The sequence below is a fragment of the Saccharopolyspora sp. NPDC049426 genome (genome assembly GCF_040676935.1).
Lineage (GTDB): Bacteria > Actinomycetota > Actinomycetes > Mycobacteriales > Pseudonocardiaceae > Saccharopolyspora.
In genome coordinates this window covers 1-112721 of record NZ_JBFAPZ010000006.1, presented here as the reverse complement: position 1 = coordinate 112721, position 112721 = coordinate 1, and the positions used below count along the sequence as shown (strand labels likewise).

Here is a 112721-nt window from a genome sequence, read left to right as displayed (position 1 = left end):
GGCCGACGCCGACGTAGTCGGCGAACAGGCGCTGGAGGCTGCGCAAGCTGAGCCCGGCGTGCTGGGCGAGCTGTTCGGCCCGCACGATGTCGGACCGCCGTTGGACCTCGTTGACCAGATCGGTCGCTTCGCGGCCGGTGGGATCGGGCTCGGGTTCGCAGGCCAGCAGGTAGGTGTCGAGCACCGGGACGATCTCGGCGGTTTCGCTGGTGGCCAGGATCCGCTCGGCCGCACCGCGGTCGTCGTGGCCGAGGACGTCCTCAGCGGTTCGGACGGTTCCCGAGATGGCCCCGACGCTGCTCTTCAGCAGCGCCCGGAACCCGCCGGGGTGGAAGGCCGCGCCGAGCACGTGACCGACTCCGGTCAAGGTCCGGAAGAACGGTTCGCGGGAGACCCCGTGGACGAAGAGCCTGCCGTCCTCCGCCGCGACGTGGACTCGCGGCTGCGGCACCACCTGCTGCCGGTGCTCACCGGTGACGTTCCAGCGGACGAGCCAGTAGTAGTCGACGAACTCGGCCAGCGCGGGATCCGGTTCGAGGCGTTCCACCTCGAACGCCCGCTCCCCCGCCTTCGGGCGCACGATCGCCTCGGGCCTCCCGGCTTTCGACATGGGCTCAGCGTAGGCCGTCGCGTTTGTTCAAGACCGGCAGAACGACGCGGCCTAGCGTCGTGCGCATGACCTACCAGCACAAAGCCGCAGCCCGCTTCAACGTCACCGCGTGGTCGGAACACCTCGTCGTCGACATCGACGGCGAAGGCACCGAGTCCGGCGACGCCTACTACCCGAACCGCGGCATCACCCGCGCCGAGGTCCAGTACACCTACGCCGGGGAGATCGAGGGCACGGGCACCCTGACGTACCTGATCGCCTACAAGGCCGATGCGGCGCCGATCCTCTGCTTCGAGCGCTTCGAAGGCTCAATCGCAGGTCACGAAGGCACCTGCGTCTTCCAGCACACGGGCAGCCAGGACAAGAGCTCGGTCTCGGCCCACCTCGAGGTCGTCCCGGGCATGGGCACCGGCGGCCTCGAAACCCTCCGAGGCGAAGCCGACGTCTCCATCGCAGGCCACTCCGACGACGGCTACGAGCTGGCCCTCACCTACTCGCTGGAGTGAGGTCGGAGTCGAGCGGTTCCTCCTTGAACCTCGCACCGAAGCCGCTCGAACTCCCGCACGAACCGAACCGCGGTCCGTCACGTCGTAGCGCGACCGGAGGTCGAGCCGGAACCTCACCTCACGCCACCAGCTCCTGCGCGCGTTGGAAGACTTCCCGGAGCATGGCCGGCGTGAGCCTTCCGGTGAAGGTGTTCTGCTGGCTGACGTGGTAGCAGCCGAGGAGGTGGAGCGGGGGTCCTCCGTCGGTCGCGGGCAGTTCGGCGTGGGCGAGGTGGCCGAACTTGGGCCTGGGGCGGGGGACCTGCCAGACGGCGTCGGCGAGGACCGGCAGGAGGGATTGCCAGCCGAAGCCACCGAGGACCACGACGACTCGGAGGGTCGGGCGCAGCAGGTCCAGCTCGCGGACCAGCCAGGGGCGGCAGGTGTCGCGTTCGGCCGGGGTGGGTTTGTTGGCCGGTGGGGCGCAGTGGACCGGGGCCGTGATGCGGGTGTTGTGCAAGGTCAGCCCGTCGTCCTGGGAGACCGACTCCGGTTGGGAGGCCAGGCCGACGTCGTGGAGCGCCTGGAAGAGGACGTCGCCGGAGCGGTCTCCGGTGAACATCCGGCCGGTGCGGTTGCCGCCGTGGGCCGCCGGGGCGAGGCCGACGATCGCGATCTCCGCGTCGGGCGGGCCGAAACCGGGAACCGGGCGGCCCCAGTAGTCCTCGTCGCGGAACGCGGCGCGCTTGACCCTGGCGACCTCCTCGCGCCATTCGACCAGGCGCGGGCAGGCCGTGCAGCGGCTGACCAGTTCGTCCAGTTCCGCCAGATCTCCCGCGCCCGGGGCCGCGTCGGCGGGTTCTCCGGACGGGTCGGTGATCAACTCCGAGGGCTTCTCCACCCCGCAAAACTGACAGATAACGCCTCTCGTGGCACGTAATGTGGGCGGCATGGCAGACGAGAAGGCCGACGAGGCGACGCAGCAGGACACCACCCCCGCCGAGCCGGTGGACGATCTGGTCAGCACGCATCACGCGATCACCGTGGACGGCACCGAGCTGTCCTACACCGCGACCACGGGACGCGTCGTGCTGCGCGACGAGGTCTACTCCGACGGGAAGTTCGACGGGCACAAGGCCAAGGCCGAGGTCTTCCTGACCTCCTACGTCCTCGACGCCGCACCGGACAGCAACCGCCCGGTGACCTTCGCGTTCAACGGCGGCCCGGGTTCGGCGAGCGTGTGGCTGCACCTCGGCGTGCTGGGCCCGCGCCGGGTCCTGTCCGGCGATGCCGGGGACCTCGCCCCGCCGCCCTACGGGCTCGGCGACAACCCCGAGACGCTGCTCAAGCACAGCGACCTGGTGTTCATCGACCCCGTCTCCACGGGCTACTCGCGTGCGATCGAGGGCGGAAAGCCCGGTGACTTCCACGGTTTCCAGGGCGACGTCGAGTCGATCGCCGAGGTCATCCGGCTGTGGACGACCCGCAACAGCCGGTGGATGTCGCCGAAGTACCTCGCTGGCGAGTCCTACGGGACGCTGCGCGCGGCGGCGCTGGCCGACCACCTCCAGTCGCGGCACGGGCTGTACCCGAACGGGCTGCTGCTGATCTCGTCCGTGCTGGACATGGGCACGATCCGGTTCACCGAGGGCAACGACCTGCCGTACTCGCTGTACCTGCCGACCTACGCGGCCATCGCCCACCACCACGGCAAGCACGGCGACCGGCCGCTGCGCGAGGTCCTCGACGAGGCCGAGAAGTTCGCCGCCGGGGACTACGCGTGGGCGCTGGCGCGAGGCGCTCGGCTGACCGCCGAGGAGCGGGCCGACGTGGTGCGCAAGGTCGCCGAGCTGTCGGGGCTGTCCGAGGACTACGTGGACCGCGTCAACATGCGCATCGAGCACATCCGGTTCTTCACCGAGCTGCTGCGCGACGAGCGCAAGACCGTCGGCCGGATGGACGGGCGGTTCACCGGCTGGGAGCCCGACGCCGCGGTGGAGCGCTTCACCGACGACCCGAGCATCTCCGGCATCCGCGGCGCCTACTCGGCGGTCATCAACCACTACCTGCGCGAAGAGCTCGACTACCGCAGCGACCTGCCCTACGAGACCCTGACCGGCCGGGTGCAGCCCTGGTCGTACAAGGAGTTCGAGGGCGCGGCGGTGTCCGTCGTGGACCGGCTCGGGGCGGCGATGCAGGCCAACCCGCACCTGCGGGTGCACGTGGGCTGCGGCTACACCGACGGCGCGACGCCGTACTTCGCCGCCGAGCACGTCCTGGCGCGGCTGCCGATCCCGGAGGAGCTGCGGGAGAACATCGACGTCCGCTACTACCCGGCGGGCCACATGATGTACGTCCACGAGCCGTCCCGGATCCAGCAGTCCGAAGACCTGGCGACCTTCATCACCCGCTCCTAGCAGGAATCCCCCGGCCGGGCGCGTCTTCGCAGCTCAGGAGCGCGCTCGGCTCGGGGGATTCGAATTTCGCGCGAAATTCGAACGCCGCGTTCCGCCGTCGAATTTCGCGCGAAATTCGAATCCCCTGCCCCGGAACCGCGCGGTCCTCGAAATTTCGGTGCGCCACGGCGGTCGCTTGCGATTGACACCGCGCGGCGGTGGGCGACACTGAGCACGTGGTCAAGACGCTGCACCCGCAGAACTACCAGGACGTCTACTACGTGGGCGACTACTACCGCCAGGGCAACGCCGTCCTGATGGATCTCACCGACGTCCCTGGTTCCGAAGCGACTCAGCTCGTCGACTTCGCGGCCGGCCTGGTCGTGGCCCGCGGCGGAGACATGCAGCGCGTCGCCCCGAAGGTCTTCCTCCTCAGCCACCCCGAGCCGCCCGGACAGCGCTGACCCCGCGCAGCACGCGAAAGGGCGCCCCCACCCGAGTTCGGTGAGGGCGCCCGATTCGCGTGCGGCATCAGACCACGACGTGCGGGAGTTCCTCCGCGAAGTGGCAGGCCGAGGGGTGCGTGCCCGTGCGGACTTCCAGCTCCGGGGCCTTCTCGGCGCAGATGTCCTGGGCCTTCCAGCAGCGGGTCCGGAAGCGGCAGCCCGACGGCGGGTTGGCCGGGCTGGGGACGTCGCCGGTGAGGCGGATGACCTCGCGCTTGCCGCGCAGGGTCGGGTCCGGGACCGGAACGGCCGACAGCAGGGCCTGGGTGTACGGGTGCTGCGGGTGCTCGTAGATGTCGTCCTCGGTGCCGACCTCGGCGATCTTGCCGAGGTACATCACCGCGACCCGGTCCGACAGGTGCCGGACCACGCCCAGGTCGTGGGCGATGAACACGTACGAGAGCCCGAACTCGTCCTGCAGATCGCCCAGCAGGTTCATCACCTGCGCCTGGATCGACACGTCCAGCGCGGACACCGGCTCGTCGCAGACGATCACCTTCGGCTTGAGCGCCAGCGCGCGGGCGATGCCGATGCGCTGCCGCTGACCGCCGGAGAACTGGTGCGGGTAGCGGTGGATGTGCTCGGGGTTGAGGCCCACGACGTCCAGCAGCTCCTGCACCTTGCGCCGCCGCTCGCCCTTCGGCGCCACCTCGGGGTGGATCTCGAAGGGCTCGCCGACGATGTCGCCGACGGTGCGCCGCGGGTTCAGCGAGGTGTAGGGGTCCTGCAGCACGATCTGCATGTCCCGGCGCAGCTTGCGCAGTTCCGAGCCGCGCATCTTGAAGATGTCGCGCCCCTCGAACAGCGCGGTGCCGCCGGTGGGGTTCTCCAGCCGCATCAGCACCTGCGCCAGCGTCGACTTGCCGCAACCGGATTCACCGACGATGCCGAGGGTTTCACCGCGCTGCAGGTCGAAGGACACGCCGTCGACCGCCCGCACGTGCCCGACGGTGCGGCGCGGGATGCCCGCGCGCACCGGGAAGTGCTTGACCAGGTTCTGCACCTGGAGGATCGGCTCAGCCACGGCTCATCATCTCCTCCGCGAAGTGGCAGGCGCTGACGCGGCCCAACCCGAGGTTGTGGTCGGTCGGCACCTCCGTGCGGCACTTGTCCTGGGCCCGCGAGCAGCGCGGGTGGAAGGGGCACCCCGGCGGCACCGCCATCAGGTTCGGCGGCAGGCCCTTGATCGTCTCCAGCTCCTGGCCCTTGAGGTCCAGGCGCGGGATCGACCGCATCAGGCCATCGGTGTAGGGGTGGCCCGGGGCCTTGTACAGCGAGTACGCGTCAGCGGCCTCGACGATGCGGCCCGCGTACATCACCACGATCCGGTCCGCGACCTCGGCGACCACGCCCAGGTCGTGGGTGATGAGGATCAGGCCCATGCCGCGGTCCCGGCGCAGCTCGTCGAGCAGGTCCATGATCTGGGCCTGCACGGTGACGTCCAGCGCCGTGGTGGGTTCGTCGGCGATGAGCAGGTCCGGGTCCAGCGCCAGCGACATCGCGATCATCGCGCGCTGCCGCATGCCGCCGGAGAACTGGTGCGGGAACTCCTTCACGCGCTGCTTGGCGTTCGGGATCTTGACCTGGTCCAGCAGCTCCACGGCGCGGTTCGTGGCGTCCTTGCGGGACATGCCGCGCCGCGTCCGGAGCTGCTCGGCGATCTGGAACCCGACCGTGTAGACCGGGTTCAGCGCCGACAGCGCGTCCTGGAAGATCATCGCCATCGCGTCGCCGCGCAGCTCTCGCCTGCGCTCCTCGGTGGCGGTCAGCAGGTCCTCACCGCGGTAGCGGATGGCACCTCCGGTGATCGCCCCCGGCGGGATGTCCAGGATGCCCATCACGGTCTGCGCCGTGACGCTCTTGCCGGAACCGGATTCGCCCAGCACGGCGAGGGTTTCGCCGGCGTCGACGTGGTAGTTCACACCGTTGAGGACTTTCGCGACGCCGTCCCGGGTGCGGAACTCCACGTGCAGGTCCTCGACCTCCAGCAGACGTTCCGCCGAGGTCTCGTGTTCGTGTGCGGACACAGCGGTTTCTCCTACTTCTGCTTCGGGTCGAGCGCGTCGCGGACGGCGTCACCGAGCATCACGAACGCGAGGACCGTGAGCACCAGGAAACCGGCCGGGAAGAACAGCAGGTGCGGCGCCGACTGGATGTAGTTGCGGGAGTCGGAGATCATCACGCCCCACGACACGACCGGCTCGCGCAGGCCGATGCCCAGGAACGACAGCGTCGCCTCGGCACCGATGAACCCGCCGAGCGCGATGGTCGCGTAGACCATCACCGGCGCCAGGGTGTTGGGCAGCACGTGCCGCATGATGATCCTGGTCGGGCTCGCGCCCAGCGCGCGGGCCGCCTTGACGTAGTCCTGCTGCTTGGCCGCGATCGCCGCCGAGCGCATGATGCGCATCGAGATCGGCCAGGACAGCACCGCGATCGTCACCACGACCTGGGTGATGATCCGGGCGCCGCTGGGGATCTTGATGTCGGCGTTGAACGTGGTCAGGATGACGATCGCGCCGAGCACGAACGGCAGGCCCATGAAGATCTCGGAGAACCGCGAGATCAGCGTGTCCACGATGCCGCCGAAGTACCCGGCGATGATGCCGATCAGGCCGCCGAGCAGCACCGTCAGCAGCGTCGCCGCCAAACCCACCAGGATCGACGCGCGAGCGCCGATGATCGTCCTGGCGTAGAGGTCGCGGCCGAGGTTGTCGTAGCCGAACCACGCGTCCCCCGACGGGGTGTCGCGCGCCTTGGTCAGGTCCTGGAAGTTCGGGTCCGCGTGCGTGAACAGCTGCGGGAACGCGGCGATGATCAGCAGCACGACGATGATCGCCGAGGCGATCAGGAACAGCGGACGCCGGCGCAGATCGCGCCACGCGTCGCTCCAGAGACCGCGAGGCTTCTCGTTCTTGGCCTGCTCGTTCTGGTTGTCCGCTCGTGGTGCCTCGGCCGCGGGAGTGGTGGTCGCGGCGAGGCCGGTGGTGGGGCGTGGGTCAGTCATATCGGATCCTCGGGTCGAGCACCGCGTAGAGAATGTCCACCAGCAGGTTCATCAGCAGGTAGACCAGCACCAGGACGGTGACGATCCCGGTCACCGTGGTGCCTTCCTGCATCGTGATCGCCTTGTAGACCAGTCCGCCGATGCCGCGGACGTTGAACACGCCTTCGGTGACGATCGCGCCACCCATCAGCGCGCCCAGGTCGGTGCCCAGGAACGTGACCACGGGGATCATGGAGTTGCGCAGCATGTGCACTCCGACGACGCGGCGGGGCGCGAGGCCCTTGGCGACGGCGGTGCGCACGAAGTCCGCGTGCTTGTTCTCCATCATGCTCGTCCGCGTCAGCCGCGAAACGTAGGCCATGGACAGGGATCCGAGGACGAACCCGGGAACGAGGAGTTCGCCGATCGAGGGATCGGAGGAGACCGTGGTCTTGATCAGGCCCAGCTCGGCGCCGAGCACGATCTGCAGCACGAAACCGGTGACGAACACCGGCAGCGCGATCAGGAACAGGGTCGACACCAGCACCAGGTTGTCCAGGAAACCGCGCCCGCGCAGGCCGGTCAGGACACCGGCGAGCAGACCGATGACGCCCTCGATGATCAGGGCGACGATGGCGAGCCGGACGGTGACCGGGTAGGCCTGTTCGAGCAGCGAGGAGATCGCGGTCCCGGAGTAGGTCTCCCCGAAATCACCCGTCAGCAGGTTCCCCAGGTACTTGAAGTACTGGACGATCAGCGGATCGTCCAGGTTGTACTTCTCGTTCATCTCCGCGATGTAGGCCGGAGGGCAGCCGCGGTCGCCGCACTTGCCCGCGAACGGGTCGCCGGGAATCGCCCACACCAGCAGGTAGATGATAAAAGTCGTCCCGATGAAAACCGGGATCAGTTGCAGCAATCGCCGCAACACGTAGCGACCCATCCGGGCCTCCTCCATCAACAGCAGCGCAGGGCCCGGCCCACCGGGTTTCGATGGGCCGGGCCCGCACTCGGTTTTACGGGTTCAGGCGCACCGTGCTCAAGTCGAGCTCGCGGTAGGCCTTGACCTCACCTTCGGCGACTCGCTCCGAGAAGCCGTACTGCACCGGCTGGGTCCACAGCGGGATGACCGGCAGGTCCTCGCCGAGCAGCTTCTCCGCGTCGGCGTAGGCGGCGGTGGCGGCTTCCGCGGTGGGAGCTGCGTTCGCCTTGTCCAGCGCGGCGTCGAACGCCGGGTTGGAGTACTTGTAGTCGTTCGAGGACGCGTCCGTGCGGTACAGCTGCGTCAGGAACGTCTCGATGTTCGGGTAATCGGCCTTCCAACCGGTCCGGAACAGACCGTCGAACTGGAACGCGTTGGCCTTCTGGCGGAACTCGCCGAAGGTCGGCACCGGCACGAACTGGGTCTGGATGCCCAGGTTCTGCTGGATGCTCGCGGCCACGGCCTGGACCCACTCGTCGTGACCACCGTCGGCGTTGGTCTCCAGGGTCAAGGTGCCCTGGAAGCCGCCGGCCTGGGCCAGGTACTGCTTGGCCTTCTCCGGGTTGAACTCGCACGCCTCGCCGCACTGGCCGGGGCGGTAGCCGTCGGCCGCCGCGGTGGCGAAGCCGTCCGCCGGGTCACGACCGCCCGAGAACACCTGCTGGGTGATGGTCTTGCGGTCGATCGACATCGAGATCGCCTTGCGGACCAGCGGGTTCTTGAACTTCTCGTCGTAGGTCGGAATGCCCAGGTTCTGGGTGAGCAGACCCGGCTTCTGCTTCGCGCGCTCGCCGAGTTCCTGCTTCCACTTGTCGCCGACCAGCGCGGAGACCGGAACGGCGCGCAGGAAGTCCAGGTTGCCCGAGACCAGGTCCTGGTAGGCGGTGTCCAGGTTGTCGTAGACCTTGAACTTGGCGCCCTTGATCGTCGGCTTGTCGGTGCCCGCGTACTTGTCGTAGGCGGCCAGGTTCAGCTCGACGTTCGGCTGGCGGTCCTGGAACTTGAACGGACCGTTGCCGATCGGGTGCTGCTCGAATCCCTTGGGATCGGCGAAGAACGCGTCGGGCAGCGGCATGTAAGCGGAGTAGCCCAGCACGACCGGGAAGATCGTGAACGGCGCCTTCAGCTTCACCGTGAACGTCGTGTCGTCGACGACCTTGAGACCGGACATCTCCTTGGTCGGCGGCGTCGGGGCCTGTGCCGGGCCCTCGTCACCGTCCGGGTCCTCGGACTGCAGCTGGTCGTAGCCGTCGATCTGCTCGAAGAAGCTCGCGCCCTGGAAACCGTTGGGGCCGTAGGCCGAGTAGTTCCAGGCGTCGACGAAGTTCTTCGCCTTGACCGGCGTGCCGTCGTGGAAGGTCCAGCCCGGCTTGAGCTTGATCGTGAAGTTCTGGTTGTCCGTGGTCTGGATCGACTCGGCGACCGCGTTCTCGACCTTGAGGTCGCTGGCTCGGTAGCTCACCAGACCCGTGAACATCGAGTTCACGATGAATCCACCGTTTTCCTCGGTGGTGTTAGCCGGGACAAGAGGGTTCTCCGGCTCGCCCCAGTCAAGGGTGACGATGCCGTCCTCTCCCGAGCCGCTGCCGCCACCGCCGCAGCCGGTGGCGAGCAACGCCACCGCCAGCGGGGCCGCGACCATTGCGGCCAAACGTCCCTTTCGCATGTAGGTCCTCCCGCTTCCACGCGCGCCCCAGGTTTGTTTTTTCCGGGGTCATCACGCACGACGGTTCTTCACCGTCGCGTCAGACGTGCGTAAACATAAGTGAGAACCGGGCGGCGGCAATGCAGTGTCACAAAGCCGTCACTTTCTGAATCGATTCATCATTCCCATTCTTTGCAATCGGGACAGGGCGTCCACACCCTGGGAACTAGCTGATGGACAGGGCAATGCCATCAAGAATGTCGTGCTCGCTGGCGGTCATCGAGGAGATGCCGCTGCGCTCCGAAAACTCCTGCGCGAGCACCTTGACCACCAGCGCACCGCCTCCGATCACATCCACACGGCCCGGGTGCATCGATCCGATCTCCGAACGCTCTTCATGCGACATGGAAAGAAGTTGTTCGGCGATTTGTTCGACACGATTCTGGGAAATATGGGAAAGGTGGATCGCTTGCGGATCGTATTCGGGCAAATCCTGCGCGATCGCGGACAGCGTGGTGACGGTTCCGGCGACTCCGACCCAGGTCCGGGCCCCGCTGACGTCGACCCGGGCGAACGCCTCGTCGAGGATCTGACGCGCGACCTTCTCCGCCTCGCCGACCTCCTCGTCGGTCGGCGGGTCGTCGCGCAGGCACCGCTCGGTCAACCGCACGCAGCCGATGTCGGCGGAGTGCGCGGCGGTGATGTCGGCGTTCGCGCCGTCCCAGGTGCCCACCACGACCTCGGTGGAACCGCCACCGACATCGGTCACCACGAAAGGCCCGTCCAGCGGGTCGAGGTCGCCGACGGCGCCGACGAACGACAGCCGCGCCTCCTCGTCACCGGTGATCACCTCGGCGTCGACGCCCAGCGTCTCGCGGACCATGGAGAAGAAGTCCTCGCGGTTCTCGGCGTCGCGGGTCGCCGAAGTCGCCACCATCCGGACCCGTTCGACGCCCTTGCGCGCGGCCATCGCGGCGTAGTCGACCAGCGCCGCGCGGGTGCGCTCGATCGCCTCCGGCGCGAGCCGGCCGGTGGCGTCCACGCCCTGGCCGAGCCGGACGATGCGCATCGTGCGGTAGATGTCGCGCAGATCCTTGCGCCCGTCCTCGTGCACCGTGACGTCCGCGACCAGCAGGCGAATCGAGTTCGTCCCGCAGTCGATCGCCGCAACCCGTGCCATCGCACCCTCCTCGCCCAGCTGCGCACCGGCGTTTCCGGCCGCTCCTCCACGCTATCGGGCCCGCGGCCGGGACGAGGAAAGCGCCGGGCCGCGCGCGTTTCGCGAAGGAAGCGCGCGCGGCCCGGTGCCGGGGTCCGGCGATTACTGCGGTTCGGGGGTGTAGCCGTCGGGGACGGTGCAGGGCTTCGCCGAGCCACCGGCGTCGGTGAAGACCTCGACCTCGGGCTGCGCCAGCATCGGGAGCGATTCGCCAGGCCGCAGGTCGTGGCCCGCAGCCGGTGCGACGAGGGCGAACTCGCCGCGGTCGAGCAGGGTCGTGTCGCAGGTTTCGCCGACCTCGGAGGTCGAGGACGACGGGAACGGCTCCGGCGAACTCGTCGACGGCACCGGCTCCGAGCTCGGCGGGGTGGGAACCGAGCTCTGCGGCAAGGGCTCCGGACTCTGCGGGGCGGGAACCGCGCTCTGCGGCAGGAGCTCCGCGCTCGGCGGAGCGGGCTCCGACGACGGGGGTTGCGAAGGCGCGGTGGTTTCCGGCGCGGGCCTGATCGACGGCTCCTGCGGCACGACCGGATCGACCGGAGCGATCGACAGCTCCTGCGGCACCACCGGTTCGACCGGATCGACCAGCGGCTCCGGCTCGGGCTCGGGCTGCGCGGGAGCCGGGGCGGGCTGCGCCCCAGAGGTTTCCGGGACCGGCTGGAACGCCTGCGGCTGCGGATCCGGGATCGGGGCCACGGGCTCGATCTCCGGGATCGACAGCGGCTCGGGTTCCGGCAGCGCCAGCGCGCTCGGGCTGTCGGTCACCCGCGCACCGGCCAGCACGTCACCGGTCTCCGGAGCGAGCTCGGCCGGGGTCGGCGTGACACCGCGCCGGTAGGCGTCGGCCCAGACCAGAACCGTGCGGACGTAGCTCTCGGAGTGGTTGTAGCGGAACACGGCCGCCGCCAGGGCGCGCGGATCGTTGAGGTCCTCGCCGCCGCTGCAGAGGTAGGTGCCCGACGCGGCCGCCGCGTCGGGCACGTTGTGCGGGTTCTCGACGCCGTCCTGGTTGCCGTCGGCGGCGAACTTCCGCCAGGTCGACGGGATGAACTGCATCGGCCCGACCGCCCGGTCCCACACCCGATCACCGTCGAAGTGCCCGGCGTCGGTGTCCGGGATCGCCGCGACGTTCGGCCCGCCGGACAGCTGGGGACCGAGGATCGCGTGCACCGTCGTGCCGTTGACGTCGATGTCGCCGTTGCGTGCGTGCCCGGACTCGATGCGACCGATCGACGCCAGCACCGACCAGTGCAGCCCGCAGGCCTGGATCTGCTCCACCTCGCGCGCGGCCTGCATGTACGCGGCCAGCACGGGTTCGGGGATGCCGAGCTCACCGGTGGGGAGCTCCGCCCGGGGCGCGGCCTGCGGCACGGCGGCGAGCTGCGCCGGGTCGGCCGCGTCGTTCAGCAGTCGGTGGCTGAGCACCGGAGCCTGCGGCAGGTTCCCGCTCACGCCCAGCTCGCGCAGATCGGACGTCTGCGGTCCTCCCGGTCCGGTGGGCAGGGCCGAGGCGCTCAGCAAGGCCGCGGGTAGGGCCAGGACCGGTGCCATCGCGGTGACCGCCAGCCACTTCCGGGCCCGGCGTCGCGCCAGCACACCCGTTGGGTCGTTCCGCCGGGCCATGCGCTTCCTGCGGTCCCCCACTCGTCAAACCCCCGCGCCTGAATCGAGCACATCCGCCAAACAGCCGAACCCCTGGATACACCACGCCAGGGGCGCTTGCCGAGCGGCTTCACCCGACCGAGCCGCCGGAGAAGCTTGCCCAGCGCGAATCGAGCTGCATCGGATCGAGGCATTCATCTCGCGCGGATTTGTGCCTACGCTCCGGGGCATGACGCTCATCGACGAGCCGCGCGTGCACAGCACCCACCAGGTCGTGAACCAGGCTTCACCGCTGTCCGGATTCGATCCGCTGGCCTGCGACCCCGCGCTGGGTTCGGCGCTGACCCGCTACGCCGTCGGCGATCTGACACCGGTCGCACTGGAGGCCGGTTCGGCCGAGGCCCGCGAGCACGGCAGGCTCGCCGACGAGAACCCGCCTCAGCTGCGCACCCACGACCGCTACGGCAACCGCGTCGACGAGGTCGAGTACCACCCGTCGTGGCACTGGCTGATGGAGCGGGCGATCGCGCACGGCCTGCACGCCGCACCGTGGGGGCAGGGGGCGGGCGCGCACCTGCGCCGGGCCGCCGGGTTCTACCTCTGGTCGCAGGCCGAGGCCGGGCACAGCTGCCCGATCTCGATGACCTACTCCGCGGTCCCCGCGCTGCGCTGGTCGCCGGAGCTGGCCGCCGAGTTCGAGCCGAAGCTGACCGCCCGCCGCTACGAGTTCGGGCTGCGCCCGCCGCAGGAGAAGTCAGCGCTCCTGGCGGGCATGTCGATGACCGAGAAGCAGGGCGGCTCCGACGTCCGCGCCAACACCACCACCGCCGAACCACTGGCCGACGGCACGTACCGGCTGGTCGGGCACAAGTGGTTCACCTCGGCGCCGATGAACGACCTGTTCCTGACGCTCGCGCAGACCTCCGGCGGGCTGAGCTGCTTCCTGGTCCCGCGCGTGCTGCCCGACGGCACCCGCAACGAGATCCGCCTGCAGCGACTGAAGGACAAGCTGGGCAACAAGTCCAACGCCTCCTCCGAGATCGAGTACACCGGCGCGATCGGGCACCTCATCGGCGAGGAGGGGCGCGGGGTCCGCTGCATCATCGAGATGGTGTCGATGACCAGGCTCGACTGCGTGCTCGGCGCGTCGGCGAACATCCGGATCGCGCTGTCCGAGGCCGCCAACCACGTGCAGCAGCGCAGCGCGTTCGGCGCCCGGCTGGCCGACCAGCCGCTGATGCAGCAGGTGGTCGCGGACCTGGCGCTGGAATCCGAGGCGGCGACGACGCTGGCGATGCGGCTGGCCGCAGCCGTCGAGCAGCAGGAGCACGACCTGCTCCGGCTGGCGCTGCCCGCGACGAAGTTCTACGTCTGCAAGCGGGCCCCGTACGTGGTGGCCGAGGCGCTGGAGTGCCTGGGCGGCAACGGCTACGTCGAGGAGTCCGGGATGCCCCGGCTCTACCGCGAGGCGCCGCTGATGTCGATCTGGGAGGGCTCGGGCAACGTCACCGCGCTGGACCTGCTGCGGGCGCTGGCCAAGCAGCCGACGAGCCGGGACGCGATCCTCGCCGAGCTCGACGCCGCCGCCGGGGAGAACGCCGCCTACGACGACGCGCTGCGCCGCGTCCGCGCGGAACTCGCCGATCCCCGCCCGGAGCGGGCGCGAGCCCTGGCGGAGTCGCTGGCGCTGACGCTGCAGGCGTCGCTGCTCCAGCGCTACGCCCCGGCGTCGGTGTCGGACGCGTTCATCGCAACGCGCCTGGCGGAAGCGGGCCGCACCTTCGGTTCAACACCGGTCACGGGCGCCAAGCAACTCTTCGACCGCATCGCACCTGGCCAGTGAGGGAACCGGGGATATCGATCGTGGACGTTTCGGACCAGAACGCCACCGCGGAACGAAGCGGAAGGACCTTCAGCGGTTGAGCAGGTAGCGGTGCTCGGGCCAGCGCTCGGCGATGAGGTCCACTGCCTCGTCGCCGAACGGGTTCCGCCCCGGTCCCTTCGCCAAGGAGTGCGCGATGTGGACGTGCAGGCACTTCACGCGGTCCGGCATGCCGCCTGCGCTGACGTCGGTGCCCAGCGACTCCAGCGCGTCGCGCTCGGCCAGGTAGGACTCGTGGGCCGCGCGGTAGCGGGCCGCCAGGTCCTCGTCGGTCTCCAGCCGCTCGGCCATCTCCTTCATCAGGCCCTCCGCCTCGAACGTCGAGGCGTGGGCCGTGAGGTCGGGGGCCGTCAAGTAGTACAGCGTCGGGAACGGGGTGCCGTCCTCCAGCCGCGGCCAGGTCTGCACGACCGTCGGCTCACCGGAGGCGTCACGTGCCGCGATCGCGTGCAGCCCCCGGGGCGGCCGTCCGAGCTGACGCCGGACGCACTCCCGGTCCGCCTCGCTGACCAGCGACGTATCCACCGTCACGATTCCTTCCCCAACACCGAGTTCCACATCTCCTCGTACCACGGCACCCCGTCGTCACCGGGTGCCCGCGGAGGCGGCGGGGCCGGAGCCTCCGGGACCTCCACGATGTAGGGCGTCTCCCCCGGCCGGACGTAGCCGAGCCGGGCCCGCGCCTCCGCCTCGACCTGCGCGGGATCGGAGAGCTCCTGCTTGCGCTGCTCCAGCTCGCGAACCTGGATCTCCAGCTCGACGCGCTGCGTCTCCTGCGCGGCGAGCTCGTCGCGCTGGCTGAGGTAGGTGCGCAGCGGCACCGCCGCGCTCAGCGCCATCACGCACACCAGCAGCGCCAGCACCGCCGCGCGACGCGTGGAGGAGAGCTTGAACGCTCCCCCGGTGCTGGACTTCGCCCTGCTCGCCGGGCGCCGCTTCGGGGTGCCCCGAACCGAGCTCGTCCCGGTCGTCTTGCGTTGAGCCGAGTCCCGGCGGGCGCGCACCTGCCGGCGCGACGGCGGAACGTTCCGCTCGTCGCGCCCCTGCGGATTCGATGCGCGCCCGGCCGGCATGGCTCAGCTCTCCGCGTTGAACCGCGGGAACGCCAGCTCACCCGCGTAGCGGGCGGCGTCGCCGAGGCCCTCTTCGATGCGCAGCAGCTGGTTGTACTTGGCAACCCGCTCGCTCCGCGCCGGAGCACCGGTCTTGATCTGGCCGCAGCCGGTGGCCACCGCCAGGTCGGCGATCGTGGTGTCCTCGGTCTCGCCGGAGCGGTGGCTCATCATGCTCTTGTAGCCGCACGAGGTGGCCAGGCTGACCGCGTCCAGGGTCTCCGAGAGCGTGCCGATCTGGTTGACCTTGACCAGCAGCGCGTTGGCGGCACCCTTGTTGATGCCGTCCTCCAGGCGCTCCGGGTTGGTGACGAACAGGTCGTCGCCGACCAGCTGCACCTTGTCGCCGACCTGCTTGGTCAGCTTGACCCAGCCGTCCCAGTCGTCCTCGCCCAGCGGGTCCTCGATGGACACCAGCGGGTAGGCCGAGACGAGCTCCTGGTAGTACTCCGCCATCTGGTCGGCGGTGCGCTTGGTGCCCTCGAAGTTGTAGGTGCCCTCGTTGAAGAACTCGGTGGCAGCCACGTCGAGGGCCAGCACGATGTCGCGGCCCAGCTTGTAGCCGGCCTTCTCGATCGCCGAGGCGATCAGGTCCAGCGCCTCGCGGTTGTTGGGCAGGTCGGGGGCGAAGCCGCCCTCGTCGCCCAGACCGGTCGGCAGGCCCTTGGACTTCAGGACCGACTTCAGCGCGTGGTAGGTCTCCGCACCCCAGCGCAGCGCGTCGGCGAAGGTGTCCGCACCGATCGGCGCGATCATGAACTCCTGGATGTCCACACCGGTGTCGGCGTGGGCACCACCGTTGAGGATGTTCATCATCGGCACCGGCAGCACGTGCGCGTTCGGTCCGCCGATGTAGCGGAACAGCTCCAGCTCTGACGCCTCCGCGGCGGCCTTGGCCACCGCCAGCGAGACGCCGAGGATCGCGTTGGCGCCCAGCCGGGACTTGTCCGGGGTGCCGTCGAGGTCCACCAGCTTCTGGTCGACCACGCGCTGCTCGGTGGCGTCCAGACCGGTCAGTTCGGGTCCGATCTCGTCCAGCACGGCCGAGACGGCGTTCTCCACGCCCTTGCCGCCGTAGCGGCCGGCGTCGCCGTCGCGCAACTCGACGGCCTCGTGTTCGCCGGTCGAGGCGCCCGAGGGGACCGCGGCGCGACTGAGCGTGCCGTCCTCCAATGCCACTTCGACCTCGACGGTGGGGTTACCGCGCGAATCGAGGATCTCGCGGGCGCCGACCTGTTCGATGATCGCCACGTGTGCTCCTAACCAGCTTGGACTCATAGGACGGGAGCAACCGACACGACGTTCCCGCACGCCGCGAACCGGCTGTCCGCCCCGACAACCGACTACGAGCCTAACCGGGCGGGCGCAGCGCTCGCCGCAGACTCGCGATGCCGTGATCTGCGCCGCTCCCGGTGTTCGTCCGCCATTCGCCTCCGGGGAGGTCACGGCACCGCGAAGTCGGCTCGACGTGGGGCGCTCGATACCTCAGCGTCACCACAAGACCATCCGGTCGGACGTCTCGGAACAGCCGATCGCGGATTAACGTTGTCCGCGCCATGACGAACGAAGGCACCGTCGAAGCGTTCCGGCGAGCGGAGGAACTGCTCGCGCAGCGCCGCCCGCTGGAAGCCCTCCGAGTCCTCGAACCCGTGATCGACGTCGCCCAGGACAAGCCCAGCGTGCAGCTGCTGCTGGGGCGGGCGTACTTCTTCACGGCGCAGCTGCGCCGAGCCGAGCACGCCTTCCTGCGCGTGCTGGAGTTCGATCCGTCCGACCACTACGCGCGCCTGGTCCTGGGTCGCACCTTGCAACGTCAAGGACGCCTCACCGAGGCCCGCGCCCAGATCCGGCTCGCCGCCACCATGTACCCGGACCCGGCCTACCAGGAGGCCCTCGGCGAGATCAACGCCCACATCGCCGTCCGCTCCTCCTGACCCAATTCCCCCTGATCGGCCCGCACCACGCGACCCCGGTGCCTGAAGGGCGGGTGGGGTCAGCGGCGGGGGTTTCCCGCTGCTGCGTAGTTCTCGGCCAGGCCGAAGACCTTCTGGGCGTACTCGACGGAGTTGTTGTAGGACATGACGCCCTGCCACCAGCCGGAGCCGGTGGACATGTCGCGGCCGTTCGCGCACAGGTAGCGAGCGGCGGAGACGGCCGCGTCGTCGAGGTTCTGCGGGTCGCCCCGGCCATCGCCGCTGCCGTCGGTGGCCCACTTGCGCCACGTCGAGGGGATGAACTGCATCGGACCGACGGCCCGGTCGTGCTCGACGTCGCCGTCCAGCGCGCCCCCGTCGCTGTCCGGGATCAGCCGCACGTTGGGACCGCCGTCGAGCTTGATGCCGATGATCGGCACCGACGGGCGACCGTCCTCGCGCAGCTGCCGGTGGCCGAACCGGCCGTGGTTGGACTCGATGCGGCCGATTCCGGCGAGCGTGGTCCAGGAGATCTGGCAGCTCGGCTGGTGCTGGCGCATCGCCAGGTCCGCGTTGACGTAGGAGACGACCGCGCGAGCAGGCAGGTCGACGACCGCCGAGATCTGGTTCGCCCACTCGCGCACCGGGTCGACGCCGGGCTGGGGTTGCGGCGGGGTCTCCACCTGCGGGGCCTGAACCGGTGGCGCGATCGATCCGGGCGCGACCGGCGCCGGCTTGGGGTCCTCGGCTCGCGGCGGCGCGGCCACCGGCGCCTTCGGCGGGGCGCCGAGGACGTTGACCAGGGCGACTCCGACCACCATCGCGGCCAGCAGCGATACGGCCAGCACGAGGCGTCCGAGGGCCGCGAGCACCGTTGGCGAGGTCCTGATCACCCGCACAGGCTACTTGCAGGTAGGCCCCGGCTCCAGCACTCCCAGACCCCGACCACCCTCCGGAATCAACCCTGGGCCGGCAGTGACCGGCTGGTCTTCCCGTAGTGGTCGGCGTAGTCGAGGACGTCCTGGCCGTAGCTCCGGGACTGGTTGTAGTCCAGCAGCGCCGCCCAGAACCGGTCCCCGTCGCGCAGGTCGTGGCCGACCGCGCACAGGTACCGCCCGGCGGTCAGCGCGGCGTCGTCGAGGTCCTGCGGGTCGGCGACGCCGTCACCGTCGGCGTCGACCTCGTACTTGCGCCAGGTCGACGGGATGAACTGCAACGGCCCGACCGCCCGGTCCCACACCGGATCCCCGTCGAGACCTCCACCGTCGGTGTCCCGGATCGCCTTGACCCCGGCGCTGCCGTCCAGCGGTAAGCCAATGATGCGCGGTTCGGGCCTGCCGGTCTCGTCGAGCCGGGCACCGCCGTGCCTGCCGTGGCTGGATTCCACCGAGCCGATACCCGCCAGCACGGTCCAGCTCAACCCGCAGCTCGGGGCGGAGGCGTTCATCATCTGCTGCGCGTAGCCGTACGCCTGCAGCGCGGCGCGGGGGATGTTGAGCTCGTCGGACATCCGCTCGGACCAGCCGATCAGCTGCGCCTGCGGCCGGTCCGGCGACGACGCCCCCGGCGCGAGCAGCTCGACCACCGGAGGCGCGACGCCGGGATCTGGCGGGGCCGACGCCGACGGCGGCTCGGACGTGGGAGCCGGCGGCGGGGAGCAGGCGGCGAGGGCCAGCAGCAGCGGTAGCGCCAGCGCTCGGCAGTCACGCATCGGAACCGCTGAGCAGCTCGCGCCAGTCGTCGGCGGTGGGGGCGGTGCCGCCCGCCTCGCGGGCGCGGCGTTCGGCCGCTCGGATGCGCTCCGCGAACTCCAGGGCGACCCCGCGCAGCGCGTCCTCCGGGTCGATCCCACCGAGCTTGGCCTTGGCGGCCAGCGCGAACAGCGCCGAACCGGTGTCCTCGCCGGAAGGCATCGCGGCCAGCGGGATTCCGGCCCGACCGGCCCGCTGGGTGAGCTTGGCGGCCAGCGCGACCGCGGGCTGGCCGAGCGCGACACCGTCCACGATGGACTCCCGCTTCTTCTCCTGCTGCTTGAGCTCTTCCCAGCGCGCGTGCTGCGACTCGGTGTCGAGCACGGTGGTGTCGTCGGCGAAGACGTGCGGATGCCTGCTGACGAGCTTGCTGACCAAACCGGCCGCCACGGCGTCGACGTCGAACGGGTCCTCGGAGTCCTCGGCGGCGACCCTGGCGTGGAAGAGGACTTGCAGCAGCACGTCCCCGAGCTCCTCGCGCAGCGCCGAGCGGTCCTTCTCCGCGATCGCGTCGAGCAGCTCGTAGGTCTCCTCGACGAGGTACTGGCGCAACGAGTCGTGGTCCTGCTCGGCGTCCCAGGGGCAGCCGCCCGGCGAGCGCAGCCGGTCCATCACGGTCACCGCGTCCAGCAGCTCCACCCCCGCGGGCGCGGACGAGGAGACGACGGAGGCGCCCGCCGCGCGCAGCGATTCGGCGACGGCGTCGATCTCACCGGTGATCAGCACGGCCGGCGCGGTCGCAGCCAGCTCGACGAGGTCCTGCGGCGCTTCGGGAACGTCGAGCGCGGCCTTGGCCGCCGCCGACATGCCGGCTCCCGCGAAGACCGCGGTGGCCTTGCGGACCAGTGGCAACGCGGCCGGGGGCAACGCCTCGCCGAGCCGGTCGTCCACCAGGACGATCGCAGTACCTTCGGCCACCCGCAGCTCGCTCATACGACGATTGTCCCAACCGTGGACGACCGGGGTTCAGCGACGTGCGCCACAGCCGGGAGGAGTCGGCCGAAAACCGGCTCAGGATCCCTCGTGGTGGTGCGGCTCGATGCGGAATCCCGTGGTCTCGCCCTCGTTCGGCACGGGCTGGAGCCCGATCGGGTCCCACACGCCGTAGCGGGGGCTGAGGGTGACGCCGACGCGGTCCGCGGTGGCGCCCAGCAGGTAGGTGCCGACTCCCTGCAACGTCTGGTCGTCCACGCCACCGGCCGGGCCGGCCGACGGTGCGGCCTTGCGGTCGCGGATGAGCGCGACCAGCCACTGGCCGGAGTTGGGTTCGGGTTCGAAGGCCAGGACCGTGCCCGGCTCGGCGCTGAACAGCGGAGTGGAGGCCGCGAGCTTCGGGCTGTCCACCGCGCGCAGCTGCTGACCCGCGGAGGCCGGGAGGCCCGCCTTGGCGTCGGCGGCGATCAGGTCGCGGACGGCCGCGTCGCCCTGCGCCATCTGGTGCGCCTTGCGCTCGGCCTCGGCGCGGGTGGTGGCCTGGGTGAAGTCGAAGGTGACCGCCAGCCCGTCGAAGTAGCGGCGGCCCAGCTCGGTCACCAGCGCCTCGGTGCGGGCCATCTCGTGCAGGTTCTCGGGCGTGAAGATCTTGCCCTCGGTGGCCTGCGGACCGCCCCACTGGTTGATCATGTCGGTGACCTGCTGCTCGGACGCGGTCAGCCCGTTCTCCCGAGCGGCCTGCGCTACGAGCTCCTGGCGCACCAGCTGACCGGCCAGCGTCCGCCCCAGCTCGTCGTACTGGCCCTGCTCCCGCAGCTGCGGCCTGAGCTCGGGCTCCTTCGCCAGCACCTCGGAGAACCAGGACTGCACCTCGGTGACCGGAATCCGCTGGTCACCGACGATCGCGGCGGCACCGACCTGGCTGGGCCCCGAACCGCACCCCGACAACAGCACACCGGCAACGACGAGAGAAGCGAACAAGCGGCCACGGCGCAGCGAGATCGTCACGCGGGCACCCTCTCACGAAGTAACCCTCAGATGAAGCCACAACACTGTCCGAAGTCGAACTCCCGCCAAACCAGTCAGAAGAGCGCCCAACCCACGTCAGGCAAGCACCGAAGGTGCTTTCTCAGTGCCCCACCAGAGCAACCGGCACCGGCCGTAGCGCCGCGTATCCGTTCCATACTCAAGTCTCGGATCCCGGAGCCAGACGGCGTCTGAGGTTCCGCCACCCGCACCGCCCAGCAGGCCGACCGCTGGAACGAGAACTAGGCCGGAACCGGCGAACTGGTGAGGGTTTCGAGGAATTCCGCGCACCAATCGAGCAACGCCTCATCCCGCAACTGCGGTGCGCCCATGCGACCGCCTGCCGCGCCCTCGGTGGGGCGCGGCAGCGAGACGGTGCGCAGCGCCGGCTTGTAGACGGCCTTCGGGAACAGCCGCTTGAGCCGGACCTGCTTGGAATCCGGCAGTTCCAGCGGCGCGAAGCGCAGCGACGTGCCCTGCAACGTCACCTCGCGGACGCCGTGCTCGCGGCACACCTGCCGGAAGCGGGCGACCTTGAGCAGCCGTTCCACCGGCTCCGGCAGCGGCCCGTAGCGGTCGGTGAGCTCGGCGCGCACCGCCTCCAGGTCGTCGGGATCCGCCGCAGCGGCCAGCTTCCGGTACGCCTCCAGCCGCAGCCGCTCGCCGGGCACGTAGTCGTGCGGGATGTGCGCGTCGATCGGCAGGTCCACCCGCACGTCGGTGAGCTCCTCCTCGCCCTCGGCGGGCTCGGCACCGGCGTGCCTGCGGAAGGCGTCGACGGCCTCCCCCACCAGCCGCACGTAGAGGTCGAACCCGACACCGGCGATGTGCCCGGACTGCTCGGCGCCGAGGATGTTGCCCGCGCCGCGGATCTCCAGGTCCTTCATCGCCACGGCCATGCCTGCGCCCAGCTCGGAGTTCTGGGCGATCGTCGCGAGCCGGTCGTGCGCGGTGTCGGTCAGCGGCTTCTCCGGCGGGTACAGGAAGTACGCGTAGCCGCGTTCCCGCGCACGGCCGACGCGTCCGCGCAGCTGGTGCAGCTGGGCGAGGCCGAGCATGTCGGAGCGGTCCACGATCAGCGTGTTGGAGTTGGAGATGTCCAGACCGGTCTCGATGATCGTGGTGCACACCAGCACGTCGTGCTCGCGCTCCCAGAAGCCCTGGATGATCTTCTCCAGCCGCTCCTCGTTCATCTGCCCGTGCGCGGTGACGATCCGCGCCTCCGGGACGAGCTCGCGCAGCTGGCGGGCCGCCTTCTCGATGTCGCTGACCCGGTTGTGCACGAAGAACACCTGCCCGTCGCGCAGCAGCTCGCGGCGGATCGCCGCGCCCACCTGCTTCTGGTCGTAGGCGCCGACGTAGGTCAGCACCGGGTGCCGCTCCTCCGGCGGGGTCAGGATGGTCGACATCTCGCGGATGCCGGCCATGCTCATCTCCAGCGTTCGCGGGATCGGCGTCGCCGACATGGTCAGCACGTCGACGTGCGTGCGCAGTGCCTTGATGTGCTCCTTGTGCTCGACGCCGAAGCGCTGCTCCTCGTCGACGATCACCAGGCCCAGGTCCTTGTAGCGGACTCCGGTCTGCAGCAGGCGGTGCGTGCCGATGACGATGTCGACCTCGCCGTCCGCGAGGCCCTTGATCGTCTGCTCGGACTCCATCGGATCGGTGAACCGGGACAGGCCCTTGACGTTCACCGGGAACGAGCGCATCCGGTCGGCGAAGGTGTTGAGGTGCTGCTGCGCCAGCAGCGTCGTGGGCACCAGCACGGCCACCTGCTTGCCGTCCTGCACCGCCTTGAACGCCGCGCGGACCGCGATCTCGGTCTTGCCGTAGCCCACGTCGCCGCAGATCACCCGGTCCATCGGCACCGAGCGCTGCATGTCGGCCTTGACCTCGTCGATCGCGGCGAGCTGGTCGCCGGTCTCGGTGTAGGGGAAGGCGTCCTCCAGCTCCCGCTGCCACGGGGTGTCGCCGCCGAAGGCGTGGCCTGGCGAGGACTGGCGGGCGGCGTAGAGCTGGACGAGTTCAGCGGCGATCTCCTTGACCGCCTTGCGCGCCTTGGCCTTGGTGTTCTTCCAGTCCGAGCCGCCGAGCTTGTTCAGCGTCGGCGTCTCGCCACCGACGTAGCGGGTGATCTCGTCGAGCTGGTCCGTCGGCACGAAGAGCCGGTCGCCGGGCTGGCCGCGCTTGCTGGAGGCGTACTCCAGCACCAGGTACTCGCGGGTGGCGCCGCCGACGGTGCGCTGCACCATCTCGACGTACTTGCCGATGCCGTGCTGGTCGTGCACCACGAAGTCACCGGTCTTGAGCGCCAGCGGGTCCACGGCGTTGCGGCGCCGCGAGGGCATCCGGCGCATGTCCTTGGTGGACGTCCCGTGCCTGCCGCCGGTCAGGTCGGCCTCGGTGAGCACCACCAGTGCGATCTCGGGTGCCGCGAAACCGTCTTCGAGCCCGCCGCGCACGACCGTGACCACACCGGCCGCGGGCTCGTCCACGAGCCCGTCCTCGGCCAGCGAGGCGGGGAGTTCGGCTTCGCGCAGCTGCTGCACGGCGCGCTGCGCGGTGCCCGCACCCGCCACGACCAGCACCGCCGCGCCGCCCGAGCTGACGTGGGCGCGCAGGTCGGCGTAGGCGCGCTCGATCTCGCCGCGGTAGGCGTCGGGCTGCTTGAGGGTCAGCCGGACGACCTCGTCGTCCTCGCCTTCCTCGCTGGTCAGCTGGGTCAGCGGCCACCAGGGCAGACCGAGGGCGCGGGTGTGCTCGGCGACCTCGGCGAGACCTCGGTAGGCCGAGGCGCCCAGGTCGATGGGGGCCTTGCCGCCGTCGGCGGCGACCATCCAGGACGCTTCGAGGAACTCCTGCCCGGTGCGCACCAGGTCGGCGGCGCGGGCGTGGATCTTCTCCGGATCGGCCGGGACGACGTGCGTGCCCGCCGGGACGAGGTCGCTGAGCAGCTGCATCTCGCCCTCGCACAGCGCCGGGATGAGGGCTTCCATGCCCTCGACCGGGGCGCCGCCGGCGATCTTGCCCAGCATCTCCGCGAGGTGCGAATCGGCCTGGTGCTGCTCGGCGAGCTTGCCCGCGCGCTCGGCGACCTGCTCGGTGATCAGCAGCTCGCGGCAGGCGGGCGCGGTCAGGTCGGTGTCGGTCGCCTCGGGCAGGGAGCGCTGGTCGGCGACCGAGAACGGGCGGATCTCGGTGACCTCGTCGCCCCAGAACTCCACCCGCAGCGGATGTTCCTCGGTGGGCGGGAAGACGTCCACGATGCCGCCGCGCACGGCGAACTCGCCGCGCTTCTCGACCATGTCGACGCGGTCGTAGGCCAGTCCCGCCAGGTGTTCGACGGTCTCCTGGAAGTCGACCTCGTCGCCCACCGACAACCGCACCGGGCGGAGTTCGCCGAGACCGGGCGCGATCGGCTGGATGAGGCTGCGGACCGTGGTGACCAGCACCCGCACCTGCCCGCACGGGTGCTCCTCGGGGTGGGCCAGCCTGCGCAGCACCGAGAGCCTGCGGCCGACGGTGTCGGCGCGCGGCGAGAGGCGCTCGTGCGGCAGCGTCTCCCAGGACGGGAAGACCTCCACGCCCTCGGGACCGAGCAGGTCGGCGGTCGCGGCTGCGGCTTCCTCCGCCTCGCGGCCGGTGGCGGTGACCAGCAGGACCGGGCGGTCCGCTCCCGCGGCGAGCGCGGCGGCGGTCAGCGGACGCGCTGCGGCCGGGCCTTCCACGACCAGGCGCGGGCTGTCCGCAGCGGCCACCAGGCGCCGCAGGGCGGGATCGCGCAGCACGTTGTCGAGCAGTCCGCGCAGGGGACCGGCCTGGCTCATGGAGCAACCTCGCAGCGGAGAAAAGCGAATGCGGACACACCTCTGCCCGGGAAAGATGGGCCGTAGGCGGCGGCCACTCTGGGAGTGGGTACCCCAGACTACGACGCTGGTATGACGGAAACACGACGACCCGTTGGCGGAGACGTGATCGGTGACACACTGATCTTCATGTCGGGCATCAGAACCGCAGCACTGGTCCTGTCCCTGGTCGCCGCCGGTTGCGCGACGGCTCCCCCGAACCCCGCCGGCGCCTCGGCACCCCAGCTGAAGGTCGAGACGGTCGCCTCCGGGCTCGAACACGCGTGGGACGTCGGTTTCCTGCCCGACGGCAGCTCCCTGATCAGCCAGCGTCCCGGGAAGTTCGCGCTGGTCAGCGGCGGCCAGACCCGAGACGTGCAGGCCGATCTGGCCTCGGTCCACGCCGAGGGCGAGGGCGGGCTGATGGGTCTGCTCGTGCACCCCGACTTCGCGAACAACCGCACCTTCCTCACCTGCCAGACGCACCAGGAGGGCGGGAACCCGGTCGACATCCGGCTGGTCAAGTGGCGCCTGGCCGGGGACGGCTCGCGCGCGGACCGCGTCGGCGACCTGCTCACCGGCCTGCCGATCAACTCCTCCGGCAGGCACTCCGGCTGCCGCCCTGAGCTCGGCGCGGACGGATCGCTGCTGGTCAGCACGGGCGACACGGCTCAGCCTCCGATCTCGCAGGACCGCACCTCGCTCGGCGGGAAGGTCCTGCGGATGAACGTCGACACGGGTGCGGCGATGCCCGACAACCCCTTCGCCGACTCCCCCGATCCGAACGAGCGGCTGGTCCACACCTACGGCCACCGCAATCCGCAGGGCGTCGCGCTGCACCCCGACGGCCGGGTGTTCGTCGCCGAGCACGGCCCCGACGTCGACGACGAGGTCAACGTCCTCCGGCCCGGCGGAAACTACGGCTGGGATCCGTCGCGGGGCGGCACCACCGACGAGTACGACGAGTCGGTGCCGATGACCGATCTGCAGCGCTTCCCCGACGCGGTGGGCGCGGTGTGGTCCTCCGGATCGTCGACCGAAGCGGTCTGCGCGGCGGAGTTCCTCACCGGTCCGCAGTGGGGCGAGCTGGACGGCGCCCTGGTGGTGCCGGCGTTGAAGGGGAGCAAGCTCCTGGTCTTCCGGCCCAACCCGGACGGCACCCTGTCCCCGCCGGAGATCCCCGCGGAGCTCGACGACACCCACGGCCGGCTGCGCGCCGCCCGCCAGGCACCTGACGGCAGCCTCTACGTGACCACTTCGAACGGCACCAACGACGAACTCCTGCGCATCACGCTCTAGCGGATCCAAGAGGCTCTTTGAAAGCGGCGAAGCCCTGTTTCAGGTGTGAGACTCAGCCCGCACCGCCAGGCAAAGCAACCAGTTCCTAGACGTTCGTCACTTGATCGTCGGTTTGGGTTTGTGCTCCAGGTGGGAGAGACCGTTCCAGGCGAGGTTGACCAGGTGCGCGGCGACCTCTTCCTTCTTCGGCTTGCGCGCCTCCAGCCACCACTGGCCGGTGAGCGCGACCATGCCGACCAAGGCCTGGCTGTAGAGCGGCGCGAGCTTGGAGTCGTAGCCGCGGGCGCTGAACTGCAGCCCGAGGATGTGCTCGACCTGACTGGCTATGTCGTTGAGCAGGCTGGAGAACGTCCCGCTGCTGCTGGCCACCGGGGAGTCGCGGACCAGGACCCGGAAGCCGTCGGTGTTCTCGTCGATGTAGTCGACCAGCGCGTGCGCGGCCTGCTCCAGCAGCACCCTCGGGTGCCCGGCGTCGAGAGCGGAGACGATCAGGTCCAGCAGGTTGCGCATCTCGCGGTCGACGACGACCGCGTACACGCCTTCCTTGCCGCCGAAGTGCTCGTAGACCACCGGCTTGGACACCCCGGCGCGGTGGGCGATCTCCTCGATGGAGGTGCCGTCGAAGCCCTTCTCCGCGAACAGCGCGCGAGCCACGTCCAGCAGTTGTTGGCGTCGTTCCTTGCCCGTCATCCGGGCGCGCGTCCGGGCCGGAGCCCGCGTCGGCGCCGCCGGTTCGGGCGAGGTCCGCCCGCGTCTCCGTCCTGCCACTCGACCCACCCTAGGTGAGGGACCCGCGTTCGAGGTGCAGGCCCGAGACAACGAGGTGCCCGCGCGGTTCTCACCGCACGGGCACCTCCGGTCGTGAGCGGTCAGCCCTTGTGGTCGGTGACCGCGATGCGCGCGAGGCGCTTCTCGTTGGGCCAGCGGACCTTCCAGGCCCAGCCGAGCTTCTCGAAGATCCAGATCGTGCGCGCCGAGATGTCCAGCTGACCGCGCAGCACGCCGTGCCGCGCGCAGGTCGGGTCGGCGTGGTGCGAGTTGTGCCAGGACTCGCCGAAGGACAGGATCGCCAGCGGCCAGAAGTTGGCGGCCTTGTCGCGGCTCTTGAAGGGCCGCTCACCGATCATGTGGCAGATCGAGTTGACCGACCACGTGATGTGGTGCAGGAACGACACGCGCACGAGCCCCGCCCAGAAGAACCCGGTGAGCGCGCCCCACAGCGACCAGGTGAACAGCCCGCCGAGCAGCGCCGGCAGCAAGAGGCTCGCGACCGTCCACACCGGGAACAGCTTGTTGGCCCAGACGATGTCGCGGTCCTTGAGCAGGTCCGGGGCGAACCGGTCCTCGTTGGTCATCTCGCGGGTGAACATCCAGCCCATGTGGGAGTGCCAGAAACCCTTGGTCAACGCCACGGCGGAGGTGCCGAACAGCCACGGCGAGTGCGGGTCGCCCTCGCGGTCGGAGTAGGCGTGGTGCCGCCGGTGGTCGGCGACCCAGGTGATCACCGGGCCCTGGACCGACATCATTCCCGCGATGGCCAGAGCGATCTTGACGCCGCGGTTGGCCTTGAAGGCGCCGTGCGTGAAGTACCGGTGGAAGCCGACGGTCACACCCAGGCCGCTGATCAGCCAGAACGCCACCGCCAGGGCGATGTCGACCGGGCCGATGCCCCAGCCCCACAGGACCGGGACGGAAGCGACCAGCGCGGTCATCGGGATCAGGAGGAAGGCGTACACCAATGACGAGTGTCCGGCCGTCTGCGGCCCTGTGGTCAGGGGCTTCGGCCCGGATTCAGCGCCGACGCCCGGAGCGGCGACGCGCTCGGTTGCTGCGGTCATGCTCAATACCTCGAATGGCGTTGGGGAGGTGGGTAAACGGTTGTCAGCACCGGGTGGTCGTGGTCCCGCAACACCTCCACCCTACGGGACCGTAACTTACGCTAGCGTAAGTTGTTTGATGCGAAATCGTCACCCCCCGAAGAGAAAAAGCGGCGTGTCGCTATTTTCCGGGCGTGTCCTCGCGTATGTGTTCACCCGATCGTCCGCATCTGGCCGTGCAACCGGGGTGCGTCACGTTCCGTCTCCCCGGTGTGCCTGCCCAGAACCAGCCGTGCGGGCTTCCGAGCCTCAGCCCCCGGCTTCCCGCGACACCCCGACCCCAACGACGGCAGCCGCTCGCCCCGCCCTGCCGCCCGGCGCCGCGTCCCCGACCCCCGCGCAACCCCGGCCGACACTCGGATTCGACCGGCCTCGTGACGATCTCGGCAGGGTGCCACCAGCCGTTGTCACCGACCGGTAAGCTCACGCTGCGGCGCCGGCGCGCAACGCCCGGTTCCGGGGGCCCAATGTGCCCAATCCGCCGTGGTGTAAAGGCAGCACCTCGGATTTTGGTTCCGATGGTCCAGGTTCGAATCCTGGCGGCGGAGCGAGCAGCCCTCCCGGGCCCGACGCGGTGCGCGGTGACGCGCACCGCCCGGGATTCCCGGGAGACAAGGTGAACAGGGGGTGTGCGCCGCTGCGCGACGACACTGCCGCCGTGCGCGAAGATCCGGTCACCACGCTGGGCGAGGTATCCGACGCGTGGTTGGTCGGTCGCGCCCGCGAACTCAACGCAGTCGGCCAGCACAGCGCCCCGGCCGGCCAGTCCAGCACGATCCGCGAAGCCGACAACCTCCTCAACGAAGCCCAGCGCCGGGGTGAACCGCGCATCGTCGCCCAGCTCCTCCGGCACTGCGCCGCCCTGCGCCTGACCACCGCCGAGCTGGTGGACAGCGCCGACATGCTGCTGGACGAGCTGCTCAGCCACACCAAGCGCCACGGCCTCGAAGTGCTGCAGGCCGACGCGCACGCGTTGCGCGGCCGCCGCGCGCTGCTCGTGGGCGCCGAGGACAACGCGCTCACCGAGGTCGCGCACGGCCTGGCGATGCTCGACGAGGAGCTGGCCCCCGACCGCACGCTCGGCCGCCGCTCCTGGGAACGCCTGCTGGCGACCTCGCTGATCGACATCGGCCTGGTGCTGACCCAGCTGGGCGTCTACGAGATGGCCGACGAGGTGATGGCCCGCGCCCACCAGCGCATCCGCGAGAGCGGCGGGCCGCACGAGATCGCCGTGCACATGATCAACCGCTGCCGCATGCAGCTGGGCTGGGGACTGCGGCTGGAACGCGTCGGACTGCAGGACGAGGCGGCCAGCCAGTTCTCCACCGCCTCCGCGCTCGCCGTCGCCGTCGAGGGGCCGTGGCGCGAGTCGCTGTTCCCGCGCGTGTCCAACCGCACCGCCGCCGAGCAGATGCCGGTGCTGGGCGCCGCGCACGCCCTGGCCTCCCCCTCCGCCGACCACATCACGCGGCTGGAGGAGATGCGTCACCTCGACCGCTCGATGCACCCGCGGGAGCAGATCATCATGGCGATCGCGCTGTCCCGCTGCCTGGTGCGCGGCGACCACCGCGACGACGCGGTGCGGGTGCTGTCGGAGACGCTGACCAGCCTCAGCCACGACACCTCCGAACCGACCCTGCGGATCTCACTGGCCAGGGAGTTCGCGCTGCTCACCGAGCTGGCCCCGGACCGCCCCCGGGACGCCCTGCGCGACTACGCGCTGGAGCTGGAGACCGAGCTGTGGGCGATGCGCGAGGCCCGGGTGTCCACATTGGCCACTCGCCTGGAGAACTCGCGGCTGAGCCACAAGCACGACGCGATCACCCGGCAGGCCCGCGAGGACCCGCTGACCGGCCTGTCCAACCGGCGCGCGCTCGACGACCGGCTGGAAACCCTGCTCGGCGCGCCGGAAGTGCAACCGCTGGCGGTCGCGCTGGTCGACCTGGACGGCTTCAAGGGCGTCAACGACCGCTGCTCGCACGCCGAAGGCGACGACGTGCTGCGCACCGTCGCCCGCCACCTGCGCGACACCCTGCGCACCGACGACTTCGTGGCCCGCTACGGCGGTGACGAGTTCGTCGTCCTGCTGCCCGGCGCGACGCTCAGCGCCGCCGAAGCCGCGCTGCACCGCACGGTGGAGGCCGTCGACGGCCTGGCGCCGGAGAAGTCCCGAGGGGTGACGCTGTCGATCGGCGTGGTCGCGATGCGCCCGCAGGAGTCGGCTGCGCAGGTCCTCGCCCGCGCCGACGCCGCGATGTACCAGGCGAAGCGCAACGGTGGGAACCGCGTCACAGCACTCTCCGGAGTCAACGATCGCACCGAGCCTCACCCGGTCGAGCCGCCGTCCGAAATCGATCAAGCTGTCTGGATTCCTCCGGACGCGCGCTGAAGCGACGTGTCAACTGGTCGAGGCAAGATCACATTGGCCCAGCTAGGGGGCCCTTTCATCCGCCACCGCCCAGCCGAACGGCGGTACCATCGCAGCTGCTGCCAGATGGGCAGGGGCGCCGAAGGTGACGGACGACCCGTGCGGTTACCCTTCACCCGCTTGGACGCAACAGGCACGTCGGCCGGCGCCGGATCCAGACTCGGCAGGCCGCTTCTAGAGATCAAGGGAGAGCGCTGATGCTCCAGGGCGACAACGCCCAGCCCTCCTCTCAGCGCGCTGCTGCGCACCCGGAACCGGTCAGCACGGTCGTGCTGGCGGCCGGGGAGGGCACCAGGATGCGATCGGCGACACCGAAGGTGCTGCACCGGATCGCCGGCAGGCCCCTCGTCGAACACGCCGTCCGCGCCGCCTCGGGGATCGATCCCGATCAGCTGGTCGTCGTGCTCGGGCACGGCCGCGACGCCGTCGCCGAGCACCTGAACTCGGTGTCGGACTCGCTCGGCCGCCCGATCACCACCGCCGTCCAAGAAGAGCAGCTGGGCACCGGCCACGCCGTGTCCTGCGGCCTGTCCGAGCTCCCCGACGGCCTCTCCGGAACGGTGCTGGTCAGCTACGGCGACGTGCCGCTGCTCGACGCCGACACGCTGCGCGCGATGCTCGACGAGCACGCCGCGTCCGGCAACGCCGTCACGGTGCTGACCTCCGTCGTCGCCGACCCGACCGGCTACGGCCGGATCACCCGCGACACCTCCGGCGCGGTCACCGGCATCGTCGAGCAGAAGGACGCCACCGCCGAGCAGGCCGCGATCACCGAGATCAACTCCGGGGTCTACGCCTTCGACGCCGAGGTGCTCACCGGCGCGCTCAAGCGACTGTCCACCGACAACGCCCAGGGCGAGCTCTACCTGACCGACGTGCTGTCCATCGCGCGCGGCGACGGCCGCACCGTCGGCACCCTGATCTGCTCGGACACGTGGCTGGTCGAAGGCGTCAACGACCGGGTGCAGCTGTCCCGGCTCGGCGCCGAGCTCAACCGCCGGCTGGTGACCCGCTGGATGCGCGAGGGCGTCACCGTCATCGACCCGGCCACGGTGTGGCTGGACTGCGACGTGACCCTGTCCCGCGACGTGACGCTGGAACCGGGCGTGCAGCTGCGCGACGGCACCACCGTCGGCGAGGGCGCCACCGTCGGCCCGGACACCACGCTGACGAACTGCACGATCCACCCCGGCGCGTCGGTGGTGCGCACCCACGGCGAGGGCGCGGAGGTCGGCCCGAACGCCAGCGTCGGCCCGTTCGCCTTCCTGCGGCCCGGCACCTCGCTGGGCGCGAAGGGCAAGATCGGCACCTTCGTCGAGACCAAGAACGCCGAGATCGGCGAGGGCACCAAGGTGCCGCACCTGAGCTACGTCGGCGACGCGACGATCGGCGAGAAGTCCAACATCGGCGCCGCCACCGTCTTCGTCAACTACGACGGTGTGAACAAGCATCACACCAAAATCGGATCACACTCCCGGACCGGCGCGGACAACATGTTCGTCGCACCGGTGGAGATCGGCGACGGCGCTTACACCGCCGCCGGTTCGGTGATCACCCAGGATGTCCCCCCGGGCGCGATGGCGGTCGCCCGCGGGAGGCAACGAAACATCGATGGCTGGGTGGCCAAGCGCCGCCCGGGCACCGCCGCCGACCAGGCCGCACAGCGGGCTTTGGGCAATGAACCGACCGATGACGCAGAGACGTCGAACGGGGAGGGACGATGACCGTGAGTGCCATGTCTGCGACCCCGAAGAAGAGCCTCAAGCTCTTCTCCGGCCGCAGCCACCCGGAACTTGCCGAGGAGGTGGCCAAGCAGCTCGACGTGACGGTCACGCCCCAGGCCGCGTACCAGTTCGCCAACGGCGAGATCTTCGTGCGCTACGACGAGTCCGTTCGTGGCTGCGACGCCTTTGTGATCCAGTCGCACTGCACGCCGCTCAATGACGCGATCATGGAGCAGCTGATCATGGTGGACGCGCTCAAGCGCGCCAGTGCCAAGCGCATCACCGTGGTCATCCCGTTCTACGGCTACGCCCGTCAGGACAAGAAGCACAAGGGCCGCGAGCCGATCTCGGCGCGGCTGATGGCGGACCTGTTCAAGACCGCCGGTGCTGACCGGATCATGGTCGTGGACCTGCACACCGACCAGATCCAGGGCTTCTTCGACGGTCCGGTGGACCACCTGATGGCGCAGAAGCTGCTCGCGAACTACATCAGCGAGACCTACACCGACCAGAACATCACCGTGGTCTCCCCGGACTCCGGTCGTGTTCGCGTCGCCGAGAAGTGGGCCGATGACCTGGGTGGCACGCCGCTGGCGTTCATCCACAAGACGCGCGACCCCAGCAAGCCCAACCAGGTGGTCGCCAACCGCGTCGTCGGTGACGTCGAGGGCCGGCTGTGCGTGCTGGTCGACGACATGATCGACACCGGCGGAACGATCACCAAGGCCACCGAGCAGCTGCTCGCGGCCGGTGCCAGCGACGTCATCATCGCCTCCACCCACGCCGTGCTGTCCGGCCCCGCCGTGGAGCGCCTGTCGAACTGCGGCGCCAAGGAGGTCGTGCTGACCAACACGCTGCCGATCCCCGACGAGCGCCGGTTCCCGAACCTGACGGTCCTGTCGATCGCCCCGCTGGTCGCGGAAGCGATCCACCAGGTCTTCGAGGACGGCTCGGTCACCAGCCTCTTCGACGGCCGCGCCTGACGAGAACTGTCTCCGCGGCTCAACCTGCGTAGCGGTGCGAGCAGCGGAACCTCAGCGGCTCTCTGGACTGCGAGTGCCACTCCTGATGTATGTCCAATGCACGGCGGAGTGGCCGTCCTCGCCAGAGAGCCGCTGAGAACCCGCGGCGGTGCCAGTTGCGAGGGTGGACTAACGGCTGACGCCGTTCAAAAGCGATAACAACGGCCCTGGTCCTTCGCGGACCAGGGCCGTTGTTCGGCCTCAGAGGGTCGTGACGACCTCGTCGTAGTCGAGTCGCGGCAGGCGCTCCATCCAGGGGTTCTCGCCGGGCTTGCCGATGTTGGCGACGACCAGGGTCCGCTGGTTTCCCTCCGGGAAAAACTCGGCGTTGATGCCCGCGGCGTCGAGCCCGGTCATCGGGCCGACGGCGAGCCCGGCGGCCCGGACGCCGAGGAAGAAGTAGCCGGCCTGCAGCGTGGCGTTCAGCTTCGCGTTCTGCTCCCGGAAACCCGGGTCGGCGAAGATGTCCTTGGCCTCGGGCTTGTGCGGGAAGACCTTCGGCAGGTTCTCGTGGAACTCGGTGTCGGCCGCCAGGATCGCGACCAGCGGAGCCTGCTGGGTCTTTGCCCGGTTGCCCTCCATCAGGTGCGGCAGCAGGCGCTGCTTGGCCTCTGCCGAGCGCAGCAGCACGATCCGCAGCGGCTGCTGGTTCATCGAGGTCGGGGCCCACTTGACGAGGTCGTAGATCGCCTGGACCTGCTCGTCGGTCACCGGCTCGTCGCTGAAGGAGTTGGCGGTGCGGGCCTCGCGGAACAGCAGGTCCTGGGCCTCGGCGTCGAGGGCGAGCGCGGACTGGGACACGGTCATGGGGTCACTCCTGGGCGATCGGGCGGTCTCACCGGCCGGTAGGCGGGTTCCCGGCCACACGTCACGAACATTCTTGAACTGTCAATGATTCCCGGTGAAGGGTCCTGTAAGCGGAGTCACCGCGGCGACCCGTTCGGGCGTCGTGTCCACCCGTGCGAAAACGGCTATGCAAGCACCGTTTAGACTATTCAGGTTGCCTCGGCGAGGTCGGGACGTACGCCCGGCGTGATCGGCGCGGTGGCACGGTGACGGTCGGTCGAATTCTCCTCCGGCGCACTGATGTCGCGCACTCTCCTGGTGCCGTTTCCACCGGCACCGGTCGATCACCCCAGTAGCGCGCCCCACCGCCGCAGGCCAGCGAACAACTCACGTTCCGCCCGACGTCTTCAAGGAGTGCACCACCGTGTCCGAGGTACGTATCGCAGTCGAGCAGCGCAACGAGTTCGGCAAGGGAGCGGCCCGCCGCACCCGTCGCGCCGGCCAGATCCCCGCGGTCCTCTACGGCCACGGCGCCGACCCGAAGCACCTGTCGCTGCCCAGCGTCGAGTTCGCCCGCGCCATCCGTGAGAACGGCCACAACGCGGTGCTCACGCTCGAGGTCGCGGGTTCCGGCAAGGAGCTCGCGCTGACCAAGACCATCACCGCCCACCCGATCAAGGGCTACATCGAGCACGTCGACCTGCTGCTGATCAAGCGCGGCGAGAAGGTCACCGTCAACGTCCCGATCGTGGTCTCCGGTGACGCCGCCTCCGGCGCCCTGGTCAGCCAGGAGCTCACCGAGGTCGAGGTCGAGGCCGAGGCCCTGCACATCCCGGAGCAGATCGAGCTGTCGATCGAGGGCGCCGAGATCGGCACCCAGCTGCACGCCTCCGACCTGAAGCTGCCGAAGGGCACGACCCTGGTGTCCGACCCGGAGACCATGGTCGTCAACATCTCCGAGGCCGCGGCTTCGATGGAGGAGGAGTCCGCTTCCGAGGGCGAAGAGGCCGCCGAGGAAGAGACTTCGGAAGAAGCCTGAGCCTGACGACGTCGGGCGCTCCCGCGCCGTCCCCCAGCCGGGGGCGGCGCGGGTTCTGCCTCGACTAGAGGGAGACTTACTTCCGTGACCACTGCGGACGCGGTTTCGGTGATCGTCGGGCTGGGCAATCCCGGTCCGCGCTATGAGGGCAACCGGCACAACATCGGCTTCCTCGTCGCAGACGAGCTGGCCGCTCGTGTCGGCGGCAAGTTCAAGTCGCACAAATCAGGTGCCGACGCCGTCGAAGGGCGCCTGGGCGGCGCCCGGTCCGTGCTGGTCAAGCCGCGTTCGTTCATGAACCTCTCCGGCGGCCCGGTCGCCGGGGCGGTGAAGTTCTTCAAGACGGCGCCCGAGTCGCTGATCGTCATCCACGACGAGCTGGACCTGCCCTACGGCACGATCCGGATCAAGCAGGGCGGCGGCGAGAACGGCCACAACGGGCTGCGGTCCATCTCCAAGTCGCTGGGCACCCGCGACTACCTGCGGGTCCGATTCGGCGTCGGACGCCCGCCAGGCCGGATGGACCCCGCCGACTACGTCCTCAAGGACTTCTCCGGCACCGAGCGCAAAGAGCTCGCCTACTTCATCGACCTCTGCGCCGACGCGGTGGAAGCGCTGGTCACCAAGGGCCTGGAAGCGGCCCAGAACGAGTTCCACTGACGCGACAACGGCCGTGGACAGCGGGCGGTTCTGGTCCGAACCGCCCGTGATCGATATCCGCTCTGCCCGGACGGTTCGGACCAGAACCCTCCCCTAGTGCGTCGGCACCAGCTCCGCGGTGGCCGCCCGGCGGAGCTTCCCCGAAGGCGTCTTCGGCAGCGTTCCCGGCGGGAGCACGACGACCTCCGCGGGACGGACGCCGACCGCGTCGACGATGCGGGACACGACCTCCTTGCGCAGCGCTTTCTCCGCGTCCTCCGAACCCGCCTGCTTGGACTCCAGCACCACCGCGAAGCGCTCGCGCCTGCTGCCCGCCTCCAGCCGGACCGCCGCCGCGTTGCCCGGACGAACGCCCGAGACCTCGCAGGCGGCCCGCTCGATGTCGACCGGGTAGATGTTGCGGCCACCCATGATGATCACGTCCTTGCGACGTCCGCAGATCACCACCTGGCCGTCGGCCAGATATCCCTCGTCACCGGTGTCTAGCCAGCCCTCGGCGTCCTGCACCTCCTTCGGGCCGTCTACCGTGAGGTAGCCCGGGGTGACGGCCTCGCCGCGGATGCGCAGCCGCCCGACCTGCCGGTCGGCGAGCTCCACCCCCTCGTCGTCGACGACGTCGACCTCCAGGCCGGGCAGCGAGTGCCCCAGCAGCGCGAACCGGCGCGCGTGCGGCACCTCGGGATCGACCGGCTCGGCGACGTGCCGCTTCTCCAAGCCTTCGGCGTCGACGACATCGGTCTCCAGCCCCCGGTGCAGCGGGGCGAACGAGACGGCGAGGGTCGCCTCGGCCATGCCGAACGCGCACACCATGCAGTCCGGGGGGAGCCCGAAGCGCGCCCCGGCATCGATGAACGCCTGCGCCGCAGCGGGGTCGATGGGCTCGGCACCGTTGAGCGTGAAGCGCAGGCTCGACAGGTCGAAGTCGTCGTCGGCGCGCGCCATCCGGCGGCCGACGACGGCGTAGGCGAAGTTCGGCGCGGCGGTGACCGTGGCGCGGTACTTGCTGATCAGCTGCGGCCACACCAGCGGGCCGGCCAGGAAGTCCGACGGGGTGATCTTGACCGTGGTCATGCCGATGGCCATCGGCACGGTCAGGCACCCGACCATCCCCATGTCGTGGAACAGCGGCAACCAGGACACCGCGACGTCGTGCTCCGGGTCGAGCTCGGCGGCGGTGACCATCGCGTGCAGGTTGGCGTTGAGGTTGCGGTGGGTGATCCGGACGGCCTTCGGATCGGCGGTGGAACCGCTGGTCAGCTGCAGCAGCGCGGTCTCGTCCTCGCCGACCTCGACCGGCCCGGCCAGCGGCTCCGCGTCGGTGGCGGCGAGACCGGCGAGGTCGCGGTAGGCGATGCCGTTGTCCTCCAGCACCCCCGCCAGCTGCTCGAACGGCGGGCCGAGCAGCACCAGCCGCGCGCCGATCATCTTCAGCACCTTGAGCGTGTCCTCGGCCCAGTGCCCGAGATCGGTGCGCGGTGTCGGCTGGTGCAACATCGTCACGCTGCCGCCCCCGAGCCACACCGCCTGCACGGCGGGACCGATCAGACCGGGATCGGCGGCCAGGATCGCGACGGCCGTCCCGGGCCGGAGCTGCTCGCCGAGCCCGCCGGCCATCCGCAACGCTGCGTCGTGCACCTGCGCCCAGCTCCTGAACAGGGGCTCCGCGGGCTCACCGGTGACGAGCCCGCGAGCCCCTTCACCGGAGTTCCGCCGAGCCGACGCCACCAAGGTCTCCACGAACCGACTCATGTGACGCAGCTTACGATCCGGACAACCCGGTGGCACGCCTCGACGCCCGACCGTGCACCCGGAAAACTCCGGTAATCGGGTGCCCGATTACCGGAGTAATCCGTCACCCCCGTCGACAGCGGAGGGTTCCGTTCGCACCTTCAGGGATTTCCAGGCCGAAAAGGGCCGCCGAGCGCCTCCGAGAAGTGAGGGGTCCGCCTTCGTCGGCATTCACTACCCGAGCTGGTCGGCCAGCTCCATCCAGCGGGTTTCGAGGTCGTCCTTCTCCTGCTGCAAGGACTGGAGCTCCGCGTTGAGCTTGGCCAGGCGGTCGGGCTCGGTGGCCGCCTCGGCGAGCTTCTCGTGCAGGTCGGACTCGCGCTTGGCGAGCTTGTCGAGCTGCCGCTCGAAGCGGGAGAGCTCCTTGCGCGCAGCGTGCTCCTCGGCGCCCGACAGACCCCGCGACTCCGGCGCGTCGGCGGCCTGCTTGCCGACGCTGCTCTCCGCCGCCAGCAGCGAATGACGCCGCTGCAGGTACTCGTCGATCCCGCCGGGCAGGTGGGTGAGCTTCCCGTCGCCGAACAGCGCGTGGACGCTGTCGCAGACCCGCTCGACCAGGTACCTGTCGTGCGAGACCACGATCATCGTGCCCGGCCAGGTGTCGAGCAGGTCCTCCAGCTGCTGGAGGGTGTCGATGTCCAGGTCGTTCGTCGGCTCGTCGAGGATCAGCACGTTCGGCTCGGCCATCAGCAGCCGCGCCAGCTGCAACCGGCGGCGCTCACCACCGGAGAGGTCACCGACCGGCGTCCACTGCCTTCCCTTGCCGAAGCCGAACCGCTCCCCCAGCTGCGAGGCGGACAGCTCGTACTTGCCGAGGGTGACCGTCTTGGCGACGTTCTCGATCGCCTCCAGCACCCGCCAGTTGCCCGGCAGGTCGTGCAGCTCCTGCGTCAGGTGCGCCATCCGCACCGTCTTGCCCTCGACGCGCTTGCCCGCATCCGGTTCGCGCTCCCCCGCCAGCAGCTTGAGCAGCGTCGTCTTGCCGGAACCGTTGACGCCCACCAGACCGATCCGGTCGCCCGGCCCGATCCGCCACGTCACGTTCTCCAGCAGCGCCCGGTCGGCGATCCGCAGGTCGACGTCCTCCAGCTCCAGCACCGTGCGGCCCAGCCGGCGCTTGGCGAAGGCCAGCAGCTCGACGGAGTCGCGCGGCTCCGGGACGTCGGAGATCAGCGCCTCGGCCGCCTCCACCCGGTACCGCGGCTTGGAGGTGCGGGCCTTCGCGCCGCGCTGCAACCAGGCGAGTTCCTTGCGGGCCAGGTTCTGCCGACGCTCCTCGGTGGCCTGCGCGATGCGTGCGCGTTCGGCGCGCGCGAAGATCCAGTCCGCGTAGCCGCCCTCGTACTGCTCGACCTTGCCGTCCACGACCTCCCAGGTCCGGTTGCAGACGGTGTCGAGGAACCAGCGGTCGTGCGTGACGATCACCAGCGCGCACTTGCGTTCCAGCAGGTGGTCGGCCAGCCAGCGCACACCTTCGATGTCGAGGTGGTTGGTGGGCTCGTCGAGCACCAGCAGGTCGAGGTCGCGCACCAGCGCGGCGGCCAGCGCCACGCGGCGGCGTTCCCCACCCGAGAAGTTCTTGACCGGGGTGTCCAGACCGAGCCGCGTCATGCCCAGACCGCCCAGCACCGAGCGCACCCGCGGGTCGGCGGCCCACTCGTGCTCGGCGGCGAAGCCGTGCGGATCGAGGACGGCGTTGCGCACGGTGGCGTCCTCGTCCAGCTCGGTGCGCTGGGTGACCACGGCCATCCGCAGGTCGCGGGACTGCGAGACCCGACCGTCGTCGGGTTCCGCGAAACCGGCGAGGACTTCCAGCAGCGTCGTCTTGCCGCCACCGTTGAGGCCGACGACGCCGATCCGCTCGCCTTCCGACACGCCCAGCGACACGCCGTCCAGCAACGGGCGCACGCCGTAGGACTTGCTGACCGTTTCCAGGTTGACCAGGTTCACCATCGAGGTTTCGACTACTCCATCACGCGTGGACTTGGGGCGGGGTGGGGCGATGGGCCGGCTCCTCGGAGACGACCTTGGCGCCCGGCACCGGGCCGTGCGCGACGCGGACGGTCCGGCAGACGCCCGCGCCGGAGAGCTCCGCGGCGACCCGGACGGCCTCGTCGGAGTCGGTGCACAGGAAAGCGCAGGTCGGACCGGACCCCGAGACGACGCCGGCCAGCGCGCCCGCCTGCACGCCCGCGCGCAGCGTGCGCCGCAGGCCCGGACGCAGCGAGACCGCCGCGGATTGCAGGTCGTTGCCCAGCAGCAGCGCGAGCTGCCGGGGATCGCCGGAGGCCAGCGCCTCCAGCAGGGGTTCCACCTCACCGATGCGGCCGTTGCCGTTGTCCGCGCGGAGGCGGTCCAGCTCGCCGTAGACGCCGGGAGTGCTCAGGCCTTCGCGATCCAGCGCGATGACCCAGTGGTAGGTGTGCCGGGCCAGGACCGGGACCAGCCGCTCGCCGCGTCCGGTGCCCAGGGCGGTGCCGCCCTGCAGCGAGAACGGCACGTCGCTGCCGATCTTCCCGGCGAGCTCGCTGAGCTCGTCGCGGCCCAGTTCCAGCCGCCAGAGCTGGTTGACCGCCTGCAACGTGGCGGCGGCGTCGGCGCTACCACCGGCCATGCCGCCGGCGACCGGGATGCCCTTGTTGATCGAGATCCGCACGCCGGGGTTCTCCGGGTCGCGCCCGCAGTGCTCGGCCAGCAGCCGCACCGCTTTCCACGCGAGGTTCTCCGGGCCGGTGGGGACCTCGTCCGCTCCCTCGCCCTTGACCTCGATGGCCGGATCGTCCGCTGCCACCACCGTGACGTCGTCGGTCAGCGACAAGGCCTGGAAGACGGTGACCAGCTCGTGGTAGCCGTCCGGACGCGCGTCACCCACCGAGAGGTGGAGGTTCACCTTCGCCGGGACGCGGACGGTGATCGGTGTAGGAACCACGGAGAGCACACCAAGAGCCTACGTGGCCGAAGAACCCCACCGCCCACTTCCCTGCGCACAGCCCCACCCCAACCACAAACCTCCCGGTGACCAGCCCCCTGATCCCCACCGGCCGGAACCCCGATCACCCCGGTATTCGGGCACCCGATTACCGGAGTGATCAGGTCCCCGATTACGGCGGTATTCCGGTCCAGGATTACCGGGGTGATCCGGTGTGCCTGGCTACGGCGGGATCGGGTGGGTGAATGCCGGGGTGGTCGGTGATCGACCAGCCCCGGCATCCGTGGCACGCCGTGAGCGTCAGGAGGCGGGGACGACGCCCACTCCGCCCCACTCCTGGGTGATGAAGTCCTTGACCTGCTGGCTGCGAAGCAGCTCGGCGAGCTTGAGCACGCGCGGGTCCTTGGCCAGCGCCGGGCTGGTCACCAGACCGTTGGCGTAGGGGTTGCCCTGCGCGCTCTCCACCAGCAGCGGGTTCGACAGCTTCGCCTTGATCGCGTAGTTGCCGTTGACCACCGCCGCGGCCGCGTCGTCGACCGAACGCGGCAGCTGGTCCGGGGACAGGTCCTTGAGCTGGACGTTCTTCGGGTTCTCCGCGATGGCGGCGTCCAGCCGGGTGCCGACGGTGGCCTCCGGCTTGAGCTTGATCAGACCGCCCTGCTCCAGCAGCTTCAGGCCGCGGAACTGGTTGGCCGGGTCGTTGGACAGCGTCACCGTGGCACCCGCGGGCAGCTCGGCCAGGGACTTGGCCTGCTTGGAGTAGACGGCCAGCGGCTCCAGGTGAACCGGCTCGATCCAGGTGAACTCGCCGCCGCGCTCCTTGCGGTACTCCTCCAGGTACGGCACGTGCTGGAAGTAGTTCGCGTCCAGCTCGCCGTTGGCGACGGCCTCGTTCGGCCGGTTGTAGTCGTCGAACTTCTCGATCTCGATGTCGATCCCGGCCTGCTGGGCCAGGTTGTCGTCGACGTACTGCAGGATCTCGCCGTGCGGCGTCGGGCTGACGCCGATCTTCAGCGGCGCGTTGGGGTCTTCGGCGGCAGAACCACCACCGCAGGCGGCCAGCAGCACCCCGGCCGAGGCGAGCAGTGCGGCGAAGCGCAAACGCATGTCGTGCGTCCTTTCGAACAGCCCGTTTTCAGGCAGGCAGGGTCAACGCACCGTCCTTTTGGGACGGATGCGCGATGGGTTTTCTCCGCGGGAGGGAGGATTCAGCCGGCGGCGGTGCGCCGGCGATCGACGAGCTTGGCGGTGCGATCGGTGATCAGCTGCATCGCGAAGGCCAGCACCCCCAGCACCACGACGGATCCGTAGAGGATCCGGTCGTCGTAGCCCTGGAAGCCGTCCTGGATCGCGGTCGCGCCCAGGCCACCGCCGCTGATGGCACCGGCCATCGCGGCGTAGCCGATCAGCGCCACCGCGGTGACGCCGACGGCTCCGACCAGCGCTGCTCGGGCTTCCCCGAGCAGCACCGTGCACACGATCCGCAGCCTGCTGGAACCGGTCGTGATCGCGGCTTCCACCACGGTGAAACCGACCTCGCGCAACGCGTTCTGCGTCAGCCGCGCGAAGAACGGGATCGCACCGATGGTCAGCGGCACGATCACCGCGCTGCTGCCGATCGAGGTCCCGATCAGCAGCCGGGTGAACGACGCCAGCACCACCAGCAGCACCACGAAGGGCACCGAGCGCACCACGTCCACGATCACGCCGAGCACCTTGTTCAGCACCGGTTTCGGGTTCAACCCGACCGGAGAGGTCAGGTGCAGCAGCACACCCAGCGGCAACCCGCCGACCACGGCCAGCACGGTCGCCACCAGCACCATGTAAAGCGTTTGAAGCGTTGCCTCGCCCAGTAGTTCGCCGACCTCCGACCAGGGGGTCACATCAGTCACGCAGCAGCAACTCCGTCAACGCTCACCGGGGCGCGCCGGACGTGCGCGTCCCGCTCGATCATCCACTTCAGCGCCGCCTCGGAACGCTCACCGGTCAGGCCGATCTTGAACTTGGCGACCGGGGTGTCGCCGAGGCGGGTCAGGCCACCGCCCAGGATCGCCAGGTCGACGGCGAACCGGTTGGAGGCCTCGGGGAGCAGCGCTCCCACAGCGGCGAAGCCGACCAGCACGACCTCGGCGACCACGTCGTGGCGACCCGAAGTCGGGCGCAACGACTCGGCCTGGTCGGTTTGGGGCAGCAGGGTGCCGCTGACCTTGCTGCCGGGCTCGGCGACGAGGTCCAGGACCTTGCCGTGCTCGACGACCTGGCCGTCTTCCAGCACCGCGACGTCGTCGGCGATCTTGCGCACCACCGCCATGTCGTGGGTGACCACCAGGACGGTGACGCCGAGCTCGGCACGCGCGCGGTCGAGCACGGTCAGCACCGAGTCGGTGGTGGACGGGTCCAGCGCGGAGGTCGGCTCGTCGGCCAGCAGCACCGAGGGCTTGGCCGCCAGCGCGCGGGCGACCGCGATGCGCTGGCGCTGACCACCGGAGAGCTGGTCCGGGTAGGCCGCCGCCTTGTCGGTCAGGCCGACGAGGTCGAGGAGTTCACCGACGCGGTTGCGCCGCTGCGGGCCGCCGATGCCTGCGGCCTCCAGCGGCAGCGCGACGTTGCCCGCGGCGGTGCGCTGGCGCAGCAGCGAATCGCCCTGCGGCACAACGCCGATCTGCCTGCGGGCGGCGCGCAGCGCCTTGCCGTCCAGCGACACCAGGTCGGTGCCGTCGACACGGATGGCACCACCGTCGGGCTTCTCCAGCAGCGCGATGCACCGGGCCAGCGTCGACTTCCCCGCTCCGCTCGGTCCGACCACGCCGCACACCGAACCCGCGTTGACCTCCATCGACACGCCGTCGAGGGCGCGGACGGCGCTGCCGTTGTGCTGGAACGACTTGGTCAGGTTCTCGACTGAGATCACGATCTGCTCCACATCAGCTCGCGATGGCCGCGCCCGCGTTCGGGCAGCAGCCATGGGGAACTTCTAAGGGAAAAGGAAGAGAGGGAAGGGCCAGGTCACATCTCGCGACGACAGGCGCAGGTCGTGCGCCTTCCGTGGTCGATGAACCGTCGCTGCGTGAGCAGTTCCCTGATGTGGGGTACCTCGAACCGGGCGTTGCCGCTGGCAGACAGGTTCGCTAACCGCGCGTTGGAATCCACAGCTACTCCATCGGTCCTGGCGTTAGCACCTGCCCGCGAGGGGTGGTTGCTGCGGCGTCAACAAGCCAGGTCTCTCAGCCGCTCGGGATGGATTTCCCGAATAGTAGACCCCATCGACAGTGCCCGACGCAAGCTGATATCGGTGACTGACCGAAATCGTTTGCCAGATCACATACCGGGTGGAGCGGGAATTTTTCCGCAGCGGGTGGTGTTTTGGTCACCCTCAGTGATGTCGCAGCGCGTGGCCGCAAGCCCCCGGACGAGTGGTTCAGCTGCTCGACCCGGATGACGCGGCCTCCGCGATCCGGGCGAAATCGGCGATCCCCAGCTGCTCTCCGCGCGTCGTCGGATCGACACCCGCCACGCGCAGCAGCTCCTCCGCCCGAGCCGCCGAGCCGGCCCAACCGGCCAGCGCGCCCCGCAAGACCTTGCGCCGCTGCGCGAACGCCGCGTCGATGACGCGGAAGACGTCCTCGCGCGCCGCGTTCGACGGCGGATCAACGCGGTGGAAGGCCACGAGCCCGGAATCCACGTTGGGCACCGGCCAGAACACCTTGCGCGGCACCGGACCCGCGCGGCGGACGTCGGCGAACCACGCCGCCTTCGCGCTCGGCACCCCGTAGGTGCGGCTGCCGGGTTCGGCGGCCATCCGCTCGGCGACCTCGGACTGCACCATGACCAAGCCCTTGCGCAACGTCGGGAGCTCGGCCAGCAGGTGCAGGACCACAGGCACGGCGACGTTGTAGGGCAGGTTGGCGACCAGCGCGGTCGGCGGCTTCGCGAAGTCCTCCGCGCGCACCCGCAGGGCGTCGGCGGGCAGCACGGTCAGCCGGTCGGCGAGGCCGGGGGCGAACTCCTGCGCGGTCCGCGGCAGCCTGGCGGCCAGCACCGGGTCGATCTCCACGGCGACGACCTCTCCGGCCACCGGCATGATCGCCAACGTCAGCGAACCGAGCCCGGGACCGACCTCCAGCACGACGTCATCGGCGCCGACCTCGGCGACCGAGACGATCCGGCGCACCGTGTTGGGGTCGTGCACGAAGTTCTGGCCGAGCTTCTTGGTCGGCTTGATGTCCAGCTCGGCGGCCAGCCGACGCACGTCGGCCGGGCCGAGCAGCGTCGCCTGCTGGTCGTCCACGGTGCAAGAACCTACCTGCGCCGCTCTCCCCGCGTCTCACCAGGGCGAACAACGCGAGAAGGGCGCCACCGGAATGCAACGGTGGCGCCCTCCGCGTGGAATTTCGAGATCAGTCCAGGCCGAGCTTGGACGAGCAGGACGGCCATGCGCCGTAGCTGCCTCCGCGGGCGTCGCGGACCTTCTCGGCGACCGCGATCTGCTGCTCGCGGCTGGCCTGGTGCGGGTACGGGGCGTACTGGTCGCCGCCGTAGGCGTCCCAGGTGGACTTGTCGAACTGCAGGCCACCGTAGTAACCGTTGCCGCTGTTCATGGCCCAGTTGCCGGTCGCCTCGCACTGGACGAGCTTGTCCCAGACATCGCTGTTCGGCGCGGGCTTGCCACCGACGCGGACGACCTTCTCGACCGGCGCCTTGGTGACCTTCTCGTCGACGACCTCGCGATCCGACTCCTCGCCGTTGCGCGTGGAGATGCGGGTGAACTGGATCTTCTCGCCGGCCTCGCCGGGAGACTCGACCCGCTCCTCGCCCTTGAACATCGAGTTGTCGACGATCTCGCGGACCGGCGGCGGAACCGGCACGGTCACGCTGATCACGGAGCTCTGCAGCCGGTCGATGCGCACCTCGGCGCCGGTGACCAGCTTGGCGTCGGCACCCGGGGTGACCTTGTCGTCCGGACCGAGCTTGAGCTTCCGCTCCTTGACGAGCTCGTCGATGTTGGCGGCGGTGGTGGTCAGCTGCTGCGGCGCACCACTGCCGTCGATGAGCGTGATGTCCTTCTGCGTGCGGACCGACAGCTCCATGCCCTGCTCGGGCACCGGCATGCTGCGGTCCGCGTTGAGGACGGCGCCGTCGGCGTTGACGCCGAGCTGGCGCAGGGCCTGCTCGACGGTCACCGAGCGGACCCACTCCTCGCGGACCTCGCCGTCGACGTTGAGCTTGAGCATGCGACCGCGGTCGAGGGTGATGGTCTCGCCGTGGCCGACCTCGGCCTGCGGGGAGGGGCTCAGCGCGTCATGCGCGCCGACGCGGATGCCCTGGTCCTCCAGGACCTCGCCCACGGTGTCGTCGTAGGTGTTGACGGTGCGCGTCTGCCCGTCCACCTCGACGGTGACCGACTTGTCCATCGCGGCGGCGGCGCCACCGGTGCCGGTCAGGCTCAGCAGCACGCCGGCGACCGCGCCCTTGAGGAAGCGGCGCTTCCAGACGGTCAGCGCCTCGGTGACCTGCTGCGGCGGGAGAGCGCCCGCCTCGCCCTCGGGCATCGCCTCGAGGAAGTCCATCGGGGGCAGGACGGTCGTCTCGGCGTTGATCAGCCGGATGACCTCGTCGACGTCGATCTCGGCGGTCGCGAGCACGTCCTCGGCGTCGGGGCCGAGCACGTCGTAGACGTCCTGCGGGGTGATCTCGAAAGCACCTGGCGGGAAGCTCGGGTGCTCGTCGGACCACTGGGGGTCCGGGCGGTCGAGCAGGCCTACCGCGGTGTGCTGCTCGGTCGGCTGGACCGGGGTGAACCAGTCAGTCGCCGCGTCAAAGGAATCGGCCCAGTAGCCGTTGTTCCGCGGGGTCGCGAAACCGGCATGGCTGGGCTCGCCACGTCCGTTCACAGGGTCGTTACCTCCCGAAGGCGCAAAGTCGCGACCGCGAAGAACTGAACGTGAGAAGCGTTGGGCGAGTTCATGTTTCTCGCGCAACCCCTCTCGTTCCTCGCGTGCGCACAACCTTCGTGCTTCGTGTCTGTATCCGACTCCCGCAAGCCAATTGCCGCCTAGCCAGCCGCGAGCTCCTTGCGCTCACCGCAGACTTCCCCGACGTACACCGGCGAGACTAACGGGCGTTCCCCATGACTGGTTGTCATCGGTTACGGGGCCGAGACTCTACCGTGATCATGCGGGGGCGCCAAGGACCCGATTCGGACATGTGAGTCCGATTACGCTTGTTTGCCACGCAACCCAACACGATGTGTAGTCAAGATCGGTAAAAATTAGTCCATTCGGGGGGCACCTGCAGGATTCGTTAGCAGCCACCCGAGCCGCTTGCGTGACATATAACACGGGCCCGACAGGCGCTGTAACCCATGATCAACGGGGGTGCGGGCCTGCGGAAACGACCCCGGACAACGGTCCGGCCCGAGCGCTGAGCGCGCTCGGGCCGGACCTCCCCTCCCCACGCACGAGGGAAACGAGTTTCCCCCGCGACGATCTTTCGCGTTGTTGCGGCGACTTCACGTCACCGCGGCAGTCCCAGCTTCCGCGAGCACGCCGGCCAGGCGCCGTAACCGCCGCGGGCGTCGTGCACGTTCTGCGCGATCTGGATCTGCTGCTCGCGCGACGCGCGATGCGGGTAGCGGTTGAACCGCTCACCGCCGTGAGCCGCCCATGTGCTGCGGCTGAACTGCAGGCCGCCGTAGTAGCCGTTTCCGGTGTTGGCGGTCCAGTTGCCGCCGGACTCGCACCTCGCGAGCCGGTCCCACACCACAGCTCGATCGTCATTCGGGGCTGCCGCGGCGTTCGGGGCCACCGCGACCAGGGCGCTACCGCTGATGGCGACTGCCGCCGCCACGGTCCACTTCGTGAATCTATGCAACTTCACTGCACATCCTCACAACCGATGGTTCCGGTGTGGGAGGACCTCCGCGAGCGATTTCCCCGCGGAGTTCGGGGTGTCCCCCCGTTCCGGCTTCCACTGTGGACGGTAGGAGTCGGCGGGCGGACCGCAAGCGGGCGCAGGAGGAGACCTCCTACCAGAAACCGCAGCGTAGGGAACTACAGGGCTGTGATTACCCCTGTTCGAGCCCGAACACTCGCTCAGCCGTGGCCGTGGTGGCTACCGCGAGCTCATCAGCGTTCACGCCACGGAGTTCGGCGAGGTCACGAAGGGTGTAATTGACGCAGTAAGGCTGATTCGGCCGTCCCCGGAACGGGTGCGGGGTCAGGAACGGCGCGTCGGTCTCCACCAGCATCTGCTCCAGCGGGACCGTTTCCGCCGCCGCCCGAAGGCCTTTCGCGTTGCGGAAGGTCGCCGTGCCGGCGAACGAGAGCACGTAACCCTCGTCCACGCAGGACTTCGCGAACTCGGCGTCGCCGGAGAAGCAGTGGAAGACCACCTTCTCCGGGGCTCCCTCCTCGTCGAGGATGCGCAGGATGTCGTCGTGCGCCTCGCGGTCGTGGATCATCAGCGGTTTGCCGGTCCGCTTCGCGAGGTCGATGTGCCAGCGGAACGCCTCCTGCTGCGGTTCCGGCGGCGAGTAGTCCCAGTAGTAGTCGAGCCCGGTCTCGCCGATGGCGACCACGCGCGGGTGCGCGGCCAGCTCCTCCAGCGTGGCGCGGTCGTCGTCGCCGAAGTCCTTGGTGCGGGTCGGGTGCAGCGCCACGGCGGCGAAGACCCGGTCGTCCCAGGTGGCGGCCTCGACGGCCCAGCGCGCGGAGTCGATGTCGTCGGCGACGGTCACGACGCGGCCGACACCGGCGCTCTGCGCGCGGTCGAGCATCTCGCGGACGTCCTCGGCGGTCTTGGCGCCGCAGGCGTCGAGGTGGGTGTGAGCGTCGACGGCAGCTGCCGCCAGCGCCTCGGGCACCGGCGGCAGTTCCTGCCTCTTGTCCTTCTTGCCCATCAGGACTGCTGGATCGGGGCCCATTCCGGGCCGGTCTCGCCGAGTTCGGCGTCGAGCTTGGCGAACAGCGGCTTCGGCTTGTCCAGCGGACGTCCCACCTCGATGTCGGTGGACTCCCACTTGGCCTGCTCGGCCGCGTACTCACCCATCAGCACCGGGTAGGACGCCGACGGCTCGTCGAGGTCGTCGACCTCGCGGATCTCCGGCTGTGCCGCCCAGACCCCGGTGCCGCCCAGCAGCTCGTGCACCTTCTGCGCGGAGTGCGGCAGGAACGGCGTGAGCAGCGTGTTGGCGTCGGAGACGACCTGCAGCGCCGTGTGCAGCACGGCGTCGCGGCGGTCCGGGTCCTCCTTGAGCTTCCACGGCTCCTGGTCGGACAGGTACTTGTTGGCCGCCGAGACCACCCGCATCGCCTCCTGCGACGCGAGCTTGAACCGCGAGCTGCGCAGGTGCGCGCCGACGGTGTCGAACGCCGCGCGGGCCTGCGCCTTGAGCTCCTCGTCCGCGGGAGCGGGAGCGGTCGGCGCGGGGACCGCGCCGTTGTTCTTCGCCGCCATCGAGATGGACCTGTTGACCAGGTTGCCCCACTCGTTGGCCAGCTCGAAGTTGGTGCGGCGGACGAACTCGTCCCAGGTGAAGTCGGTGTCCTGGTTCTCGGGGCCGGCCACCGAGATGAAGTAGCGCAGGGTGTCCGGGCCGAACTCGCGCAGGAAGTCGCGCACGTAGATCACGGTGCCGCGCGAGGTGGAGAACTTCGAGCCGCTCATGGTGAGGAACTCGCTGGAGACGACCTCCCCTGGCAGGTTCAGCTCGCCGAACGGGCCGGTCGTGCCGCCCTTGTCGCCCTGGCCGTTGTGCCCCATCAGCAGGGTCGGCCAGATCTGGGCGTGGAAGGTGATGTTGTCCTTGCCCATGAAGTAGTAGCCCTGGGCCGCCGGGTCGGTCCACCACTTCTTCCAGGCGTCGGGGTCGCCGGTGCGGCGGGCCCACTCGACGCTGGCCGACAGGTAGCCGATGACGGCGTCGAACCACACGTAGAAGCGCTTCATCGGCTGGTCGCGCCAGCCGTCCAGCGGGATCGGCACGCCCCAGTCGAGGTCGCGGCTGATCGCGCGCGGACGCATGTCCTCGACCAGGTTCTGCGCGAACTTGAGCACGTTCGGCCGCCAGCCGTCCCGGGTGGACAGCCACTTGCCCAGCGACTCGGTGAACGACGGCAGGTCCAGGAACAGGTGCTCGGTCTCGACGAACTCCGGCTTCTCGCCGTTGATCCGGGAGACCGGGTTCTTCAGCTCGGCCGGGTCGAGCTGGTTGCCGCAGTTGTCGCACTGGTCGCCGCGCGCGCCGTCGTAACCGCAGATCGGGCAGGTGCCCTCGATGTAGCGGTCGGGCAGCGTGCGGCCGGTGGACGGGCTGATCGCGCCGGTCGTGGTCTTGGGCAGCACGTAGCCGTTGCGGTGCAGCGCGAGGAAGAGGTCCTGCACCACCTTGTAGTGGTTGCCGGTGGTGGTGCGGGTGAACAGGTCGTAGGACAGGCCGAGGCCCTGCAGGTCCTCGGTGATCACCCGGTTGTACTTGTCGGCGAGCTGCCGCGTGGTCAGGCCCTCGTTCTCCGCCTGGACGGAGATCGGGGTCCCGTGCTCGTCCGTTCCGGAGACCATGAGCACCTGGTTGCCGGCCATTCGCTGGTACCGGGAGAAGACGTCCGAAGGCACACCGAAGCCGGAAACATGACCGATGTGTCGCGGACCGTTGGCATACGGCCAGGCCACAGCGGTCAACACAGAGGCGCTCATGCCCGCCAGCGTAATCGCCTGCTCGTCCTGCGTGGCGGTGCGGGTAGGGGGAACCCGAGCGGCTCCGCGGACTCCGCGCCCCACTCCTCGAGCATGTGAGGTCAGGTCACTTCCGGGAGGCGAGGACCGCGTCGTAGAGCTCCTTCTTGCGGACTCCCGCGAGCTCGGCGACCTCGGCGACCGCGTCCTTCAAGCGGATGCCGTCCGCAGCGCGCTCCTCGACCTGCCCCACGAGCTCCGCCGGGTCGGACGGCGCCGCTCGCTCGGCACCGGCGAGGACCACCGTGATCTCGCCCCGAACGCCCTCCGCGGCCCATTCGGCCAGGTCACCGAGGTTGCCGCGCTTGATCTCCTCGTAGGTCTTGGTGAGCTCGCGGCACACCGCGGCCGGCCGCTGCTCGCCGAGCACCGAGACGGCGTCGGCGAGGGTGTCGGCGAGCCGGTGCGGGGCCTCGAAGAAGACGCTGGTGCGCTCCTCGGCGACCAGGCGGCCGAAGAACTTGCGCCGGTCCCCCGTCTTGCGCGGCGGGAACCCCTCGAAGCAGAAGCGGTCCGAGGGCAGGCCGGACACCGCGAGCGCGGTGGTCACCGCCGACGGGCCGGGCAGGCACGTCACCGGCAGTCCCGCGGTCACGCACGCCGAGACCAGCCGGTAGCCGGGGTCGGACACGCTCGGCATGCCCGCATCGGTCACCAGCAGCACGGTCCTGCCCTCGCGCAGCGCGTCGAGCAGCATCGGAGCGCGCGCGGACTCCACGGCCTCGTAGTAGCTGACGACCTTGCCCGCCGGGGTGACGCCCAGCGCGCTGGCGAGGTTGCGCACCCGGCGGGTGTCCTCGGCGGCGACCACCTCGGCGGTGCCGAGCGCCTCGATCAGCCGCGCGGACGCGTCGCGGGCATCACCGAGCGGGGTGGCGGCGAGCAGCAGGGTGCCGGAGTCCATGACCGCACAGCGTAGGCCGCCGGACCCCGGACGAGGATGCGGCGTGGCCGTTGCTCCGAGCGCGGGGCCCGGCTTCCGAGCGAGGCGATTGCTCGACGGCTCCTAGCGGGGCGTCCCCCGGTCGAGGCGTGCCTGACCCTTACGATCGACGGTGTGAGCGTCCCAGTCCGCAGGTTCGGCGGTGCCGACGAACTCGTCCAGGTAGGCCGCGCACCGGCGGCTCGCCGACCGGGGGAGACCGACCCGCTGCCACTGCTGGACTCCTCGATGCCCACCGACCGCAGGCGCGCCTGGGTGGTGACCCTGGTGATCACCCTGGTCGCCGGTCTGGTCCGCTTCTGGGACCTGGGCCGGGCCACCGACGAGGGCACTCCGGTCTTCGACGAGAAGCACTACGTCCCGCAGGCGTGGCAGATGCTGCGCAACGGCGGCTACGAGGACAACCCCGGCTACGAGCTGGTGGCGCACCCGCCGGTCGGCAAGCAGATGATCGCGATCGGCGAGTGGCTGCTGGGCTACACGCCGTGGGGCTGGCGGATCATGGCCGCCCTGTTCGGCACCCTGATGGTGCTGCTGATCGTGCGCATCGCCCGTCGGATGACCCGCTCGACGCTGCTGGGCGCGCTGGCCGGTGTGCTGCTGATCTGCGACGGCCTCAGCCACGTGCAGGCCCGCGTCGGGATGCTCGACATCTTCCAGGCGCTGTTCCTGCTCGCCGCGTTCTCCTGCCTGCTGGTGGACCGCGATCAGGTGCGCGAACGCCTGTGGCAGGTCTGCTCGGACGGACGGCTGGACCCGTCGACCTGGGGCCCGCAGCTGGGTTTCCGCTGGTGGCGCTTGGGAGCCGGGCTGATGCTCGGCCTGGCCTGCGGGGTCAAGTGGAACGGCATCTACTACATCATGGCGTTCGGCCTGCTCAGCGTGATCTGGGACGCGCTGGCCAGGCGGGCGGCCGGGGTGCGGAGGCCGTGGCGGGCCGCGCTCATGCGCGACACCGCCCCGGCGCTGTGGGCGCTGGTGGGCCTCCCGCTGCTGGTGTACTTCGCGACCTGGTCGGGCTGGTTCGCCAGCGAGACCGCGACCGACCGGCACGCGGTGCTGCTCAACGACGACGTCGGCATGAACGGCCTGCCCGACGCGCTGCGATCGCTGCTGTACTACCAGCTCAACGTGCTGGACTTCCACACCCACCTGACCACGCCGTCGACCCCGCACCCGTGGGAGTCGAAGCCGTGGGCGTGGCCGATGGGCATGCGCCCGATGCTCTACTACTACGAGTCCGGGATGCCGGGCTGCGGCCGCAACAGCTGCGTGCAGGCCACGATGCTGATCGGCACCCCGGCGATGTGGTGGCTGGCGCTGCCGGTCGCGGCGTGGTCGGTGTGGCGCGCGGTGTTCCGGCTGGACTGGCGCTACGCGGCGGTCCTGGTCGGCTACGGCGCCGGGTACCTGCCGTGGTTCACGAACCTGTCGCGGCAGATGTACTACTTCTACGCCACTCCGCTGGTCCCGTTCCTGGTGCTGGGGATCGTGCTGGTGCTCGGCCACGTGCTGGGCTCCGTCGAGGACCACTACGAGCGGCGCAAGACCGGGCTGCTGGCCGTGTCGCTCTACATCGGACTGGTGGTCGCGAACTTCGTGTGGCTGTGGCCGATCCTCAACGGTGATCCGATCACCCACGAGCAGTGGCAGGCCGAGCTGTGGCTGCCGTCCTGGCGCTGATCACCGCGGTTCCCACCGGAACCAGGCCTTGGCCAGCAGGCTGAACAGCACGATCCAGACCAGCAGCGACGCGGCGGGCAGGAGGGCGTCGCCCTCGCCGGTCACCGCGTGGTGGATCAGGCCGCCGACGCCTCCGCCGGGGAGCGGCAACCACGTCGGACCGACGATGGCGACCATGACACCGCCCATCAAGGCGAGGAACAGCGGCAGCGTGGTGATCTGGGCCTGCTCGGAGGACGAGGTGCGACCGCTGGTCGCGACGCCGGCCGCCAGGCAGAGCCCGGTGCCCAGGACCAGGGCGGCCAGCAGCGGCGCCGGTGCCGGCACCGGCGCGCCCATGCTGATCGAGATGATCAGCATCAGCGCCGACTGCAGCACGCCGAGCAGCACCACCGGGGCGAGCAGCCCGGCGAGGATCACCGCGTCGGAGGCCTCGCCGCTGCGGAGCCGCTTGAGGTAGAGGTCCTCGCGGCGCGAGGCCAGCGCGGCGGTGACGGCGAAGTAGACGGTGAAGCCGAGGACCATCAGCAGCTGGAGGCAGAGCGTGATCGCCCAGGCCTGCGGCGAGGCATCGTCGGGCAGGTTGAAGCCGGCCCAGAGTCCGACCAGGATCGGCATCAGCAGCGAGCTGACCGCGACGGTCTTGTTGCGCAGCAGGAGTTTCAGCTCGGCTCGCGCCAGAGCCAGGACCATCTTCACGCCTGGGTCTCCTCTCGGACGGACTGGAAGATCTCTTCCAGCGAGGCCGGCTGCGCGCGCAGACCGGAGAGGTCCACGAGCCCGTCGGCCCAGTTCAGCAGGGTGTGCAGGTCCTGCTGCAGGTGCGGGGTGCGGATGTCGACGCGGCTGTCGCGACGGGTCGCTGTGCCGATCAGCGGCGGCAGGCCGGTGTCTTCCGCTGCGTTGAAGCTGATGCGCGCGTGGTGGTCGGCGAGGACGTCGACGAGCCGTCCGGCGACCGCGATGCGGCCTTGGTGCATGATCGCCAGCCGGTGCGCGAGGCGTTCGGCCTCTTCGAGGTAGTGCGTGGTCAGCAGGACCGTGGTGCCCGCGGAAAGCAGGCCGCGCACGAGTTCCCACGTGGTGCGGCGGGATTCGGGGTCCATGCCGACGGTGGGTTCGTCGAGGAACAGCAGCTCAGGCTCGCCGAACAGGGCCAGCGCGAGGTCGAGGCGCCTGCGTTCACCTCCGGAGAGCTGCTTGACGCGGACGTCGCGGCGCGGGTCGAGCCCGAGGGCGTCGAGCGTTCCGTCCACATCGGACTCCGATGTGCGCATCCGGCGGGCCAGCTCGGCGGTTTCGGCGACCGTGAGGTCTCCGGCGAATCCGCTGTCCTGCAGCATGATCCCGGTGCGGCTGCGGATCGAGCGGTCGCGCAGCGGGTCGGCGCCGAAGACGCGCACCTGCCCCTGCGCCGGGGCCCGGTGGCCCTCGACGGTTTCCAGCACGGTCGTCTTGCCCGCCCCGTTGGTCCCCAGCAGCGCGAACAGCTCGCCGGGCAGGACGTCGAAGTCGACTCCTCGCACCGCCTCGAAATCGCCGTAGCGGCAGCGCAGGCCGCGGGCTTCGATCACTGGTGTCATGCGTCCAGCCTGGTCATCCGCGGCTCGCGCCGGTAGGGCGTCCCGTCAGCGGTGCGCGGGTGCCGTGTCAGCGGATCCGATGACTGATGTCATGAGCTCGGCGATCCGGTGCCGCCGCAGCGGCCGGATGCACGATGCTGAGGAGGTGAACGAGGACCCGACCGAGTTCGACCCGCGACGGCTCGCGCGGCTGCGCCGCTACACGTGGTGGTCGATCGTGCCGATGATGCCGGTCTACGCGGTGTTCCCGGCCATCGACCTCGCCTCCGGGGCCTACAGCGCGCCCGAGATCGTGGTGCTCGCCCTGGTCGCGCTGCTGGTCACGGTGGACGGAACGCAGCTGTCGACGCTGCTGATGCGCGGTTTCGGTCACGGCCCCCGCTACCCGGTCGCACGCGGGATGGTGCTCGCCGCCGGGCTGGCCGCCACGGGCTACGCGGTGTCGACGAACCCGTACGGGATGCTCTGGGTGGTTCCGCTCGGAGGCCTGGTGGGCGTGCACGTGGCGCTGGCGGCACCCCGGCTGCGCTGGCCGATCCAGATCGTCGCGCTGGTGGTCATCGCCGCGGTGACGTGGGTGGGCAGCGCGCTCGGCGGCCCGCACCCGATGATCGGGATGTTCTTCGCCTTCTACGCCGTCGTCATCGTGTCGATGATCTCGGCGCTGACGGTGGGCGTGGTGTGGTTCTGGGACATGGTGCTGACGCTGGACCGCGCCCGGTCGGTCAGCGGCGAGCTGGCGATCGCCCGCGAACGGCTGCGCTTCGCCGCCGACCTGCACGACGTGCAGGGCCACCACCTGCAGGCCATCGCGCTGAAGGCCGAGCTCGCCGAACGCCTCGTCGGCAACGACGACGCCGCCGCACGCGCGCAGGCCGCGGAGGTCGCCGAGCTGGCCCGCACGGCGCTGCGCGACACTCGCGCGGTCGTGCAGGGCTACCGGCGCAGCAACCTGACCGGTGAGCTCACCAACGCGCGGGAGATCCTGGAGGCCGCAGGCGTGAAGACCGAGGTGCGCGGCGACGCGACGCTGGTTCCGCCACCGCTGCAACCGCTCTTCGGGGCGCTCGTGCGGGAGGGGACGACGAACATCCTGCGGCACTCCCGAGCTCGGCACTGCACCCTGGACATCGCCGTCGACGGGTCGCGCACCCGCGTGGTCCTGAGCAACGACGCGGCGAATCCCGCTGGTGAGCGAGGAGGTTCGGGCATCGACGGGCTTCGGCACCGCTTCGCCACGCTGAACGGGCACGTGGACTCCCGCCACGACGGCGAGCGCTTCGAACTCATCGGCACGGCCGAGGAACCGGGGGCGGGACTGTGATCCGCGTGGTGCTGGCCGACGACGAGGACCTGATCAGGGGCGCGCTGGCAGCGCTGCTGGCGCTGGAGCCGGACCTGGAGGTGGTCGCCCAGTGCAGCAACGGCGTCGAGGCGCTTGAGGCCGTTCGCCTGCACCGCCCGGACATCGCCGTGCTCGACCTGGAGATGCCCGAGCTCGACGGGGTCGAGGCGGCCAAGCGGCTCACCGGGGAGCTGCCGATCGTGCTGGTCACCCGGCACGCCCGGCCGGGCGTGCTGAAGCGGGCGCTGGCAGCGGGGATCCGCGGTTTCGTCCCGAAGACGACGCCGGCGACCAAGCTCGCGGCGATCCTCCGCGACGTCCAGTCCGGCGGGCGCTACATCGACCCGGAGATCGCGGCCACGGCCCTGACCGGTGACGCCTGCCCGCTGACCGATCGCGAGCTGGAACTGCTCCGGCACACCCTCAAGGGCGGCACCATCGCCGGCATCGCCGCCGAGGTCCACCTCGCCCAGGGCACGGTGCGCAACTACCTGTCGGCCGCCATGACCAAGCTCGACGTCACCACCCGCCACGAAGCCGCCCGGAGGGCCTGGCAGGAGGGCTGGATCTGAACCCACCCGCAGGATTCGAATTTCGCGCGAAATTCGAATCGTTCGCTCAGGTGAGGGACGTGAGGGTCTTCCGGAGGGCCGCGACGGCGTCGAGGATCTCCTCCGGGCGGGCCGAGAGCGGCGGCCGGGCGCGCAGCGAGTCCGGTCCGGACGGCAGGAACAGCGTCCGGTGCTGGTCCCGGGCGATCTCCAGGGCGCGGGCGCGGTGGGCGGGGTCGTGGAAGCTGATGGCGCACATCAGCCCCCGGCCGCGCGGCGAGTGGATCAGGAACGGGAACCCCGCGGCGAGGTCCCGCAGCTCGCCCAGCAGGAGCTGCCCCATGGCGCGGCTGTGGGCGAACAGCTCCTCGGCCTCGATGATCTCCAGGATCCGGGTCGCCCGGACCATGTCGGTCAGCGAGCCGCCCCAGGTGGAGCTGATCCGGCTGGGCTCGCGGAAGGCGTTGTCGGCGACGTCGAGCACCCGGCGGCCGCCCATGACCCCGCAGACCTGCAGCCGCTTGCCGAAGGCGACGAGGTCGGGTTCCAGGCCCAGCGCCTGGTGCGCCCACGCCTGACCGGTCAACGCGCCGGTCTGCACCTCGTCGGCGACGGTGAGCACGTCGTGCTCGACGCACAACCGCTGCACAGCCTGCAGGAACTGCGGGCGGAGGTGCCGGTCGCCGCCCTCGCCCTGGACGGGTTCGTAGACGAAGCACGCGATCTCGGCGCCGTAGCGGCGGAGGGCCGCCTCGGCCGCGTCCAGCGCCTGGACCTCTTCGGGCAGCAGTTCGGCGGAGTCCCATCGCTCGCCGGGCTCGATGGCGGGGCTGGGGATCCGCGGCCAGTCGAACATCGGGTAGTCGCGGATCTTGGACGGGTCGGTGTTGGTCAGCGACAGCGTGTACCCGCTGCGCCCGTGGAACGCCTTCTCCAGGTGCATCACGCGGCTGCCGCGCACGGCGACCCCGCGTCGCGCGTTGACCTTGGTCTTCCAGTCGAAGGCGACCTTGAGGGCGTTCTCCACGGCGAGGGTGCCGCCGTCGATGAAGAACAGCAGCGGGAGTTCGGGGACCCCGACGACCCGCTGGAAGGTCTCGGCGAAGCGCGCCTGCTCCTCGGTCGCGAAGTCGGGGTTGGACGGCTTGACCCGCGAGACGCGCAGCAGGGCGGCCTCGAACTCCGGAGTGCGCAGGCCGGGGTGCCCGTGCCCGAGCGGTGCGGAGCTGAAGAACATCGTCAGGTCGAGGTACTCGGTGCCGTCGCGCACGTCGCGGAGGCGGCAGCCCTCGCCGGCGTCGAGATCCACGACGATGTCCATCAGATCCCCGGTGACCTGCGCTTTCAGCGCGGCTACGGGGTCGGTTCCGGCCCGCTGGGCGGGAACTGCGGTCGAAACTGTCTCGTGCTGAGCGGTCATGATTTCGGCCTCCCGACTGCGTGTGCGCGGGTCTCACGCACACAACAAGAATTACACAGAAGGCCGTAGTTCGAGCAAGATGCTTCAGCAGATCGTCCGCATGAACGAAAGATATTCTTCTGCTCTGGGTGTACTCCGCCCCCGGAGCAGAAGAATTCCCGGAATCAGCCGACGCGGCCGACGCCTCCGAAGAGGTAGACGGGCTTGGGCGTCTCGCCCGCGGTGTCCGGGCGCCACTGCGAGCAGCTGACCACACCGGGCTCCAGCAGCTCGGTGCCCGCGAACAGGCCCTCGATCTCGACGGCGGTGCGCGCCCGGATCGGCGTGCCGCCTCGCTCGGTGGTCTCCCGCATCACGCGCAGCATCGGCTCGCCGTGCACCTCGGCGGAGGAGTGCGTGAGCACGAGGAAGCTGCCCTCGGGCAGCGCGTCGACCAGCTCGCGCACCACCCGGTACGCCTCCTCGTCCTCCATCAGGTGGTTGACCACGCCGAGCATCATCAGAGCGATCGGCCTGCTGAAGTCCAGGGTGCGCTTGGCCGCGTCGATGATGCCCGCGGGCTGCCGCATGTCGGCGTCGATGTAGTCGGTCGCGCCCTCGGGAGTGCTGGTCAGCAGCGCGCGGGCGTGCGCGAGCACCGTCGGGTCGTTGTCGACGTAGACGATGCGGCTCTCGGGAGCGAGCCGCTGGGCGACCTCGTGGGTGTTGTTGGCGGTCGGCAGACCGGTTCCGACGTCGAGGAACTGCCGCACGCCCTCGGTCTCCACGAGCTGGCGCACGGCGCGCACGAGGAACGCGCGCTCGGCGCGGGCGCCTTCCGGGATGTCCGGGATGTGCGCGATCACGGCGTCGCCGGCCTCGCGATCGACCGCGTAGTGGTCCTTGCCGCCGAGCCAGTAGTTCCAGATCCGCGCCGACTGCGGCGTGTTGATGTCGATCTCCACCGCTTCCAGCTCCCTCCACTGTGGTGCCGTGAATCCTACGCGGGAGAGGTCACCCGGAAGAGTCATGCCGATATCCTCTGCGACATGGCCAGGAGGTCCGGATCCCAGACGCGCGAGGCGATCCGCGACGCCGCGACCCGGCTGTTCACCGAGCACGGCTACGCCGACACCTCGGTCCGCGACATCGCCTCGCTGGCCGCCACTGATCCGGCGCTGGTGATCCGGCACTTCGGCAGCAAGGAGCTGCTGTTCCTGGACACCATGCACCTGAGCATCGACGACGAACCGCTGCTGAACGTGCCGCTGGAGCGGCTGGGCTCGCGATTCGTCGAGGTGCTGCTCGACTCCGACAGCCGCAGCCGCGCGATCTACCTGGCGATGGTGCAGGGCAGCGGCAACCCGCAGATCGCCGCGCGGCTGCGCGAGACCCACGAGACGTCGTTCGTGCAACCGCTGCGGGTGCGGATGCGCGGCCCGGACGCCGAGGATCGCACCCGCTCGGCCGCAGCCCTGGTGGGCGGCCTGCTCTACGCGCTGTGGGTGGTCGGCGACCAGCAGCTGGCCGCCGACCGCACAGGCCTGGTCGAGCGCTACGGAGCGCTGCTGCAGCGCCTGCTCACGCCGTGATCACTGCACCGACCAACCGCCGTCGGAGGGCAGGATCGCGCCGTTGAGGTTCACCCCGTCGTCGCTGAGCAGGAACGTGATCGAGGCGGCCAGCTGCGGCGCCGTCGCCACCGGCGGCATCAGCCCCATGAACCCGCCCGTGCGCTGCCTGCCGAACTCCGACATCTCCCCGATCGACGCGCTGATGCCGGTGGCCACCCCGCCCGGCGCGACCGCGTTGACCCGGATCCCCGACGGCCCGTACATGAAGGCGGTGTTGCGGGTGATGCCGAGAACCGCGTGCTTGGAGGCGGTGTAGGCGACCCCGGCGGCGTTGCCGCGCAGCGAGGCTTCGGAGGCGACGTTGACGATGGAGCCGCTGCCCGCCGCGAGCATCGACGGCAGCGCGGCGCGCGTGAGCCGCATCAGGCCGTCGACGTTGACCCGGAAGGCGCGCTCCCAGACGGCGTCGTCGAGTTCGTGCAGCGGGCTGAAGTCGTCCATGACCCCGGCGACGTTCGCGAGCCCGTCGATCCGCTCCCCCGCGGCGGCGATGATCCGCTCGACGTCGGCGGCACGCGAGATGTCCCCGGCCACGGTGACCGAGCCCGGCAGTTCGGCCGCGAGCTCGTCGAGCGGGCCGGCGCTGATGTCGGCGGCGACGACCCGGCCGCCCTCGCGCGCGATGCGCGAGGCGGTGGCACGCCCGATGCCGGAGGCCGCGCCGGTGACGATGACGGTCTTGCCCTCGAAGCGGCCGGGCACGAGGCGTTCCTGCCAGCCGGACGCGACGCGCTCGACCTCCGGCATGACCCCGCCGTTGACCCGCAGCACCAGGTCGTCGACGGCCTCGCGGCTGAACGCACCCTGGCTGAGCTCGACCAACTGCTCCAGAGGCAGCCCGCTCACCGGTGCCAGCGCCTCGGCGTCGCGACCGGAGTCGGCCAGCACCTCCTCGATCAGCGGCCTCCCCTCGGGGTGGCTGAGCCATTCCCCGATCGAGCTCCTACCGCTCAGCACGTCACCCACCGCGCACCTCCCAGCGAAGTCAACACCGTTGACTTGACTCTACCTGCACTCCGCGCACCCCCTGACCAGGCAACCCCGGAGCGACGCACCACCACCCACCCCTGAAAACCCCGGTAATCCGCTCCCCGAAAACCGCAGTGATCCGTCACCTGAAAACCCGGGTAATCCATCGCCCGAACACCGGGGGCGTCCGTTGTCCGAAAACCGCGGAAATCGGTCACACGAAAACCGGGGTAATCGGCACCGACTCCGCCGACAAGCTCGATCTCCTGGGCGTCCTCGGCACCTGAACGCTCGCCCCTGCCCCCTCCTGAGACCGTGGTTTTGGCCGAGCGGCCGGGTTGGCCAAAGCCGTGAGCTGCGAAGACATCGGGAAATGGCTCGGGGTGCGGGCGCGCCCATTGATCTGTGGATCTCGGGCGGCCGGGTGAATAACGTGGGTCCCGAACCGAGCGGGACTCCTCGGCCGACAGGGGGTGCCGGGGAGTCCCGCAGGTTCAAGGCCGGATCTGGATGTCGAAGAAGACGGGACGGAGCTCCTCCGGGAAGAACTGCCGACCGTCCTCGTCGACCATCTTCCACGCGATCTTGCAGCGGCCGGATTCGTTCCCGGTGAAGACCGGAACCGCGAGCGTGACGGTCTCACCGGGCGCCACGTCGCCGACCGAGACCCGTTGCGGAGCGGTGCACGCCGCGTCGCCCTCGCGGAAGACCTGCGCGAGGTACCGGCCGTCCCACGGTTCCCGGCCGACGTTGCGGACCTCCCAGGTCTTGGCGAAGTTCTGCCGCAGCGCGAACTCGGTGCCGTCCGGGACGGTCTCGCTGAGCATCAGCGACGCGTCCCCGGGGATCGGGCGCTCCTCCGGCATCCACCACCAGACCGCACCGGCCACGACGAGGGCCACCGCGAAGCCCGCGACCAGCCACTTCGGCCATCGTCTGGGCTCCGGCCGGGGCGGTCCGGGGTCGGGTTCGGGAACGGTCCGCGCCGACTCCCAGCGCTTCGACCACTCCCGTCGCGCGGTGTTCTCGTCCTGGCCCAGCACCCCGACCGCGAGGCAGCGGACGAACTCCCACGTCGTCTCCCACGAGGGCAGGTCCTTGCCGCGGGCCGCCGCCGACAGCGCCGACTTCGACGCCGCGGCGCCGTACTCGCTGCGCATCCGGTCGTAGGACGGGTCGCCGGCGGCTTCCTTCAACTCGCACAGCTGCCAGGCGAACTCCGCGACCGGACTCTCCTGCGGGTCCGGGCGCTGCTGCTTGCGACCGCGCTTGCGCGAAGCGTCATCCCTGATCACAGAACCGTCCACGCCGCTCATTCTTGCGCAACGCCCACCGGGCCTCCGAGCCCAGCCGACGAAAACGGCGGTCGACCCACGTCGTGGATCGGCCGCCGTTGCCACCGCGCAGACGTCAGCGCAGGGCGTTGAGGGTCAGGGTGAACACCTCGGGGTCACCCGCGTTGACCTTGCCGCTGTGGTCCTCGCCGGCGTTGGAGCTCACGTCGTCGTAGGCGAACGCGTAGCCCTTGCCGTCGGGCAGGTTCTCGTGCACCACGCGTGCGTAGTGGTTGGTGACGTCGTTCTGGTAGAACGTCGCGGGGTCTTCCTCGTGCGGCTGGTTGGGGTTGATCAGCAGCGTCGTGCGGTTGAACGCCGCCGCCAGCCGCGGCACGATCGCCAGGCGCTCCTGCGAGTCGCTTTCCGGGTTGTTGGCGAACGGACCGCTGTTGCAGCCCCAGATGTCCACCGAGGACGGCTTGGCGAAGCGCTCCGCGCCGAACACCAGCTCCTCGCCCTCGACCTTGCCCTCGATGATGCCGAGGTCCTCGCGCTGGGTGTCGACGAACAGCGACTCGCCCGCGTACTTGGCGTAGACCTCGTCGACGTAGGGCTCCATGTAGCCCTCGAAGTCGGCGGCGCGGTGGTTCGGGTTGAGCACCCGCACGACCTTGCCGTCGGCCTCCTGCACCAGCGTGGCCCAGTTGCCGCCCATGCCCTTGAGGCTCTCGGCGACCTTGTCCATGCCACCGGTGGGCATGCCGGGAACGCTCTGCTCACCACTGCCGGTGGTGGTCAGGTGCAGCCCGATCGGGGCGGCGACGAAGTCGACGTAGCTGATGTTGGCGTAGAGCTGCTCGGCGTTGAGGGTGAACTCCGCGAACGTCCAGTCCTTGCCGAAGTTCGGGTCCTCGCTGGAGACGAAGTTCGGGTGCACGACCGAGGTCGTGCCGTCGGCGCCCTTGACGACCTGGAACTCCAGGGTGTCGTTGAGGGAGTAGTACACGCGAGCGCCGTACATGCGGGGCACGGTGACCTCGACGGTGCCGTCGACCGGGATGGCCACGTCGTCGCCGATCGGCGCCGGCTCCGGGCCGCCCGCCTCGGGGAAGTACGGAGTGCCGTCCGCCTTGATGAAAACGGCCTTCTTCTCGGCGTCCGAGAATCCGGCGATGTAGGCGTTGGCCGGACCGCCGGAGTTGTTCTGCAACACGAACTTCATGCTTTCCGGTGCCGCCGAGGCGAATGGGGCGCTGATCGCCTGGGCCCAGAACGGTGCCGTGAGGGCCGCAGCGGAATATCCGATAAACCGCCGACGAGAAACCATGTGGATACCTCCAGAGACAACGGGACCACCTCGTTGGGCAGCCGATCCTCTCTCGTGATCGATCCCGAAGTCTGCCGTTCTGAATGAGTCTTTCCATACCCCCAAAAGGACCGAAATCATCACACCTGAACATTATTCAACGCAACCGCACAATCACCGTTGAATGCGCAAGACGAGGGCGACATTCCGACAGATAAATGTGAATGCGCTCGAATCGCCCCATTGAAATCCGTGATTTTCGCGAGTGAACCGAAATCTACCGCTATACGTGCACCGCGTACAGGGATACCGGTTCCGACTTTCCCTTCAGCTCCACGCCCGGCCGTTCTTCGAGCTCCGCCGGAGCGTCCGCGACCAGTTCGCGGGTGCGCTCCGAGATCAGGATGGTGTCGCCGGTCTGCCGGGTCGCGGCCTCGATCCGCGCGGCCACGTTCACCGGATCACCGATGACGGAGAACTCGAACCGACCCGCGCCACCGACGTTGCCTGCGACGACGACCCCGGTGTTGACCCCGATCCCCACCGACAGGCCACCGCCGAACTCCTCGCGCACGGCCGCCGCGATCGCCAGGGCCGCCAGCAGCGCCTGCCTCGGGTGGTCGGCGATGCGCCGGGGCGCGCCGAACACCGCGAGCAACCCGTCCCCGACGAACTTGTCCACGTGACCGCCGTGTTCGCGGATCACCGGTACGGCTCGCTCGAAGAGCCGGTTGATCGTGCCGACGATCTCGGTCGCGGAGATCGTCTCGGAAAGGCCGGTGAAGTCGCGGATGTCGATGAACATGATCGACACCTCCACCTCCTCACCGGCGAGATCGGTGCCCTCCCGAAGAATGTGCTCGGCAATGGCGGGATCGACGTAGGTGCCGAATGCGGATCGAATCTGCTCCCGTTCCGCCAAACCCACGACCATCTCGTTGAACCCGGACTGCAGCCGCCCGATCTCGGTGCCGTCGTAAACGGGAATCCGGATGTCGAAACGTCCCCTCCGCACCTCGGCCAGGGCATCGGCGACACCGTTGATCGGGTCGGCCGTCGCCCGAGCGGCCAGGTACACGGTGTGCAGACCGACCACCAGCGCCGTACCAGCCAACGCCACCATCGCCACGGCCAGCTGGGTGTCGGTCACCTGGGACGGGGCCAGGGTCCGCAGCCCGAGCATGAACAACCCCGCCATCGGCACGCAGCTGCCCAGCGCCCACGCCAGGACGCTGCGCACCGCCACACCACGACCGACTCGCAGATCGTTCGGGTCGACCCCGGTGAGCAGCCGCGCCGCAGCGGGGCGCAGCAGCCGCTCGGTCAGCAGGTAGGCGCACGCGGCCGTCGTCACGCCGGTGAGGACCACGATGACGCCCACCCACAGGCCGCGCTCGACGTCCCGCCCCGCCTCGAAGACGGCGAACACGACGGCTCCACCGATCCACAACCACACCTGCAGCCAGAACACGCGCAACGGCAACCGCAGCACCGCCGCTCGCAGCTGGGCGGTGGCCGGGCCACCGGAGGCCAGCCACCGGTTGAGCCCCCGCTGCCCCCGGATCCCCGCGACGACGCCGATCAGCGCCGCGAACAGCAGGTACGCGGCCGCGGCCAGGATGTAGAAGCCGTTGGACAGCATCCCGTCCGGCGGCAGCGGGATGACCACGAGGTTGAGCGCGAGGACCACCACGGTCCCGATCAGGTTCGCCAGCACCACCACCGCGGCCACGACGACCTGCGTCAGGTCCGAGAGCACCCTCCCCTCGGCGTCCTCCAACCGGACATCGGCCCTCAGGAACGCAGGAAGGTACCGCACGAGGACGCGAGGAGGAGTCACGTCGCCACGGTAATCGAACGCCGCCGCGCGATGTCGAGTTCAACGCGGCCTCGCGAACACCAGCGCGGGCGCCGAACCGGTGGCTCGGCGCCCGCTGCCCGGACCAGGATCAGAACAGGTCCGGCACCTTCCAGCCGTCGAGGTCGTACTCGTCGAGGAAGCTCTCCGCGAAGCCCTTCATCTGGTCGACGCCACCGCGGTTCTGCGCGGCGAAGAGGAGCTCGGCCTTCACGTTCTCGTGGTTGCCCGAGTAGTTCCGCTCGTAGAGCTCGTGCCTGCCGCCGAACTCGGAGCCGATGGCGTCCCACAGCGCCTTCATCACCTTGACGCGGTCGACGGCGGTGACGCCGTTGGAGCCGCGCACGTACTTGTCGAGGTACGGCCTGACCTCGGGGCTCTGGAAGTCGGCCGCGCCGGAGGGCAGGTAGATCAGGCCGGAGGCCACGTCCTGCTCGATGATCTCCTTGACCCGCGGGTAGCCGTGGATCATGAACATCCGGTAGGTCAGTCCGTACTCCAGCTTCGGGATGACGGCGTCACCGACCCACGGCTCGGGGTCGCGCGCCATCGACTCGGTGAGCGACCAGAACAGGTTGCGCCAGCCGATGACCTCACCGACCCGGGTCTGCACGCCGCGGAAACCGCCGGAGCCGGTCGCGTCGAGGGCCTTCATCAGCAGGCCTGCGATGAAGTCGAGCTTGACCGCCAGCCGGGTGCAGCCCTGGAAGGTGAACCGCGGCAGGAAACCGGACTGGGGGAAGAACGCGTTGATCCGGTCGACGTCGCCGTACATGAACACGTTCTCCCAGGGCACCAGCACGTTGTCGAAGACGAAGATGGTGTCGTTCTCGTCCATGCGACTCGACAGCGGGTAGTCGAACGGCGTGCCGTTGTTCGCCGCCTGCTCCGTGTAGGAGGGGCGGCAGATCAGCTTGACCCCGGGAGCGTCCATGGGGACCGTGCAGATCAGCGCGAACTGCTTCTTGCGGATCGGCAGCCCGTAGTGGGCGATGAAGTTGTAGTTGGTGATCGCCGAACCGGTCGCGACCACCTTGGCCCCGGAGACCACCAGGCCGGCGTCGGTCTCCTTCTCCACCTTCATGTAGACGTCGCCCACCTCGTCCGGCGGCAGCTGCCGGTCCACGGGCGGGTTGATGATCGCGTGGTTCCAGTAGAGGACCTTCTCCTGCGACTCGCGGTACCACCGCTCGGCGTTGGCCTCGAACGGCGCGTACAGCTCCTTGTTGGCGTGCAGGGTGCCGAGGAAGCTCGCCTTGTAGTCGGGGCTGCGGCCCATCCAGCCCCAGGTCAAGCGGGCCCACTGCGCGATCGCGTCGCGTTCCTTGATCAGGTCGGCCGAGGAGGTCGGCGTCTTGAAGAAGGGCATCGTCACGCCGCCGTTGCCGGTGTCGGTCGGCACCGTGAGCGCGTCGACGTGCGGGCCGGTGTGCAGCGCGTCGTACAGGCGCGCGGTCATGCGGACGGGGTTGCGGAAGGCGGGGTGCGCCGTGACGTCCTTGACCCGCTCGCCGTGCAGGTAGATCTCGCGGCCATCGCGAAGGCTCTCGATGTACTCGTCCCCGGTCATCGGCCGCGAGGCGAAGTTCGCCTGCCGGTTGGCGGGAGCGTCCTGCGCCGGGTTGACCTCGGGCGCGCTCGTCGCGAACTCCGACTCCTCGGTGGCGGAGGTGAGCGTGTCAGCCATCTGCTTCTCCTTTGATCTCGATGGTGGTGTGCGGGGACCTCAGCTGGACCGCGCGGGAACGGGGTGGAACCGCGCCGTCGCGTCGAACCAGCCGGCGTGCGGGTCGTCCTGGCAGCCGAGCCAGACGGCGTCGGACGTGCGCTGCCCGATGTGGTGGAAGGCGCTGTCGTGGAACAGCAGCGGAGCCCGCTCGGTCGCGCGGACTTCGACGCATTCGCCCAGGAACAGCACGTGATCACCTCCGTCGTCGGCGCGCCACGGGTCGCAGGTGATCGACGCGGCGGTTCCCGCGAGCGTGGGTGCGCTCGCGCCGTCCAGCCACGGCAGCGGGTCGGGGCTCGGACGTCCCGCGAAGTGCATGGCCACGTCGACCTGGTCGGCTGCCAGCACGTTGACGGCGAACGGCGCGCCCTCCAGGTGCCCGGCCGCCTTCGCCGTGCGCGTCAGCGCGACCTGCACGAGCGGCGGTTCGAGGGAGATCGGGGTGAAGGCCGTGACCGTGGCGCCGTGGTAGCGCCCGTCCTGAGTCCGGCAGGTGATGACGGTGACCCCGGTCGCGAAGCGACCGAAGGTCGATCGCAAGGTGCGCGGATCCATGTGCTGCTCCTTCGCAGTGGCAAGACCTGCGGAAATGCGCGGTCCGGAACTAAGCGGTGACGCTAGGTCCAGCCGGTGTTCCGGGCGATCCGCTCTGCGAACGACCGAGCCGGATTGCGCATCGGACAGCTTCGAACTGTTATGCGTGCCACTCCGGAGCACGTACGATCGGTGAATCACGAAGGAGTGGTATGAGCACGACCGGCACGTTGACGGCCTCGTCCGAGGAGCTGGACGGCTTCTCGGCCTCGGTCGCGCGCGCCTACTTCCCCCACGATCTGGCGATCAGAGCGCAGGCGGCGGGCCCTGCTGAGCTGCGGGCCGTCGACCTCGGCCCGATCCGGCTCGCTCGCATCGGCTGGGGCTCAGAGGTCGCCGTCGAATCCGACCACCCGGGTGCCTGGGCCGTGAACGTGCCGCGCAGCGGGGTCCTGGAAGCGCGCGTCGGCGGTCGGCACGTGCTCTCGCTCGACGGCCAGGCGACGGTCTGCCCGCCGGACCAGCCGACCCGGATGACTCGCTGGTCAGCGGATTGCTCGATCGTCGGGATGCGCGTGGACCGCGACTACCTCGCCGACGAGGTCTCCGCGCTCGTCGGCATGCACGTCGATCGGCTGCCCGCGCAGCTGGACCTGCGCACCGGTGGCGGGCGGACCTGGATGGCGCTGCTGACCTCCATCGGAGCGGAAGCGCTGGTCTCCCCCGAGCTCGCGCGCGATCCTCGGGTGAGCCGTCGGCTGGCGGGCACGCTGTCGGCCGCGTTCGTCACCGCGTGCTTCCCGGAAGAGCCGACGCAGGGCGAGATCCGCCCGCGGATCGTGTCCAGAGTGGTCGCGGCGATGGAGGAGGATCCGGCCCGCGACTGGACGGCCTCGGACCTGGCGCGCACCGCCGGTGTCGGAATCCGACGCCTCCAGCAGGGCTTCCGGCACTACCTGGGTTCCACGCCGACGCAGGAGCTGACCGCGATCAGGTTGCGTCGAGTGCACGCGGACCTGCTCGGCGGCAACGCGGATTCGGTCACCGAGGCCGCCTACCGCTGGGGCTTCACCCACCTGGGCAGATTCGCCGCAGCGTACAAGAACCACTACGGAGTAACCCCGTCCCACACCCTCCGCTGCACGTAAACGAAAGCCCCACCTGCGAAAACGCAGCAGGGGACTCTATTCGCATTGCTGCGAGGTACGAAGGGGAAAGGCGCAAGCCCCGAATCGCTGGTCGATCACCAGACCAGGAACGATGCAAAGGCGAGGAGCCAACGAAAGGTAATCACCGCACCGTAGGGGGCTTGGGGGAGTCGCTCCCCCAAAATGATGACGGAGCGATAAAAAGCGAAAACGCCCCGCGTTGAGCGGGGCGTTCCCAATCGTTACGTGGAGCTGAGGGGAATCGAACCCCTGACCTTCTCGATGCGAACGAGACGCGCTACCAACTGCGCTACAGCCCCTCACCAGAGGTTCAAGCCCTCCGGCTTTGTTGTGAGGGAAGCTTAGCAAGTCCTGCATCAGGCTCTTGCGGCACCCCCCTCTTCGCGAGGATCACTCGCCCGCTGCCCTCCGGTAGGGCTCCCAGGTGCGCTCGTCGAGCTCGTCGAAGAACGGGTCTTCGTCGTCGATCTCCACGCGGACGCCGGGGACCACGGGACGGATGTCGGCTGCGCGGTCCTGGGCGGACACGGGCTCCGGCCTGCGGTCGTCGGCGACCTCGTCCTCGTAGTCCTCGACGAACTCGCCGAGCTCGTCGAACTCCGGGTCACCGGCGTAGTCGTAGTCGTCATCGCGGTCGTCGCGGCGGTAGTCGTCGCGGCGGTAGTCGTCGCGCTCGTCGTAGTCGACCTCGTCCTCTTCGGGCTCGACGTCGTCGCGCTCGCCGTTGATGCGGGCGAGGCGACGGGCCCGGATGTCCTCTTCGATGCGGACCTGCCTGCGCAGGTAGGTGAGGTAGCCGACCAGCCCCAGGTCGACGACGGCGTGCGCCGACCACACGACGGGCCACAGCAGCGCGGCGAGCAGCCCGGTGGTCACCGCGAGCAGCAGCATCGTGAGGACGATGCGCTGCCTGCGCGCGTACTTGGCGCGGGCGACCAGCGCCGCGGCTTCGGGGTCGTAGCCGCCCCGGCCAGGACGGTAGCGACGCCCGGCGCGGACGTCCTCGCTGTTGACGGGGTGCCAGTCCTCGTCGTGCTCCTCGAAGGTGTCGTCCACGTCCTGCTCGTCCACGTCCAGCCCGGGTTCAGGCATCCCGACCTCCACCCTGTCGGTTGTCGCGGCTTCCGACCTCGCCGGTCGCCGATCACTGCCGCGCCGCACGACTCGGGCGGCGAGCGCGGAATCGGTGGTCTTGGACACTTCCTGCCGGCGGCGGGCGAACATCGGCACCAGGACGACCAACCAGGCCGCCGCCAGCGCAGCGAAGATCAATGAGCTCGGCATCCCTCGCCACCTCCCCGGCCACCGGCAGTGCACAAATCTGCGATCGCCACGCTAGTCACATCAGTCACTCGTGTCTCGCAGCCACGCCGCGCAACAGTTGTGCCTCCGACTACAGAACCGCACGAACAGAGCAGTCGCGAGCAACATCGACACCGGCGTGTCGCCTTCCGCACCGCCGAATGCGCTCGTTCGAACGACCATCCGGCCCAACCTCAGGTGCGTTGCCGCAGATCGGTGGTAACGGTGTGCGTTCGATCTCAGGAGTTCAGGAGCGGGTGGCGCCGCCGGAGCGGATCAGGCGAGCGACGGCTCCGTCGGGGACTTCCTCGGTGGTCAGGGCGTAGACGTAGTGGTCCCGCCACCCTCCGGCGACGTCGAGGTACCGCTGGAACAGCCCTTCGCGGCGGAACCCGGACTTCTCCAGCACGCGGATGCTGCGGTCGTTCTCCGGGCGGACCGTGGCCTCCAGCCGGTGCAGCCCGACCGGGCCGAAGCAGTGGTCGATGGCCAGCGCGACGGCCGCCGGGGCCACTCCCCCACCGGCCAGCCTGCTGGCCACCCAGTACCCGACCCACGCCGAGCGCAGCGCCCCGCGAACGACGTTGCCGATGGTCAGCTGACCCGCGAACTCGCCGTCGACGACGATCGCGAACGGCAGCGCCTGGCCCCGGCGGGCCATGCCGCGCAGCGCCGCCCACTGGGCGGGCCAAGCGGAGGGCGAGTTGCGCTCCCGCCAGCCGCCGAGGGCCGTCGGCTCCCACTTCTGCAGGTAGTCGCGGTCCTGCAAGCGCGTCCGACTCCACAGTCCGGCATCGCGGAGCCGGAGCGGCCGCAGGGCCACGGTGCCGCGCTCGGTCCGCAGCGGACCGAGCCGCGCGGGCCAGCCGGGGTGGCGCCCGATCGGGAACCCATCAGAGTCGGTGGGCTGCATCCGCGCTCACGAACGCTGCGAGAGGAACCGCACCTGCACGTCCTCGCCCGCCGCGACCTCCGTGATGTCCTCTTCCACGACGATCAAGCAGTTCGCCTCGGCCAGCGACGCCAGCAGGTGCGAACCGGAGGTGCCCAGGGGCTGCACCAGGTAGGAGCCGTTCTTGGGGTCGCGCAGCAGCTGTCCGCGCAGGAATCCGCGACGGCCCTTGGCCGCGGTGATCGGCGAGAGCAGCTCGGCGGAGACGCTGCGGCGGTTCGGGTTCTCCTTGCCCAGCGCCGAGCGGATCAGCGGCCGGACCAGCACCTCGAAGACCACCAGCGCGCTCACCGGGTTGCCGGGCAGCACGAACGTCGGGATCTCGTCCGGGCCGAGCCGGCCGAAGCTCTGCACCGAACCGGGCTGCATCGCCACCCGGTCGTCGTCGAGGGATCCGAGGTCGGCCAGCGCCGAGCGCACGTCGCCGCCCGCGGCACCGCCGACACCGCCCGCGATCACCACGATCTCCGAAAGCAGCAGCCGTCCTTCGACGACCTCGCGCAACCGGCGCGGGTCGTTGCTGGCGATGCCGACGCGGGTGACCTCGGCTCCGGCGTCGCGCGCCGCGGCGGCGAGGGCATAGGAGTTGACGTCGTAGACCTGGCCCTGGCCGGGCGTGCGGTCGACGTCAACGAGCTCGTCGCCCAGGGAGATGATCGAGACGCGGGGACGCGGGTGCACCAGCACCTTGTCGCGGCCCACCGCGGCCAGCAGCCCGACCTGCGCGGAGCCGATGGGCGCCCCGCGCCGCACGGCGACGTCGCCGGTCTGCACGTCCTCACCGGTGCGGCGGACGAACGCCGCCGAGGGGACCGGCTGCTGCACGGTGATCTTGGCGGGGTGCTCGTCGGTGTAGCCCAGCGGGACGACGGCGTCGGCGAGCGTCGGCAGCGGGGCGCCGGTGGCGACCCGCACCGCCTGTCCGGGCTGCAGCCTGCGCGGCTGCCGCGAACCGGCCGGGATCTCCCCGACCACCGGGAGCACGATCGACTCCTCGGCGGCCGTCTGCACGTCGACGCTGCGCACCGCGTAGCCGTCGACCGCGGCCTGGTCGAATCCGGGCAGCGCCCGTTCGGCCACGACCTCTTCGGCGCACAGCAACCCCTGCGCCTCCGAGATCGCCACCCGAACTGGGGCGGGCCGGACGGCGGCCGTGAGCACGCGCGCCAGCTGCTCGTCCACTGACCTCATGGCTGTCGCCTCTTCCCCGCTCCTCACCGGTGCCGGGGTCGGCCTACCCGGCGCTCGGCATCAGCTTCTGTCGATCCGGTCGGCGAGCCAGTCCCGCAGGTCCGGCCCGTACTCGGGATCCGCTAGCGCGAAGTCCACCGCAGCTTTCAGGAAACCGCCAGGATTTCCCAAGTCGTGTCGCCCACCGTGGTGGACCACGACGTGAACCGGGTGTCCCTCGGAGATCAGCAACGCTACGGCATCGGTCAGCTGAAGTTCGCCACCGGCGCCGGGCTCGATGCGGCGCAGCGCGTCGAAGATCGCCCGGTCCAGCAGGTATCGGCCGGCGGCGGCCAGCGTCGACGGCGCGTCGGCCGGGGCGGGTTTCTCGACCATGCCCTTGACGATCTTGACGTCGTCGGCGTCGGTGTCGGCGATGTCGAAGACGCCGTAGGCGGAGATCTTGTCCCGGGGGACGTCGAAGGCGCACAGCACGCTGCCGCCGTAGCGGGCGCGGACCTGTGCCATCCGCTTCAGCACCCCGGTCGGCAGCACCAGGTCGTCGGGCAGCAGCACGGCGACCGCGTCATCGTCGTCGGCGAGGGCGGACTCGGCGCAACCCACGGCGTGTCCGAGGCCGAGGGCCTTCTCCTGCAGCGCGGTCTCGGCCTCGATCAGCTCCGAGGCCCGGTGCACCTTGGCCAGCAGGTCGTCCTTGCCGCGGGCCTTGAGGGTCTGCTCCAGCTCGGGGCTGGGTTGGAAGTAGTCGGCGACCGCGCCCTTGTCGGGCGACGTGACGATGATCAGGCGCTGCGCACCGGCCTCGGCAGCCTCGGCCGCCACCAGCTCGATCCCGGGGGTGTCCACGACCGGGAGCAACTCCTTGGGCACCGCTTTCGTGGTGGGCAGGAACCTGGTTCCCAGTCCTGCTGCCGGCACGATGGCGGTCCGGAACGCGGTCGGCGTGCTCGTCGGGCTGCTCATGACGCCGCAGCTTATCGGTCAAACCTACAGTGAACCCGTGAGCTCACCGGATGAATTTCGTACGTCGAAAGCGCAATGGCGGAGCCGACTCCTGCTCCAACGCGACGAGCTGGACGAACCCGCCAGGAAGGCCGATGACCAGGCACTTCTGTCGAACCTGCTGGGCTGGTTGGCCCAGCGCGAGCTGAACGCGGTGGCCGCCTACGTGCCCGTCGGCCCGGAGCCGGGAGCGGATCTTCCCTCGGTGCTGCGCGAGGCGGGTCTGCGCGTGCTGCTGCCGGTCGTGGCGGGCAAGCAGCCGCTGGAATGGGCCGAGTACACCGGTCCGGACTCGCTGCGACCGGCCACGTTCGGGCTCCTCGAACCCGCGGGCGAGCGGCTGGGCGCCGCGGCGATCGGCCAGGCGGAAGTGATCTTGGTCCCCGCGCTGGGCGTCGATCACCAGGGCGTCCGGCTCGGGCGTGGCGCCGGTCACTACGACCGGTCGCTGGTGCTGCGCGACCCGGCGGCGGAACTGCTGGGCGTGGTGCGGGACTCCGAGTTCGTCCCGTCGCTGCCCGGCGAGGACCACGACGTGCGGATGACCAGCGTCATTACCCCCGCGCGCGGGGTCGTGAGGCTGCCGATGTGACGTAGCACTGTTTGCACTGGACACCCGTTGTCTAGCATTATCGGGTTAGCACTCCCGTAGTTTGAGTGCCAAGCCCAGATTTCGGAGGTTCGCGGCCGTGCCCACATATCAGTACGCCTGCACCGAATGTGACCATCGATTCGAGCAGGTGCAGTCGTTCAGCGAGGACTCCCTCACCGAGTGCCCGCAGTGCAACGGCCGACTCCGCAAGCTGTTCAACGCCGTCGGCATCGTGTTCAAGGGCAGCGGCTTCTACCGGACCGACAACCGGTCGTCCTCGTCGAGCACGAGCGGCTCGTCGTCCTCGTCGAGCTCCTCGGACTCCGGTTCGTCGTCGAGCTCGTCCTCGTCGGACTCGTCGTCTTCGAGCTCGTCGTCTTCGAGTTCGTCTTCGAGCAGCAGCACCACCGCCGCGGCTTCCTGATTCCGCACAATTCAACCGCCGGTCACTCGAATGTGGCCGGCGGTTTTGCCATGCGCGCGAAAAGTCCGACTTCCCGCGTCATTCCGTGATCGACAATCGAACTCGTTGATTCTTTCGAGTGAAGCGAGTTATCCACAGGCGACGAATCCATCCACAGATTCGTGCTTCCCCCTTCCTCGGCATCGGGCACGTCCTTAACTTCGAACGCGTCCGATCTCTCCGAAGGCACCAGGGGGCGACATGCGCGCAGACTCCGGGCTCGATCCCACGCCGCTCGACCGGCTCCGTCACCTGCTGCCGAGCAGGCGCGGCGTGCTGTGGCTGCGCCGGATCACGGCCGCGGTCCTCCTGCTGCTGGCCCTGGTCCTTGCCATCGGCCAGCACTCCGTTGTGGACATCGCCACAGCCGCCACCTGAGCGGTTCAGCGATGAGCAATTGCTTTCCCCCATTCGGTTACCGTTACGCTGCCCTCCTGTGCCCGCGCCCGCGCCGCGCCGCGGCGAATGCGGCGCGATCATCGATCCGGGAAATCCGGACTCGCATTCTTCGAGAGGAGTTTCCACGTGCTCAAGGGATTCAAGGACTTCCTGATGCGCGGCAACATCATCGACCTCGCCGTCGCGGTTGTCGTCGGTAGCGCTTTCACCGCCCTGGTCACGGCGTTCACCACCAGCATCATCAAGCCGCTGATCGCGGCCACCGGCGGCGGGAACGTCACCGGCCTGAGCATCGAGATCGTCGCAGGCAACAAGGCTTCGACGATCGACTTCGCCGCGGTGATCAATGCCGTGATCACGTTCCTCATCACGGCGGCTGTCGTTTACTTCCTGTTCGTCGTTCCGATGAACAAGATTTCCGAGCGCCGCAAGAAGGGCAAGGAAGACGGCCAGTCCGAGCCCACCGACGTGGAGCTGCTGATGGAGATCCGCAACCTGATGCGCGCCGAGCAGGGCCTGCCGCGCATCGAGGGCCTGGCCACCGACGAGGAGGCCACCACCGGCACCGGCAACGGCAAGGCCGCCTCGCGCAACTGACGCCCTAGCGAGCGTCGTGGTGCGGCGGCCGGTTCTCGCGGTACCAGCTCTCGCGGGTGTTCGCCGAGGTCGGCTCGGGACGGTCGTCGGAGGTCGTCTCCGGCAGCACGTCTCCGAAGATCTCGGCGAGCCTGCGGCGCTTCTCGCGTTCGGGCTTCGCCTGGGGCGATTCGCTGGTCACCTGTCCATCCTGCCTCGATCGCAGCGGTTCGCGCACGAACCGGTATCACCGAGTGTGAAATCGGTTACAGTGAGTACGTGTCTCGCCGTCGCGGGAGACAGCGACGCAGGGAGGCTGCGATGAGTTTCCTGAACAAGGCCAAGGAACTGGCCGGCCAAGCCAAGGGCAAGGCGGAGGAGTTCGCCGAGAAGGCGGGCCCCAGCGCCGCCAAGGGGCTCGATGCCGCCAAGTCGAGCTTGGACAAGGCCACGGGCGGCAAGTACCACGACCGGATCGAGTCGGTGAGCGGCAAGGTGGAGGGCGTGCTCAAGCGGGACTCCTCGAGCGGGGATTCCGCCAAGGACGATCCCGGCCCCGGACCTGGCCCCAGCGGTTCGCAGGACAAGGGTCCGGACGACCCCACCGGCGGCTCGAAGCCCGGCTGATCAGCTGGACAGAACAACGGTGGCGGTTCCCGCGCGGGAGCCGCCACCGTTGTCGTTCCGGGCTCAGGGGGTGTCGAGCCCCGAGAGCTGCTCGATCACGTGGGCCACCAGCGGAGTCAGGGTCGCCATGCCGTCGCGGACCGAGGCCCGCGAACCGGACAGGTTCACCACCAGCGTGCTGCCCGAGACGCCGACGAGACCGCGCGACACCCCGGCGTCGACCGCACCCGCGGCCAGCCCGGAGGCCCGAAGCGCCTCGGCGATGCCCGGGATCGGCCGGTCCAGCACCCCGGCGGTGGCGTCGGGGGTGACGTCCCGGGGCGACACCCCGGTGCCGCCGACCGTGATCACCACGTCGACGCCACCGATCACCGCGGTGTTCAGCGCGTTGCGGATGTCCACCGTCTCCCCGGCCACCGCGACGGTTCCGTCGACGATGAATCCGGCTTCTTCCAGCAACTCGGTCACCAGTGGACCGATGTTGTCTTCCTGCTCTCCTTGGGCGACCCGGTCGTCCACCACGACCACGAGAGCCCGCCCCAGCCGCTGCGCGCTGCGTTCCATGCCGGTAACCGTAGTGCCAAGGTCGGGTTCGGTCAGTTCATAGGAGTCGGCGAGCTCCACCAATTTCGGCGCGATGCCGGTCATGGTGGTCGTTTTGTCGGACATGGTCCTCCCCAGGTGTCGATCGATCTTCAAAACCACCCCGACGATGACGCCGCCGGCGTCTGAGGTTCCGCCGCCCGCACCGCTGCTCAGAACGAGTTCTGCGGAGGGGCTTTGGACACGTCGGCCGGTCCCGCGACGCAGGAAGGGGGCATGGGCCGCGGGAACTCGGCCGACGCGATCAGGGGGTCAGCCCTTCTGGCCGGTGAGCGTCACGTCGACCGTGCGCTCCCCGCCGGGGCCGCCGATGGTGAACCGGACGTGGTCACCGGGGTTGTGCGAGCGGACCGCCGCGACCAGGGCGTCCGCGTCGAGGAGAGCCCGGTCGTCGATCTTGGTGATCACATCACCGGGCTTGATCCCGGCCGCCTGGGCGGGTCCGTTCGGGATGATGTCCTGGACCTGCGCTCCGGGCTGGTTGGCGTTGGTGATCGTCACCCCGAGCGTGGTCTGGGTGGCCGAGCCGGTCTCCTTGAGCTCGTTGGCGATGCGGCGGGCCTGGTCGATCGGGATCGCGAAGCCCAGGCCGACCGAGCCGGCCTGCTCCTGGCCGGTGCCGGGGCTGTAGATCGCGGAGTTGATGCCGACGACGCGGCCGTCCATGTCGACCAGCGGGCCACCGGAGTTGCCGGGGTTGATCGCGGCGTCGGTCTGCAGCGCGTTGAGCACGGTGTCCTGGCTGCCCGACTCGCCGCCCGCGCGCACCGGACGGTCCTTGGCGCTGATGATTCCGCTGGTCACCGTGCCGGACAGGCCGAACGGCGAACCGATGGCCACGACCTGCGAACCGACGGGCAGATCATCGCTGCGGCCGAGCTCGGCCGGGGTCAGCCCGGTGATGTCGGCCTTGACCACCGCGAGGTCGGACTTCGGGTCGGTGCCCACGACGCGCACCGGCGCGGTGCGGTTGTCGTGGAACAGCGCGGTCAGCCGTCCGCTCTGGCCGCCCTCGGCGACGTGGTTGTTGGTGAGGATGAGGCCGTCGCTGCTGAGCACGATGCCCGATCCCTCGCCGGAGCCCTGCGCGCTGGAGATCTGGATCTGCACGACGCTCGGCAGGACCTTCTGCGCGACCTGCTGGACGGACCCCTGGGGAGCGGTGCTGGCGCTGCGGGCGGGCTTGGACTCGTCGAGCGCGCTGGCACCGGTGCTGCTGTCACCGCCGAGCTGGTACCCGACGAACCCGCCGACACCGCCGCCGACCAGGCCGCACACCAGCGCGAGCGCGGCCACACCGGTGACCAGGCCGCGGCCGGACTTCTTCTGCTGCGTCGCCTGACCGGAGGCGTACCCGGGCCAGGGCTGCTGCCCGTACTGCTGGTGCATGCCGTACGGGTACTGCTGGGTCCCGTACTGCCCGGCGGGCTGGCCCTGCGGCTGGGCGGGCTGGGTCGGCTGCTGGGACGGGCCGGGCTGGGCGCTCTGCTGCTGGGACGGCACCCCGGATGGAGGGGTATCGCCCGCGCCGACGCCGTCTCCGCTCGGCTTCGGCTCTTCCGGCTTGTCACCGAATTCCGGGGTGTGTTCGGTCATGGCTCCCACTGTGCTCCGGGCGTCTGAGAAGTGCCTGAGATCTGACTGTGGGCACGCATGATAAGTCCCATGATCGTCCTCACCCACCCCGACCAAACCGGCAAAAGCGCAGGATGCGGACCGGGGGACGTGGAAGCCGCTGGCGGTTCTGGTCCAAACCGACCCGGCAGAACCGGCATTGATCATGGACGGTTCGAACCACACCCGCCCCTGACCACCGACGACGTCAGCGGAGGCGCGCGGCGATCTGCTCGGGGGTCGCGTCGTTGATCCAGACCGCCATACCCGACTCGGACCCGGCGAGGTACTTGAGCTTGTCCGCGCTGCGCAGCACCGAGAACAGCTCCAGGTGCAGCCACGACAGATCGCGCCCGGTGTTCACCGGCGCCTGGTGCCAAGCGGCGATGTAGGGCAGCGGCTTGTCGTAGAGCCCGTCGAGGCGGCCGAGCACGTCGAGGTAGGTGGTGGCGAAGTCGTCCCGCTCGTCGTCGGTGAGCGCGGCGATGTCGGGGACCTGGCGGTGCGGCACGATCTGCACCTCGACGGGCCAGCGGGCGGCGGCCGGGACGAACGCCGTCCAGTGCTCGGAGTCGACCAGCACCCGCTCGCCGCTCGCGCGCTCGGCGGCCAGGACGTCGCCCATGACGTGCGTGCCGTGCTCGGCGCGGTACTGCTCGGCGACCCGCAGCATGGTCTCGGTCTTGGGCGTGACGAACGGGTAGCCGTAGATCTGCCCGTGCGGGTGGTGCAGCGTCACGCCGATCTCCTCACCGCGGTTCTCGAAGCAGAAGACCTGCTCGACACCCGGGGTTTCGTTGAGAGCGGCGGTGCGATCGGCCCAGACGTCGACGACGCTGCGGACCCGCTTCGCACTCAGCGAGCCGAAGGAGGAGTTGTGGTCGGAGGTGAAGCAGACGACCTCGCAGCGTCCGCTGGCCGGTGCCGCGGGCACCATCGGCATGCCGCCGACGGTGGCCGGCTCACCGGGGATGCCCTGCGCGAACGACGGGAACTGGTTCTCGAAGACGACCACGTCGTAGTCGGACTCGGGGATCTCGCTGGGACGTCCCGGGGAGCTGGGGCACAGCGGGCACATCGCGGCCGGCGGCTTGTAGGTGCGGGACTGCCGGTGCGCGGCGATCCCCACCCACTCCCCGGTCAGCGGATCACGCCGCATCTCCGACGCCGGGGCCTGGGGCGGGAGCTCGCGGGTGTCCTCCGCGGTGCGTTCCCGTCCCGGTTCGTCGTCGAAGTAGATGATCTCCCGACCGTCGACCAGGCGGCGCGCGGTGCGCTTCACTCTTCCTCCTCCGTTGACCGCTGCTCGGCCAGCAGCAGTTCGACGTGCTCGCCCAGCAGCTCTCGCGCGTCCGGCGGCAGCCCCTCGTCGCTGATCAGCAGGTCGACCTCGTCGAAGTCGACGATCGTGGAGATGCCGACGGTCGACCACTTGGAGCTGTCGGCGACCACCACCAACCGGCCCGCGGCTTCGGCGAAGGCCCGGTTGGTCTCGCTCTCGTTGAGGTTCGGCGTGGTGAAGCCGGCGCGCGGGGCCATCCCGTGCACGCCGAGGAACACCAGGTCCAGGTGCAGCGAGCGCAGCGACTGCACGGCGACGGGTCCCACGAGCGCGTCGGACGGGGTGCGGACACCACCGGTGAGCACGACGGTCCGGTCGACGCGGCCGCGCTGCTGCAGCGCGTCGGCGACGCGGACCGAGTTGGTGACGATGGTCAGGTCCGGGATGTCGTCGAGCTGGCGCGCGAGCGTCCAGGTGGTGGTTCCGGCGGACATGCCGATCGCGGTGCCGGGCTGGATCTCGTCGGCGGCGAGCTTCGCGATGGCTTCCTTCTCGGTGAGCTGGCGGACGGACTTGGCCTCGAAGCCGGGTTCGTCGGTGCTGTTGCCGATCGTGGAGGTCGCACCGCCGTAGACCTTCTCGACGAGGCCCCGGCGGGCGAGGGCGTCGAGGTCGCGGCGGATCGTCATGTCCGACACGCCGAGTCGTTGCACCAGCTCGCCGACCTGCACGGCCCCGGTGCGCCGCACTTCGTCGAGGATCACTTCCTGGCGTTGTCGTGCGAGCACGTCCACTCCCTGGCCGGGCGTCATCTTTCTGTCATCAAGTCAACAAAAACCAACAATACCTGACGGATAACCGGCCCGACAGCCGGGGAGTTGGGGCTTGAAGTTACGAATGGGTGTTCATTGCTGTTCGTTTTGCTGAGAGTTCCCCGGCAGCGTCATGCGCAGCAGCGCGCCGCCCTCGGGAGCCTCCGCAGCCAGCACCGACCCGCCGTGGCGCTCGGCGACCTGCTTGACGATCGACAGCCCCAGCCCGGAACCGGGCAGCGTCCGCGCGTCCGACGACCGGTAGAAGCGCTCGAAGACGTAGGGCCGGTCGGCTTCGGTGATGCCAGGTCCGCTGTCGGCGACCTCCAGAACCGCCAGCCCGGTGCCCTCCTTCGGGTGAAGGTCGACCCGCACGTGGCCACCGTCGGGACTCCACTTCGCGGCGTTGTCCAGCAGGTTCAGCACCGCCCGCTCCAGCGCGGTCGCATCGCCCATCATCACCCACGGGTTCAGCCGCACGTCGAACTCGGTGCGCGGCGCGCGCCGCCTGGCCCGCCCCAGCGCGCGCTCGACGACGTCGACCAGGTCCACCGATTCGTGCACGGCCTGCGGGGTGTCCTCGCGCGCGAGCTCGACCAGGTCACCGACCAGCGCGGACAGCTCCTCCACCTGGGCCTGGACGTCGGAGAACATCTCTCGCCGGTCCTGCTCGGACAGCACGGGCGCGTCCGGCCGGGCGGCCGCGAGCAGCAGCTCCAGGTTGGTGCGCAGCGAGGTCAGCGGTGTGCGCAGCTCGTGCCCGGCGTCGGCGACCAGGCGTCGCTGCCGCTCCTGGGATTCGGCCAGAGCGCTGAGCATCCCGTTGAAGCTCGCGGTCAACCGCGCCAGCTCGTCGTCGCCACTCACCGGGATCGGCCGCAGGTCGCCGGTCAGCGCGACGCGTTCGGTGGCGGCGGTCAGCCGCTGCACCGGTCGCAGACCGGCGCGCGCCACCGCGGTCCCGGCGGCTGCGGCGAGCAGGATGCCGGCCCCGCCCATCACCACGAGGACCACGCTGAGCTGCGCCAACGTCCGCTGAGTGGGCTGCAGGGAGGTCGACATGACCAGTGCCGCGTTGCGCCCGGTGGGCACCGCGACGACGCGGCTGTTGCTCGCCTTGTCGGTGCGCAGCGAGCGCTGGGCCTCGCCCTTGGCCACCGACAGCTCCAGCACGCTCATCGGCGGGCGCTGCTCCGGGCCGAACACGGTGCCGTCGGCGGAGAGCACGTTGATCTTGAAGTTGGTGGCGACGAAGAACGCCACCGGAACCTGCTGCAGGTCGGAGGTGCGCACCAGCGGCCCCTCGGCCGCCTCCACCGCGCGTTCGGTGAGGCTGTCGTCCAGCTGCTGGTAGAGGCTGTCGCGCACGGTCACGAACGCCCCGACCGACACCAGCGCCACCGCTCCCGCCACGCACATCGCGGCCAGCCAGGTGACGCGGTTGCGCAGCGACACCCGCTGCAACCTGCTGGGCGGCGGCGGGTTGTCCAGGTCGGGCGGCGGCGGTGCCGGAACGGCCATCGGATTGCCCATCATGGCGGCGTCTCGCGGAGCACGTAGCCAACACCGCGAACGGTGTGGATCAGCCTCGTCTCCCCCTCGGCCTCGGTCTTGCGGCGCAGGTAGCCGATGTAGACCTCCAGGGCGTTGCCCGAGGTCGGGAAGTCGTAGCCCCACACGTCTTCGAGCAGCCTGCTGCGGGTGAGCACCTGCTTGGGGTGCGCCATCAGCAGTTCCAGCAGGGCGAACTCGGTGCGGGTGAGACTGATCGAGCGCTCGCCGCGGCGGACCTCGCGGGTCCCCGGGTCCAGCTCCAGGTCGGCGAAGCGCAGCGCGGCGGGCTGCGCGTCGGGGCCGCCCTCGAGCGGGGTGGCGCGGCGCAGCAGCGCGCGCAGCCGGGCGAGGAGCTCTTCGAGGGCGAAGGGCTTGGGCAGGTAGTCGTCGGCGCCGGCGTCGAGCCCGGCGACCCGGTCGGACACGGCGTCGCGGGCGGTGAGCACCAGGATCGGCAGATCGTCACCGGTGCTGCGCAGCCGCCGCGCCACCTCCAAGCCGTCGAGCCGGGGCATCATCACGTCGAGAACCATGGCGTCCGGGCGGTTGTCGGCCAGGTGGTCCAGTGCTTGTTGACCGTCCGCGGCGAGCTCCACTTGGTACCCGTTGAACTGCAGGGACCTTCGCAGCGACTCCCGCACGGCACGATCGTCGTCGACGACGAGGATGCGCATGCGGACAGTGTTACCCGTTGCCCTGAGAACGAGCTGAGAGCCCCCGCCCTACCTCGCCCGTCGAGGTGACGGCCGTCTCGGCCCGGCGCGCGTCGTTCACTCGGCGTGACGACGCGCGCCGGATGCGCTCACTTCTCCTGGAAGTGGCGGATCAACGCGCGCGGCACCAGCTTCCGCTCGCCGTCCACCACGATCGGTACCAGCTCGGGCGCCTTCGCCTTCCACTGCGAGCGGCGGTGCCGGGTGTTGGCCCGCGAGGTCTTGCGCTTGGGAACTGCCATGTCAGGCCCTTCTCTCGGAGTGCGGCGAAGCCGCTGCTTCAGGTGTGGGACTCAACTCGCGCAGGCGAGCGATGTCTCAGCGGCGACGTTCGCCGTAGCGGCGGCGGAACTTCTCGACCCGGCCCTGGGTGTCCATGACCCGCTGGTTTCCGGTCCAGAAGGGGTGCGAGTACGCGGTCACGTCGATCGTGATCAGCGGGTAGGTGTTGCCGTCCTCCCACTCGATGCGGGCGTCGGAGGTCGCGGTGGAGCGGGTGAGGAAGCTCTTGCCGGTGGTGCGGTCCTGGAACACCACGGGCTCGTAGCGGGGGTGGATGTCGGGTTTCACTGGTTTCCCCTCAACTCGGATTCAGCGGGTTCGGCGCACGGTTCGGTGCGCCAGTCGGCGAACGGGTCCGGGTACTGCGCCCACTCCTGCTCGCCCGCGGCGAGTTCGTCGTCGGTGAGCACGGCGTCGCGCAGCGCGCGGACGATCTCGTGCGGGTCGGCTTCGTGGGCGATGACGACGAGTTCGTTCATCCGGTCGCCGTAGTAGTCGTCCCAGGTCAGCTCGGCCCTCAGCCGCCGGTCGTCGGACAGGCCGTCCCAGTCGTCGACGGTCGCCAGCCACGGTCCGGCGTGGGCGACGGCGAGCCCGCCGCCTGCGGATTCCAGCCACAGCGAGTCGTCGGGCTGGCTTGCCACCCAGAACCGGCCGCGGGTGCGCACCACGCCGTCCAGCAGCATGTCGACGGCTTCGTGCAGCCGCTTCGGGTGGAACGGGCGGCGCTCCTCGAACAGGACGGTGGCCACGCCCGCGTCGGTGTCCAGCGACGGCTGGCCGCGCAGCAGCCGGCCGTGCGGCCCGTCGACCTCGCCGCGCCGGGAGTCGTTCGGGATGCGCGTCAGCAGCGCGGTCAGGTCCAGGTCGTCGAGGTGGGCCAACGGTGCCGACGGGGTGAGCCGGGCGAGCACGGCTTCGGTGCGGACCCGCTGCCAGCGGTCCTCAGCGGCTCCGACCAGCACGATCGCGTCGGCGAACTCGGCCTGCCCGGCGGCCACCTGCGCCACGGTGCGCTCGTCGTCGGCGCTGCCGCCCAGTCCGCGTTCGGCGAGCTCCTCCTCGCCGGAGGCGTCGGGCAGCCAGGTTTCGAGGTCGACCGTGGTCAGCACGGCCTCGATGGCGACGTCGGTGAGCAGCGGGCGGCCGTCGACCTCGACGTGGCGCAGGGCCCAGCAGATCGCCTCGGGCTCCAGCGCCGGGTCGAGCCGGATGACGATGCGGTTGATGTCGGGGGCGGCGGCGAGCCTGCGCAGCAGCGGCAGCAGGTCCTCGCGCAGCGTGCAGGACACGCAGCCGTGCGCGAGTTCGAGGACGTGGCTGTCGACGTGGTCGCCGTGCCTGACCTCGCGGCGCACCACTCCTTCGGCGACCGAGCGCAGGTCGGCGTGCACCAGCGCGGTTCCTGACGGGTCGCGGAGGCGCGCGACCTCGGCCGCCTCGGCGACCTGGCTCTCGCGGAGGCCTGCCACCAGCAGCAGCGGCGTCCGCTCGGACGGATCGGTGAACATCCCCACCTCAATCGACAACGGTTTTCATCTTCGCTGCCGACACGCTACCCTGGCCGTCAGCTATATGAAAATGGATGTCGTTATCGAGAGGTAGGTCATGTCAGTCCGCTGCCAGGTGACCGGCAAGAAGCCGGGCTACGGCAACCAGGTCTCGCACTCCAACCGCAAAACCCGCCGCCGCTGGCTGCCGAACGTGCAGAACAAGCGCTACTGGCTGGCCGCCGAGAACCGGTGGATCCGGCTGCGGGTGTCGACCAAGGGAATGAAGACGATCGAGAAGCGCGGCATCGACGCGGTCGTCGCCGACATGCGCGCGCGAGGGGAACGCATCTGATGGCCAAGAGCACCGACACCCGACCGGTGATCAAGCTCCGCTCCACCGCGGGCACCGGATTCACCTACGTCACCACCAAGAACCGGCGCAACAACCCCGACCGCATGCGCCTGCGCAAGTACGACCCGGTCGCCCGCAAGCACGTCGAGTTCAGAGAAGAACGCTGACCAACCCCAGGTCACCACCCACCCCGGGAGTGACCGGATTTCAGTGGAAGTCCGGAACCCGATTTCCACTGAACTCCGCACCCCGATTTCCACTGAAATCACGAAACCACTGGTCGAGGACGCAGAGCAGAGAGGACATCGTGGCCAAGAAGTCGAAGATCGCTCGGAACGAGCAGCGCAAGGAGGTCGTCGAGCGGTACGCGGAGCGGCGGACCGAGCTGAAGCGGATCATCGCCTCACCCGAGACCGAACCCGGTGCCCGTGTCGAGGCCCAGCGCGAGCTGCAGCGGCAGCCCCGGGACGCCAGCCGTGTCCGGCTGCGCAACCGGGACACCGTGGACGGGCGTCCGCGCGGCTACTTCCGCAGGTTCGGGCTGTCGCGCGTGCGCCTGCGCGAGATGGCGCACAAGGGCGAGCTGCCTGGCGTGACGAAGTCGAGCTGGTGATCGCATGCGCCGACCCGTCGAACGCCGCAGGAAGCCGAACCTCCTGCAGCGCGAGGGCGTCGTCCAGGTCGACTGGAAGGACGTGACGCTGCTGCGCAAGTTCATCTCCGACCGGGGCAAGATCCGCTCGCGCCGGGTCACCGGACTGACCGCGCAGGAGCAGCGCGAGGTCGCCAAGGCGATCAAGAACGCCCGCGAGATGGCACTGCTCCCGTACCACCATAAATAGGACGATCCGGTCGAACGCCGTGCGATACCGGTCACCCTGAACCCGGGTGACCGGTATCCCCGGTGCAGCATTGATCGCGATGAAGACCCCTGGACACACCCCCGGCCTGACCGATTCCGCACCCGCCGCCGAGCTCTACGACGTGATCAACCGCAGACGGGACGTCCGCCGCGAGTTCTCCGGCGCCGAACTCCCCGAGCCGGTGCTGCGCCGCGTGCTCACCGCCGCGCACACCGCGCCGAGCGTCGGGCTCTCCCAGCCGTGGGACTTCATCCTGGTCCGCGACGCGAACACGCGCCGCACGTTCCGCGAGCACGTGCTGGCCGAGCGCAGCGTGTTCGCCAGCAAGCTCGACGGCGAGCGCGCCGACACCTTCAGCAAGATCAAGGTCGAGGGCATCGTGGAGTCCTCGCTCGGCATCGCCGTCACCTACGACCCGCGCCGGGGAGCACCGCAGGTGCTGGGCAGGCACGCCATCGCCGACGCCGGCCTGTACTCGGTGTGCCTGGCGATCCAGAACCTGTGGCTGGCGGCGACCGCCGAAGGCCTCGGGGTGGGTTGGGTCAGCTTCTACCGCGAGGAGTTCCTGCGACGGCTGCTCGGAGTTCCCTCCGAGGTCAGGCCGGTGGCATGGTTGTGCGTGGGACCGGTTCGCGAGCTCGCCGACACTCCGGACCTCGAACGGCACGGCTGGCGCCAGCGGATGCCTCTGGACGACGTCATCCACTACGAAGCGTACGGACGCGGTCGCAACCGGTAACCTCGGACAAGTCGCTCACCCGAGCGGCCACGATGACGTGCTGACGACGAGGTCGCGTGCAGCCGGAGGAACTACCGCTCGCCGGGCACATACCGGCCCAGGACCGCCAGGTCAGGCGGCTGCTCGACGCTGGCAGCTTCACCGAGGCCGACGCCGCCTTCGACGAGCTGCTCGCCGGCGGCTCGAACTTCGTCGACGAACGCTGGGTCCGGTCCACGGTCCTGGTGCACCGCGCCCTGCTGGCCTGGCGGCTGGGCCGCATCCCCCTCGCCCTGGAGCTCATCGCCGAGGGCTGGACCGAGCTCGACACGCAGCCGCCGAGCGGCGGATCGGCCGCCCACACCGTCAGCATGCTGGGCTTCCTGCTGGAGGGCATCGGGCGGCGAGGTCCGGCGATGGACCTGATGTCGCTGGCGGTGCAGATCGCCCGCGACTCGGGCGACCAGCCCTCGCTGGCCCACTGCGAGCTCCGCGAAGGCATCGCCCGGGTGTTCCGCGCTGCGAGCCAGCCCGAGCAGGCCGCCCACCAGTTCGCCGCAGCCCGCGAGCTCTGCGAGGAAGCCCAGTCGCTGGCCAAGCCAGGACGCGTCAAGCGCAGCGCCCTGGCCTGCCTGGCCCGGTCGCTCGCCGGCATGGGCGACGTGGAGGCGGCCGAGCGCGTCGCGCACGAGACGCTCGCCCTCAGCCGCGACACCTCCGACGGCTACGCGATGGCGCTGGCGAACTGGGTGCTCGCCGTCCTCAGGCGCTCGCAGGGCGTCCTGACCGAGGCCCGCACGTTCGCCAGCCGCGCGCTCGAGAGCGCCGAGAACATCCACGAATCGTTCCTGATGATGCGGTTCTCCCGCGAACTCGCCGAGATCTGCAGGCAGCTCGGCGATCCGGTGGGCGAGGCAGCGGCCCTGCGCCGCGCGGTGACCGCAGCGGTGTCGGCCGTGGACATCCTCAAAGAAGGTCTAGGCCAAGCCCTGGAGCAGCGTAGAGTCGCCACGCAGGCGCAGCGGATGGCGATGGCCGCCCGCGAAGCCGCCCTGCGCGACCCGCTCACCGGCCTCGCCAACCGCCTAGGCCTCGAACGCATGGCCCCCGTCCTGCTGGAACGAAACGCCTCGGCCGGCCGGACCCCGTGGCTGGTGCTGCTCGACGTCGACTACTTCAAGAAGGTCAACGACTTCGCAGGGCACACCGCGGGCGACGTCGTCCTGCAGGAGGTCGCCAACCTGCTGCGCCGCGAATGCCGCGCGGGCGACCTGCTGTGCCGGTGGGCCGGTGACGAGTTCGTCGTGCTGCTGGTCGACGCCTCCGAGGACTCCCTCGAAGCCGGGCCGGTCGTCGCCGAACGCATCCGCGCAGCGGTCAACGCCCACGACTGGCGACTGGTCCTGGGCAGGCTGGAGAAGAAACCAACGGTCAGCATCGGCGTGGCCTCCGGCCCCCACAACCTGGACCAGCTGTTCGCAGCCGCCGACATCGGCCTCTACAAGGCCAAACGAGCAGGCCGAAACCGAGTGGAGAACGGCACCGACCACCCAGAACCCAACCGATGAACGCCGAAACTATTGTGACGCGCGCTGTTTCACCAGGGACTGTCCAATATGGCCTCTCTAGATGGCATGCGTTGAAGACCGCTAAGACACCGAGGGCGCCGAAGTGATCAACGACGGTTCTCCGCGACCTGACCACCTCACGAGCACACCAGCAGTGAAGACCACCTGGCCATAAGCGCCGACCGCGGTAAGCGGATTACGCGGCCCGCAGGCACGACCAGGTGCCGAACCCGAACCCCCACCCAGGTACCCTCCGATCAGGCCCTCGTAGCTCAGGGGATAGAGCACGGCTCTCCTAAAGCCGGTGTCGCAGGTTCGAATCCTGCCGGGGGCGCTCTCGTTCACCTACAGAAAACCGCCTCTGAGCAGGCCATATCCGGTTCGGGGCGGTTCTGTGCGTCGGTCACTGTCGGCTTCTGCCTGTCGGGGTCAGCCGATAGTTACGTGCAATGCGCGTGCACAAGGAGCCCGGTCTGCATCTGATCAGTCGCCAGGCCGCATTGGAGCACCGGATCGATCTCGACCAGCGCGGCCCGCATGCGCGTTGGGCTTCTTCTAGGCGTGCTAAGCACGATGCTGTTCGCGCATCCGCATGCCGCCCGCCATCTGTTTCGAGCTGGCGTTCGCTTGTCCCTAACTTTCCCGAAGTACTGACCAGGCGGTGCAGAGGGAGAAGGCCAGAAGGCACAGCCCGGCCACGGTTTCCATCAGAACGCCGGACATGGGCCCGGTCAGGAACCGACGGCTGCGCGTCGCGAACCAGGCCGCGCAGCTCAAGAACGCGAGTCCGATGCAGGCCTGGATCAGTCCCAGCGAACCGCCGATCCACAGATCCAGGTGCTGCCCCAGGAACAATCCCGGCATGACGGCCAGGTAGAAGACCCCGATCTTCGGGTTGAGCAGATTCGTCAACAGGCCCGTGACGTACGCGTTTCGCGGTCGGATCGCACGGGGTTCCAGACCCGCCTCGATCGAGGTCGCGGCGGCCGCCGCCGATCGGAAGCATCCCACCGCGAGATGCAGCAGGTACGCCGCACCCAGCAAGGCAAGCGCCGCGTTCCGGGTGACGATCAAGGCCACTCCCACCCCGGAGAGCGCTCCCCAAATCACGGGCCCGGTGACCACCCCGAGGGCGGTGGCAATTCCGGTGCGGGCGCCGTGTGCACTGCTCATCCGCAGAACGAGGATCGTGTCCGCGCCGGGCGTCAACACGACCACGAGCGCCAGACCCGCGAAGACCAGAAAGGGACTCGAGTTCAACGTGAGATCTTCCCCTCGCGCTACATCCCTGGGGCTGCGCCCAGTCACCTGGCGCATCGCTTCGGACTGCCTCGTCGCAGGGCCGGGCGATGGACTTTGACGCGCATGATGATGTTCGATTGATCGCCTGAGGGGGGCTTGTGCAGATGGATGGAAAGCAGATGACCAGCGAGACCTTGAATTCATTCGACTCGGTCGATCATGAAATCCTGGCCATCTTGCAGACCGAAGGACGCCTCGGGGTCACCGAGATCGGCCGGCGGGTCAATCTCTCCCAGCCGGCCGCGTCGGCGCGGATCAAGCGCCTGGAACAGTCCGGGGTGATCACCGGTTACCGAGCGGTGGTCGACCCGGCGCGGCTCGGGATGAACATCCACGCCACCGTTCGGCTCCGCACGACCCACGCGCGCATCTCCGCGTGCCTCGACCACTTCGCCCAACTGCCCGAGGTCATCAACATCTACCGGCTCACCGGCGAGGACTGCTTCCTCCTCGACGTGCACGCCGCCAACGCCGAACGTCTGGAGGCAGTCGTCGACAGCATCGCTCGCTTCGGGCCCGTCAACACCTCGCTCGTCCTGCGGACCTACGAACCGAAAACGATCAATCCTCGCGCCGACTGCTAGTGCACGCCTCTGATGGAGGTCCCGCTCGCAGACACCTCGCGCAGGCCTCGCCCGGTCACGGAGTGGCCGACCCGACGCCTGCTCCGGTTCAGAGTTGGTTCTCTCCTCCGTCCGGGTAGAGGTTGGCTCCGGGCGATGCGGGAGCCGACCGCCCGGCAGCAAGCGGCCTCGTTCCTCGCCGGATCCGTGCGCGCATGAAGGCCGGCAGCGAGATCTCCCCGAAGCAGGACCGGCAGTTCAGCCGCTGGGACTGTCAGCCCGACGGCGCCGGTGGGTGGGTGAGGCGGCGGAGGGCGTCGGCGACGTGCTCGCGGTGCTCCTGGAGGACCGGCTGCGGGATGCCGTCGGAGGTGGCCGTGGCGACGAGGTCGTCGGTGGCCTCGCGGAGGGCCGCGCTCGTGGCCGCTGCCTGCATGCGGACTTCGAGGGAGTCGGCCGGGAGGCCCATGCGGTCGGCCAGGACTTCGGCGAAGGCGGGTTCGGCGCGTTCGCGGAGCACCAGGTAGAGGGCGCGCAGCGCTGGTTCGTCGTGGGTCATGCGGATGACCGCCAGGACCGCTTCGATGTCGTCGCCCGCGTCGGGCACCGGCGTGTAGGCGGCGCGCAGGTGCTCGGCGAGTTCGAGCTCGGGTGGCCAGGTGCGCAGCACCGCCCCGAAGGCGTCGATGGACTTCGACAGCAGCGGCTCGACGCAGCTCTCCTTGCTGTGGAACCAGCGCCACAGGGTGCGCTCGGAGATCCCGGCGGCGCGCGCGATCTGCTCGCCCGAGGTCGCCGCCACCCCGTGTTCGCGGAACAACCGCACCGCGTGGCGGGAGATGTCGAGTCGCTGCTGCTGTCTTTGCTGGTCACTCGCCGGCGGGCGGCCGCGGCGGGGTCGTTCGACCACTGAGAGCTCCCTCAGGCCGGCCGGGTTCGTGTTGACACACCCTAATCCGCCCAACATTATTGTCAGTGACTGCCAGTTAATGCATCGAGGAGACCCATGAGCTCAGTCGCCGAGCGCCTGCAACTTCCCCTCCCGAGGCCGAACGTCCTCGACCTCGCTCCGCTGTACGAGGTGCTGCGCCGCGAAGCGCCCGTCGCTCCGGTCACCACCCCGGCGGGCGACCCTGCGTGGCTGGTCACCCGGTACGACGAAGTGCGGACGCTGCTGAGCGACAAGCGGTTCGGGCGCTCCCACCCCGAACCCGAGCGGGCGTCGCGGGTGTCGACCGCCGCGGTGCAGGACGGCCCGACGGGCAACTACGAGACCGAAGAGGCCGACCACGCGCGCATGCGCCGGCTGCTGACTCCCGCCTTCTCCGCCAAGCGGATGCGGATGCTGACCGACCACGTGCAGGAGCTGGTCAACGGCTACCTCGACCAGCTGATCGCCGAGCGCGAATCCGGTGACGTCGTCGACCTGCACTCGGGGCTGGCGTTCCCGCTGCCGGTCGCGGTCATCTGCCAGCTGCTCGGCGTGCCGGAGAGCGACCGCGAGCACTTCCACTCGCTGTCGAGCCGGATGGCGACGCTGGCCGCCGACGACGATCCCCACCGGGCGCGCGAGGAGTTCAACTCCTACATGACCGGGCTGGCCGAGTCCAAGCGCGATGACCTGGGCGAGGACGTCATCTCGGACCTGGTGCGCGCCCAGGACGAAGACGAGACCTACGACTACGGCGAGATGATCCGGCTGTGCGTCGGGCTGCTGTTCGCCGGCCACGAGACCACCGTCAACCGCATCGGCCTCGGCGTGCTGTTCCTGCTGACCCAGCCCGAGCACTGGAAGGCGCTGACCGCCGACCCGTCGGGCCGGGTCAACCGCACGGTCGAGGAGATCATGCGGCTGGGCGCCCCGGGTGATCTCGGGCTGCTGCGCTACGCGCACACCGATGTCGAGATCGGCGACGTGACGATCCGCCGCGGCGAGGCCGTCATCCTGTCGGTCAACGCGGCCAACCGCGACGAGACCGCCTACGCCGACGCGGAAGCCTTCGACCCGGACCGCGAGGAGCGCACCCACCTGGGCTTCGGGCACGGCGCGCACTTCTGCATCGGCGCCAGCCTCGCCCGCACCGAACTGCGGATCGTCTTCGAAACCCTCGCGCAGCGCCTCCCCGACCTGCGCCTGGCCCGGGAGATGGACGAGCTGGAGGTTCGTCCGACCATCACCGGCGGAGTCACCTCCCTGCCCGTGACCTGGTAGTCGACGTGGTGGCGGTTCCGGGCGGAACCGCCACCACCGCGGGTCATCGGCAGGAGGTGTCCTGCTCCGGGAGCTCCCCGTCGACCAGGAAGTTCGTCGTGGTGTTGAGGGCGCAGGCGTTGTCACCGAGCACGTAGACGCCGTGGCCGCTGCCTTCGACGCTGACCAGCCGGGACCTGTCGCCGAACTTCTCGTCGAGGAGTTCGCCGCCTCGGTGCGGGGTCACCGGGTCGCGGAGGTTCTGCAGCACCAGCACGTTCTCCGGGCCCTTGTCGTCGACAGCGACGGGCGGCTCGGCCGGAGCGTCCCAGAAGGCGCACGGGCTGATGTTCGCGCTCGCAGCGCCGTACATCGGGTAGCGCTCGCGGTCCTCGGCGACGGCGCGCCGGTAGGTCTGCACGTCCCCGGACCAGTCGAAGTCGTTGCAGGTCACCGCCAGGAAGACCGACCACTGGTTGTCCGTCGGAGCTGCTTCGGCTGCGGTCGGCTCCGGTGTCTCGCCGCCGTTGCTCACCGATTGCCACGCCTGCGCGGTGAGCCCGTACTTCGTCTTCCCGTACAGGCCGGCGAAGGTGGCGAGCCGGAACAGGCGCCCGTCGATGCCGTTGACCGGCGCCGCGTCGAGCCGTTCGGCGAGCCGGAAGTACGTCTCGCGCACCTCCTCGGGCGTGCGCCCCAGGCCGTAGGTCTCGTGCCGCTCTGCCGCCCACTGCGCGAAGTCCGGGAAGGTCTCCTCGAAACCGAGGGCGTACCTGCGCAGACCGCCGTGGTCGAGGTGGGTGTCGCCGATGTTGCTGTCGACCACGATCCGGTCGGACCGCTCGGGGAACATCGACGCGTACGCGGCGCCGAGCGCCGATCCGTAGGAGTAGCCGAGGAAGCTCGCCTTCTCCTCGCCGAGCGCGGCGCGGATCCGGTCGAGGTCGCGCGCCATGTTCGCCGTCGAGAGGTGCCGCATCCGGCCGTCGGTGTCGTGCGCGGCGCACTGCTCGGCGACCCGCTTGGCCGACTCGGCCTGCGCGAGGACCGCCGCGTCGTCGACCGCGTACGGCGGGATGTTGCCCAGGTAGCCCTGCTCGCTGGTGAATCCGCAGCTCACCGGTGCCGAGTGGCCGATGCCTCGGGTGTCCACGCCGATCAGGTCGTAGCTCTCAAGGACGTCGGCTGGCATTCCGCGCGATGCCAGGAAGTCCGGGAACGCCAGGCCGGATCCGCCCGGACCACCGGGGTTGAGCATCAGCACTCCCCGTCGCTTGGCCGGGTTGGTGCTGGCCAGTCGCGACACCAAGAGCTCGATGCGCTCGCCGTCGGGGTTGGCGTGGTCCAGCGGGACGGGGATCGTGGTGCACTCCAGCACGACCGTCTCCGTCTTCACGTCCGCCGGGCACGGACCCCACGCCGGCCCCTCCTCCGCCACCGCGGTCGGTGTGACCACCGAGCTCGTCAGGCCGATCATCACCGCCAGCACCGCTGCGCGCCTTCGCTTCATCGTCGCCCCATCTCCTCGCGATTCGAGTGCGAAGAGCATTCGAGCGCCTGCCCTCGGGGCATGGTCAACGCGAATCAGAGAATTCCGAGCTCCGCGAGCACACATGGGCACCGCTGACCTGCGCGGACGCCCACCTGAATTGGCCGTGGACAAAGGCTTGTGGCCGCGAACAACGGGTTCCGGTTGCTGGTCTTCTCCTCGCTGGACAGTGTCGAATCCAGCGGCGGTTCTCCGGTTTCGCCCGGCCGCCGGGCTCAATTCGACCTTCACCGAAAGCGAGTGTGCTCAGATGAGGAAGACCGCTACCGCGTTGATGATGACCGCTCTGTTGTCGGTGTTGTCGGCGAGTTTCTTCGCCGCTCCGGCGTCGGCCGCGACCTGCAAGAGCCGGACGAGCGGGTTCCCGGGCAAGTGGGGGCCGATCTCGAAGGAGTGCTCCTACACCAGCCCGGCCAGCGGCTGGGACGGCAAGCTGCGGATCACCTGGAACGTGCAGGAGAGCACCAACCAGTACGCGTGCGTCGCGGCGCGGATGAGCAAGGCGAAGAACCCCGACAAGTGGCAGTCGGTGGGGTGCGGAACCCTCGGCACGGGCGAGATCAAGTGGCCCAAGAACACCGCGTCGATGGTCGAGGTCCGGGTGCGCAGCGGGAACGCCCACATGGCCAACGTGGACTACTCGATCTGATGAGCACCGGCCGGTCGCCGATTCGCTCGGCGACCGGCCGGGCGACTAGTCCCCCTTGGGCCGGCTGTCGAGGACAGCTGCCTCTTCGGGGGTGGGGGCGGTGCCGCCGAGGTGCGCGGGGAGCCACCAGCGCTCGTCGGCGTCAGCGGGCTGCTCGGGGTAACCGGCCTGCAGTTCGTCGAGGATCACCGACATGCGCTTGCGGAGGTCTTCGGTGAGCACCTCCGGGTCGTCCTGCGGGGTGGGCCAGAACGGCTCGCCCGCGTGGATGTGGATCGGCACGTGGCGCTTGGTGAGCGTCTTCGGCCTGCCCTTCGTCCACAACCGGTGCGTGCCCCACAACGACATCGGCACGACCGGGACACCTGCTTCGGCGGCCATCCGGACCGCGCCCGACTTGATGGGCTTGACGGTGAACGATCGGCTGATGGTCGCCTCCGGGAACACGCCGACGACCTCGCCCGCGCGCAGCCTTCGCACCGCCTCGTCGTAGGAGTCCCGTCCCGCCGCGCGGTCGACCGGGATGTGGTGCATTCCGCGCATCAGCGGCCCGGCGATCTTGTTGTCGAAGACTTCCTTCTTGGCCATGAAGCGCACCAGCCGCTTGGCGGGCTGCGCGCCGAGCCCGCAGAAGATGAAGTCGAGGTAGCTGACGTGGTTGCAGGCGATCACCGCGCCGCCGGTGCGCGGGATGTGCTCGGTGCCTGTCACACGCAGCCGGTTGTCCAGCACGCGGAACATGGCCTTCGCCGCCAGGATGACGGGCGGATAGACGATTTCAGCCATTTGAGCAGGTTACGCACCCGTAGGTTCGCGCGGACCACCCGTGCGTCCACAGTCACATTTCCCGAGGCAGAGAACGTGCCTCCATTGGTGCGAACCCCGTCCGACCAAGATCCGCCATACGGGTGCGGCCGCCGCATTTCGCTTCCACGGCCCGGTGCTTCACGGGACCCTTGCCAGGACTTGATCTTCCTGGGGTTCCCGTTCCGGAGGCACGCGTCATGCATGACAGGACTCAGCAGAGCGATCGACCGGGCAGGAAGGTCCTCACAGGCCTCGCGATCGCCGCAGGCGGCGGCGTGATCGCGCTGCTCTTGGAGTACTTCGTGATCCAACCCTGGCTCGCCCCGGAGAAGCCGGTCCCGTGGCACAGCAACAAGGCTCCCAACGCGGTCGGCAGCGTCTCCGCTCACGGCGACGTCACGCACGCTGACGGGAGGCGCAACGTGACCGGGGTTTTGCAGGACAAAGGCGACGATGACAAGGGCGTGCTGCTCATCTTCACCGTGGATGGCAAGGAATTTCTACGCGTGGCCAATACCGACGGCGCGAACCAGTCGGTCTCCATCGACGGGCGCTTCCCGGACACGGCCAAGAACATCCCGGTCCGCGAATGCCTGACGCACCAGGAGAAGGCAGCCGACATCGAGGAGTGCAGCGACGAGCTGACGATCTGGCCTCAGAGCTCCCTGTAGACGGTTTCGCAGGGGATGCCGTCCGAGTCGTCGTCCATGTCCGAGGGCGCGCCGAGGGAGTACCAGTAGCCGGTGACCTCGGCGAAGGTCAGGCCCTGGGATAGCAGCGTCGCGCAGCCGTGGGTGCCCGTCCGCCCAGCAGCGGGGGCGTTCTTCTCGCCGTAGACGGTTTCGCAGGGAATACCGTCGGCGTCGTCGTCCATGTCCGACGGTGATCCGAGGCCGTACCAGTGGCCGACGACCTCGGTGAAGTCCATCCCCGAGTTCTGGAGCTCTCCGCAGTCGTGGGTGTTGCGCACCGGCTCGTGCTGCTCGACCACGCCGGGCGCGTTGACCGTCGTCGACTGCGCGGGAGCCGGTGGTGGCGGAGCGGGCGGCGAGGAGCCCGGCGGCACGATGTTGATCGTGCACCCGCTCGCGGCCGCGATCAGCGCCGCGCAGCACAAGATTCGGACTGCCCCCAGGTTCACGAGATCCAGCATGAGCAGCGACGCCACCGCTCACCACGGGCCAAAGTCCTGCCTCCCTCGCAGCTCACCGATGATCTTGCTCCCGCCTCCGCGAGGTGACCTGCGTCGCAGGCGGCGCCCTGGGATCTTGCGACGATTCTTCCCAGGAGATATCTTTCCGCGAAGAAAACGTCAGAGAAGAAAGCTTCTGGATAGACACTTCCACGTGAGGATGTTTCTCCAGCTGGGATGAGCCGCTGCGAGGGGGAGGACGCGCGCTGGCGTCGGTCGTGGGGATGCCCGGCGTCGGCGCGCGTTCACCGAGACCACTCTGAGGGGGTGGGCACGGCGTCGGTGCCGACATCGGGATGTCCGGCACCGACGCCGTGGTGAACGACCCTCAGCTGCCCGCGAGGTAGGCGCGGAACTCCTCGGGCGGAATCGGCCGGGAGAAGTAGTAGCCCTGGTAGGCGTCGACGGAGACCGCGCGCAGCAGCTGGTGCTGCGTGGAGGTCTCCACGCCCTCGGCGATGCACATGCGGCCCAGCGTGCGGGCGAGTTCGGTCATGGCGCGGGCGATGCCCAGGTCATCGGGGTCGGTTCCGACGCCGCAGACGAACATGCGGTCCAGCTTGATGATCTGCGTCGGCAGCTCCTTGAGCACCGACAACGACGAGTAGCCGGTGCCGAAGTCGTCGACCGCGAACTGCACTCCATCGGCGACCAGGTCGTTCATCTCCTGGCGCTGCTCCGGTTCGAGCTGTGCGAACACCGTTTCCACCATCTCCAGCACCAGATCGCTGGGCTCGGCACCGGTTTCGCGGATCGCAGAGCGCACGATGTCGGCGAAACCGGGCTGCTCGGGGCGGAGTCCGGAGAGGTTCACCGCCACCTTCACCGGAACGCCGTCACCGCGCTTCCAGTTCATCGACTCGCGCAGGGCGATGCGCAGCACGCACGTGTCGAGATCGGCGAGCATCCCGCCGCGCGAGGCCACCGCGAGCACCACGTCCGGTGTGAGCGGCCCCAGGTCCGGGTGGTGCCATCGCAGCAGCGCCTCGGCGATCACGACGTTGTCGTCGTTGTCGATGACGGGCTGGTAGTGCAGGTCGAGCTCGTCGCGGGCGATGGCCTCGCGCAGGTGCTGCTCCAGCGTGAGCTGGTCGTGGTCGATTCCCGACCGCGACTGGCCGCGCACCCGGGCGTCGAGCATCGCCGACTCCGCGGAGCGCAGCAGCGCCACGACCTCGGTGCCGCTGTCTTCGACCACCTTCACGCCGATCGACGCCGAGACCTGAACCTGCCTGCTGCGCAGCGGAACGGTCATCCGGAACAGCTCCGCGACGCTGTTGACGACGGAGTCCAGATCGTGGCTCCCCTCGAGGTCGCGCAGCAGGATCACGAACTCGTCGCCGTAGAAGCGGGCCACCTCGCAGCGCGGGGGCAGCCCGGCGAGCAGGCGTTCGGCGACCGCGGACAGGAGTTCATCACCGGCTTCGTGGCCGAGGGCGTCGTTCACCCGCTTGAAGTTGTGCAGGTCGCAGAACAGCACCGCGATGCTGCCTGGCTTGTCCGGCGGCAGCAGCTCGGCGAGCCGCTCCTGAAAACCCCGGCGGTTCAGCAGCCCGGTGAGCTCGTCGTGGGTGGCCTGGTAGCGCAGGGTCATGGCGCGGGCGAGCTGCTCGGTGATGTCGTGGAAGGTGACCAGCCAGCTGCGGCCGCCGTCGTCGCGGACGGACGCGGCGGCGTGCACCTGGCAGGGCACGGCAGAGCCGTCCGATCGGGCCAGCACCCGGTGCGGGACCAGCAGTTCACCGGAGGAGCGGGTGAGACCGCCGACCAGACCGCCCCCGGAGTCGGTGGGGTCGAGGAACTCGACGTCACGGCGCCCGATCAACTCGTCGAGCCGGTAACCGAGCAGGTCGCAGAACGCGCCGTTGGCATCGACGAAGCGACCGTCGTCGTCGAGCAGCGCGATGCCCGCGGGCGCGAGCTCGAACAGGTCGGCCATCCTGCGCTTGGTGCGCTCGACCCGGGCGGCGGACGCGGTCTCGTTGCGCACCACCTTGATGAACCCGTCGAGCGCGCCATCGGGAGTGCGCTGCGCGGCGATCACCACGTGCGCCCAGTACCGGCTGCCGTCCTTCCGGATGCGCCAGCCCCTGTCGATGTAGAACGCGTTCTCGGCGGCCTGCCGCAACTCCCAGTCCGGGTAGTCCGCGGCGATCTGCTCAGGTGGGTAGAACAGCGAGAAATGGCGTCCGATGACCTCGTGCGAGTCGTAGCCCCCTAGCCGGGCCGCGCCCGGGTTCCAACTGGCCACGTGGCCCTCTGGGTCCAGGGCGAAGATCGCGTAGTCCCGCATGTCCTCGGCCGCGAGGATCTTCTGCGCACCGACGTGCACCGCCCATGGCTCACGCTTCTCGTGGTCCATAACTGGTCCCGTCCCTCGGCGTGTCCGCAACGTACGGTCCCGAGACCAGACCACGCAACTGCTGTGCGCTTGATTTTTCTGGTCAACGGCGCAGGTGGGAGGGCCTGAGCGGCCCCGCCCCTCCGGCGCAGGGCCTACGGCGCCGGCGTCGGGGCCAAGATCGCCGGGGTCACCCAGCGGTGCAGGAACGCGCGCAGATCGGCTCCGTCTCGCCCCGGCAGCGGGTCGTTGGCGAACGACAGGAGCACGCGCAGCAGGAACTCCAGCAGTTCGGTGAGCTCGTCGCCGGAGAAGCCCAGCTCGTCCCAGTCGACGTCGGTGCGGGCGAACGCGAGCCTGCAGGCGTCGAAGGCGCGGACCGACGTGGCTCCGCGCGAGAACGCTTCCGGACGACCGAGATCCAGGAAGAGCCCCAGATAAGGGTCTTTGGGCACGTGCTCGATGGCGTAGGCCATGGCCTCGACCACGACGTCGGCGGGATCGCGGCGTCCGGCGAGGTGGGCGACGAGTCGTTCCAAGAAGGTGTTGAGCGCGGCGAACCCGACCGCGATGAACAGCTCCTCGGTGCTCGGGAAGTAGCGGTAGACGGTCTGGCGGATGACGCCCAGCTCGGCGGCGACGTCCGAGAGGCTCGTCTTGCCCGGCCCGTGCCGGTCGATGCACCGCATCGCCGCGTCGATGATGCGGGCCTTGGCCTCCTCGCCGTCACGCGGCGGCGCGCCGTTCCACGCCGGTCGTTTCATGGCTCAAGTATGGCCGAGCGGACCCGCGACGCTGCCCATTGCCTCCTGACAATCATACATCTACGGTATGTCTGTATGACGCGCTTCGGCAAGCCGGACCGCGATCAACCCCGCGATCCGCGAGGAGGCAACGATGCCTGACCCGACGATCCCGGCCGGACTCGACTTCTCCGATCCAGAACTGTGGGCCCGACGGACCCCGGTCGAGGAGTTCACCTCGCTGCGCCAGACGGCGCCGGTCTGGTGGAACGCGCAGACCGACGGCATGGACGCGCCCTACGACGACGGCGGCTTCTGGGTGATCAGCAAGCACGCCGACATCCGGGAGATCTCCCGCGACCCCAAGCTCTACTCGTCCGAGGCCAACAACGCGATCATCCGGTTCCCCGGCTACACCACGCCGGAAGCGTTCGAGGCGATCCGCACGATGCTGATCAACATGGATCCGCCGAAGCACACCAAGATCCGCGGCATCATCAACAAGGGGTTCACCCCGCGCGCCGTGGAGAACCTGCGGGCGGCGCTGACCGAACGCGCAGAGGCCATCGTGCGCGACGCGCGCGAGCAGGGCGGCGGCGACTTCGTCGAGCAGGTCGCCTGCGAACTCCCGCTGCAGGCCATCGCGGAACTGCTGGGCGTGCCGCAGGAGGACCGCAAGAGCCTCTTCGACTGGTCCAACCAGATGCTCAACTTCGACGACCCCGAGTTCGGCGACCCGGTCGCCGCGGCCGCCGAAGTGCTCGGCTACGCGATGACCATGGCCGAGACCAAGCGCGCCTGCCCGATGGACGACATCGTGTCCAAGCTGGTCACCGCCGACGTCGACGGGCAGTCGCTGAGCTCCGACGAGTTCGGGTTCTTCGTGATCCTGCTGTCGGTCGCGGGCAACGAGACGACCCGCAACGCCACCACGCACGGCATGAAGGCCTTCGTCGACAACCCCGAGCAGTGGGAGATCTACCGCGAGCGGCGGCCGTCCACCGCACCCGACGAGATCGTCCGCTGGGCCACACCGGTCACCTCGTTCCAGCGCACCACCACCGAGGACGTCGAGGTCAGCGGCCAGCTGATCCGCCGGGGCGAGCGGGTCGCGCTGTTCTACAGCTCGGCGAACTTCGACGAGGACGTCTTCGACGACCCGTTCCGCTTCGACGTGCTGCGAGACCCCAACCCGCACTTGGGTTTCGGAGGGACCGGAGCGCACTACTGCGTCGGCGCGAACCTCGCCCGCCTGCAACTGGACCTGATCTTCAACGCGATCGCCGACGTGCTGCCGAACATCCGGCAGGTCGCCGAGCCCGAGCGGCTTCGATCCAGCTTCATCAACGGCATCAAGCACTGGCAAGTCAGCTACGAGTAGAAGGAATCCCCATGGCTATCGTGCAGCCGCAGGCGACCGCGGAGGACGGGCGGCGTCGCATCCGCCTGGACAGCCCCGTGGACCGCCACCACCTCGGCGACCTGGAGATCAGCACCAAGGCCGAGGTCGACGCGGCGGTCGAACGCGCCCGCAAGGCCCAGCAGGACTGGGCGGCGCGCCCGGTCGCCGAACGCGCCCGCATCCTGCGCAACGCGGTCGACGTGCTGGTCCGGCGGCGCGACGAGATCGTCGACCAGGTGCGCGCCGAGACCGGCAAGCCCCGCGTCGAAGCACTGGCCATCGAGATCGTGCCCGCCTGCGACTTCGTCAACTTCTGGTGCAAGCGCGCCACCAAGGACCTGCGCGACGAGAAGCGCAGGCTGCACGGGTACCTGGCGCCGATGAAGAAGCTGCGCATCCGGTACCAGCCGCTCGGCGTGGTCGGGGTGATCACGCCGTGGAACGCGCCCTTCGTGCTGTCGCTGAACCCGGTCGTGCAGGCGCTGCTGGCGGGGAACTCGGTGGTGCTCAAGCCTTCCGAGGTCACCCCGCGCTCCGGTGAGCTCGCGGTGAAGGTGCTGCACGAGGCGGGCGTGCCCGAAGACGTGGTGCAGGTGGTGCACGGCGACGGCGAAACCGGTGCGGCCCTGGTCGACGGCGACGTCGACAAGATCTCCTTCACCGGCAGCGTCACCACCGGACGCAGCATCGCCTCGGCCTGCGCGAAGAAGCTCACGCCCTACACCCTGGAGCTCGGCGGCAAGGACGCGATGATCGTCTGCGCCGACGCCGACCTGGAACGCGCCGCAGCCGGCGCGGCGTACCTGTCGATGTTCAACACCGGCCAGGTGTGCCTGAGCGTCGAGCGGATCTACGTCGTGGAGTCGGTCGCCGAGGAGTTCATCCGGCTCCTCCGGGAGAAGGTCATCGACCTGCGCTACGGCTCCGAGGACGGCGACGTGGGCCCGCTGTTCTTCGACCGGCAGGTCGACGTGGTCAGCAGGCACCTGGAGGACGCGAAGAAGAAGGGCGCGCAGGTGCTGGTCGGCGGCTCCCCCGCCGACGGCGAGGGACTGTTCTTCCAGCCCACCGTGGTCGTCGACGCCAACCACGAGATGGAGCTGATGACCGAGGAGACCTTCGGTCCGGTCGCCACCGTGATGCGGGTCCGCGACGAGGAGGAAGCCGTCCGCATGGCCAACGACTGCCAGTACGGGCTCGGCGGCAGCGTCTTCACCCAGGACAAGGCCAAGGCCGAGCGCATCGCGGGCCGGCTCAACACGGGATCGGTGGTGCACAACGACGCCGCGGTCATCTACGGCGTCCCGGAGGCGCCCTTCGGCGGGCGCAAGAACAGCGGTGTCGGCCAGGTCAACGGCCTGCAGTCGCTGCGCGGGTTCACCCACCCGCAGCCGATCCTGCTCAGCCGCTTCTCCTCGAAGAAGGAGAGCATCTGGTACCCCTACAACGCCGACACCATCCGGAACCTCGACGGCCTCATCCGCTACGGCTTCGGCAACAAGCTCCTCCGCAAATTCCTCTCCTGATCCAGCCCAGAGGTGCCCCGGTGTCAGGGGTGATCCGAATACGGCGGTATTCCGTCGCCCGATTACGGCGGTATTCCGGGTGACCGACCGGATTACCGCCGTAATCCGGACACCGAAAACGGCAGTAATCCGGGTGACCGACGCTGGGCCGGGAGGGACGGCGAACTGCTCGTCCGGACCGGCGGTGTCGGGCCGGTGATGGTTGGGTGGGCGGCATGTCCGGAGCTCAGCACCTGGTCCAGGCCGCGGCGACGCTCAAGCAGGTCGTCGCCGGGATCTCACCAGCGCAGCTGTCGGCGCCGACTCCGTGCGCGGAGTTCGACGTGCGGGCGCTGATCAACCACCTGCTGCACTGGGGACCGTCCTTCGAGGCGGCGGCCCGCGGTGAGCGCGTCGCTCCGCCTGCCGAGGCCGTCGACCGCACGGGCGGTGACTGGGCGAAGGCGCTGCTCTCCCAGCTCGACCGCACCTCGCGCGCCTGGGAGGCACCGGACGCCTGGACGGGCCGAACCCACATGGGCGGCCCGACGACCTACCCGTCCGAGCTGGTGGGTCACCTGATCACCATCGAGCACACGGTCCACTCCTGGGACCTCTCCCGCGCGACGGACACCGAGGCCACCTGGGACACCGATACCCTCGGCCAGACCCTTGCCGAGGTCACCAGAACTGCGGCCAAGGGCCGGGAAATGGGCGCCTACGCCGAGGAGGTCGCGATGCCGGAGGACGCCCTGCTGCTCGACAAGATCGTCGCGAAGACCGGCCGCGACCCCCGCTGGCACCCCTGAGCGCACCGAACGGGGGTCGTAGCGGTCAGTCTCACCAGGCCGGACGCGGTCCGGGCGAGGGACGTCGGCGGAACTGGCGCGACGGGACGACACGAGCCCGGTCCACCGCCAGGGCGAACACCAGGCCACCGGCCACGAGCCAGGCGACGAGCTGCAGCACCCCGCCGAGAGCACCGCCGCTGCCGGTGACGATCGCCGAAAGCGCCTGCACCGCACCCTGCGTCGGCAGCACCGCGCTGACGTCGCGGAGGAAGCCGGGCACGGTCGACACCACGCCCGTCGCGGCGGCCAGCACCAGCACCGCGATCGAGATGATCCGCCCGATGCTGCCGAACACCGCCACCAGCGCCTGGTTGACCACCACGAACGCCAGCGCCGCCAGCGAGGTCACCGCGGTGAAGGCCAGCCAACCGCCGAAACCGAGTCCCAGAAACGGCGCGAGCACCGCGCTCACCAGCACCGCACCGATTCCACCCACCGCGACACCGGGCACCACCGAGCCGAGCACCAACCGCCAGGTGGAGCGGCGCGAGGTCGACGCATCCGGCGGAACCGCCCTGGTCACCGCGTAGACGCCCATCGCAGCGGTCCAGAACGCGATGGCCACCAGCAGCGCGATCAGCGACTTGCCGAACCCGGGCAGGCTCGTCTCCAGCGCGGCCGGGCTCGCGGCCACGGTCTTGAGGTGCGCGCGCTCGTCGTCGGAGTAGCTGGGGAGCTTGTCGCCCGCCGGAGCCATCTGGTCGGCGAACTGGCGGTTGCCGTCGGCGACCTGCCTGCTGCCGTCGGCCAGCGCCTGCACACCCGTGCCGAGCTGCTGCGATGCCCCGTTGAACTGGTTGAGCCCGTCGGCGAGCTGCCGCGCTCCCCCGGCGAGCTGATGCGCACCGCCGTCGAGCTGCTGCCCGCCTTGGGCGAGCTGACCGACACCGGCGACGAGTTCACCGGACTTGTCGGCGAGCATCTGGTTGCCCTGCGCGACCTGCTCGGAGCCGTAGGCCAGACCCTGCATGCCGTCGCGCATGTCGCGCGCCGGCTTCTGGATCCGCTCCTTGATGGAGTCCAGCGCACCCTCCTGCCGGCTCAGCCGGTCGACCTCGGCGCGCAACCCGGCGCACACGTCGACCGTGGTCCCTTCCGGCGGGCACTGCGCGAGGAGCTTCTGCAGGTTGGCGAGGGTGCTGGACTCGGTCGGGATCTGGTCGGTGACGGTCAGGATCTGATCGGCGAGCGGCGTGAAGGTGTTGGCCATCTGCCGGTTCCCGGCCGCGACCTGCTTCGCGCCGTCGGCCAGCTGCTGGGTCTGCGCCGGCATCTGCTGGATCTGCTGATGCAGCTGGGTGAGACCGCCGGAGAGCTGCGAGACACCGCCCGCGAGCTGCCCGGTTCCGTCCGCGAGCTGGTTGCCGCCGTCGGCGAGCTGCCCGGTTCCGCCGGTCAGCTGACCGACCCCGGTGGACAGCTGGCCGATGCCGTCGGCGAGCTGCCCGCTGCCGTCGGCGAGCTTGTTGGCGCCGTCGGCGGCCGTGCCGAGCTGGTCGTGCATCTGCGTGAAGCCTCCGTAGAAGCCGTCGAGCAGCTGCTCCAGGATCTGCTTGTTGAACACCGACACGCTCTGCCGGGCCGCGGCCGACACCGCGGCGGCGTCGGCGGGTGCGGCGGCCGGGGACGTCTTGACCTGGATGCCGGCGCGGGTGGCGTCGAGGGGTTCACCGGTCATGACCGAGGCGGCGTTCTGCGAGAACCGCGGCGGGATGATGACCGCGGCCGAGTAGCGGCCTTCGCTGAGACCTTCGTCGGCGTCGTCGGTGTCGGTCATCTCCCACGAGTAGCCGGACTCGGTGTTGTTGACCAGCTTCGCGGCCATCTCGCGGCCGAGCGGGGCCATCTGCCCGTTGATGGTGGCGGGTTCGTCGTTGTTGACCACCGCGACCTTGGCGGCGCCGTGCTCGGACATCGGCGCCCAGAAGGCCCAGGCCAGGACTCCGACGATGAGCACCGGCACGAGCACCAAGCCGGTCCAGGTGCGCCAGCCGACCGAGCCGCCTGCGCGCCTGCTCGCGTGCGTGAACGGGTTCAGCATGTCCCTCACACCTCCAGGAGGCGGCCGGCGAACGCGGGGGCGTCCGGCCGCGTGGAAAGCCGCATCGTGCTCAGCCGGTGTTCCGGCAGCAGGCCGGAGACCAGGCTCGGGTTCTGGTGGGTGACCACGAAGGCCACCGGCTCACCGTCCGATGTGGACGCTTGCGCGAGCAGCCGGGCGATCTCGCGGCGCTGTTCGGTGTCGGCGACGGCGTCGAGCTCGTCGATGAGCACCAGCCGCACGCCGTCGGCCAGGGCCGAGGCGATCTCGGCGGCGGGCGCAACGCTCTCGCGGCAGCGCACCAGCGCTGTGGCGGACCGCACGGCGCGGGCGCGCTGCGGCAGCAGCAGGCCCATCACTCGCACGTCGCCGCGCACCCCGCTGAGCCGTCCGCCGAGCGCGTGCAGCATCGCCGAGGACAGGTCGTCGTCATCGCCGTGCACCGCCAGCACTCCGCCGGGCCGCAGCGCGATCCGCACGCCTTCGAAGACCGGCTCGTCGCGGTCGTCGTGCACGCCGAACCCGCGCGCGCTGACGACCTCGTCGTTGCCGGGCCAGTTGGCGAGCCGGATCTCGTGCTCCAGCGCTTCGCCTTCGACGTCGAGAGCGGGAAGCTTGCGCGACAGCCACTTCGGCAGCCACCAGGCCCGGTCGCCGAGCAGCGCCATCACCGCGGGCACGAGCGTCATGCGCACGATGAAGGCGTCGACGAACACGCCGACGGCGAGCCCGAAGGCGATGGGCTTGATGTTGGAGTCACCGTGCGGGACGAACGCGGCGAACACCGAGATCATGATGACCGCGGCGGCCACCACGACCGGCGAGACGTTGGAGAACCCGGCTTCGATGGCGCGCTTGGCGTCGCGGTTGTGCGTGTAGTCCTCGCGCATCCGGGACACGAGGAACACCTCGTAGTCCATGGCCAGGCCGAACAGGATCGCCATCAGCAGCAGCGGCAGGAAGCTGATCACGCCGCCCACGTGGGTGATGTTGAGCTGCTCGGCGAGGTGGCCCTGGTTGAACACGAACGCCGTGGCGCCGAAGGTCGCACCGACCGACAGCAGGTAGCCCAAGGCCGCCTTGATCGGCACCCACACCGACCGGAACACCATGGCCAGCAGCACCAACGTCAGCCCGACGACGATGACGCCGAAGGGCAGCAGCGCGTCGCTGAGCTTCTCCGACAGGTCGATGCCGATGGCGGTCATGCCGGTGACGGCGATGCCGGCGCCGTAGGTCTGCTCGAAGTGCGGGCTGAGGTCGCGCAGCCGGTGCACCAGGTCCTCGGTCTCCTGCGACTCACCGCCGGAGGTGGGGATGACCTGGATGATGCCGGTGTCGATCGTCTCGTTCGGGGTGGCCATCGGGACCGCGGCGACGCCGGGCAGCGCGCGGATCTCGTCGGCCATGCCGTTGACCTGGCCGAGCGGGTCCTTGGTGCCGATGACGTCGGTGGTGACGATCAGCGGCGCGTTGTAGCCGGGGCCGAACTGCTCGGCGACGGCGTCGTAGGTGTCGCGCGCCGGGGTCCCCACGGCCTGCGCTCCGGCGTCGGGCACCGAGAGCCGCAGGTCAGCGGCGGGGAGCGTGCAGATTCCCAGCGCGGCGATGACGATCACGATCGTCAGCAGCGGAGCCTTGGTGACCGCGCGGACCCAGCGCAGGCTGAACTTGGTGCGCGTGCGCAGGCGGGTGGTGCGCTTGACGCGGGCGCGCTTGGGCCGCAGCCGCTCTCCGGCGAAGCTGAGCAGCGCGGGGATGACGGTCAGCGAAGCGGCGACGCCGACGGCGATCGACACGCCGGCGAGGATGCCCATGACGGTCAGGAACGGGATGCCGGGAACGGCCAGCGCCAGCAGCGCGATGATCACGGTGACGCCGGCGAAGATCACCGCGGATCCGGCGGTGGCCACCGAGCGCGCGATCGATTCGGGGACGTCGAGTCCAGCGCCGAGTTGTTCTCGATGGCGCGAGACGATGAAGAGCGAGTAGTCGATTCCGACGGCGAGCCCGAGCATCAGGCCGAGCATCGGCGCGGCCGAGGACACCGTGACGAAGGCGGTCGACAGCAGCACGATCGTCATCGACACGCCGACGCCGACCAGCGCGGTGATCAGCGGCATCACGGCGCCGACCAGCGAGCGCAGCATCAGCAGCAGCACGAGCAGCGCCACGATCACGCCGACCGCTTCGGTGGCGCCGACGGCGGGCATGTTGACGGCGAAGATCGAGCCGCCCGCGTGGACGTCGCTGCCGGTGCCGAGCTGGCGTTCGAGGGTGTCGGCTTCGGCGAGGAGGTCGTTCTTGACCGAATCCGGCACGGAGGTCGCCGCGTAGCTGAGCTGCACCGTGATCAGCGCGGTGTCGCCGTCGGGCGTGACCTGGTTCTTGACCATGTCCGACAGCGGGTTCATCACCGCCGTCACGCCCTCCTGGGCCTCGACGCGGTGGATCACGGCGTCGAGGGCCTCACGCCCTTGCGGCGAGTCGATGCGCTGGCCGGGCGGCATGGTGGCCACGAGCTGAGCGCTGGAGCCACTCATCTGGGGGAAAACGTTGTTGAGGTGGTCCAGCGTGTCCTGCGACTCGGATCCGGGGATCGCGAGTTCGGTCTCCATGCCCTGTTGGAACAGCGCGGCACCGGTTCCGAGCACCGCGAGCAGGGCTAACCACGCGACCAGCACCCAGGCTCGACCGCGGACCACTGCCCGCCCCAGCCGGTAAAGCAACGAAGACAAGGGGAACACTCCCGGTATTTCGATACACGGTGTATGCGATACAGACTGTATATTTCCCGAGATCCACGTAGCTCGTGCCCGCAGGCAACTGTGAGGCGAAACACCAAGCAGGAGAATCCCGGTCATGACCGACCAGCCGCGCCAACGCGAAACTCGGCGACGGGCGCAGACACGTCGACGCCTGATCGACGCAGCACGCGAGGTGTTCTCCGAGCACAGCATTCGCGACACGCCCGTGGAGCTGATCTGCGAGACCGCAGGCTTCAGCCGCGGCGCCTTCTACTCGAACTTCGACACCAAGGAGGACCTGTTCCTCGCGGTGTACGAGGAGGAGATGAGCCTGCGCATCCAGAAGACGCGGGCGATCGTCGACGACGTGCTCGTCGAGGGCATCGCCGACCGGGAGTCGCTGCACGACGCGATCGTCAAGGTGGGCACGGCCTGCGCGGAGTCGCTGATCGCCGACCAGAACTGGTACATGCTGGTCACCGAGTTCCGCGCGCACGCACTGCGCCACCCGCACCTGCGCAAGCGCGCCGGTGAGTCCCTGGAGCACCTCACGGACTCGATCGCCGAGCTGCTGCACGAGGCCCTGGACAGGCTGAACCTGCGCCTGGTCGTCGATACCCGCGACGCCGTCCGCGCGCTGACCTCGGTCTACGAGGCCCAGCTGGAGCACGCGGCGTTCACCGGCGCCTCGTCGACGTCGAAACCGCTCTTCACGCAGATCTTCCCGAGGATGGTCCAGTCGTTCATCGAACCCGGCGATCCCACGTGACGCGTTGCCGCATCATTCCTCTTCATGACCTAAAATGAGATCCGATGCAGGAAGATATGTACTCGGTTGAGCAGGTCGCGGCACTCCTCGGCCTGCACGTGCGCACGGTTCGCAGCTACATCCGCTCGGGCAGGCTCAACGCCGTCCGCATCGGCAAGCAGTACCGGATCTCCCGGACCGACCTCGAACAGCTCACCGGCAGACCGACCGAACCCGCCCACACCGCCGGCGCGGTGGAGGTCTCCAGCATCGTCCAGATCGACGGCGTCGACCGCTCAGCCGCAGACCGCCTCGGCACCCTCGTCCTCGCGGGCGTGGGCGCCGACCGCACCCTGCGCGTGCAAACCATCCACGACGAGGACCGCAAACGCCTCAAGATCATCGTCATCGGCGAGATGGCCGAAACAGCCGAGGTCCTGCAACTCCTCGACTCGGTCCTCAACAGCGAAAGCGGCCTGTTCACGACGGAGAACCCGTGATCCTGCCGGAGGTCCGCGACCCGCGCCTGATCACCGTCCGGCGCGGAGGAACGCTCACGGACTCCGATCACCACCTGCTGGCGCGATGGGCCGCCGACTGCGCCGAGCACGTCCTGCACCTGTTCGAGCAGACCGAACCAGGCGATCCACGCCCGCGCCAGGCGATCGAGCAGATCCGCGCATGGACGCGCGGTGAGATCCGGATGTGGGATTCCCGCTCAGCGGGCGGACACGCGATGGCGGCGGCACGCCCGCTGTCCGGAGCACCGCGCTTCGCGGCGTTCGCCGCAGGCCAGGCCGCGGTGGTGGCGCACGTCGCAGAGCACGACCTCGGCGCGGCCGCCTACGCGATCAAGGCCGTCCGCGCAGCCGAGGACGAGGCGGCCGGGCGCGAGGAATGCCGCTGGCAACGCGCCCAACTCCCCGACCCGATCCGCGCGCTCGTCCTGGAAGACCAGCAGCGGCGCAACGAGACCTGCTGGTCGGTCTTCGACTGACAGGCTCAGTCGAGGCAGAACTCGTTGCCCTCGACGTCCTGCATCACCTGACAAGACTCGTTGAACCCGTCGGCGACCAGGAGCGTGCCTCGGGTGGCCCCGAGCTCTTCGAGACGTGCGCACTCGGCCTCCAGAGCAGCGAGCCGCTCCTCCCCCACGAGCCCCGTCCCGACCCGCACATCGAGGTGCACCCGGTTCTTGACGACCTTGCCCTCAGGAACCCGCTGGAAGAACAACCGAGGCCCCACACCCGAGGGATCAACGCAGGCGAAGGCCGAACCCTGCTGCTCAGCGGGCAGAGACCGATCGAACTCACCCCAGGACTCGAACCCCGGCGGCGGAGGCGGCACCACGTACCCCAGAACCTCGCACCAGAACCGAGCCACCCGCTCCGGCTCCGCGCAATCGAACGTGATCTGAACCTGCTTGACCGACCCCATCACCCCAGCGTAGCGACACCACGCGCAAAAACGAGCGCATTTCCAGCCGAAACTCTCGCCGCGCTTGGCCACCATCCCGCAGTGTCGCCAACGCGGTCGGGCTCGACGCTCGGGATGTCACGTGCTCTGGCTGGCGCACATAGCCGCCTACCCGTTCAAGCTTCGGGGACTGATCGACGAGTTCCACGCGAGCAGCACTGACGGGCTACGAGCCGCAGAAGCGCAGGGGGACGATCCCGCCCGAGCACGGCTGCTGTTCCACCTGGGCGAAGCACACCACTTCCACGGCGAATTCGACGCGGGAAGCCACTACATACGGCAAGCCGCCGATCTCTTCTCCGCCCTGGGCGAGAGCTGGTGGGAGGCGCAGGTTCACAAGGTCCTAGGCGAGACCTTCCTGGAGCGCGTCGAAGCAGTCCGAGCACTCCTGGACACCATCGAGTCCAACCCCTGAATCCCGTAGAACGCCTCTGCGCACAACCCCGTTGAGCTAGATCCGGCCCACGAAGTAGGCAATGGACGACACCACCGCCATGACAACGGTCAGACCGACCAACTGCAGCATCGAGCGGAGAAACCGCTCCCCGATCGACAGCAGAACGATCGCAAGCCCCGCCAACCACATGAAGATCCAGATGCCGAGGAAGAGCTTCACCAACTGAAACTCAGTGACCTCGGACCCCACCTCGTGCGGATCGAACCCAGCCCACGCAGACCGCAAGTACAAAATCCACGGCCACACGCTGAAGACCAGCACCAGACCACCAAGAACACCCCCAGCAGCCCGCCCCGGTTCCTGCTGAATATCGGCGTCGTCGCGTTCATCGGTCATGCACCCAGACCCCCGTCCCCGTAGCCAAAAGGCTCTTGGCCGCTCCGACCAACCAGCCACCATCAGTGCTCTGGGTATTCCCACTCTCGATCGTTCGCCGGGACCTTCAGATCGAGGTGAGCGTTGGCTCCCACGTTGCTCCTGGCTGTGCCGGCCTGGACCGAGTGGAGAAGTCCCAGATAAACCAGATCCCACAGCTCGCGGTTGTACTGAAACCTCCGCAGCGGAGCCCTGATCCGCTTACCCGCGCGATCCTCGATTTCGAGTACCGCGTCCCAACCCGCACCGTCGAGGCTGATCTTGGTGAGTTCATAAGTCCTGACCAGCCCGCTATTGCCGTACATGAGCCAGTGAGCGCCCGCCGAGATCCTGATCCTGCTGCGTTTCAGCACGAAGAAGAACGGCCAGGGCACGACGAAGAGCCACAACCACCAGACGTAAACCCACCAGAATCCGAAATCCTGCAGTGTCATCAGGCCGAACATGACCAGCGAGATCCAGAACCCCAGGGTGTAGCTGCTCGCGATGGTGGGATGGAACGACTCGAGGATGGGCCCCGAACCGTCCGGAGGATGCGGCACCTTCGACAGTGCTCGCTTGGAGTTCTCCTCCGGTTTCCGCCAATCACGCGGCAACGGCGCACGCGGCGGGCGCGGCTCGCCGGTTATGGCGTCAGGTTTCTGTGGAAGCCCGTTGGACACGTCATTCTCTCGTTGGTGGCATTCAGCGAACGGCGATACCGTCTATCGCACTGGCGACGAGTATGACCGGAAAGAAAGATCATCAACCTCTGTTCAAGCAATCCCGTTGCTGCTGACGGAGGACCAAACGCCCGTCCTTACTACTCCCACACGTCAAACCGTATGGGCAACGACATGGAGAAATTCTTCGTGCCCACTCGACTGGAGTGCCCACGAACCGGGCTTACGTAGCTACCGGAAGGCCACGGCGTACGGCCTCTACCCGCTCAAACCCCGCCTCATCCCGATAAGCCAAACTGACGCCGTAGCTCAGCAACAGCTCGACCATGTCGCCCTCGGGCCTTACCGGCGTCAAGACGGCGAGCCTCTTCTCCGGGGCGTATCGCGCGTAGTCCAGAATCTGCCCGAGCGCCAGCCGGACGTCCGGACGACTTGCCGTCGCCTTGGCCTCAACCAGCTCGTCTGCATCAACGTCGTAAAGGTCGGGATGAAGTGACGAGCGCCCTCCGGAACGTTCGATCTGACCACCAGCGACCTCATGTCCCTGCTCGACCAGCCATGTCTCGTATTCCTCGACCAGCTGAGCTTCACGTCGCTTCGCCTCTCGTTGCCCCTCTGCTGTAGCCGAGACAAAACCGTCCGCGTGACGCCGCTCGCGCCGACCCTTCTTGAACGTGCTTCGATCGTCTGGCGACGCAGGTTGTTCAAGCAACTTGGGTTGGTTTGTTCCTTTAGGCCAGAGCCGGAAAATGATGACCGTACGCATTACCCCATCGCGATCGGTCGCGTCGTCGCGATACCAAGCCTGTTCCGGATTTTCGTCCCGAACGAATTCGCCTAGGTACTCGTAAACCTTGCGTTCGGGAAGTTCCTTGAAGATGTGAATCCGCCGCGTACTGGTAAGAAGGTGCCAGTTCAGTCTTGTCATCGTCTGATCGCGCACTTGCCCGGCACCGGTGTAGTGGTACGAACCGTCATCGCGCCAGCCGTCGTGCCCGTAACCGAACTGCTCGCCGCCAAACGACGTGAAGAGCTGCAGCGTGCCCGTCGTCTTCGATGGGGAGATGCCCCCTGTTCCGGATCCACCGATCTTGGCATGTACCTCTGTACGGCTGACGACGTCGCCGTCATTCCATGGCCAGGCACGGAGATGATGGCTACCGCCTGAGATCACTGAAGGCGTCTCCGACGCCCGATACGAAACATCCGCCCCTGAACCGGCATGTGCACCCATCCCGTAACCCTATTGGGTGACACTCGCACGTGGAACCTGCCGGGCGACTGACGCTTACGAAATCGTTCGTGCGGCTACCGTAATCCTGCCGACAAGATGCTTGAGATATCCGTAGAAACCCAGCGCATCAACGTCTTCAACAACCGTCGCATTTACCTCGAGTCCGTGAACTCCCCAGGACATCGCCGCGTAGCCCCGGGTCAGCTCTCCGGCTGCCTCCACGTCGACGTGGTAGGAACCGGTTCGGGTTATCAGTTCCGGGTGGAGCAAAACCGCTGCCGCCAGGGAGTCCGGGTGAGTGGTTCCGTTGATGCCGACGCTTCGGTCGAAGTCGAGGGTTGCTGCGCAGGCTCGTATGAAGAAGCGGGACAGCGGGGTGTCCAGGGCGGCGACGCGTCGAGCTGTGCTTGGTCGAAGACTGCTTGTTCCAACGTGAGCGGTGCCCAGGGGATGACTGTGATGTTGAAACCTGCTGCGAAGACTGCTTTTGCCGCTTCGGGGTCGACGTAGAAGTTGAATTCTGCTGCGGCTGTGATGTTTCCGCGGGCGTTGTTGCTGCCGCCCATCACGTAAAGGGCTTTGACGTTGTCGACGAAGGTGGGGTCTTTGACCGTGGCTGTGGCGATGTTGGTGAGCGGGCCGATGCAGACGATCGTCAGTTCGCCTGGGGATTCCGCGGCTAGGAGCTGTTTAGGAATTGATCTTGGTGAGGTCGCGGAGCCAGATGTCGATGGTGGCGATCTGCACGGTGGCTTCGTAACGCACGGCGAGTTT

Annotated in this window: 106 protein-coding genes, 3 tRNA genes, 2 pseudogenes and 1 riboswitch (1 of these 112 running past the window's edge); of the genes and pseudogenes, 40 read left to right on the top strand and 71 right to left on the bottom strand. The window is 69.4% G+C overall.

The features are described from left to right. Positions 1-610: the 5' portion of a helix-turn-helix domain-containing protein gene (locus tag AB0J78_RS14630; RefSeq protein ID WP_363789425.1), read on the bottom strand. 191 nt of this gene lie to the left of the window's left edge; only the first 610 of its 801 coding nucleotides appear in the window; the start codon lies at positions 608-610; its stop codon lies beyond the left edge, outside the window. Between the two features lie 65 nt (positions 611-675). Here AB0J78_RS14630 and AB0J78_RS14625 point away from each other — a divergent pair, with 65 nt between their 5' ends. After that, positions 676-1116, top strand: a complete 441-nt coding sequence (locus AB0J78_RS14625) for a DUF3224 domain-containing protein (RefSeq protein ID WP_363789424.1) — start codon at positions 676-678, stop codon at positions 1114-1116. Between the two features lie 118 nt (positions 1117-1234). Here the strand turns inward: AB0J78_RS14625 and AB0J78_RS14620 are convergent, their stop codons facing one another. Further along, on the bottom strand, positions 1235-1975 hold the full coding sequence (locus AB0J78_RS14620) for a uracil-DNA glycosylase (RefSeq protein WP_363789743.1): 741 nt from the start codon (positions 1973-1975) through the stop codon (positions 1235-1237). Positions 1976-2045: 70 nt separating this feature from the next. Between AB0J78_RS14620 and AB0J78_RS14615 the strand changes: the two genes are divergently transcribed. Together AB0J78_RS14615 and AB0J78_RS14610 are read left to right on the top strand one after the other, a co-directional pair. Further along, positions 2046-3512, top strand: a complete 1467-nt coding sequence (locus tag AB0J78_RS14615; RefSeq protein WP_363789423.1) for a peptidase S10 — start codon at positions 2046-2048, stop codon at positions 3510-3512. A 197-nt stretch (positions 3513-3709) separates the two neighbouring features. After that, positions 3710-3955, top strand: a complete 246-nt coding sequence (locus tag AB0J78_RS14610; protein WP_363789422.1) for a cell division protein SepF — start codon at positions 3710-3712, stop codon at positions 3953-3955. Positions 3956-4022: 67 nt separating this feature from the next. On the opposite strand, the gene AB0J78_RS14605 is transcribed toward AB0J78_RS14610, so the two are convergent. The 7 genes from AB0J78_RS14605 to AB0J78_RS14575 all read right to left on the bottom strand — a co-directional run bounded on the left by AB0J78_RS14605 (position 4023) and on the right by AB0J78_RS14575 (position 12449). Beyond that, positions 4023-5021, bottom strand: a complete 999-nt coding sequence (locus AB0J78_RS14605) for a dipeptide ABC transporter ATP-binding protein (protein WP_363789421.1) — start codon at positions 5019-5021, stop codon at positions 4023-4025. After that, the gene (locus AB0J78_RS14600; protein ID WP_363789420.1) at positions 5014-6024 is read right to left on the bottom strand and encodes an ABC transporter ATP-binding protein; all 1011 of its coding nucleotides are present in this window, start codon (positions 6022-6024) and stop codon (positions 5014-5016) included. Before AB0J78_RS14600 ends, AB0J78_RS14605 begins: the two co-directional genes overlap by 8 nt. An 11-nt stretch (positions 6025-6035) precedes the next feature. After that, a complete protein-coding gene (locus AB0J78_RS14595; RefSeq protein WP_363789419.1) occupies positions 6036-7004 on the bottom strand; it encodes an ABC transporter permease in 969 nt (322 codons plus the stop codon). Then, positions 6997-7923, bottom strand: coding sequence for an ABC transporter permease (locus AB0J78_RS14590; protein ID WP_363789418.1), 927 nt, complete (start codon positions 7921-7923; stop codon positions 6997-6999). The genes AB0J78_RS14595 and AB0J78_RS14590 overlap by 8 nt, the downstream gene beginning before the upstream one ends. Before the next feature lie 73 nt (positions 7924-7996). Next, a complete protein-coding gene (locus AB0J78_RS14585) occupies positions 7997-9628 on the bottom strand; it encodes an ABC transporter substrate-binding protein (protein ID WP_363789417.1) in 1632 nt (543 codons plus the stop codon). 205 nt (positions 9629-9833) lie between these two features. Further along, positions 9834-10787, bottom strand: a complete 954-nt coding sequence (locus AB0J78_RS14580; RefSeq protein WP_363789416.1) for a Ppx/GppA phosphatase family protein — start codon at positions 10785-10787, stop codon at positions 9834-9836. A 141-nt stretch (positions 10788-10928) separates the two neighbouring features. Beyond that, the gene (locus AB0J78_RS14575; RefSeq protein WP_363789415.1) at positions 10929-12449 is read right to left on the bottom strand and encodes a lytic murein transglycosylase; all 1521 of its coding nucleotides are present in this window, start codon (positions 12447-12449) and stop codon (positions 10929-10931) included. Between the two features lie 232 nt (positions 12450-12681). On the opposite strand from AB0J78_RS14575, the gene AB0J78_RS14570 reads away from it, so the two are divergent. Continuing rightward, complete coding sequence (locus AB0J78_RS14570) at positions 12682-14271, top strand: acyl-CoA dehydrogenase family protein (RefSeq protein ID WP_363789742.1); 1590 nt, start codon at positions 12682-12684, stop codon at positions 14269-14271. A 69-nt stretch (positions 14272-14340) separates the two neighbouring features. Here AB0J78_RS14570 and AB0J78_RS14565 read toward each other — a convergent pair whose 3' ends face one another. Genes AB0J78_RS14565 through eno form a run of 3 tightly spaced genes read right to left on the bottom strand, consistent with a single transcriptional unit; the run spans position 14341 to position 16673 of the window. After that, complete coding sequence (locus AB0J78_RS14565; protein ID WP_363789741.1) at positions 14341-14835, bottom strand: DUF501 domain-containing protein; 495 nt, start codon at positions 14833-14835, stop codon at positions 14341-14343. Positions 14836-14837: 2 nt separating this feature from the next. After that, positions 14838-15383 (bottom strand): septum formation initiator family protein, encoded by a 546-nt coding sequence (locus tag AB0J78_RS14560; protein ID WP_363789414.1) that lies wholly within the window; start codon positions 15381-15383, stop codon positions 14838-14840. 3 nt (positions 15384-15386) lie between these two features. Further along, positions 15387-16673 (bottom strand): phosphopyruvate hydratase, encoded by a 1287-nt coding sequence (gene eno, locus AB0J78_RS14555; RefSeq protein ID WP_210971054.1) that lies wholly within the window; start codon positions 16671-16673, stop codon positions 15387-15389. 305 nt (positions 16674-16978) lie between these two features. Between eno and AB0J78_RS14550 the strand changes: the two genes are divergently transcribed. Beyond that, positions 16979-17356: a tetratricopeptide repeat protein gene (locus tag AB0J78_RS14550; protein ID WP_363789413.1), complete on the top strand. Its 378-nt coding sequence runs from the start codon at positions 16979-16981 to the stop codon at positions 17354-17356. Between the two features lie 59 nt (positions 17357-17415). On the opposite strand, the gene AB0J78_RS14545 is transcribed toward AB0J78_RS14550, so the two are convergent. The 5 genes from AB0J78_RS14545 to mfd form a co-directional block, all read right to left on the bottom strand. Further along, entirely contained in the window at positions 17416-18228 is an 813-nt protein-coding gene (locus AB0J78_RS14545; protein ID WP_363789412.1) for a lytic transglycosylase domain-containing protein, read from the bottom strand. Positions 18229-18293: 65 nt separating this feature from the next. Beyond that, the gene (locus AB0J78_RS14540; protein WP_363789411.1) at positions 18294-19046 is read right to left on the bottom strand and encodes a lytic murein transglycosylase; all 753 of its coding nucleotides are present in this window, start codon (positions 19044-19046) and stop codon (positions 18294-18296) included. Further along, positions 19039-20019 carry a MazG family protein gene (locus AB0J78_RS14535; protein WP_363789410.1) on the bottom strand — a complete coding sequence of 327 codons (981 nt, stop codon included), beginning with the start codon at positions 20017-20019 and terminating at the stop codon, positions 19039-19041. Before AB0J78_RS14535 ends, AB0J78_RS14540 begins: the two co-directional genes overlap by 8 nt. A gap of 78 nt (positions 20020-20097) precedes the next feature. Further along, positions 20098-21027 carry a SurA N-terminal domain-containing protein gene (locus AB0J78_RS14530; protein ID WP_363789409.1) on the bottom strand — a complete coding sequence of 310 codons (930 nt, stop codon included), beginning with the start codon at positions 21025-21027 and terminating at the stop codon, positions 20098-20100. A 260-nt stretch (positions 21028-21287) separates the two neighbouring features. After that, the gene (mfd, locus tag AB0J78_RS14525) at positions 21288-24872 is read right to left on the bottom strand and encodes a transcription-repair coupling factor (RefSeq protein ID WP_363789408.1); all 3585 of its coding nucleotides are present in this window, start codon (positions 24870-24872) and stop codon (positions 21288-21290) included. A gap of 168 nt (positions 24873-25040) precedes the next feature. Here mfd and AB0J78_RS14520 point away from each other — a divergent pair, with 168 nt between their 5' ends. After that, on the top strand, positions 25041-26189 hold the full coding sequence (locus tag AB0J78_RS14520) for a PQQ-dependent sugar dehydrogenase (protein WP_363789407.1): 1149 nt from the start codon (positions 25041-25043) through the stop codon (positions 26187-26189). A gap of 96 nt (positions 26190-26285) precedes the next feature. Here the strand turns inward: AB0J78_RS14520 and AB0J78_RS14515 are convergent, their stop codons facing one another. Continuing rightward, positions 26286-26879 carry a TetR/AcrR family transcriptional regulator gene (locus AB0J78_RS14515; protein WP_363789740.1) on the bottom strand — a complete coding sequence of 198 codons (594 nt, stop codon included), beginning with the start codon at positions 26877-26879 and terminating at the stop codon, positions 26286-26288. A 179-nt stretch (positions 26880-27058) separates the two neighbouring features. Further along, the gene (locus AB0J78_RS14510) at positions 27059-28027 is read right to left on the bottom strand and encodes an acyl-CoA desaturase (RefSeq protein ID WP_363789406.1); all 969 of its coding nucleotides are present in this window, start codon (positions 28025-28027) and stop codon (positions 27059-27061) included. Between the two features lie 516 nt (positions 28028-28543). Here AB0J78_RS14510 and AB0J78_RS14505 point away from each other — a divergent pair. The 4 genes from AB0J78_RS14505 to AB0J78_RS14490 all read left to right on the top strand — a co-directional run bounded on the left by AB0J78_RS14505 (position 28544) and on the right by AB0J78_RS14490 (position 33201). Next, positions 28544-28614, top strand: a tRNA-Gln gene (locus tag AB0J78_RS14505). Positions 28615-28724: 110 nt separating this feature from the next. After that, positions 28725-30455: a GGDEF domain-containing protein gene (locus AB0J78_RS14500; RefSeq protein WP_363789405.1), complete on the top strand. Its 1731-nt coding sequence runs from the start codon at positions 28725-28727 to the stop codon at positions 30453-30455. 236 nt (positions 30456-30691) lie between these two features. Next, a complete protein-coding gene (glmU, locus tag AB0J78_RS14495) occupies positions 30692-32218 on the top strand; it encodes a bifunctional UDP-N-acetylglucosamine diphosphorylase/glucosamine-1-phosphate N-acetyltransferase GlmU (RefSeq protein WP_363789404.1) in 1527 nt (508 codons plus the stop codon). Positions 32219-32229: 11 nt separating this feature from the next. After that, positions 32230-33201 (top strand): ribose-phosphate diphosphokinase, encoded by a 972-nt coding sequence (locus tag AB0J78_RS14490; protein ID WP_235874753.1) that lies wholly within the window; start codon positions 32230-32232, stop codon positions 33199-33201. A gap of 240 nt (positions 33202-33441) precedes the next feature. Here the strand turns inward: AB0J78_RS14490 and AB0J78_RS14485 are convergent, their stop codons facing one another. Next, complete coding sequence (locus AB0J78_RS14485) at positions 33442-34047, bottom strand: malonic semialdehyde reductase (RefSeq protein WP_363789403.1); 606 nt, start codon at positions 34045-34047, stop codon at positions 33442-33444. 403 nt (positions 34048-34450) lie between these two features. On the opposite strand from AB0J78_RS14485, the gene AB0J78_RS14480 reads away from it, so the two are divergent. Both AB0J78_RS14480 and pth read left to right on the top strand, forming a co-directional pair. After that, the gene (locus AB0J78_RS14480; RefSeq protein ID WP_363789402.1) at positions 34451-35065 is read left to right on the top strand and encodes a 50S ribosomal protein L25/general stress protein Ctc; all 615 of its coding nucleotides are present in this window, start codon (positions 34451-34453) and stop codon (positions 35063-35065) included. A gap of 84 nt (positions 35066-35149) precedes the next feature. Beyond that, positions 35150-35725 (top strand): aminoacyl-tRNA hydrolase, encoded by a 576-nt coding sequence (gene pth / locus AB0J78_RS14475; protein ID WP_132679364.1) that lies wholly within the window; start codon positions 35150-35152, stop codon positions 35723-35725. A 93-nt stretch (positions 35726-35818) separates the two neighbouring features. On the opposite strand, the gene AB0J78_RS14470 is transcribed toward pth, so the two are convergent. From AB0J78_RS14470 to rsmI, 12 genes and pseudogenes are all read right to left on the bottom strand, one after another. Beyond that, positions 35819-37474, bottom strand: a complete 1656-nt coding sequence (locus AB0J78_RS14470; protein WP_363789401.1) for a fatty acyl-AMP ligase — start codon at positions 37472-37474, stop codon at positions 35819-35821. A gap of 213 nt (positions 37475-37687) precedes the next feature. After that, the gene (locus tag AB0J78_RS14465; protein WP_363789400.1) at positions 37688-39466 is read right to left on the bottom strand and encodes an ABC-F family ATP-binding cassette domain-containing protein; all 1779 of its coding nucleotides are present in this window, start codon (positions 39464-39466) and stop codon (positions 37688-37690) included. Between the two features lie 19 nt (positions 39467-39485). Beyond that, complete coding sequence (locus AB0J78_RS14460; RefSeq protein ID WP_207920084.1) at positions 39486-40442, bottom strand: 4-(cytidine 5'-diphospho)-2-C-methyl-D-erythritol kinase; 957 nt, start codon at positions 40440-40442, stop codon at positions 39486-39488. Positions 40443-40742: 300 nt separating this feature from the next. Then, complete coding sequence (locus AB0J78_RS14455; RefSeq protein ID WP_363789399.1) at positions 40743-41549, bottom strand: MetQ/NlpA family ABC transporter substrate-binding protein; 807 nt, start codon at positions 41547-41549, stop codon at positions 40743-40745. A gap of 101 nt (positions 41550-41650) precedes the next feature. Then, a complete protein-coding gene (locus AB0J78_RS14450; protein ID WP_363789398.1) occupies positions 41651-42334 on the bottom strand; it encodes a methionine ABC transporter permease in 684 nt (227 codons plus the stop codon). Then, positions 42331-43353, bottom strand: coding sequence for a methionine ABC transporter ATP-binding protein (locus tag AB0J78_RS14445; protein WP_363789397.1), 1023 nt, complete (start codon positions 43351-43353; stop codon positions 42331-42333). Before AB0J78_RS14445 ends, AB0J78_RS14450 begins: the two co-directional genes overlap by 4 nt. 243 nt (positions 43354-43596) lie before the next feature. After that, positions 43597-43686: riboswitch (SAM riboswitch) on the bottom strand. 174 nt (positions 43687-43860) lie between these two features. Continuing rightward, positions 43861-44730 (bottom strand): 16S rRNA (adenine(1518)-N(6)/adenine(1519)-N(6))-dimethyltransferase RsmA, encoded by an 870-nt coding sequence (rsmA, locus tag AB0J78_RS14440; RefSeq protein ID WP_363789396.1) that lies wholly within the window; start codon positions 44728-44730, stop codon positions 43861-43863. 109 nt (positions 44731-44839) lie between these two features. Further along, on the bottom strand, positions 44840-46333 hold the full coding sequence (locus AB0J78_RS14435; RefSeq protein WP_363789395.1) for a transglycosylase family protein: 1494 nt from the start codon (positions 46331-46333) through the stop codon (positions 44840-44842). Positions 46334-46955: 622 nt separating this feature from the next. Next, a pseudogene (locus AB0J78_RS14430) lies at positions 46956-47201 on the bottom strand (transglycosylase family protein); the annotation flags it as partial. Positions 47202-47505: 304 nt separating this feature from the next. Next, a complete protein-coding gene (locus tag AB0J78_RS14425; protein ID WP_363789394.1) occupies positions 47506-48339 on the bottom strand; it encodes a TatD family hydrolase in 834 nt (277 codons plus the stop codon). After that, on the bottom strand, positions 48339-50135 hold the full coding sequence (metG, locus tag AB0J78_RS14420; RefSeq protein ID WP_363789393.1) for a methionine--tRNA ligase: 1797 nt from the start codon (positions 50133-50135) through the stop codon (positions 48339-48341). Before metG ends, AB0J78_RS14425 begins: the two co-directional genes overlap by 1 nt. A gap of 106 nt (positions 50136-50241) precedes the next feature. Next, positions 50242-51078 (bottom strand): 16S rRNA (cytidine(1402)-2'-O)-methyltransferase, encoded by an 837-nt coding sequence (rsmI, locus tag AB0J78_RS14415; protein WP_363789392.1) that lies wholly within the window; start codon positions 51076-51078, stop codon positions 50242-50244. A gap of 267 nt (positions 51079-51345) precedes the next feature. Between rsmI and AB0J78_RS14410 the strand changes: the two genes are divergently transcribed. Further along, the gene (locus AB0J78_RS14410; RefSeq protein WP_363789739.1) at positions 51346-52800 is read left to right on the top strand and encodes a phospholipid carrier-dependent glycosyltransferase; all 1455 of its coding nucleotides are present in this window, start codon (positions 51346-51348) and stop codon (positions 52798-52800) included. On the opposite strand, the gene AB0J78_RS14405 is transcribed toward AB0J78_RS14410, so the two are convergent. Beyond that, positions 52801-53493 carry an ABC transporter permease gene (locus AB0J78_RS14405; protein ID WP_363789738.1) on the bottom strand — a complete coding sequence of 231 codons (693 nt, stop codon included), beginning with the start codon at positions 53491-53493 and terminating at the stop codon, positions 52801-52803. It abuts the gene before it with no gap. Between the two features lie 2 nt (positions 53494-53495). Then, positions 53496-54383 carry an ABC transporter ATP-binding protein gene (locus AB0J78_RS14400; RefSeq protein WP_363789391.1) on the bottom strand — a complete coding sequence of 296 codons (888 nt, stop codon included), beginning with the start codon at positions 54381-54383 and terminating at the stop codon, positions 53496-53498. 79 nt (positions 54384-54462) lie between these two features. On the opposite strand from AB0J78_RS14400, the gene AB0J78_RS14395 reads away from it, so the two are divergent. Continuing rightward, a complete protein-coding gene (locus AB0J78_RS14395) occupies positions 54463-55707 on the top strand; it encodes a histidine kinase (protein WP_363789390.1) in 1245 nt (414 codons plus the stop codon). Beyond that, positions 55704-56300 (top strand): response regulator transcription factor, encoded by a 597-nt coding sequence (locus AB0J78_RS14390; RefSeq protein ID WP_363789389.1) that lies wholly within the window; start codon positions 55704-55706, stop codon positions 56298-56300. The genes AB0J78_RS14395 and AB0J78_RS14390 overlap by 4 nt, the downstream gene beginning before the upstream one ends. Positions 56301-56346: 46 nt before the next feature. Here the strand turns inward: AB0J78_RS14390 and lat are convergent, their stop codons facing one another. Together lat and AB0J78_RS14380 are read right to left on the bottom strand one after the other, a co-directional pair. Continuing rightward, complete coding sequence (lat, locus tag AB0J78_RS14385; RefSeq protein WP_363789388.1) at positions 56347-57699, bottom strand: L-lysine 6-transaminase; 1353 nt, start codon at positions 57697-57699, stop codon at positions 56347-56349. Between the two features lie 164 nt (positions 57700-57863). Beyond that, positions 57864-58709 (bottom strand): SAM-dependent methyltransferase, encoded by an 846-nt coding sequence (locus AB0J78_RS14380; protein WP_363789387.1) that lies wholly within the window; start codon positions 58707-58709, stop codon positions 57864-57866. Positions 58710-58727: 18 nt separating this feature from the next. Here AB0J78_RS14380 and AB0J78_RS14375 point away from each other — a divergent pair, with 18 nt between their 5' ends. Continuing rightward, a complete protein-coding gene (locus tag AB0J78_RS14375; RefSeq protein WP_363789386.1) occupies positions 58728-59270 on the top strand; it encodes a TetR family transcriptional regulator in 543 nt (180 codons plus the stop codon). Here the strand turns inward: AB0J78_RS14375 and AB0J78_RS14370 are convergent, their stop codons facing one another. The 6 genes from AB0J78_RS14370 to AB0J78_RS14345 form a co-directional block, all read right to left on the bottom strand. Next, a complete protein-coding gene (locus AB0J78_RS14370; protein ID WP_363789385.1) occupies positions 59271-60278 on the bottom strand; it encodes an SDR family NAD(P)-dependent oxidoreductase in 1008 nt (335 codons plus the stop codon). It abuts the gene before it with no gap. 497 nt (positions 60279-60775) lie between these two features. Continuing rightward, positions 60776-61588: an NBR1-Ig-like domain-containing protein gene (locus AB0J78_RS14365; RefSeq protein WP_363789384.1), complete on the bottom strand. Its 813-nt coding sequence runs from the start codon at positions 61586-61588 to the stop codon at positions 60776-60778. Positions 61589-61691: 103 nt separating this feature from the next. After that, on the bottom strand, positions 61692-62885 hold the full coding sequence (locus AB0J78_RS14360; protein WP_363789383.1) for a glycoside hydrolase family 64 protein: 1194 nt from the start codon (positions 62883-62885) through the stop codon (positions 61692-61694). Positions 62886-63147: 262 nt separating this feature from the next. Then, positions 63148-64704 (bottom strand): adenylate/guanylate cyclase domain-containing protein, encoded by a 1557-nt coding sequence (locus tag AB0J78_RS14355; RefSeq protein ID WP_363789382.1) that lies wholly within the window; start codon positions 64702-64704, stop codon positions 63148-63150. A 109-nt stretch (positions 64705-64813) separates the two neighbouring features. Then, positions 64814-66292, bottom strand: coding sequence for a 4-hydroxyphenylacetate 3-hydroxylase N-terminal domain-containing protein (locus tag AB0J78_RS14350; protein WP_363789737.1), 1479 nt, complete (start codon positions 66290-66292; stop codon positions 64814-64816). A 156-nt stretch (positions 66293-66448) separates the two neighbouring features. Beyond that, positions 66449-67006, bottom strand: a complete 558-nt coding sequence (locus AB0J78_RS14345) for a flavin reductase family protein (protein WP_363789381.1) — start codon at positions 67004-67006, stop codon at positions 66449-66451. A 191-nt stretch (positions 67007-67197) separates the two neighbouring features. Between AB0J78_RS14345 and AB0J78_RS14340 the strand changes: the two genes are divergently transcribed. Continuing rightward, a complete protein-coding gene (locus tag AB0J78_RS14340; protein WP_363789380.1) occupies positions 67198-68133 on the top strand; it encodes an AraC family transcriptional regulator in 936 nt (311 codons plus the stop codon). A 247-nt stretch (positions 68134-68380) separates the two neighbouring features. On the opposite strand, the gene AB0J78_RS14335 is transcribed toward AB0J78_RS14340, so the two are convergent. From AB0J78_RS14335 to AB0J78_RS14315, 5 genes are all read right to left on the bottom strand, one after another. Further along, positions 68381-68453 (bottom strand) — tRNA-Ala (locus tag AB0J78_RS14335). A gap of 91 nt (positions 68454-68544) precedes the next feature. Beyond that, positions 68545-69438 (bottom strand): gephyrin-like molybdotransferase receptor GlpR, encoded by an 894-nt coding sequence (glpR, locus tag AB0J78_RS14330; RefSeq protein ID WP_363789379.1) that lies wholly within the window; start codon positions 69436-69438, stop codon positions 68545-68547. A 265-nt stretch (positions 69439-69703) separates the two neighbouring features. Further along, positions 69704-70369, bottom strand: a complete 666-nt coding sequence (locus AB0J78_RS14325) for a GNAT family protein (protein WP_363789378.1) — start codon at positions 70367-70369, stop codon at positions 69704-69706. Positions 70370-70375: 6 nt separating this feature from the next. Then, complete coding sequence (gene glp, locus AB0J78_RS14320) at positions 70376-71599, bottom strand: gephyrin-like molybdotransferase Glp (protein ID WP_363789377.1); 1224 nt, start codon at positions 71597-71599, stop codon at positions 70376-70378. A 60-nt stretch (positions 71600-71659) separates the two neighbouring features. After that, positions 71660-72562 carry a UTP--glucose-1-phosphate uridylyltransferase gene (locus AB0J78_RS14315; protein WP_363789376.1) on the bottom strand — a complete coding sequence of 301 codons (903 nt, stop codon included), beginning with the start codon at positions 72560-72562 and terminating at the stop codon, positions 71660-71662. 37 nt (positions 72563-72599) lie between these two features. Between AB0J78_RS14315 and AB0J78_RS14310 the strand changes: the two genes are divergently transcribed. From AB0J78_RS14310 to mscL, 4 genes are all read left to right on the top strand, one after another. Continuing rightward, on the top strand, positions 72600-73193 hold the full coding sequence (locus AB0J78_RS14310) for a 5-formyltetrahydrofolate cyclo-ligase (RefSeq protein WP_363789375.1): 594 nt from the start codon (positions 72600-72602) through the stop codon (positions 73191-73193). Between the two features lie 97 nt (positions 73194-73290). Beyond that, positions 73291-73617: an FmdB family zinc ribbon protein gene (locus AB0J78_RS14305; RefSeq protein WP_363789374.1), complete on the top strand. Its 327-nt coding sequence runs from the start codon at positions 73291-73293 to the stop codon at positions 73615-73617. 240 nt (positions 73618-73857) lie between these two features. Further along, on the top strand, positions 73858-74034 hold the full coding sequence (locus AB0J78_RS14300; RefSeq protein ID WP_363789373.1) for a hypothetical protein: 177 nt from the start codon (positions 73858-73860) through the stop codon (positions 74032-74034). A 147-nt stretch (positions 74035-74181) separates the two neighbouring features. Then, complete coding sequence (mscL, locus tag AB0J78_RS14295; protein WP_363789372.1) at positions 74182-74652, top strand: large conductance mechanosensitive channel protein MscL; 471 nt, start codon at positions 74182-74184, stop codon at positions 74650-74652. A gap of 4 nt (positions 74653-74656) precedes the next feature. On the opposite strand, the gene AB0J78_RS14290 is transcribed toward mscL, so the two are convergent. Next, complete coding sequence (locus tag AB0J78_RS14290; RefSeq protein ID WP_210971115.1) at positions 74657-74833, bottom strand: hypothetical protein; 177 nt, start codon at positions 74831-74833, stop codon at positions 74657-74659. A 119-nt stretch (positions 74834-74952) separates the two neighbouring features. Here AB0J78_RS14290 and AB0J78_RS14285 point away from each other — a divergent pair, with 119 nt between their 5' ends. After that, a complete protein-coding gene (locus tag AB0J78_RS14285; RefSeq protein WP_363789371.1) occupies positions 74953-75258 on the top strand; it encodes an antitoxin in 306 nt (101 codons plus the stop codon). 63 nt (positions 75259-75321) lie between these two features. On the opposite strand, the gene AB0J78_RS14280 is transcribed toward AB0J78_RS14285, so the two are convergent. The 9 genes from AB0J78_RS14280 to AB0J78_RS14240 form a co-directional block, all read right to left on the bottom strand. After that, complete coding sequence (locus AB0J78_RS14280) at positions 75322-75822, bottom strand: MogA/MoaB family molybdenum cofactor biosynthesis protein (RefSeq protein WP_132619691.1); 501 nt, start codon at positions 75820-75822, stop codon at positions 75322-75324. 291 nt (positions 75823-76113) lie between these two features. Further along, the gene (locus AB0J78_RS14275; RefSeq protein ID WP_363789370.1) at positions 76114-77457 is read right to left on the bottom strand and encodes a trypsin-like peptidase domain-containing protein; all 1344 of its coding nucleotides are present in this window, start codon (positions 77455-77457) and stop codon (positions 76114-76116) included. Between the two features lie 226 nt (positions 77458-77683). Continuing rightward, positions 77684-78757, bottom strand: coding sequence for a galactose-1-phosphate uridylyltransferase (gene galT, locus AB0J78_RS14270; RefSeq protein ID WP_363789369.1), 1074 nt, complete (start codon positions 78755-78757; stop codon positions 77684-77686). Continuing rightward, entirely contained in the window at positions 78754-79545 is a 792-nt protein-coding gene (locus AB0J78_RS14265) for a DeoR/GlpR family DNA-binding transcription regulator (RefSeq protein ID WP_363789368.1), read from the bottom strand. The genes galT and AB0J78_RS14265 overlap by 4 nt, the downstream gene beginning before the upstream one ends. Before the next feature lie 117 nt (positions 79546-79662). Then, positions 79663-81090: a HAMP domain-containing sensor histidine kinase gene (locus tag AB0J78_RS14260; protein WP_363789736.1), complete on the bottom strand. Its 1428-nt coding sequence runs from the start codon at positions 81088-81090 to the stop codon at positions 79663-79665. A gap of 11 nt (positions 81091-81101) precedes the next feature. Then, a complete protein-coding gene (locus tag AB0J78_RS14255) occupies positions 81102-81797 on the bottom strand; it encodes a response regulator transcription factor (RefSeq protein WP_363789367.1) in 696 nt (231 codons plus the stop codon). A gap of 128 nt (positions 81798-81925) precedes the next feature. After that, on the bottom strand, positions 81926-82078 hold the full coding sequence (gene rpmF, locus AB0J78_RS14250; RefSeq protein WP_132673836.1) for a 50S ribosomal protein L32: 153 nt from the start codon (positions 82076-82078) through the stop codon (positions 81926-81928). Positions 82079-82154: 76 nt separating this feature from the next. Next, positions 82155-82406: a type B 50S ribosomal protein L31 gene (locus AB0J78_RS14245; protein WP_363789366.1), complete on the bottom strand. Its 252-nt coding sequence runs from the start codon at positions 82404-82406 to the stop codon at positions 82155-82157. Further along, positions 82403-83629 carry a GTP-binding protein gene (locus AB0J78_RS14240; RefSeq protein ID WP_363789735.1) on the bottom strand — a complete coding sequence of 409 codons (1227 nt, stop codon included), beginning with the start codon at positions 83627-83629 and terminating at the stop codon, positions 82403-82405. Before AB0J78_RS14240 ends, AB0J78_RS14245 begins: the two co-directional genes overlap by 4 nt. A gap of 97 nt (positions 83630-83726) precedes the next feature. Here AB0J78_RS14240 and rpmB point away from each other — a divergent pair, with 97 nt between their 5' ends. The 7 genes from rpmB to AB0J78_RS14205 all read left to right on the top strand — a co-directional run bounded on the left by rpmB (position 83727) and on the right by AB0J78_RS14205 (position 87446). Further along, positions 83727-83963 (top strand): 50S ribosomal protein L28, encoded by a 237-nt coding sequence (rpmB, locus tag AB0J78_RS14235; RefSeq protein WP_363789365.1) that lies wholly within the window; start codon positions 83727-83729, stop codon positions 83961-83963. Continuing rightward, the gene (gene rpmG, locus AB0J78_RS14230; protein WP_132619411.1) at positions 83963-84130 is read left to right on the top strand and encodes a 50S ribosomal protein L33; all 168 of its coding nucleotides are present in this window, start codon (positions 83963-83965) and stop codon (positions 84128-84130) included. Before rpmB ends, rpmG begins: the two co-directional genes overlap by 1 nt. 140 nt (positions 84131-84270) lie before the next feature. Beyond that, on the top strand, positions 84271-84576 hold the full coding sequence (gene rpsN, locus AB0J78_RS14225) for a 30S ribosomal protein S14 (protein WP_363789364.1): 306 nt from the start codon (positions 84271-84273) through the stop codon (positions 84574-84576). A gap of 4 nt (positions 84577-84580) precedes the next feature. Next, entirely contained in the window at positions 84581-84805 is a 225-nt protein-coding gene (gene rpsR / locus AB0J78_RS14220) for a 30S ribosomal protein S18 (RefSeq protein WP_363789363.1), read from the top strand. Positions 84806-84884: 79 nt separating this feature from the next. Beyond that, complete coding sequence (bluB, locus tag AB0J78_RS14215) at positions 84885-85565, top strand: 5,6-dimethylbenzimidazole synthase (RefSeq protein WP_363789362.1); 681 nt, start codon at positions 84885-84887, stop codon at positions 85563-85565. 56 nt (positions 85566-85621) lie between these two features. Beyond that, positions 85622-87112, top strand: coding sequence for a GGDEF domain-containing protein (locus AB0J78_RS14210; protein ID WP_363789361.1), 1491 nt, complete (start codon positions 85622-85624; stop codon positions 87110-87112). A gap of 261 nt (positions 87113-87373) precedes the next feature. Further along, a tRNA-Arg gene (locus AB0J78_RS14205) sits at positions 87374-87446 on the top strand. Positions 87447-87745: 299 nt separating this feature from the next. Here AB0J78_RS14205 and AB0J78_RS14200 read toward each other — a convergent pair. Continuing rightward, positions 87746-88372 (bottom strand): LysE family translocator, encoded by a 627-nt coding sequence (locus AB0J78_RS14200; protein ID WP_363789360.1) that lies wholly within the window; start codon positions 88370-88372, stop codon positions 87746-87748. Positions 88373-88533: 161 nt separating this feature from the next. Between AB0J78_RS14200 and AB0J78_RS14195 the strand changes: the two genes are divergently transcribed. Continuing rightward, on the top strand, positions 88534-88998 hold the full coding sequence (locus AB0J78_RS14195) for an Lrp/AsnC family transcriptional regulator (protein WP_363789359.1): 465 nt from the start codon (positions 88534-88536) through the stop codon (positions 88996-88998). Positions 88999-89251: 253 nt separating this feature from the next. Here AB0J78_RS14195 and AB0J78_RS14190 read toward each other — a convergent pair whose 3' ends face one another. Beyond that, entirely contained in the window at positions 89252-89887 is a 636-nt protein-coding gene (locus AB0J78_RS14190) for a helix-turn-helix domain-containing protein (RefSeq protein WP_363789358.1), read from the bottom strand. 96 nt (positions 89888-89983) lie between these two features. Here AB0J78_RS14190 and AB0J78_RS14185 point away from each other — a divergent pair, with 96 nt between their 5' ends. Beyond that, the gene (locus AB0J78_RS14185; protein WP_363789357.1) at positions 89984-91189 is read left to right on the top strand and encodes a cytochrome P450; all 1206 of its coding nucleotides are present in this window, start codon (positions 89984-89986) and stop codon (positions 91187-91189) included. Between the two features lie 43 nt (positions 91190-91232). On the opposite strand, the gene AB0J78_RS14180 is transcribed toward AB0J78_RS14185, so the two are convergent. Continuing rightward, positions 91233-92678, bottom strand: coding sequence for an alpha/beta hydrolase (locus AB0J78_RS14180; protein ID WP_363789356.1), 1446 nt, complete (start codon positions 92676-92678; stop codon positions 91233-91235). 289 nt (positions 92679-92967) lie between these two features. Between AB0J78_RS14180 and AB0J78_RS14175 the strand changes: the two genes are divergently transcribed. Next, positions 92968-93366: a hypothetical protein gene (locus AB0J78_RS14175; RefSeq protein WP_363789355.1), complete on the top strand. Its 399-nt coding sequence runs from the start codon at positions 92968-92970 to the stop codon at positions 93364-93366. 45 nt (positions 93367-93411) lie between these two features. On the opposite strand, the gene AB0J78_RS14170 is transcribed toward AB0J78_RS14175, so the two are convergent. Then, positions 93412-94152 (bottom strand): lysophospholipid acyltransferase family protein, encoded by a 741-nt coding sequence (locus tag AB0J78_RS14170; protein ID WP_363789354.1) that lies wholly within the window; start codon positions 94150-94152, stop codon positions 93412-93414. Between the two features lie 218 nt (positions 94153-94370). Between AB0J78_RS14170 and AB0J78_RS14165 the strand changes: the two genes are divergently transcribed. Next, positions 94371-94844, top strand: a complete 474-nt coding sequence (locus AB0J78_RS14165) for a hypothetical protein (RefSeq protein ID WP_363789353.1) — start codon at positions 94371-94373, stop codon at positions 94842-94844. On the opposite strand, the gene AB0J78_RS14160 is transcribed toward AB0J78_RS14165, so the two are convergent. The 3 genes from AB0J78_RS14160 to AB0J78_RS14150 all read right to left on the bottom strand — a co-directional run bounded on the left by AB0J78_RS14160 (position 94829) and on the right by AB0J78_RS14150 (position 98470). Then, positions 94829-95314, bottom strand: coding sequence for a hypothetical protein (locus AB0J78_RS14160; RefSeq protein WP_363789352.1), 486 nt, complete (start codon positions 95312-95314; stop codon positions 94829-94831). The genes AB0J78_RS14165 and AB0J78_RS14160 overlap by 16 nt on opposite strands. Before the next feature lie 379 nt (positions 95315-95693). Beyond that, positions 95694-97727 carry an EAL domain-containing protein gene (locus AB0J78_RS14155; RefSeq protein WP_363789351.1) on the bottom strand — a complete coding sequence of 678 codons (2034 nt, stop codon included), beginning with the start codon at positions 97725-97727 and terminating at the stop codon, positions 95694-95696. Between the two features lie 134 nt (positions 97728-97861). Continuing rightward, a complete protein-coding gene (locus AB0J78_RS14150) occupies positions 97862-98470 on the bottom strand; it encodes a helix-turn-helix domain-containing protein (RefSeq protein ID WP_363789350.1) in 609 nt (202 codons plus the stop codon). A 133-nt stretch (positions 98471-98603) separates the two neighbouring features. On the opposite strand from AB0J78_RS14150, the gene AB0J78_RS14145 reads away from it, so the two are divergent. From AB0J78_RS14145 to AB0J78_RS14135, 3 genes are all read left to right on the top strand, one after another. Beyond that, positions 98604-99830 carry a cytochrome P450 gene (locus AB0J78_RS14145; RefSeq protein ID WP_363789349.1) on the top strand — a complete coding sequence of 409 codons (1227 nt, stop codon included), beginning with the start codon at positions 98604-98606 and terminating at the stop codon, positions 99828-99830. Between the two features lie 11 nt (positions 99831-99841). Then, entirely contained in the window at positions 99842-101377 is a 1536-nt protein-coding gene (locus AB0J78_RS14140; RefSeq protein ID WP_363789348.1) for an aldehyde dehydrogenase family protein, read from the top strand. A gap of 215 nt (positions 101378-101592) precedes the next feature. Beyond that, entirely contained in the window at positions 101593-102165 is a 573-nt protein-coding gene (locus AB0J78_RS14135; protein ID WP_363789347.1) for a TIGR03086 family metal-binding protein, read from the top strand. A gap of 31 nt (positions 102166-102196) precedes the next feature. Here the strand turns inward: AB0J78_RS14135 and AB0J78_RS14130 are convergent, their stop codons facing one another. Continuing rightward, on the bottom strand, positions 102197-104248 hold the full coding sequence (locus AB0J78_RS14130; RefSeq protein ID WP_363789346.1) for a YhgE/Pip domain-containing protein: 2052 nt from the start codon (positions 104246-104248) through the stop codon (positions 102197-102199). A 5-nt stretch (positions 104249-104253) separates the two neighbouring features. Next, entirely contained in the window at positions 104254-106986 is a 2733-nt protein-coding gene (locus AB0J78_RS14125; protein WP_363789345.1) for an MMPL family transporter, read from the bottom strand. Between the two features lie 124 nt (positions 106987-107110). Between AB0J78_RS14125 and AB0J78_RS14120 the strand changes: the two genes are divergently transcribed. The 3 genes from AB0J78_RS14120 to AB0J78_RS14110 are packed head-to-tail and all read left to right on the top strand — an operon-like array spanning position 107111 to position 108740. Next, positions 107111-107764, top strand: a complete 654-nt coding sequence (locus AB0J78_RS14120; RefSeq protein ID WP_363789344.1) for a helix-turn-helix domain-containing protein — start codon at positions 107111-107113, stop codon at positions 107762-107764. A gap of 44 nt (positions 107765-107808) precedes the next feature. Continuing rightward, positions 107809-108243 (top strand): helix-turn-helix domain-containing protein, encoded by a 435-nt coding sequence (locus tag AB0J78_RS14115; RefSeq protein WP_363789343.1) that lies wholly within the window; start codon positions 107809-107811, stop codon positions 108241-108243. Beyond that, a complete protein-coding gene (locus AB0J78_RS14110; protein ID WP_363789342.1) occupies positions 108240-108740 on the top strand; it encodes a putative immunity protein in 501 nt (166 codons plus the stop codon). The genes AB0J78_RS14115 and AB0J78_RS14110 overlap by 4 nt, the downstream gene beginning before the upstream one ends. 5 nt (positions 108741-108745) lie before the next feature. On the opposite strand, the gene AB0J78_RS14105 is transcribed toward AB0J78_RS14110, so the two are convergent. Next, a complete protein-coding gene (locus AB0J78_RS14105) occupies positions 108746-109180 on the bottom strand; it encodes a VOC family protein (protein ID WP_363789341.1) in 435 nt (144 codons plus the stop codon). A 121-nt stretch (positions 109181-109301) separates the two neighbouring features. On the opposite strand from AB0J78_RS14105, the gene AB0J78_RS14100 reads away from it, so the two are divergent. Then, positions 109302-109634 (top strand): hypothetical protein, encoded by a 333-nt coding sequence (locus AB0J78_RS14100; RefSeq protein WP_363789340.1) that lies wholly within the window; start codon positions 109302-109304, stop codon positions 109632-109634. A gap of 36 nt (positions 109635-109670) precedes the next feature. On the opposite strand, the gene AB0J78_RS14095 is transcribed toward AB0J78_RS14100, so the two are convergent. The 4 genes and pseudogenes from AB0J78_RS14095 to AB0J78_RS14080 all read right to left on the bottom strand — a co-directional run bounded on the left by AB0J78_RS14095 (position 109671) and on the right by AB0J78_RS14080 (position 112591). Continuing rightward, entirely contained in the window at positions 109671-110012 is a 342-nt protein-coding gene (locus AB0J78_RS14095; protein WP_363789339.1) for a hypothetical protein, read from the bottom strand. A 62-nt stretch (positions 110013-110074) separates the two neighbouring features. Then, the gene (locus AB0J78_RS14090) at positions 110075-110713 is read right to left on the bottom strand and encodes a hypothetical protein (RefSeq protein ID WP_363789338.1); all 639 of its coding nucleotides are present in this window, start codon (positions 110711-110713) and stop codon (positions 110075-110077) included. A gap of 223 nt (positions 110714-110936) precedes the next feature. After that, positions 110937-111947 carry a hypothetical protein gene (locus AB0J78_RS14085; RefSeq protein ID WP_363789337.1) on the bottom strand — a complete coding sequence of 337 codons (1011 nt, stop codon included), beginning with the start codon at positions 111945-111947 and terminating at the stop codon, positions 110937-110939. A 54-nt stretch (positions 111948-112001) separates the two neighbouring features. Then, positions 112002-112591, bottom strand: a pseudogene (locus AB0J78_RS14080) (nucleoside hydrolase). Positions 112592-112721 lie beyond the last annotated feature (130 nt).

Bases quoted from the DNA above. Each gene is read 5' to 3' on its own strand.
- AB0J78_RS14360 (WP_363789383.1), bottom strand. From the start codon at position 62,885: ATGGTTTCTCGTCGGCGGTTTATCGGATATTCCGCTGCGGCCCTCACG.
- AB0J78_RS14165 (WP_363789353.1), top strand. From the start codon at position 94,371: ATGCATGACAGGACTCAGCAGAGCGATCGACCGGGCAGGAAGGTCCTC.
- AB0J78_RS14150 (WP_363789350.1), bottom strand. From the start codon at position 98,470: ATGAAACGACCGGCGTGGAACGGCGCGCCGCCGCGTGACGGCGAGGAG.
- AB0J78_RS14170 (WP_363789354.1), bottom strand. From the start codon at position 94,152: ATGGCTGAAATCGTCTATCCGCCCGTCATCCTGGCGGCGAAGGCCATG.
- AB0J78_RS14315 (WP_363789376.1), bottom strand. From the start codon at position 72,562: ATGAGCAGCCCGACGAGCACGCCGACCGCGTTCCGGACCGCCATCGTG.
- AB0J78_RS14520 (WP_363789407.1), top strand. From the start codon at position 25,041: ATGTCGGGCATCAGAACCGCAGCACTGGTCCTGTCCCTGGTCGCCGCC.
- AB0J78_RS14375 (WP_363789386.1), top strand. From the start codon at position 58,728: ATGGCCAGGAGGTCCGGATCCCAGACGCGCGAGGCGATCCGCGACGCC.
- AB0J78_RS14575 (WP_363789415.1), bottom strand. From the start codon at position 12,449: ATGGCCCGGCGGAACGACCCAACGGGTGTGCTGGCGCGACGCCGGGCC.
- AB0J78_RS14275 (WP_363789370.1), bottom strand. From the start codon at position 77,457: ATGACCGAACACACCCCGGAATTCGGTGACAAGCCGGAAGAGCCGAAG.
- AB0J78_RS14280 (WP_132619691.1), bottom strand. From the start codon at position 75,822: ATGGAACGCAGCGCGCAGCGGCTGGGGCGGGCTCTCGTGGTCGTGGTG.
- AB0J78_RS14255 (WP_363789367.1), bottom strand. From the start codon at position 81,797: ATGCGCATCCTCGTCGTCGACGACGATCGTGCCGTGCGGGAGTCGCTG.
- AB0J78_RS14400 (WP_363789391.1), bottom strand. From the start codon at position 54,383: ATGACACCAGTGATCGAAGCCCGCGGCCTGCGCTGCCGCTACGGCGAT.
- AB0J78_RS14260 (WP_363789736.1), bottom strand. From the start codon at position 81,090: ATGGCCGTTCCGGCACCGCCGCCGCCCGACCTGGACAACCCGCCGCCG.
- AB0J78_RS14120 (WP_363789344.1), top strand. From the start codon at position 107,111: ATGACCGACCAGCCGCGCCAACGCGAAACTCGGCGACGGGCGCAGACA.
- glpR (WP_363789379.1), bottom strand. From the start codon at position 69,438: ATGCCGAGCTCATTGATCTTCGCTGCGCTGGCGGCGGCCTGGTTGGTC.
- AB0J78_RS14185 (WP_363789357.1), top strand. From the start codon at position 89,984: ATGAGCTCAGTCGCCGAGCGCCTGCAACTTCCCCTCCCGAGGCCGAAC.
- AB0J78_RS14085 (WP_363789337.1), bottom strand. From the start codon at position 111,947: ATGGGTGCACATGCCGGTTCAGGGGCGGATGTTTCGTATCGGGCGTCG.
- rpmB (WP_363789365.1), top strand. From the start codon at position 83,727: ATGTCAGTCCGCTGCCAGGTGACCGGCAAGAAGCCGGGCTACGGCAAC.
- AB0J78_RS14300 (WP_363789373.1), top strand. From the start codon at position 73,858: ATGCGCGCAGACTCCGGGCTCGATCCCACGCCGCTCGACCGGCTCCGT.
- AB0J78_RS14455 (WP_363789399.1), bottom strand. From the start codon at position 41,549: ATGCGTTTGCGCTTCGCCGCACTGCTCGCCTCGGCCGGGGTGCTGCTG.
- rpmG (WP_132619411.1), top strand. From the start codon at position 83,963: ATGGCCAAGAGCACCGACACCCGACCGGTGATCAAGCTCCGCTCCACC.
- AB0J78_RS14195 (WP_363789359.1), top strand. From the start codon at position 88,534: ATGACCAGCGAGACCTTGAATTCATTCGACTCGGTCGATCATGAAATC.
- AB0J78_RS14115 (WP_363789343.1), top strand. From the start codon at position 107,809: ATGCAGGAAGATATGTACTCGGTTGAGCAGGTCGCGGCACTCCTCGGC.
- AB0J78_RS14470 (WP_363789401.1), bottom strand. From the start codon at position 37,474: ATGAGTCGGTTCGTGGAGACCTTGGTGGCGTCGGCTCGGCGGAACTCC.
- AB0J78_RS14395 (WP_363789390.1), top strand. From the start codon at position 54,463: ATGACTGATGTCATGAGCTCGGCGATCCGGTGCCGCCGCAGCGGCCGG.
- lat (WP_363789388.1), bottom strand. From the start codon at position 57,699: ATGACCGCTCAGCACGAGACAGTTTCGACCGCAGTTCCCGCCCAGCGG.
- AB0J78_RS14595 (WP_363789419.1), bottom strand. From the start codon at position 7,004: ATGACTGACCCACGCCCCACCACCGGCCTCGCCGCGACCACCACTCCC.
- AB0J78_RS14240 (WP_363789735.1), bottom strand. From the start codon at position 83,629: ATGTTCACCGATCCGTCCGAGCGGACGCCGCTGCTGCTGGTGGCAGGC.
- AB0J78_RS14625 (WP_363789424.1), top strand. From the start codon at position 676: ATGACCTACCAGCACAAAGCCGCAGCCCGCTTCAACGTCACCGCGTGG.
- AB0J78_RS14380 (WP_363789387.1), bottom strand. From the start codon at position 58,709: ATGACTCTTCCGGGTGACCTCTCCCGCGTAGGATTCACGGCACCACAG.
- AB0J78_RS14485 (WP_363789403.1), bottom strand. From the start codon at position 34,047: ATGACCGTGTCCCAGTCCGCGCTCGCCCTCGACGCCGAGGCCCAGGAC.
- AB0J78_RS14550 (WP_363789413.1), top strand. From the start codon at position 16,979: ATGACGAACGAAGGCACCGTCGAAGCGTTCCGGCGAGCGGAGGAACTG.
- AB0J78_RS14145 (WP_363789349.1), top strand. From the start codon at position 98,604: ATGCCTGACCCGACGATCCCGGCCGGACTCGACTTCTCCGATCCAGAA.
- AB0J78_RS14410 (WP_363789739.1), top strand. From the start codon at position 51,346: ATGCCCACCGACCGCAGGCGCGCCTGGGTGGTGACCCTGGTGATCACC.
- AB0J78_RS14405 (WP_363789738.1), bottom strand. From the start codon at position 53,493: ATGGTCCTGGCTCTGGCGCGAGCCGAGCTGAAACTCCTGCTGCGCAAC.
- AB0J78_RS14340 (WP_363789380.1), top strand. From the start codon at position 67,198: ATGAGCACGACCGGCACGTTGACGGCCTCGTCCGAGGAGCTGGACGGC.
- AB0J78_RS14510 (WP_363789406.1), bottom strand. From the start codon at position 28,027: ATGACCGCAGCAACCGAGCGCGTCGCCGCTCCGGGCGTCGGCGCTGAA.
- AB0J78_RS14590 (WP_363789418.1), bottom strand. From the start codon at position 7,923: ATGGGTCGCTACGTGTTGCGGCGATTGCTGCAACTGATCCCGGTTTTC.
- AB0J78_RS14560 (WP_363789414.1), bottom strand. From the start codon at position 15,383: ATGCCGGCCGGGCGCGCATCGAATCCGCAGGGGCGCGACGAGCGGAAC.
- glmU (WP_363789404.1), top strand. From the start codon at position 30,692: ATGCTCCAGGGCGACAACGCCCAGCCCTCCTCTCAGCGCGCTGCTGCG.
- AB0J78_RS14095 (WP_363789339.1), bottom strand. From the start codon at position 110,012: ATGACCGATGAACGCGACGACGCCGATATTCAGCAGGAACCGGGGCGG.
- AB0J78_RS14130 (WP_363789346.1), bottom strand. From the start codon at position 104,248: ATGCTGAACCCGTTCACGCACGCGAGCAGGCGCGCAGGCGGCTCGGTC.
- AB0J78_RS14140 (WP_363789348.1), top strand. From the start codon at position 99,842: ATGGCTATCGTGCAGCCGCAGGCGACCGCGGAGGACGGGCGGCGTCGC.
- rsmI (WP_363789392.1), bottom strand. From the start codon at position 51,078: ATGGACTCCGGCACCCTGCTGCTCGCCGCCACCCCGCTCGGTGATGCC.
- bluB (WP_363789362.1), top strand. From the start codon at position 84,885: ATGAAGACCCCTGGACACACCCCCGGCCTGACCGATTCCGCACCCGCC.
- glp (WP_363789377.1), bottom strand. From the start codon at position 71,599: ATGAGGTCAGTGGACGAGCAGCTGGCGCGCGTGCTCACGGCCGCCGTC.
- AB0J78_RS14350 (WP_363789737.1), bottom strand. From the start codon at position 66,292: ATGACCGGGGACGAGTACATCGAGAGCCTTCGCGATGGCCGCGAGATC.
- AB0J78_RS14465 (WP_363789400.1), bottom strand. From the start codon at position 39,466: ATGGTGAACCTGGTCAACCTGGAAACGGTCAGCAAGTCCTACGGCGTG.
- AB0J78_RS14535 (WP_363789410.1), bottom strand. From the start codon at position 20,019: ATGAGCGAGCTGCGGGTGGCCGAAGGTACTGCGATCGTCCTGGTGGAC.
- rpsR (WP_363789363.1), top strand. From the start codon at position 84,581: ATGCGCCGACCCGTCGAACGCCGCAGGAAGCCGAACCTCCTGCAGCGC.
- AB0J78_RS14105 (WP_363789341.1), bottom strand. From the start codon at position 109,180: ATGGGGTCGGTCAAGCAGGTTCAGATCACGTTCGATTGCGCGGAGCCG.
- AB0J78_RS14515 (WP_363789740.1), bottom strand. From the start codon at position 26,879: ATGACGGGCAAGGAACGACGCCAACAACTGCTGGACGTGGCTCGCGCG.
- AB0J78_RS14325 (WP_363789378.1), bottom strand. From the start codon at position 70,369: ATGCAGCCCACCGACTCTGATGGGTTCCCGATCGGGCGCCACCCCGGC.
- mfd (WP_363789408.1), bottom strand. From the start codon at position 24,872: ATGAGCCAGGCCGGTCCCCTGCGCGGACTGCTCGACAACGTGCTGCGC.
- rpmF (WP_132673836.1), bottom strand. From the start codon at position 82,078: ATGGCAGTTCCCAAGCGCAAGACCTCGCGGGCCAACACCCGGCACCGC.
- AB0J78_RS14175 (WP_363789355.1), top strand. From the start codon at position 92,968: ATGAGGAAGACCGCTACCGCGTTGATGATGACCGCTCTGTTGTCGGTG.
- AB0J78_RS14135 (WP_363789347.1), top strand. From the start codon at position 101,593: ATGTCCGGAGCTCAGCACCTGGTCCAGGCCGCGGCGACGCTCAAGCAG.
- AB0J78_RS14285 (WP_363789371.1), top strand. From the start codon at position 74,953: ATGAGTTTCCTGAACAAGGCCAAGGAACTGGCCGGCCAAGCCAAGGGC.
- AB0J78_RS14155 (WP_363789351.1), bottom strand. From the start codon at position 97,727: ATGGACCACGAGAAGCGTGAGCCATGGGCGGTGCACGTCGGTGCGCAG.
- AB0J78_RS14540 (WP_363789411.1), bottom strand. From the start codon at position 19,046: ATGCGTGACTGCCGAGCGCTGGCGCTACCGCTGCTGCTGGCCCTCGCC.
- AB0J78_RS14425 (WP_363789394.1), bottom strand. From the start codon at position 48,339: ATGGGCAAGAAGGACAAGAGGCAGGAACTGCCGCCGGTGCCCGAGGCG.
- AB0J78_RS14585 (WP_363789417.1), bottom strand. From the start codon at position 9,628: ATGCGAAAGGGACGTTTGGCCGCAATGGTCGCGGCCCCGCTGGCGGTG.
- AB0J78_RS14490 (WP_235874753.1), top strand. From the start codon at position 32,230: ATGTCTGCGACCCCGAAGAAGAGCCTCAAGCTCTTCTCCGGCCGCAGC.
- metG (WP_363789393.1), bottom strand. From the start codon at position 50,135: ATGAGCGCCTCTGTGTTGACCGCTGTGGCCTGGCCGTATGCCAACGGT.
- AB0J78_RS14180 (WP_363789356.1), bottom strand. From the start codon at position 92,678: ATGAAGCGAAGGCGCGCAGCGGTGCTGGCGGTGATGATCGGCCTGACG.
- AB0J78_RS14345 (WP_363789381.1), bottom strand. From the start codon at position 67,006: ATGGATCCGCGCACCTTGCGATCGACCTTCGGTCGCTTCGCGACCGGG.
- AB0J78_RS14615 (WP_363789423.1), top strand. From the start codon at position 2,046: ATGGCAGACGAGAAGGCCGACGAGGCGACGCAGCAGGACACCACCCCC.
- AB0J78_RS14580 (WP_363789416.1), bottom strand. From the start codon at position 10,787: ATGGCACGGGTTGCGGCGATCGACTGCGGGACGAACTCGATTCGCCTG.